At 48.8% G+C, this 94945-nt stretch carries 86 protein-coding genes, 2 pseudogenes, 2 riboswitches and 1 other annotated feature; of the genes and pseudogenes, 60 read left to right on the forward strand and 28 right to left on the reverse strand.

From position 1 onward, the window contains the following. From M3650_RS25735 to M3650_RS25755, 5 genes are all read left to right on the forward strand, one after another. Positions 1-205, forward strand: a 205-nt coding sequence (locus M3650_RS25735) for a hypothetical protein (RefSeq protein ID WP_251578907.1), incomplete at its 5' end; no start/stop codon positions are given. Positions 206-478: 273 nt separating this feature from the next. Continuing rightward, entirely contained in the window at positions 479-706 is a 228-nt protein-coding gene (locus M3650_RS33230) for a hypothetical protein (protein WP_483311792.1), read from the forward strand. Continuing rightward, the gene (locus tag M3650_RS25745) at positions 681-1001 is read left to right on the forward strand and encodes an ArsR/SmtB family transcription factor (protein WP_019423442.1); all 321 of its coding nucleotides are present in this window, start codon (positions 681-683) and stop codon (positions 999-1001) included. The genes M3650_RS33230 and M3650_RS25745 overlap by 26 nt, the downstream gene beginning before the upstream one ends. A 67-nt stretch (positions 1002-1068) precedes the next feature. After that, positions 1069-1986: a DMT family transporter gene (locus tag M3650_RS25750; RefSeq protein ID WP_251578908.1), complete on the forward strand. Its 918-nt coding sequence runs from the start codon at positions 1069-1071 to the stop codon at positions 1984-1986. Positions 1987-2095: 109 nt separating this feature from the next. Next, the gene (locus tag M3650_RS25755) at positions 2096-2989 is read left to right on the forward strand and encodes a DMT family transporter (RefSeq protein WP_019423444.1); all 894 of its coding nucleotides are present in this window, start codon (positions 2096-2098) and stop codon (positions 2987-2989) included. A 140-nt stretch (positions 2990-3129) separates the two neighbouring features. Here the strand turns inward: M3650_RS25755 and M3650_RS25760 are convergent, their stop codons facing one another. Further along, complete coding sequence (locus M3650_RS25760) at positions 3130-3870, reverse strand: endonuclease/exonuclease/phosphatase family protein (RefSeq protein WP_251578909.1); 741 nt, start codon at positions 3868-3870, stop codon at positions 3130-3132. A gap of 220 nt (positions 3871-4090) precedes the next feature. Here M3650_RS25760 and M3650_RS25765 point away from each other — a divergent pair, with 220 nt between their 5' ends. Continuing rightward, positions 4091-5281 carry an ATP-binding protein gene (locus M3650_RS25765; RefSeq protein ID WP_251578910.1) on the forward strand — a complete coding sequence of 397 codons (1191 nt, stop codon included), beginning with the start codon at positions 4091-4093 and terminating at the stop codon, positions 5279-5281. A 48-nt stretch (positions 5282-5329) separates the two neighbouring features. Here the strand turns inward: M3650_RS25765 and M3650_RS25770 are convergent, their stop codons facing one another. Beyond that, positions 5330-6730, reverse strand: a complete 1401-nt coding sequence (locus M3650_RS25770) for a sulfatase family protein (RefSeq protein ID WP_251578911.1) — start codon at positions 6728-6730, stop codon at positions 5330-5332. 593 nt (positions 6731-7323) lie between these two features. Here M3650_RS25770 and M3650_RS25775 point away from each other — a divergent pair. From M3650_RS25775 to M3650_RS25790, 4 genes are all read left to right on the forward strand, one after another. Then, entirely contained in the window at positions 7324-8277 is a 954-nt protein-coding gene (locus M3650_RS25775; protein WP_251578913.1) for an ABC transporter permease, read from the forward strand. After that, positions 8267-9217, forward strand: coding sequence for an iron chelate uptake ABC transporter family permease subunit (locus M3650_RS25780; protein WP_019423449.1), 951 nt, complete (start codon positions 8267-8269; stop codon positions 9215-9217). The genes M3650_RS25775 and M3650_RS25780 overlap by 11 nt, the downstream gene beginning before the upstream one ends. Continuing rightward, positions 9211-9969: an iron ABC transporter ATP-binding protein gene (locus M3650_RS25785; protein ID WP_019423450.1), complete on the forward strand. Its 759-nt coding sequence runs from the start codon at positions 9211-9213 to the stop codon at positions 9967-9969. Before M3650_RS25780 ends, M3650_RS25785 begins: the two co-directional genes overlap by 7 nt. A 112-nt stretch (positions 9970-10081) precedes the next feature. Continuing rightward, on the forward strand, positions 10082-11035 hold the full coding sequence (locus M3650_RS25790) for a siderophore ABC transporter substrate-binding protein (RefSeq protein WP_251578915.1): 954 nt from the start codon (positions 10082-10084) through the stop codon (positions 11033-11035). A 199-nt stretch (positions 11036-11234) separates the two neighbouring features. Here the strand turns inward: M3650_RS25790 and M3650_RS25795 are convergent. Then, a pseudogene (locus M3650_RS25795) lies at positions 11235-11420 on the reverse strand (response regulator); the annotation flags it as partial. A 387-nt stretch (positions 11421-11807) separates the two neighbouring features. Here M3650_RS25795 and M3650_RS25800 point away from each other — a divergent pair. The 9 genes from M3650_RS25800 to M3650_RS25840 all read left to right on the forward strand — a co-directional run bounded on the left by M3650_RS25800 (position 11808) and on the right by M3650_RS25840 (position 22468). Further along, entirely contained in the window at positions 11808-11996 is a 189-nt protein-coding gene (locus tag M3650_RS25800) for a methyl-accepting chemotaxis protein (RefSeq protein WP_285848675.1), read from the forward strand. Between the two features lie 200 nt (positions 11997-12196). Then, a complete protein-coding gene (locus M3650_RS25805) occupies positions 12197-12472 on the forward strand; it encodes a helix-turn-helix transcriptional regulator (protein WP_251578917.1) in 276 nt (91 codons plus the stop codon). A 101-nt stretch (positions 12473-12573) separates the two neighbouring features. After that, positions 12574-12796, forward strand: a binding site (T-box leader). Positions 12797-12882: 86 nt separating this feature from the next. Next, a complete protein-coding gene (gene tyrS, locus M3650_RS25810) occupies positions 12883-14142 on the forward strand; it encodes a tyrosine--tRNA ligase (RefSeq protein WP_251578919.1) in 1260 nt (419 codons plus the stop codon). Between the two features lie 47 nt (positions 14143-14189). After that, a complete protein-coding gene (locus M3650_RS25815; protein WP_285848677.1) occupies positions 14190-14897 on the forward strand; it encodes a protein rep in 708 nt (235 codons plus the stop codon). Positions 14898-15816: 919 nt separating this feature from the next. Then, a complete protein-coding gene (tyrP, locus tag M3650_RS25820; protein ID WP_019423457.1) occupies positions 15817-17226 on the forward strand; it encodes a tyrosine-tyramine antiporter in 1410 nt (469 codons plus the stop codon). Positions 17227-17301: 75 nt separating this feature from the next. Then, positions 17302-19170 (forward strand): tyrosine decarboxylase, encoded by a 1869-nt coding sequence (tdc, locus tag M3650_RS25825; RefSeq protein ID WP_251578921.1) that lies wholly within the window; start codon positions 17302-17304, stop codon positions 19168-19170. Positions 19171-19254: 84 nt separating this feature from the next. After that, on the forward strand, positions 19255-20079 hold the full coding sequence (thiD, locus tag M3650_RS25830; protein WP_251578922.1) for a bifunctional hydroxymethylpyrimidine kinase/phosphomethylpyrimidine kinase: 825 nt from the start codon (positions 19255-19257) through the stop codon (positions 20077-20079). Positions 20080-20171: 92 nt separating this feature from the next. Beyond that, a complete protein-coding gene (nhaC, locus tag M3650_RS25835; RefSeq protein WP_251578923.1) occupies positions 20172-21548 on the forward strand; it encodes a Na+/H+ antiporter NhaC in 1377 nt (458 codons plus the stop codon). Positions 21549-22159: 611 nt separating this feature from the next. Continuing rightward, positions 22160-22468, forward strand: coding sequence for a YerC/YecD family TrpR-related protein (locus M3650_RS25840; protein WP_019423461.1), 309 nt, complete (start codon positions 22160-22162; stop codon positions 22466-22468). 96 nt (positions 22469-22564) lie between these two features. Here the strand turns inward: M3650_RS25840 and M3650_RS25845 are convergent, their stop codons facing one another. The 5 genes from M3650_RS25845 to M3650_RS25865 all read right to left on the reverse strand — a co-directional run bounded on the left by M3650_RS25845 (position 22565) and on the right by M3650_RS25865 (position 28131). Then, positions 22565-23356 carry a MerR family transcriptional regulator gene (locus M3650_RS25845; protein ID WP_251578924.1) on the reverse strand — a complete coding sequence of 264 codons (792 nt, stop codon included), beginning with the start codon at positions 23354-23356 and terminating at the stop codon, positions 22565-22567. 133 nt (positions 23357-23489) lie between these two features. Then, a complete protein-coding gene (locus M3650_RS25850) occupies positions 23490-25115 on the reverse strand; it encodes an ABC1 kinase family protein (protein ID WP_251579006.1) in 1626 nt (541 codons plus the stop codon). A gap of 28 nt (positions 25116-25143) precedes the next feature. Further along, positions 25144-25467 carry a phasin family protein gene (locus M3650_RS25855; protein WP_251578925.1) on the reverse strand — a complete coding sequence of 108 codons (324 nt, stop codon included), beginning with the start codon at positions 25465-25467 and terminating at the stop codon, positions 25144-25146. Positions 25468-26065: 598 nt separating this feature from the next. Next, the gene (pepV, locus tag M3650_RS25860) at positions 26066-27511 is read right to left on the reverse strand and encodes a dipeptidase PepV (RefSeq protein ID WP_251578926.1); all 1446 of its coding nucleotides are present in this window, start codon (positions 27509-27511) and stop codon (positions 26066-26068) included. Positions 27512-27678: 167 nt separating this feature from the next. After that, positions 27679-28131 carry a LysR substrate-binding domain-containing protein gene (locus tag M3650_RS25865; RefSeq protein ID WP_285848680.1) on the reverse strand — a complete coding sequence of 151 codons (453 nt, stop codon included), beginning with the start codon at positions 28129-28131 and terminating at the stop codon, positions 27679-27681. Positions 28132-28209: 78 nt separating this feature from the next. Between M3650_RS25865 and M3650_RS25870 the strand changes: the two are divergent. Further along, positions 28210-29286, forward strand: a pseudogene (locus M3650_RS25870) (YbfB/YjiJ family MFS transporter); the annotation flags it as partial. 48 nt (positions 29287-29334) lie between these two features. Continuing rightward, the gene (locus M3650_RS25875) at positions 29335-29697 is read left to right on the forward strand and encodes a YybH family protein (RefSeq protein ID WP_251578930.1); all 363 of its coding nucleotides are present in this window, start codon (positions 29335-29337) and stop codon (positions 29695-29697) included. Positions 29698-30020: 323 nt separating this feature from the next. Here the strand turns inward: M3650_RS25875 and M3650_RS25880 are convergent, their stop codons facing one another. Then, positions 30021-30836, reverse strand: a complete 816-nt coding sequence (locus tag M3650_RS25880; RefSeq protein ID WP_251578931.1) for a collagen-like protein — start codon at positions 30834-30836, stop codon at positions 30021-30023. Between the two features lie 430 nt (positions 30837-31266). Here M3650_RS25880 and M3650_RS25885 point away from each other — a divergent pair, with 430 nt between their 5' ends. The 5 genes from M3650_RS25885 (at position 31267) to M3650_RS25905 (ending at position 35472) form a co-directional block, all read left to right on the forward strand. After that, a complete protein-coding gene (locus M3650_RS25885; protein WP_251578932.1) occupies positions 31267-32466 on the forward strand; it encodes a hypothetical protein in 1200 nt (399 codons plus the stop codon). A gap of 116 nt (positions 32467-32582) precedes the next feature. Beyond that, entirely contained in the window at positions 32583-33425 is an 843-nt protein-coding gene (locus M3650_RS25890; protein WP_251578933.1) for a CsxC family protein, read from the forward strand. Between the two features lie 141 nt (positions 33426-33566). Continuing rightward, on the forward strand, positions 33567-34382 hold the full coding sequence (locus M3650_RS25895; RefSeq protein WP_251578934.1) for a TrmB family transcriptional regulator: 816 nt from the start codon (positions 33567-33569) through the stop codon (positions 34380-34382). A 74-nt stretch (positions 34383-34456) separates the two neighbouring features. After that, positions 34457-35167 (forward strand): AzlC family ABC transporter permease, encoded by a 711-nt coding sequence (locus M3650_RS25900; RefSeq protein ID WP_019423475.1) that lies wholly within the window; start codon positions 34457-34459, stop codon positions 35165-35167. Continuing rightward, positions 35158-35472 (forward strand): AzlD domain-containing protein, encoded by a 315-nt coding sequence (locus M3650_RS25905; RefSeq protein WP_026011265.1) that lies wholly within the window; start codon positions 35158-35160, stop codon positions 35470-35472. The genes M3650_RS25900 and M3650_RS25905 overlap by 10 nt, the downstream gene beginning before the upstream one ends. Positions 35473-35750: 278 nt before the next feature. Here M3650_RS25905 and M3650_RS25910 read toward each other — a convergent pair whose 3' ends face one another. The 3 genes from M3650_RS25910 to M3650_RS25925 all read right to left on the reverse strand — a co-directional run bounded on the left by M3650_RS25910 (position 35751) and on the right by M3650_RS25925 (position 40434). Beyond that, the gene (locus M3650_RS25910) at positions 35751-36323 is read right to left on the reverse strand and encodes a thymidine kinase (protein WP_019423477.1); all 573 of its coding nucleotides are present in this window, start codon (positions 36321-36323) and stop codon (positions 35751-35753) included. 60 nt (positions 36324-36383) lie between these two features. Further along, entirely contained in the window at positions 36384-37658 is a 1275-nt protein-coding gene (locus tag M3650_RS32355; RefSeq protein ID WP_311295135.1) for an NUDIX hydrolase N-terminal domain-containing protein, read from the reverse strand. A 313-nt stretch (positions 37659-37971) separates the two neighbouring features. Beyond that, positions 37972-40434 carry a M60 family metallopeptidase gene (locus M3650_RS25925; RefSeq protein WP_251578935.1) on the reverse strand — a complete coding sequence of 821 codons (2463 nt, stop codon included), beginning with the start codon at positions 40432-40434 and terminating at the stop codon, positions 37972-37974. Positions 40435-40982: 548 nt separating this feature from the next. Here M3650_RS25925 and M3650_RS25930 point away from each other — a divergent pair. Beyond that, positions 40983-41837, forward strand: coding sequence for a DNA alkylation repair protein (locus M3650_RS25930; protein ID WP_251578937.1), 855 nt, complete (start codon positions 40983-40985; stop codon positions 41835-41837). A gap of 828 nt (positions 41838-42665) precedes the next feature. Here M3650_RS25930 and M3650_RS25935 read toward each other — a convergent pair. The 3 genes from M3650_RS25935 to M3650_RS25945 form a co-directional block, all read right to left on the reverse strand. After that, positions 42666-43538, reverse strand: coding sequence for an aminoglycoside 6-adenylyltransferase (locus M3650_RS25935; RefSeq protein ID WP_251578939.1), 873 nt, complete (start codon positions 43536-43538; stop codon positions 42666-42668). A gap of 509 nt (positions 43539-44047) precedes the next feature. Continuing rightward, entirely contained in the window at positions 44048-44674 is a 627-nt protein-coding gene (locus M3650_RS25940) for a nitroreductase family protein (protein WP_251579008.1), read from the reverse strand. A 213-nt stretch (positions 44675-44887) separates the two neighbouring features. Continuing rightward, the gene (locus M3650_RS25945) at positions 44888-45808 is read right to left on the reverse strand and encodes an aldo/keto reductase (RefSeq protein WP_251578941.1); all 921 of its coding nucleotides are present in this window, start codon (positions 45806-45808) and stop codon (positions 44888-44890) included. Positions 45809-46009: 201 nt separating this feature from the next. Here M3650_RS25945 and M3650_RS25950 point away from each other — a divergent pair, with 201 nt between their 5' ends. Both M3650_RS25950 and M3650_RS25955 read left to right on the forward strand, forming a co-directional pair. Continuing rightward, entirely contained in the window at positions 46010-46399 is a 390-nt protein-coding gene (locus M3650_RS25950) for a rhodanese-like domain-containing protein (RefSeq protein ID WP_019423489.1), read from the forward strand. A 330-nt stretch (positions 46400-46729) separates the two neighbouring features. Beyond that, positions 46730-47689, forward strand: coding sequence for an MraY family glycosyltransferase (locus tag M3650_RS25955; RefSeq protein ID WP_251578943.1), 960 nt, complete (start codon positions 46730-46732; stop codon positions 47687-47689). 94 nt (positions 47690-47783) lie between these two features. Here M3650_RS25955 and M3650_RS25960 read toward each other — a convergent pair whose 3' ends face one another. Further along, complete coding sequence (locus M3650_RS25960; protein WP_311295136.1) at positions 47784-48350, reverse strand: maltose acetyltransferase domain-containing protein; 567 nt, start codon at positions 48348-48350, stop codon at positions 47784-47786. A gap of 188 nt (positions 48351-48538) precedes the next feature. Between M3650_RS25960 and M3650_RS25965 the strand changes: the two genes are divergently transcribed. The 10 genes from M3650_RS25965 (at position 48539) to M3650_RS26010 (ending at position 58765) form a co-directional block, all read left to right on the forward strand. Next, positions 48539-49213, forward strand: a complete 675-nt coding sequence (locus tag M3650_RS25965) for a tetratricopeptide repeat protein (RefSeq protein WP_251578945.1) — start codon at positions 48539-48541, stop codon at positions 49211-49213. Positions 49214-49494: 281 nt separating this feature from the next. After that, positions 49495-49818, forward strand: a complete 324-nt coding sequence (locus M3650_RS25970) for a metal-sensitive transcriptional regulator (RefSeq protein ID WP_019423493.1) — start codon at positions 49495-49497, stop codon at positions 49816-49818. 260 nt (positions 49819-50078) lie between these two features. Continuing rightward, entirely contained in the window at positions 50079-50279 is a 201-nt protein-coding gene (locus M3650_RS25975) for a copper ion binding protein (protein WP_019423494.1), read from the forward strand. 77 nt (positions 50280-50356) lie between these two features. Further along, the gene (locus M3650_RS25980; protein WP_251578947.1) at positions 50357-52786 is read left to right on the forward strand and encodes a heavy metal translocating P-type ATPase; all 2430 of its coding nucleotides are present in this window, start codon (positions 50357-50359) and stop codon (positions 52784-52786) included. A 373-nt stretch (positions 52787-53159) separates the two neighbouring features. Beyond that, on the forward strand, positions 53160-53843 hold the full coding sequence (locus M3650_RS25985) for a helix-turn-helix transcriptional regulator (RefSeq protein ID WP_251578949.1): 684 nt from the start codon (positions 53160-53162) through the stop codon (positions 53841-53843). 37 nt (positions 53844-53880) lie between these two features. Beyond that, entirely contained in the window at positions 53881-55065 is a 1185-nt protein-coding gene (locus M3650_RS25990) for a MalY/PatB family protein (RefSeq protein WP_251578951.1), read from the forward strand. 46 nt (positions 55066-55111) lie between these two features. Then, complete coding sequence (gene nhaC / locus M3650_RS25995) at positions 55112-56638, forward strand: Na+/H+ antiporter NhaC (protein WP_251578953.1); 1527 nt, start codon at positions 55112-55114, stop codon at positions 56636-56638. 39 nt (positions 56639-56677) lie between these two features. Next, on the forward strand, positions 56678-57088 hold the full coding sequence (locus tag M3650_RS26000; RefSeq protein ID WP_251578955.1) for a RidA family protein: 411 nt from the start codon (positions 56678-56680) through the stop codon (positions 57086-57088). 190 nt (positions 57089-57278) lie between these two features. After that, the gene (locus M3650_RS26005) at positions 57279-58241 is read left to right on the forward strand and encodes a copper amine oxidase N-terminal domain-containing protein (RefSeq protein ID WP_251578957.1); all 963 of its coding nucleotides are present in this window, start codon (positions 57279-57281) and stop codon (positions 58239-58241) included. Between the two features lie 17 nt (positions 58242-58258). Further along, on the forward strand, positions 58259-58765 hold the full coding sequence (locus tag M3650_RS26010; protein WP_251578958.1) for a VanZ family protein: 507 nt from the start codon (positions 58259-58261) through the stop codon (positions 58763-58765). A 515-nt stretch (positions 58766-59280) separates the two neighbouring features. On the opposite strand, the gene serS is transcribed toward M3650_RS26010, so the two are convergent. From serS to M3650_RS26025, 3 genes are all read right to left on the reverse strand, one after another. Then, positions 59281-60558, reverse strand: a complete 1278-nt coding sequence (gene serS / locus M3650_RS26015; protein WP_251578960.1) for a serine--tRNA ligase — start codon at positions 60556-60558, stop codon at positions 59281-59283. Positions 60559-60883: 325 nt separating this feature from the next. Continuing rightward, positions 60884-61369, reverse strand: a complete 486-nt coding sequence (locus M3650_RS26020) for a MarR family winged helix-turn-helix transcriptional regulator (protein ID WP_251578962.1) — start codon at positions 61367-61369, stop codon at positions 60884-60886. Positions 61370-61392: 23 nt separating this feature from the next. Continuing rightward, positions 61393-61869: a glutathione peroxidase gene (locus tag M3650_RS26025; protein WP_019423504.1), complete on the reverse strand. Its 477-nt coding sequence runs from the start codon at positions 61867-61869 to the stop codon at positions 61393-61395. A gap of 201 nt (positions 61870-62070) precedes the next feature. On the opposite strand from M3650_RS26025, the gene M3650_RS26030 reads away from it, so the two are divergent. The 6 genes from M3650_RS26030 (at position 62071) to M3650_RS32115 (ending at position 66230) form a co-directional block, all read left to right on the forward strand. Continuing rightward, positions 62071-62442, forward strand: coding sequence for a c-type cytochrome (locus M3650_RS26030; RefSeq protein ID WP_251578963.1), 372 nt, complete (start codon positions 62071-62073; stop codon positions 62440-62442). A gap of 145 nt (positions 62443-62587) precedes the next feature. Then, positions 62588-63358: a gluconate 2-dehydrogenase subunit 3 family protein gene (locus M3650_RS26035; protein WP_251578964.1), complete on the forward strand. Its 771-nt coding sequence runs from the start codon at positions 62588-62590 to the stop codon at positions 63356-63358. 20 nt (positions 63359-63378) lie between these two features. After that, positions 63379-65100: a GMC family oxidoreductase gene (locus tag M3650_RS26040; RefSeq protein ID WP_251578965.1), complete on the forward strand. Its 1722-nt coding sequence runs from the start codon at positions 63379-63381 to the stop codon at positions 65098-65100. Between the two features lie 45 nt (positions 65101-65145). Then, complete coding sequence (gene tatC / locus M3650_RS26045) at positions 65146-65877, forward strand: twin-arginine translocase subunit TatC (RefSeq protein WP_251578966.1); 732 nt, start codon at positions 65146-65148, stop codon at positions 65875-65877. Positions 65878-65895: 18 nt separating this feature from the next. Further along, positions 65896-66099 (forward strand): twin-arginine translocase TatA/TatE family subunit, encoded by a 204-nt coding sequence (locus M3650_RS26050; protein ID WP_019423509.1) that lies wholly within the window; start codon positions 65896-65898, stop codon positions 66097-66099. 8 nt (positions 66100-66107) lie between these two features. Then, positions 66108-66230, forward strand: coding sequence for a hypothetical protein (locus tag M3650_RS32115; RefSeq protein ID WP_285848678.1), 123 nt, complete (start codon positions 66108-66110; stop codon positions 66228-66230). Between the two features lie 15 nt (positions 66231-66245). On the opposite strand, the gene M3650_RS26055 is transcribed toward M3650_RS32115, so the two are convergent. Beyond that, complete coding sequence (locus M3650_RS26055; protein WP_251578967.1) at positions 66246-66587, reverse strand: cupin domain-containing protein; 342 nt, start codon at positions 66585-66587, stop codon at positions 66246-66248. A 258-nt stretch (positions 66588-66845) separates the two neighbouring features. On the opposite strand from M3650_RS26055, the gene M3650_RS26060 reads away from it, so the two are divergent. The 4 genes from M3650_RS26060 to M3650_RS26075 all read left to right on the forward strand — a co-directional run bounded on the left by M3650_RS26060 (position 66846) and on the right by M3650_RS26075 (position 70301). Next, positions 66846-68081 carry an FprA family A-type flavoprotein gene (locus M3650_RS26060; RefSeq protein ID WP_251578968.1) on the forward strand — a complete coding sequence of 412 codons (1236 nt, stop codon included), beginning with the start codon at positions 66846-66848 and terminating at the stop codon, positions 68079-68081. A gap of 29 nt (positions 68082-68110) precedes the next feature. After that, on the forward strand, positions 68111-69331 hold the full coding sequence (locus M3650_RS26065) for an NAD(P)/FAD-dependent oxidoreductase (RefSeq protein ID WP_251578970.1): 1221 nt from the start codon (positions 68111-68113) through the stop codon (positions 69329-69331). Between the two features lie 15 nt (positions 69332-69346). Continuing rightward, entirely contained in the window at positions 69347-69511 is a 165-nt protein-coding gene (gene rd / locus M3650_RS26070; protein WP_251578972.1) for a rubredoxin, read from the forward strand. 73 nt (positions 69512-69584) lie between these two features. Continuing rightward, on the forward strand, positions 69585-70301 hold the full coding sequence (locus M3650_RS26075) for a Crp/Fnr family transcriptional regulator (RefSeq protein WP_251579010.1): 717 nt from the start codon (positions 69585-69587) through the stop codon (positions 70299-70301). Positions 70302-70697: 396 nt separating this feature from the next. On the opposite strand, the gene M3650_RS26080 is transcribed toward M3650_RS26075, so the two are convergent. From M3650_RS26080 to M3650_RS26090, 3 genes are all read right to left on the reverse strand, one after another. Further along, positions 70698-71417 (reverse strand): TraX family protein, encoded by a 720-nt coding sequence (locus M3650_RS26080; protein ID WP_251578974.1) that lies wholly within the window; start codon positions 71415-71417, stop codon positions 70698-70700. Further along, on the reverse strand, positions 71417-72151 hold the full coding sequence (locus tag M3650_RS26085; protein WP_251578976.1) for a TraX family protein: 735 nt from the start codon (positions 72149-72151) through the stop codon (positions 71417-71419). The genes M3650_RS26080 and M3650_RS26085 overlap by 1 nt, the downstream gene beginning before the upstream one ends. Before the next feature lie 84 nt (positions 72152-72235). After that, complete coding sequence (locus M3650_RS26090; RefSeq protein WP_251578978.1) at positions 72236-72874, reverse strand: class I SAM-dependent methyltransferase; 639 nt, start codon at positions 72872-72874, stop codon at positions 72236-72238. Positions 72875-73022: 148 nt separating this feature from the next. Here M3650_RS26090 and M3650_RS26095 point away from each other — a divergent pair, with 148 nt between their 5' ends. From M3650_RS26095 to M3650_RS26115, 5 genes are all read left to right on the forward strand, one after another. Next, a complete protein-coding gene (locus M3650_RS26095; RefSeq protein ID WP_251578980.1) occupies positions 73023-73811 on the forward strand; it encodes an SDR family oxidoreductase in 789 nt (262 codons plus the stop codon). A gap of 158 nt (positions 73812-73969) precedes the next feature. Then, on the forward strand, positions 73970-76111 hold the full coding sequence (locus tag M3650_RS26100; protein WP_251578982.1) for a DNA topoisomerase III: 2142 nt from the start codon (positions 73970-73972) through the stop codon (positions 76109-76111). 60 nt (positions 76112-76171) lie between these two features. Then, positions 76172-77185 carry a D-2-hydroxyacid dehydrogenase gene (locus M3650_RS26105; protein WP_251578984.1) on the forward strand — a complete coding sequence of 338 codons (1014 nt, stop codon included), beginning with the start codon at positions 76172-76174 and terminating at the stop codon, positions 77183-77185. Positions 77186-77543: 358 nt separating this feature from the next. Then, complete coding sequence (locus tag M3650_RS26110; protein WP_233696113.1) at positions 77544-78395, forward strand: polysaccharide deacetylase family protein; 852 nt, start codon at positions 77544-77546, stop codon at positions 78393-78395. A gap of 24 nt (positions 78396-78419) precedes the next feature. After that, a complete protein-coding gene (locus tag M3650_RS26115; RefSeq protein WP_251578986.1) occupies positions 78420-79118 on the forward strand; it encodes a YkyA family protein in 699 nt (232 codons plus the stop codon). A 106-nt stretch (positions 79119-79224) separates the two neighbouring features. Here M3650_RS26115 and mgtE read toward each other — a convergent pair whose 3' ends face one another. After that, positions 79225-80217 carry a magnesium transporter gene (gene mgtE, locus M3650_RS26120; protein WP_251578988.1) on the reverse strand — a complete coding sequence of 331 codons (993 nt, stop codon included), beginning with the start codon at positions 80215-80217 and terminating at the stop codon, positions 79225-79227. A 223-nt stretch (positions 80218-80440) separates the two neighbouring features. Next, positions 80441-80615: riboswitch (M-box (ykoK) riboswitch) on the reverse strand. Between the two features lie 250 nt (positions 80616-80865). On the opposite strand from mgtE, the gene M3650_RS26125 reads away from it, so the two are divergent. Continuing rightward, on the forward strand, positions 80866-81420 hold the full coding sequence (locus M3650_RS26125; RefSeq protein ID WP_251578990.1) for a GNAT family N-acetyltransferase: 555 nt from the start codon (positions 80866-80868) through the stop codon (positions 81418-81420). An 89-nt stretch (positions 81421-81509) separates the two neighbouring features. Here the strand turns inward: M3650_RS26125 and M3650_RS26130 are convergent, their stop codons facing one another. Next, positions 81510-81719, reverse strand: coding sequence for a hypothetical protein (locus M3650_RS26130; protein ID WP_019423525.1), 210 nt, complete (start codon positions 81717-81719; stop codon positions 81510-81512). Positions 81720-82210: 491 nt separating this feature from the next. Between M3650_RS26130 and M3650_RS26135 the strand changes: the two genes are divergently transcribed. From M3650_RS26135 to M3650_RS26150, 4 genes are all read left to right on the forward strand, one after another. After that, complete coding sequence (locus tag M3650_RS26135) at positions 82211-83197, forward strand: ROK family protein (RefSeq protein WP_251578992.1); 987 nt, start codon at positions 82211-82213, stop codon at positions 83195-83197. A gap of 49 nt (positions 83198-83246) precedes the next feature. Continuing rightward, positions 83247-83951, forward strand: coding sequence for a bifunctional 4-hydroxy-2-oxoglutarate aldolase/2-dehydro-3-deoxy-phosphogluconate aldolase (locus M3650_RS26140; protein ID WP_251578994.1), 705 nt, complete (start codon positions 83247-83249; stop codon positions 83949-83951). A gap of 128 nt (positions 83952-84079) precedes the next feature. Continuing rightward, a complete protein-coding gene (locus M3650_RS26145) occupies positions 84080-84982 on the forward strand; it encodes an alpha/beta hydrolase (protein ID WP_251579011.1) in 903 nt (300 codons plus the stop codon). Between the two features lie 288 nt (positions 84983-85270). Next, positions 85271-86470 carry a transglutaminase domain-containing protein gene (locus M3650_RS26150; RefSeq protein ID WP_251578997.1) on the forward strand — a complete coding sequence of 400 codons (1200 nt, stop codon included), beginning with the start codon at positions 85271-85273 and terminating at the stop codon, positions 86468-86470. A gap of 108 nt (positions 86471-86578) precedes the next feature. Here the strand turns inward: M3650_RS26150 and M3650_RS26155 are convergent, their stop codons facing one another. The 3 genes from M3650_RS26155 to M3650_RS26165 form a co-directional block, all read right to left on the reverse strand. Next, a complete protein-coding gene (locus tag M3650_RS26155; protein WP_251579002.1) occupies positions 86579-87616 on the reverse strand; it encodes a cytochrome d ubiquinol oxidase subunit II in 1038 nt (345 codons plus the stop codon). Next, on the reverse strand, positions 87613-88980 hold the full coding sequence (locus M3650_RS26160) for a cytochrome ubiquinol oxidase subunit I (protein WP_019423531.1): 1368 nt from the start codon (positions 88978-88980) through the stop codon (positions 87613-87615). The genes M3650_RS26155 and M3650_RS26160 overlap by 4 nt, the downstream gene beginning before the upstream one ends. 2005 nt (positions 88981-90985) lie before the next feature. After that, positions 90986-92434, reverse strand: a complete 1449-nt coding sequence (locus M3650_RS26165; RefSeq protein ID WP_251579003.1) for an amino acid permease — start codon at positions 92432-92434, stop codon at positions 90986-90988. Positions 92435-92564: 130 nt separating this feature from the next. Further along, positions 92565-92754, reverse strand: a riboswitch (Lysine riboswitch). Between the two features lie 154 nt (positions 92755-92908). Here M3650_RS26165 and M3650_RS26170 point away from each other — a divergent pair. After that, positions 92909-94792 (forward strand): ABC transporter ATP-binding protein, encoded by a 1884-nt coding sequence (locus tag M3650_RS26170; RefSeq protein WP_251579005.1) that lies wholly within the window; start codon positions 92909-92911, stop codon positions 94790-94792. The last annotated feature ends 153 nt before the right edge of the window (positions 94793-94945 follow it).

A 94945-nucleotide genomic window follows, 5' to 3' on the forward strand; every position in this document is an offset into this window, starting at 1 on the left:
GCTTCGGGAGCACAGAGATCACCAGCCTTTGATGAGATACTTTGATTATACCGAAAAAAAGAGACAGACTCTTCAAAAAAATGAAGAATTGTCTCTTTCAGGACTAAGGGACTTTTTCAGTGGCCTCCTTCTTGAGGAAGGGTTTCTTTTTTTGCGTCATGCCAGACGGATCGCCCCTTTCCCTTCACACGAGCGGCCAGTCTAATAATGGCCCATATGCCCATTCTCCCATTCGGTCAGCAGGGAACTCGTAGAGGTGTCCATTCTCCCATGCAGTCAGGATGATATCGCCCAAATCAAGCACATGAGGTTTCGGATTGCATGGCATGAAACGGCCGATGGACGGTGACAGTCACCTGAAGACATCTATCGGTGTGCTGTCTTCTGAATGAAGGGGAGAATGAAGCAAAGGACTGATAGAAACAAAGCGGCTCCATGGCCAGGTTATAGCAGACATTCCCGCTTGGAAACAATGGGCATGAAAATAACGCAATATTTGATTTTCATGTTCTCGTTCTTCTTCTGCCTATATTCGGTCTGCGCGTTCTGGAAGACACGCAAGCGGGAATTCGACATTCTAATGGCTCACGGCATGTCGCCCCACGGGCGCTTGAAAAACGATAAGCGATGGCATAAAATGAATATGCTTAAAAATATCAACACAAGGGGGCGCAAGTTGGATGGAACCGTTCGAATGCAGAAATAAAGAACTGGTGTTGGACAAATTCAAAGAAGCGACTCCCATTTTTCAAGCGCTGGGAGACGAGAACCGCCAACAGATCATTATGCTGCTTCTGGAGCAAGGCAGCTTGAATGTCAATCAAATTACGGAAAAAATGGGAATTTCCAGACCGACTGTATCGCATCATTTAAAAATACTGCGTCAAGCCGATCTGATTTCGTTTGATAGAAACGGAACGGAGAAGTATTATTCGTTGCGCGCCAGTGAATTCATGACTCAAATTAAAGAGCTGATTGCAGCGATTGAGACAAACTACTAATTTTTTTTGAATTATATGTTTATATGTTTAAACATATAATTATTATAATGGAGAAGGAGATAACAAAATGAATGGAAACATGGCAAAGCAGGATAAAACGCAATGGAGCTCAATGTACGTATGGATGCTGCTCGTTCCTTTATTTTGGGGAGGATCGTTCGCAACGGCGAAGCATGTCGTGACCGAGATTCCTCCGCTAGTGGCTGCCACGATTCGCTTCGGCATGGCAGGAATGATATTGGCCTTGATCGTCACCATCCGATCCGTATGGAAAATGGATGTGCTGAAGGTGCGGTGGAAAGGCTTGCTGTTTATAGCCGTGACAGGTATATTCGGCTATAATGCGTTGTTCTTCGTCGGCTTGCATTATACCTCGGTCATTAATGGTTCCTTGATTATCGCGACCATGCCCGTGTTCACAGCACTGGGAGCTGTGCTATTTCTGAAGGAATCATGGAGCGGCAGAACAGGTCTTGGCCTCATTCTTACATCGATAGGCGTGCTTGTGGTCATAACGGAAGGTTCGCTGGACGCGCTTTTATCCTCGTCATTGAATATCGGAGATTTGATGTTTGTGGCAGCATTGATATGCGGAGTGCTATATAGTTTGGCAGGGAAGGCGGTAATGAAGGATGTATCGCCGTTACTCACAACTACGTTGACGACTTTATTCGGCTCTCTGCTGCTCCTGGTTAGTTCTTTGCTGGAAGGAGGGTGGGAGCGGGTTCCCCATATGTCTTGGCAAGGATGGCAGGAGATGCTTTATATGGTTGTGTGCGGAACACTGGTTGGATATATCATTTTTAACAAAGGAGTCGAACAAATCGGGGCAATGAAAGCGAGCATGTACTTAAATCTGGTTCCCATCGTTGCGACGCTGGCTTCGGTAGTACTGTACGGCTCAACGGTAGCGTGGCAGCAACTGCTCGGCATGATTATCGTATTGTCAGGTTTGTATATAGCTATGTTTGCTAAGCAAAAATGACTATCGATCGAGAAAGATATATAGGCTTCTTGGTAATTAAAGGTTGGCTGTATACAAAAAAAATAATATACTAGTAGTTATTGCTATAACATCTGGGGTTGATTCTATTATGAAGTCATTATCACTGCCTATGGTTAAAATGATTATTTCGATGTGTATATTCGGTTCGATCGGCTTCTTCTCCGAACATACGGGCCTGCCGTCACTCGAATTGGTTTTTGTGCGCTGTATTTGTGCGACATTGTTTTTGAGTCTATGCTGGGTTCTGTCTGGACAATATAGACAAGAACGATGGCACAAAAAAGAAGTTGCTCAAATTTTGGCCTGCGGCGTTTTTCTCGTATTCAATTGGGTGTTTCTATTCAAAGCTTTTGAGCTGATGTCCATTACGATAGCCATCTCTATCTATCATCTGGCTCCGGTGATCGTCATTCTGATCGGAAGTATCGTATTTAAAGAAAGATTGACGCTGCTGGCGTTTATGTCTATCGTCATCTGCTTCATTGGCACCTTGCTCGTCATTGGTCTCAATGGCGGCACATCACTTGATGAATTACTGTCTTCGGGCGTAATATGGGCGCTGCTGGCCGCTCTGTTTTATGCGTTTACGACATTGCTGGGCAAGGGCGTTGCGAATATGAGCGCCTATGCCATGACTGTATTGCAGACAACGCTCGGCATCTTCATTTTGCTGCCGTTTGTCGATTTCAGTGCTTTTGAAGGTGTGACTGCAAGCAATTGGTCCGCCATTGTAGCTACGGGATTCATTCATACCGGATTTGTCTATTATTTATTTTTTGACAGCTTGCGTTATTTGCCGACGCGCATTATTTCAGCACTCGTATTTCTCGATCCGGCCGTAGCCATTCTGCTGGATACAGTGTTTACGGGATTCCGGCCGACTGGCATGCAGATGGCAGGCATTGTGTTGATTTTCGGCGGAATGGCATTCGCGTTGGTTAAGCCGAAGGTGAAGGAGACGTCCGGGCAGGCACATGCTTAGGGTGGTCTAGTTCATGCTTGGCTGACTCTTGTGGAATGGCAGTCGGAATATGGAGCGCCTGGATTCTTAAAGTGAAATCGATCTCCTCTCGAATCGGGGATTGATTCCCGCTTATAGAGTTTCTGGCGCTCCTGTTCGCATTACCGTTTCCGCGATAACGACAAGCTTGCCACGATAGGGTAATGATCTGATGCTAGCGTCTGGATAACCTCGCGCCGCTCTCCGAAGATAACCCCACCGCCAACGAGGATGTAGTCGATCGTTTCATTTGCCTCCCCGGCCGGATACGTATATGCCATAGGAATATCGGTAAACACATTGCAAAAAGCTTGCGTCATGTGCGCAATTTCTGGACCATCCGGATATGCGTTGAAGTCGCCCGCAACGACGGCAGAACCTGTTCGTGCTGTGGCAATTGCGAGAATTTCCTCTGTTTGTGCCATCCGTTCTTTCTCTTCCAAGCCGAGGTGGGTCGCATAGAAAAACAGCCGGGCACCATTCACGTCAATTTCCGTCTTCAACAGTCCGCGCTGTTCGTTGCCGAAGCTGTTCAGCAGGTAATGGCGCTGCTTCACGATCGGGTATTTGCTTAACACGGCTATTCCGTATTGCCGCCGCTCGCTGCGTCCCGGCTCGGGGGCCCAATCCAAGTTGGCGCCATAGGCGTAATTCATCTCCAACTGCGCAGCCAATACGGCAATCGTATCCTCGTAGTTGCTTCGGTCCGCGAAGCAGCGATCGACCTCCTGCAGAGCGATAATATCCGCCTCGGAATCACGAATGACATTCGCAATCCGGACCAGATCGTACCGGTCATCCATTCCACGGCCATGCTGAATGTTGTACGACATGACGGTAAGCGAAGTATGCATCTCTATCATCATTTCACCCCTGAGTGATTGCATGGATATCGTCCTTCGTTACCTACATTTGCATAGATTGCGGCAGCAGTCAATGGAAGTCCTCCAATCACTCCCAACCTTAACGAACGAATCGTCTTCCGCTGCATGATTTATGGAAAAAAGTTAATTCGTGAACGAGGATATTCCATTCCTTTAGCGAATTATTCCGTACAAAACACATAAATCAATATTTTGGTATTTGCCGCTGGGTCAAACGGTATGGTGCATGGTTATCGCATCGGTTGTATATAACGAGAAGGGAGAGCCTGTCTTTCTATTCTCGCAGTTCCATGACATTACGGCAAAAAAGCTGACCGAATTTGTACAAAAGCAGACGGAAGACGTGTTAAGGGAAAAGGAAGAGTCCTTCCGCAACCTGTTGGAAGAGCTGCCGTTAGCCGTGCTCATCACACAAAGCGGTGTATGTCAGTATGTCAATCGCGCCGCGCTCAATTTAATTGGGGCCGAGAGCGCAGAGGATGTACTGGGAACGTCCACGAACGATATCGTAGATCCGAGCAATCACGATAAGTTGGAAGGGAGAAGGCGCAAATACCGTCAAGGGGAGAAGATAGGGAACGCCAAATATAAGATTACGTGTTATAACGGAGAGTTGAAGTATGTGGAAGGGCTCTCGATTCCAGCTACCTATTGCGGAGAACGAGCGGTAATCGGGGTATTCCAGGACGTCACGGAACGGAAGAAAGAAGAAGAGCGGATGCTTCATTCGGAGAAACTGTCGATTGTCGGCCAACTGGCGGCAGGGATTGCACATGAAATTCGTAACCCGCTCACCTCGATCAACGGATTTATTAAACTGATGCGGACATTAAAGGGAGAGAAGGAACAATACTATGACATCGTAGAATCCGAATTGAAAAGCATTGAAATCATTTGTAACGAATTACTTATATTGGCTAAGCCGAATGTCATAACGATTAGAAAAACGGATATCGTGCTGCTGCTCGAACAAATCATCGCTTTGATGAGAGTACAGGCGACCATGAAGAATAGCACAATTATATCCAGTTATTTGCATGGAACGATATGGTTATATTGTGAGCCGAATCAAATCAAGCAGGTGTTCATTAATTTAATTAAAAATGCGATTGAAGCGATGCCGGAAGGCGGACATATTTACATCGATGTCTTGTTAAGGGAGGAATCTGTATATATAACGATTCAAGACGAAGGATGCGGCATTCCCCCGGACAAGCTGGAGATGCTCGGACAGCCTTTCTATACGACGAAGGATACAGGAACGGGCCTTGGCTTAATGGTCAGCTACAATATTATTGACAATCATGGAGGAAGCATATCGGTGGATAGCTTGCCGCAGCAAGGGACCACGTTTACAATCAGCTTGCCTGTCATTACGGAAGCGGAGTAACGAATAGATAGACCCTGAATTCCCTAGACGGAAATCCAGGGCCCAATTTCATTGCTCCTCGTACACCTTCTCACCGCGGCTGGCGAGACCGGCAAGACGCAGCTGACCGGAACCGTAGACGGCCTCTTTCGTCCCGTCCAAGGCAGGGTCGACATAACGGTGGAACCATGCTTCCAGCTGCGCCTTCATCGTGGCAGCTTGACGACGATAGTCTGGATGATCAATCAAGTTGCTGCGTTCTCCCGGATCGGCTGCCAGATGATACAGCTCGTGCGGGCCGTAAGGATAGCGATGAACATACTTCCATTCCTTGCTCCGAATCATACGGACCGGACCATATTCGTCATAGATGACGATATTGTCCCGCTCCTGCATCTCTTCCCCGAGCAGAAGCGGGAGGAAGCTGCTCCCGGGGAGATGCTCAGCTTCGTCGTGTGTCAAGCCGACATAATCGAGCAGCGTGGGCATGAAATCATACCCGCTCACCAACTGCTCGCATACGATGCCGTGCGGGATCCTTCCGCCATGACTGAATAGCGCGGGAACTTTGACAGAGGTGTCGTACATATTTTGCGGGAACGTGGCGTTGCCTTTGCCCCATATGCCGTGATGCCCCGTGTTGAACCCGTTGTCGCTCAAGAAGATGACGAGCGTATTATCGCGCAAGCCCTTCTTATCCAGCTTGTGGAGAATCCGGCCAACGTTGGCATCCAGCGCCGTAATGGCAGCGTAATAGCCGATTGCATTGTCCCGCGGATTTTCTGGTCCGGGAGCGGTCGGAATGCGCCAAGGGTGTGCGGGTTCTTGCGGACACGTCTCGAATGGACAGTCAGCGTACAGGTCGGTGAAGGCTTGCGGATGGTTCCCAATCCAAGGACTGTGCGGCGCCGTATAGTGAACACTCAAATAAAAAGGTCGTGAACTGTCCTGCCATTCCAGGAACTGCAGTGCATCATCCGTAATGACATCGGTAATGTAGCCTTTTTCACAGACGAGTTCGCCTTCCCGCACCATCGGCGCATTGTAATAGGGACTCCCTCCGTTCTGATGAACGAACCAGTGGGTGAAGCCTTTTTGCGGTGTCATGCTGTCACCAAGATGCCACTTCCCGCTGATGCCGCACACATAACCGTTCTCCGCCAAAATTTCGGTGAAGGCAGTCTGACCAGCCAAATACGGAATCGCGTCTGGTCCTATGTTTCCTTCCCGGATCCAGTCGTGAACGCCATGCTGCGATGGAATGCGCCCGGTGAACAGGGATGCCCGCGCCGGCGAACAGACGGGAGAGGTGCAGAAGAAGTTGGCGAACCGGATTCCCTGTGCCGCAAGCTGGTCGAGGTTGGGCGTGTGAATTTCATGATTTCCGGCGCATCCCATGGCCCATGCCCCTTGATCGTCCGTTAACACTAACACGATATTCGGTTTGCTGCCTGCCGCCTTATTTTGCATAAATACCGCCTCCCATAATATAGGTAGCTTATGAATTCATATCTGATTCCCATCGTGGCTGTGTGCATTCGCCTAGACCTTGCTGCATGTCAAGCTTGTCCAGAAAATCGTGGTGGTCGAATAATATTGGTTGATGTCGATTAACTGAAAACGATTACGTGTATTATAGCAGAAAATGGAATTGGAATTCACTATGAAAAAAAGGAGAGCTAAGCGGACCACACACAATCGAGCAATGATATGATGAAGCTATCAGGCCGCGCTGGAGCAGGCGGCTGTATAGGGGATCAATGCTACGGATTGAAAACTACATCAAGACGATAGATTTTACCCCCGGGCAATTAAAGAAAGCCAAGTGGTCATTAATTGTGAAGCTCTCACTATCAGATGAATAAAGGTAAGCTAACGACCATTGACAACACGTCAGTGATGATTTTATCATTTTCCAATGATAATTATTATCATTAATCTTGACACTCATTTTAAGGTAGGCTACAATACTCCTTGAGTTTATTGATAATGAATATCATTACTGCCTATATTTATCCATCTATACATAAATAAAAAATCACACTCTGCAAAAAGGAAGAGTCATGAAGAAAAGATACTTGGTTATCGCCCTCATTATTTTTTCATTTGCCTCGGTTTTTATCGGGGTCAAGGATATAACGCCGCTGGATTTATTTCATTTGTCGGATGACCAAGCACAAATTTTGCTCGTCAGCAGGCTGCCGCGCCTTATCAGCATTATTATTGCAGGCGTCAGCATGAGCATCTGCGGCTTGATTATGCAGCAGTTAAGCCGCAATAAGTTCGTGTCGCCGACGACGGCGGGGACGTTGGACTCGGCCCGGCTCGGCATTCTCGTATCTTTGATGTTGTTTACGAGCGCCAGTCCGCTGCTTAAGATGGTTGTCGCCTTTGTCTTTGCCTTGCTCGGAACTTTTGTATTTATGAAGATTCTAGACAAGATCAAATTCAAAGATACGATCTTCATTCCGCTTGTCGGGTTGATGTTCGGCAACATTATCAGTTCGATTTCTACCTTTTTCGCATATAAGTATGATTTGATTCAGAATATGTCCTCATGGCTGCAGGGCGATTTCTCCATGATTCTTAAGGGGCGGTACGAGCTGATGTATATCAGCATTCCGCTCATCGTCATTGCTTACCTGTATGCCAATAAATTTACGGTTGCCGGAATGGGCGAGGATTTCTCCAAGAACTTAGGGTTGAATTACAAACGGGTCGTTAATATCGGCTTAGTAATCGTAGCTCTGGTGACTTCATCGGTAGTGCTAACGGTAGGGACGATACCGTTTCTGGGCTTGATTGTGCCGAACATCGTGTCCATATACCAAGGCGATCATTTGAAGAACAGCCTTTCTCATACCGCTCTGCTTGGGGCCGTATTCGTCTTGTTCTGTGACATACTCGGTCGAATCATTATTTATCCGTATGAGATTTCAATTAGCTTGACCGTCGGTGTCATAGGAAGTGCTATTTTCGTTTACTTACTGATGAGGAGAAGGGCACATGGGCTATAAAGGAAAACTAGGAGTTCTCGCCACCATTGCCGTCGCGTTGATTGCCGTATTTGTATTTATCAAAATCGGAAACAACTGGGGCTATGTCCTTCCACGAAGAGGCATGAAGGTATTTGCAATTATATTGACTGGGGGCTGTATCGCCTTTGCGACGACCGTATTCCAGACGATAACGAACAACCGCATATTGACGCCGAGCATTTTAGGCTTGGATTCGCTATATATGTTAATCCAGACGTTCGTCATCTTCGTATTCGGCTCCATGAACGCGACGATAACGAACAGCAATATCAACTTTATTATTTCCGTTGGCCTTATGGTTCTGTTTTCAAGTATTTTATACAAAGTCATTTTCAAGCGCGAAGATCAAAATATTTATTTTTTATTGTTAATCGGATTGATATTCGGCACCTTGTTCGGAAGTCTGTCCACGTTCATGCAGGTGCTCATCGATCCGAATGAGTTCGCCATCGTGCAGGATAAGATGTTCGCGAGCTTCAACAATATCAAGACCGATCTGCTTATTATCGCCAGCATCTCGGTGCTGCTCGTGTCGTTGTATTTCATGCGATTCACCAAGTACTTGGATGTGCTGTCGTTGGGAAGAGAGCAGGCCATTAACCTGGGCGTCGATTATGATTATGTGGTCAAGCGGCTGCTGATTGTCGTCGCGATACTCATTTCCATCTCAACGGCGCTGGTTGGCCCTATCACGTTCCTGGGGCTGCTCGTCGTGAACGTGACGTATGAGTTCTTGAAGACGTATCAGCATAAGTTTTTGATTTTAGGCTCCGTCCTCATCAGCATCATCGCGTTAGTCGGGGGACAGTTGATTGTGGAAAGAGTATTTACGTTCTCCACTACCTTAAGCGTCATTATCAATTTCGTCGGCGGGGGCTACTTCATCTATCTTCTATTAAAGGAGAATAAATCGTGGTAGAAGTAAAAAATGTCTCAAAGCAATATGGGAACAAAAACGTGGTGGAACAGGTGTCCGTTACGATAGAGAAGGGCAAGATCACCTCCTTTATCGGTCCGAACGGGGCAGGGAAGAGCACGCTGCTGTCAATGATCAGCCGTCTGATTTCGAAAGACGCAGGAGACATTTACATCGACGAGCAAGATATCAGTCAATGCAAGAGCAATGATTTGGCGAAAAAAATATCGATTCTGAAGCAGTCCAACCATATCAATCTCCGGTTGACGATTCGGGAGCTCGTATCCTTCGGACGCTTTCCCTATTCGCAAGGCAGGCTGACGACAGAGGACTGGAAATATGTCGATGAAGCGATTGAATATATGGATCTCAAGGATATAGAGCATAAATATTTGGACCAACTAAGCGGAGGCCAGAAGCAGCGGGCCTACATTGCCATGGTCATCGCCCAAAATACGGAGTATATCCTTCTGGATGAGCCTCTTAACAATTTGGATATGAAGCATTCCGTGCAAATTATGAAAATTTTACGGAGACTGGTGGATGAGCTTGGCAAGACGATCGTTATCGTCATCCATGATATTAATTTCGCTTCCTGTTATTCGGATTATATCGTCGCGCTCAAGAACGGCAGAGTCGTCAGAGAAGGCACCACCAAGGAGATTATCGTCCCGTCCGTATTGCAAGAAATATATGATATGGACATTCAGATCGAAGATATCAATGACAACAAGATTTGTGTCTATTTCGCTTAACACGGGTTACAGCTTTCAATGATTCCGTCTGGTTTCATTGAAATGATATACATGCATTTTCAAAAGGGTCACGGTGCGAACAGCATCAATAAAAAATTATCGAGGTGGAAAAATGAAGAAGACAGTTATGTTTCTCATAATTGCCATGTTGGTCACGGTAGTAGCGGCTTGCGGGCAAAAGGAATCAAAAGGCGATGCGTCCAACGCAGCGGCAACAAACCAACCGGCTGAAGAGCTTACGATCAAGCATAAATTAGGGGAAACGAAGGTAAAGAAAAATCCTTCGAAGATCGTCGTGTTTGACTTTGGCACATTGGATTCATTGGATAAATTAGGGATCGAAGTAGCTGCGATGCCGAAAGGCAACTTGCCGCCGTATCTTTCCAAATTCGAAGACGACAAATATACGAATGTCGGCAGCTTGAAAGAGCCGGATTTCGAGAAAATCAATGAGCTTGCTCCGGATTTAATTATCATTTCCGGCAGACAGTCTGACATGTATGAAGAGTTCACGAAAATTGCCCCAACGATTTACTTGGGTGTCGATACGGCGCGTTACATGGATTCCTTTAAAGAGAATGCAACGACTATCGGGCAAATTTTCGGCAAAGAAGACGAAGTGAAAACAGAACTGGCCAACATCGACGATTCGATTAAAAAGTTAAATGAAAAAGTGACGGCAAACAACAAAAACGCGCTCATCATTTTGGCGAACGACGGTAAAATCAGCGCATACGGAGCAGGTTCCCGATTCGGCATTATCCATGACGTATTCGGCTACACTCCAGTAGATAAAGATATTGAGGTTTCCACGCACGGTAAAGGTATTTCCTTTGAATACATTGTGGAAAAAGACCCGGACTACCTGTTCGTCGTTGACAGAAGCGCGGCGATAGGCGGCGAATCGTCTGCGAAGCAAGTGGTGGAGAATGAGCTGGTCAAAAATACAAAAGCATTCAAAGATGGAAATATCGTCTATCTGGATCCGAGCTACTGGTATCTGTCCGGTGGCGGACTGCTCTCCGTTGCAGAAATGGTGAAGGAAATTGATGCAGGCACGAAATAAGGATTAACTATCAAAGTGCATGAAAACAGGCGCATAACGGGCCTGCTTCCATGCACTTTTTTTGTGCGTCTATTTACCTGATCCACCGCCGAACATGCGCTTGACCTGTCCTTCTATGCCATCCCAGAACGGAAGAACGTTCTCCTTCAGCGCTTGTATATTCGCTTGAAGTGTTGATAATCTGTGCCGATCTTGGACCGAAGCCGCTCATCTTCGGCATCATGACGTCCAACACCAACACATGCGGTTGGAACGATTCCGTCTTGCTCAGCGCTTCTTCGCCACCTGTGGCCGTCTCAACCGTATATCCTTCCCGTCTCAATGCATAGGCGATCGCACTTGCAATCGCTTGCTCATCCTCAGCCACAACAATTTTGAAGTCCATGACGTTCCCTCCCATCCGATTTCATCCCAATATTCATTAATATTTTAAATATTGCTGTCTTGCTTCATACTGATAATTGTTGGACATCCCCAATATCGGTTGTATAATAGTTAGGCTCGACTCACATTATTTATGGTTAATAAGGAGAAGTAATCGATGATTACTTTGCAGGCGGAATGAAGAATCCAGCTTGAATTTATTGGGATTACAGACAGAGATTTATCCCTCTTAAAAAGTAAGAAAGTGGAGTTTGCCAGTGTGACCAATCAGCTTGTAGATGAATTGTGTACCAACAGTTTGTATCTCAGCCCGAACTTCTTGAGCTCATTACTAAACATAGTACGATCGAACAATTTAAAGAAACAGCAGCTGACCCACTGCAAAGTGATGGAATTGAACAAGGAGGTTTCCGACATTCATAATATGGGTAATGTCATGAGGGGCATTTCGGAACAAAGTCATCTCCTTGACTTGAACGCGGCTATTGAAGCGGCGAAAGCAGGAGAGCATGGCAGAGGATTTAGTATCGTGGCAGATGAAGTCCGGAAATTGGCGGCAATTCCAAGGGAGCGCTGAACAAAATCGAAGGAAAGCTAAAAGTGATTTTCAGAGTTCTTGAAAGTGTTCGAAAAGGGTCGCAAAGTATGTCGGTTTACTCCGATGAATAAGCGGCAACAGCAGGGCAGAACGCGTCTACGGTTACGATAAACGAAGAAGTTACACATGAGTTAGAGCTGCTGAAAGCGGAAATTTAACGTTCACAAGAGGTACAGAGCATGAATACAGAATACGACGAGCAACCCGTTCCGATGACGACCATGGATCAAGTGATTCACTCCTTCGCCGATCATTATCAATTGACCAAGCGGGAGAGTGAGATTATGAATCTTATGGTTGTGTACGGATATAGTAACAAAGAACTTGCTAGCCATTGCATGATTAGTGAGAAAACGGTGAAAAACCACATTGAAAAGATCAGGAACAAAGTGGGGGCAGGATCAACGCGAAAGCTGTTATCCTCCTTCATTGTGCATCAATTTACGGCCCAGTGAAAGGCTTCTCCGTCTTAAGGTGGGTGAGATAATCGATATTAGTCTAAAAGTTTATTGACAAGTATTCTTTTATTCACTATACTGTTCTGTAATCTTATATATGATATACGTTGAAAGAGCCTAGTAGCATGTTTGTCACTGTTTCCAGAAAGCTAGGGGTTGATGCAACCTAGTACAAACAAACCTGTGAATTACACTCTGGAGTATCTTAGGTAATGCTAAGCGGATTAGCAATCGATACTATTGCTAAGAGTGGTATTAATAGTGACTGCAGCGCTATTAATACAATTTGGGTGGTAACACGGTTAATAAATCGTCCCTATGTCTACTATAGACATAAGGGCGATTTTTTTTATATCAGCGTTTGTCATACGTATAGGAGATTTAAAAATAAAAGGAGTTGGACAACCATGAATATTATCGAAGAACTCGAATGGCGCGATGCGATCAACCAACAAACAGATGCAGAAGGATTACGCGAATTGGTAAATGAAAAGAAGATTTCCCTGTACTGTGGTGTCGATCCAACGGGAGATAGTATGCACATTGGACATTTAATTCCATTTATGATGATGAAACGCTTCCAGTTAGCTGGACACCATCCTGTTATCTTAATTGGTGGAGCGACCGGAACTATTGGTGACCCAAGTGGACGGCAAACAGAACGTCAATTGCAAACATTAGAGCAAGTGCAAGAGAATGTTGAAGCTCTGACTGCACAAATGAAAAAGCTCTTTGATACAGGCGGCAGCAATGAACTGAAAATGGTAAACAACTATGACTGGACACATAAAATAAACATAATAGACTTCTTGCGTGACTACGGGAAAAATTTCAGTGTCAATACGATGCTGGCAAAAGACATTGTAGCAAGTCGTCTAGATAGTGGTATTTCATTCACGGAGTTCTCATACCAGATTCTTCAGTCAATGGACTTCCATCATCTATTCAAAGAAGAAGATGTTCAATTGCAAATTGGTGGTGCCGACCAATGGGGGAACATCACAAGTGGTCTGGACTTGATTCGTAAAAAAGAAGGTTCAAGCGCCAAAGTATTCGGATTAACGATTCCATTAATGTTAAAAGCGGACGGCACCAAGTTCGGTAAAACAGCTGGCGGGGCAATATGGTTAGATGCTAACAAAACAACGCCATTTGAATTCTACCAGTTCTGGGCTAACACAGATGACCGTGATGTCATTAGATACTTGAAATTCTTCACCTTCTTAGATAAAGAGGCGATCGACGCATTAGAGGTCAAGGTGAAAACAGAACCGCATAAACGTGAAGCACAAAAAGTATTGGCGGAAGAAATGACAAGATTTGTGCACAGTGATGAATTGTTGAATCAAGCGAAAAAAATAACAGAAGCATTATTCAGCGGAGATATTAAATCATTAACCGCAGATGAAATTGAGCAAGGATTTAAAGATATGCCTACCTTCCATGCTTCAAAAGAAACAAAAAATATTGTGGAGTGGTTAGTCGATCTAGGCATTGAACCGTCTAAGCGCCAGGCTCGAGAAGATATCACGAACGGAGCAATTTCCATGAATGGGGAACGAGTAACTGATGTAAGCATGGATGTAACCATGGAAAACTCATTCGATGGCAGATTTATTATTATTCGCAAAGGCAAAAAGAACTACAGTCTAGTGAAATTGGGGTAGTTTACCTTAATTCAGCTATCATCATGGAGTAAAAGCGGGGATTAATCATGCTTGTATCGTGGAAACGCTCGTTACAATTAGCATATTTTAATCACTACATGATAACAAAAGTTAACAAAGAGAAACAAGTCAATTGGTTGGTAGTGGAGTTAGGTTTAGATAATGTGACAGAAGAACATATCAATCAAGAGCTAAATAATATGTTAATTGGATTTAATCGTTTGTTTAAGTATAAGAGCATAAAGGAAGCTACTCTTGGTTATTTTCGAATGCTGGATATTGTGAAATCAGGGGATAGATATTATCCCAGAATCCATATCTTGCTCCCAACAATAAAAAGTTATTTTCAAGGCAGATATTATATTAAATATGATAACTGGGTATCCCTGTGGAGTAAGGCATTGGATATTGAAAACAACTTATTTGTGAAGGTGAAAGCCGTTAATTCCAAGGGTGATGACCGTGCTATTATTATGAAAATGAAAAAAGGGTTATCATTGTTCGATGAAGCTGCGGAGAGTAAGCTTTCAGCTAGGAAAAATACCCATATTGCATCACGAAGATTAATAGGATATAGCAGACTTTTAAAAGATGTGATGGACCAATTCGAAATCGATAACAGCTTTGATCTAGACATGGATACATTATATACAGAAGATTCGATTGCAAATTGTGCATTTGAAAGTATGTTAGAGTGGCATCCAGGTTTAAGGGAAGAACAAAACAACCCTTTTTTCTCTTCTAGTAACATTTAAAAAAATAGGGTATCTATCATTTATGATCTTTCTAAAGAGGGACTGTCCCAAAAGCCATGGAAGTGGCTGCGGAATAGTCCCTTTCCAATTATTCGCTCAGTCATTTCTCCAGAGACCCAGAGACTCCCTTGGTCATACTGCTTTCTGAAGGATGGGGAGAATGAAGCAAAGGGGTGGATGAAGCAGATCCCCGTCAGTCTGAATGTGCCATCCATTAACGGAACATTTCGTTCCCGATAAGAGTCAGTGTCAGCACAATCCCCCTGAAGAATCTTGTTTATCGCAAAATATTTTTTTGGAAAATAATCCCCTTGTTTAAAATTCCCACAATTTTAAACCATTAAAATTTGATTGATAAATTAAAGAAAAAAAGGTTAATTCCACTATTCTCTAAGCCCCAGACTGCCAAATGAGACATTTCTTCATTCTGCATAAGTATGCCTTCCGAGCCAAAGTGATCTGCAGTGATTCCGTATAAGGTTACTTCCCATACTCCATATCTCAATGATTCCTTCCTTACAAAAAGTAAACATAGAATAATTATGCATAAATATGAATTATAAATCCGAAATTCAGTTCATAGCCGCTTTTACCCTTAAAAGCGCGCATCGTTTAAAGCCTTTATCAATAAAGTAGTAAAAGCTTTAAAGGCACAAGTAATTAGATTTTGGAAAAACAACAAAAAGCCTTATACAACAGAGAGTTATAGGTTATTGACATAACAAAAAATGAGGCGTAAACTGGCGTTGTTCCAGTTAATCGATTAACAATTATAGACAAACATTTTCATAACGAGAGGTGAAGATGAGAAATAAACCACCACATTCGTTATACATCTTTTCTTGCATGTGAATTATTTCTCTAAATTTTCAAGAGACTTTGAAATAAAGAATTGAATAGCAGAAAGAAGGACAGATTTATGGGCAAATCAAAAAGATTAACACTTTTCGGGTTAATCGGTATTACGATGGCGTTCTTTGGTACTGTACGCAGTGTACCGACGCTCTCCATAACAGGCTGGACCCAAATCTTCTACATGCTTGTGGCAGCGGTGTTATTTGCACTGCCTATCGCATTGATGTCAGCTGAGCTTTCAACAGGATTCCCTGAAGAGGGAGGGCCTCAAGTTTGGGTGAAGAAAGCTTTGGGTGAAAAATGGGGGTTCGTAACCTCTTGGTTATTATGGGTTCAAATGTTCTTCGGTATGGTAATGGTATCTTCCACAGTAGGCGTGTTGTTCGGATATGTCATTAACGTACCAGAACTATCTTCAAACAATTACTTTATTTTTGCGGTTATCCTCATTTCTTACTGGGGGGTAACGTTATTAAATCTTAAATTTGATATGGTTAAAATTTGCGGTAATTTGGGATCGGTTATAGGGGTCTACATTCCATTTGTGATTCTTGTCATTTTAGGTGTAATGTACTTGTTCAAAAACGGAATCCAGCCGAACAGCTATTTGGGGAATTTTGAAGTTAAAGATTTAGTGCCGAACTTTTCAGAATTGGGGAGCTTATCTTATTTGTCGGGGATTATCTTTATCTTCGCAGGTGTTGAAATCTCGTCCGTGCATGCGAACAATATCGAGAATCCGAAACGCAACTATCCGATAGCCGTTATTGCTTCCGTTATTTTATTGGTTATTTTTAACCTTGTTGCTGGTTTAACGGTATCCAACGCAGTACCAAGAGGGCAATTAGAACTTGCCAATATTACGCAGCCTTATCTTATATTTTGTGAAAATTTAGGCATACCATCAATCGTTGTAAATATGATCTCAGCCATGATTTTAATTGGGGTATTAGTCCAATTAAGCGCATGGGTATTGGGACCAAGTAAATCCATGATTAAAGTTGCGGATGAAGGGAACCTGCCTAAGTTCTTCCAAAAAAGAACGAAAAGGGATATTCCAATCACCTTTGTTATGATACAAGCGATTGTTATTTCATTAGTAGCTGTCTTGTACGTGGTCGTACCGGATGTCAACAGCGCGTTTCTGATTATCACGATAACAACGACCATTCTGTACTGTGTTGTATATGCATTAATTGCTATCTCAGCTATTCGCTTACGATACAAAATGCCTGAGGTTGAAAGACCTTTTAGATTAGGCAGCAAGGGTAACGGATTAATGTGGTTTGTCTCCATCTTATCCATGTTAAGTGTTGCTATCACGATTACAGTCAGTATCATTCCACCATCGATTCTGAAGCCTAGCCAATACACAGGATACATTATCTATCAAGTGGGAGCTACTATCGTTATGGTTGGTATCGCTCTGATTATTTACAAATGTAAAAAACCGGAGTGGAAAAAAAGTGAGTAATCACTAGCGAGCTACTGAATATCAAGTTTCATATATTCGTTAACATACTAATTGAACATATTGGAGGAACAAACAATGAATTATCCAATGCCAGATATCAATTTAAAAGCACTATTCCTAGGTGACAAAGGTGAAAATGTTGACTTATTCAAAGAATTGTTACTTAAAGTCGTAGATGAGCATGTGGGCTGGCGTCAAAACTATCAACCTCAAGATTTACCGGTTATTACGCCGCATGATAGAAGTTCGAAGAGCTTCCAAGAAACTGCTGACCATGTACGTAGTGTATTTAATGAGTTATCTTCCAAGCTTCGGACAGAATCGTTGCCTTGGCACACAGCAGGCCGTTTCTGGGGACATATGAATTCTGAAACGTTGATGCCTTCTATTATCGCTTATACAGCTGCTATGTTATGGAACGGCAATAACGTAGCTTATGAATCTTCACCAGGCACTTCTCAAATGGAAGAAGAAGTCGGACATGAATTCGCTACACTTATGAGCTACCAAAAAGACAAAGGCTGGGGACATATTTGTGCCGACGGTTCAATCGCGAACTTAGAAGGTCTATGGTACGCAAGAAACATGAAGTCACTTCCGCTTGCTATTAAAGAAGTAGCGCCTGAATATGTGGAAGGGAAATCAGAGTGGGAATTATTAAATATGTCTACAGAGGAAATTCTCGACATCATGGATCAAATTCCTGACAAACTTGATGAAGTGAAAGCTCGCTCTGCTCGTAGTGGTAAAAACCTCAATAAATTAGGCAAATGGTTGATTCCACAAACGAAACATTATTCTTGGTTGAAAGCTGCTGACATTATCGGAACTGGGTTGGATTGTGTAGAAGCTATCGATGTTGATAATCAATACCGCATGGACATTGACAAATTAGAAGCTAAAATTCGTGAATTAGCTGCACAAGAAATTCCGGTTCTCGGTGTAGTTGGTGTAATTGGCACAACTGAAGAAGGTCAAGTGGATCGGATCGACAAAATGGTAGAGCTTCGCGAGAAATTGGCGAAAGAAGGAATTTATTTCTACATTCATGTGGATGCTGCTTATGGCGGATATGCTCGTGCTATCTTCTTGGACGAAAACAATGAATTTATCGATTACGACAAAATTGATGAAGTTTATGAAAAATACAACATTTTCACAGAGAAAAATGAATGGCTTACCAAAGATATTTACAGTTCCTTCAAAGCCATGAATCAAGCTGAAACCATTACAATTGATCCGCACAAAATGGGGTATATTCCTTATTCCGCTGGTGCAATTGTTATTAAAGATAGCAGAATGCGTGACGCCATCTCCTACTTCGCAACCTATGTATTCGAAAAAGGTGCGGACATTCCTGCATTGCTGGGCGCTTATATTCTTGAAGGATCAAAAGCAGGCGCAACTGCAGCAGCAGTCTGGACAGCTCATAAAGTATTGCCATTAAACGTAACTGGTTATGGGAAATTAATCGGTGCAAGTATCGAGGGAGCTTATAGGTTCTACGATTTCTTGAAAAATAAAGAATTTAAAGTTGGCGATAAAACAATCAACGTTTATCCGCTAACAAAACCTGACTTCAACATGGTGGACTATGTATTCAACGAAGCAGGAAATACGGACTTGGAAAAAATGAATAAATTGAACCATGATTTCTTCGACTATGCTTCTTACGTTAAAGGTGGATTATACAACAACGAATTCATTACTTCCCATACAGATTTTGCTATTCCTGACTACGGCAATAGCCCGCTTCCATTTGTTGAAAGTCTTGGATTCAGCGAGAAAGAGTGGGATCGCGAGGGCAAAGTTACCGTACTGCGTGCTTGTGGATTATCTCCATATGCTCATGATAAAGCGGTCTTCGATGAATATGCTGCCAAGATTGAAAAAGCCATGCAAGACAAACTTGAATCGATTTACAACAACGAAATGAATTCGTAATAATGAAACGTGAATGCGTAACGATAGAATGTTGTTACGCATTCACCCTTTATACAATCTCTTACAAGACAGGGAGTGCTTGAAATGACTATCAAAAAAGTCTTAACCGTTGCCGGTTCTGATTCAAGCGGGGGAGCAGGACTGCAGGCGGATCTCAAAACGTTCGAAGAATATGGAACTTTTGGTTTGACTGCTATCACGGCTATCGTCACCATGGATGCTGACAATCATTGGCATCATCATGTACATCCAATGGACTCAGAGCTTGTGCATGAGCAATTGACAACGATATTCTCCGGCGGTTCATTGGATGCCATGAAAACGGGAATGCTCGGATCGGTCGACACCATTAAGCTCGTGAGCAACGTCATTGACAAATACGATGTGAAAAGTGTAGTAATTGATCCGGTGATGGTATGCAAAGGGGAAAATGAACTGGTACAGCCAAAAAATGGACAGGCTATACGCGAGTATCTTTTGCCAAGAGCAACGATTGTAACGCCTAATTTATTCGAAGCAGGTCAATTATCCGGCATGGCCAAGGTAAGCACGGTAGCTGACATGAAGGAAGCCGCGCAAAAAATTATAGAGCTTGGCACGAAACATGTCGTAATTAAAGGGGGGAAATCGCTAGAGGATAATAAAGCGATTGACTTGCTGTATGATGGCTCGGAATTTACATTGTATGACTCAGAGAAGATTCATACGAATCACAATCACGGCGCAGGATGCACCTTTGCCGCGGCTATAACAGCAGGACTTGCCAAGGGGCTATCTGTGAAAGAGGCAGTAGCGAAAGCAAAAGCATTCACTGCCGAAGGCATCAGGTCTGGCTTTGCTTTTAATCGTTTCGTTGGACCCGTATGGCACGGAGCATACAATAAGGCGGATCAGCGCTTGCATCAATAAGCTCAAATTATTGTTTATGTCCTATCTATATCCCAATTTTTGATGACTGCATGATTAAATAGATGGTCATTAAATGATAAGGAGTCTATCATATGAAAAAAGATGTTACGCTAAAAGAAAGTATGTTTCTTTTAGTTGTTCTATTGGCGATCATAGGAACTTGTATTATAGGCTTAGGCTTATCTCCTCAAGTTCCTATTTTGATTTCGTTAGGTGCTGTTATCTTATTCGCGAAGATGAAAGGCGTTTCTTGGGATGTCATCCACAAGGGCATTCAACACGGCATTATGCCGGGCTTGATTCCCATCCTTATATTTATGCTTATTGGCGCTTTGATAAGCGTCTGGATTGCTGCAGGAACAATTCCTACGATTATGGTTTATGGATTCGGAATTTTATCGGCAAAATTCTTTTTACCTTCCGTCTTTGTTATTTGTGCGCTTGTGGGGGTAACCGTAGGAAGCTCATTCACAACGATTTCGACAGTTGGTATCGCCTTCTTTGGGATGGGGCAAATCATGGGATACCATTCGGCACTAACCACAGGAGCCATCATTTCAGGAGCCTTCTTAGGTAATAATATATCCCCTTTATCTGATACAACTAACTTAGCATCTGCTATAGCAGAGGTGGACTTATTCGATCATATACGAAACATGATGCGGACAATGATTCCGTCGTTCGTTATTTCGCTCATCTTCTTCGCGATAGTGGGTCACTCAAAAGTCTTGTCAACAGGGGCTCAAATTGATGAATTAGTTAATACATTGTATTCCTCTTTTCCCATATCGGTTGTTACATTAATTCCAGTATTGGTGTTATTCATTTGTGCTTGGAGAAAGATACCTGCCATTCCGACTTTGCTATTGAGCATTGCTTTTACGATCTGTATCAGCTATATCTATCATCCACACACTAGCTTTGTTGAAATTTCTAATCTGATGCAAGATGGATTCGTTTCGCATACAGGAGTGGAGAGTGTAGATGTCCTGCTTACTCGCGGTGGAATTCAAAGTATGATGTGGTCTGTTTCTCTTATCCTGCTTGCGTTATCTCTGGGAGGACTGTTAGTAGAGCTCAAGATCATTAAAACCTTAATATCAAGTATTTCGGCATTCGTAAGTACAAAAGGAAAATTAATTTTAATGACTGCTTTGTGTGCCATGGGAATTAACATTCTTCTCGGTGAACAATATTTATCCATTATTTTGCCGGGTGAAGCTTTCAAATTTCAATTCGAAGAAATCAATCTGCATCCAAAACAGCTTTCGGCAATATTGGCCAATGCCGGTGCAGCCTTCAATGCGCTTATTCCCTGGGGAGTTAGTGGCGTATTCATTACGGGTACCTTAGGTGTTTCTACATTGGAATATCTTCCATTCGCAATATTTTGTATTGTCGCTCCCGTGCTAAACATTTTGTGGGGTTTTATTAGAAGAACAGAAAAAAAATCATCTAGAGCAGCTTGATCGTATCCCCTTGTCTCATCTTACATTGGACTATGTACAGTGACATGCCGTTTAGCCGCCAAACCGTACATTTTACTGTATATATTCCAATGTAGCTTACTTCAACCGCCAAGTAAAAAAATTAGTTCCACTTATATAGCCGGCTTTTTTCTGTGAAAGTCTAAACCGATGCAAGATAGAGCAACAGCAGCAACGATTCCGTTGCGAAAGGAACTTGTAATAAATGGATTTTTGGACGGAACGGGCTTCATTGGCTGAAGCGTCCACGAACTAGTAAATCCATTTTTTTGTTAACGATTACATCGGGAAATGACTTGATAATATATCCAAACTCATGGTTTTTGTAATATATGGATGAATTACGATCGGAAAAATAATGATATAATAGTTTTGCCTAATTTTAATATTGATAGTTAAATAATGTTGTATATATCGGTGAAATTAATCACATAGTTTGCTGATTGTGTACTGGTTGCTCTAATAAATGGCTTTCTAAGGAGATAATATCTTTAGGTGACAGAATAAATGCTGTTGTTAACGGCCTTCTGATCATATATCTCAAGATGAAGTGAGAATGGTATGATGCAGCAATCACTCTAGGAGGTAGACACATGCTAATAGATGAACTGCAAGGACAAGCTTTAGATGAATTTTTTCAAGGGATTTTGACACTAGAAACAGTCGAAGAGTGTTATTCTTTTTTTGATGACTTATGTACTGTAAATGAAATCAAGACCATGTTTCAAAGATTTCAAGTAGCCAAAATGTTATATAATCATAATACTTACAGTGAGATTGAAGAGGTGGCCTGCGCAAGCACAGCAACGATCTCTCGCGTGAAGCGATCCCTGCATCACGGAAATGATATGTATGATGTCGTGTTTAAACGCATGAAGGCTAAAAAAAATCCAGAGAAGTGATTTGGGCCACTTCACATTTTAGTAAACTAGGGGAATCTAGTGAGCGGACTCGCACACGAGCTTTAGAATCGATTCTAAGGCTCGTGTGCTCTAGGTTTATAGATTTGATTTATCGGCACAATTTGACTTCTCTTCGTTATCACAATAAATGTGCATCGCTTCCCGCATGAATTGGGCTAAGCCCGACTGATATTGATCGATGCTCTTCGTGAAGCGGTCGTCAGCGATATACAAATCGCCGAGACCGCGGAAGATGTCGAGCGTGCAATCGTAGAAGTTATTCGTAATATGCCGTCTCCATTCGCCGACTGCCGCCTGGACCTGCGGATCCGCGGGCCCTTGTTCCATCGCAGCGATGAGCTTGTTATAAATGGCTGCTTGGCTTGCCATAATTGCAGCCCAATCGTCATTCGCATATTTGGACGTCCGTTCCATCGTGCGATCGACGACATCCCGATCATATTTCTCGCGCGCTTCCGCGGCATATTTCTTCTGGTGCGCCTCGATTTCCGCCATATCGAAGCCTTCGAACATCTCTTTCTTTTTCATAACTATGCCTCCTTCTAGGGATGTAATCGTACGGTCAACCGTGCGAATAATGTCTTCGATCCGCTCCTTCTTCTTGAGCAGCAATTCCCGGTGCACCTGCAGGGCATGCTTCCGATCAAAATTCGGTTGGCCCAAAATTTGCTTAATATCTTCCAACGAGAGGCCGATTTCTTTGAAGAACAAAATTTGCTGCAGCGTCGCTAAATTGTCATCCGAATACAGCCTGTATCCTGCCGGGGTGACGGTGTCCGGCTTCAGAAGCCCAATCTCATCATAGTGGTGGAGCGAGCGCACGCTAATTCCGACTAAATTGGCCACTTCCTTCACTCTGTAAGCCATCCGCTCACCTCCTTGCCTTTATCGTAATCCATCACGTAACGTGAGAGTCAACAGCAAAATAAAAAAAGGCGTCTTCGTTAGTGGAAGCCACCCTCAATCCGATTGTAATGGATCTTTTCCATACTAGCACCGCTTAAAATCTGCCGGATTTGAAGATCGCGTACAGCAGCCATAGAAACATAAAGGCAGCGACGATGAACCCGATCTCGATCGCTGGAACATCCCACAGCAACGTCGGCTTTCTGCTGAGCGAGGAACCGACAATAAGCCCGACCATAATGATGCTGAAGGCAAGCAGCACGATGCTGAAGGAGAGCCGGTTGCTGATCTGATCGAACTTGTGCAGCGTATAGTCCAGATCCGGCAATTCGACCTCGACCTTAACTTTGCCGCTGCTCAGGATGCGGGCAAGCTGATTAGCCTGCTTCGGCAGATCGGTCAGCGCCTGTAGAAAATCGGAAGCTCCGCCGAGCAGCTTTTTCCGGACACGACGGGGACTGTATTTTTCCAACAGCAATTTGCGCCCGAATGGCTCCGCCATATCCAAAATGCTTAGAGTCGGATCCAACTCCTCTACGACGCCTTCCATTGTAATGAGCGCCTTCGCCAGCATAATAAGATCGGGAGGGAGCGTAATCCGGTGCCGCTGGGCGACAGCAAACAGATCGTGCAGCGACTGCCCCAGACTGATGTCGGTAAAAGGAATGTCGTAATACTGCGCGCGCAGCCGATCCAGATCCCGCTTTAGCCGCGTCATATCGGTACGGTCGGGGACGACGCCGAGCCCTGCAATCGCCCGGATGATCCCATCCGTCCGCTGTCGCATCAAGGAGATGATGAGATCTGATAGATGCTCCTTCATATCACTGCTCAAGCGGCCGACCATGCCGAAGTCGAGGAAAGCCAGTCTGCCGTCATCCAATACAAGCAAATTGCCGGGATGCGGATCGGCATGGAACAAGCCCTCGATGAACATTTGGTGGAGCATCGCATGAACGAACCGTTCGGCTATCGCCTTCAAATCATGCCCATGTGCACCGATGTCCTCGTGCCGGTTTAATTTCACGCCCTGCACATATTCCATCGTTAACACGTGGGAGGAGGTGTGCTGCCAATAAATCCGGGGGATATGTATGTCAGCCGAATGCAGGAACTGCCGCGCGATCTTCTCAGTATTGCGGCCTTCGTGACTGTAGTCGAGCTCCGCTTTCATCGATTTTGAGAACTCCTCAATCATTTGCGGAATCTGATACTCTGCCACCCATGTCCAGCGTTTTTCGGCGATGGCGATCAAGCCTTTAACAATCTCCATATCGCGTTCGATGACAGGATGGATGCCCGGCCGCTGAACTTTGATCGCTACCGCTTCCCCGCTGTGGAGCTTGGCCAGATGCACCTGACCGATTGAAGCCGCCGCTACGGGTACATCTTCGAAGGAGCTGAAGATGTCTCCAATGGACATACTGAGCTCCGCTTCAATAATGCGGCGTGCCTCGTGTGCCGGGAAAGGGGGCACCTGATCCTGCAGCTTGATCAGTTCCCGGATGACGGAGTCTGGGAACAAGTCGGAGCGAGTGCTGAGCAGCTGGCCCAGCTTGATGAAGGCCGGACCGAGCTCTTCCAATACCAACCGAATCCGCTCTCCCACCGTCTTCGTCTCCGGTGCTTTACGCGTAATCATACGGCGGGGGAGCGACAGCACATGGAACAGCCCGATCTCCTCGACCATATAGCCAAAGCCATGACGCATGAGCGCCATGGCGATTTCCCGGTAGCGGCGGGTATGTCTAATCCACACGTTCCTGCTCCGGATCCGATCGAGCGAGACGCGCCTCCAATTCGGTGATGCGCGCTTCCAATGCGGCCAGTTCGGACTTCACCGGAACGTCCATTTCTTGTAGCTTGCGTTTGACTTGCTCTTGAATCATCGTTTTGAATTCAGCTTGTTCTTTCTCGCCTTTTTCGATGAGCCGGTTGATCCATTCTTTGGATTCCGCAGGCGCGAGATCCCCCCGCTTCACCAGTTCATCCACGAGGTTCTCCACCTTTTCTTTGCTTGCCATTGTCAGACCCCATCCGAGCGAGACGGCTTTTTTCAACAAGTCACTCATGCGTTATCCCTCCTAGTCTCATCCTGCATTGGATTCTATGCAACGAACCGAGCGTGTATTTCTCTTTACGGCAGGCTTCATTGGAATGAATGCTTTGGCGCTCATTTCCGCAGCAAGCGCTGCAACACAGCCAGGTCCGCTGGATACATTACAGTCAACTTATATTTGTAGTATACCCGTGGATCTTTCCAATATTTCGGTTTTTTTGAGATTATTGAGTTAAACACATGTGCAACAACCATTCGCGATACCTTGTACTGGGCTGTCTGCTGCGGGCTCTATATCGGTAAAGGAGCCAAATCGCAAAAGCGATAATTGCCATCAGGATAAAATTCAGCTTAAAAACTACGATTGCCTCCACCTTCTGTTATTTATATACAAATCACTAATTTCGTAAGTAATATCATAAAGTTCTTAAATAACGATATCCCGATTCTTCTCTCGCTTCCACAAGAGAATTATAAAAAGGATGCTTCGTATGATTGACGTATGTTTTACCTGAACATATGTTCCACTCAGTCAAGACGGCGAGGCTGCCCTTCGTCATACGCTGACGCAAGGAGCAGCCTCGCAAGCTTGTCTTATGTTACGGAATGCATTATGAATCTAAGTTGGCCAATTCGTAGATCGCTCTGGCATAGATGGCGGTCGCTTTCAACAAATCGTCGATCTCAATGTGCTCATCCACTTGATGCGCCGTCTCTTCTCTGCCTGGGAAGAGGGCGCCGAATGCAACTCCATTATCCATGAAGGCCGCGTACGTGCCGCCGCCAGTCGTGAGCAGGGTAGGTTCCAGCTTCGTCTCTTCTGCGTATATATTTTGCAAAATCTTGATCATGGGATGGTTCTGATCGACATGATGGGGTTGCTTCAAATCGAGATCGTCTTCGATCACGATATCGTACGGCGCCATTTTCGATTGCAGCGTTGCGAGGATGTCATCGCATTGCTGCGTAACCGGGAAGCGGATGTTCAAGTGGAAGAACGAGTCTGCCTGCTCCGAGTATTCGAAAATGCCTGCATTCACAGTGAGCGGACCGGTAATGTCATCCTCGTATTGGATGCCAAGCGCCGTGCCCAGATGGTCGTCGACCAGATGCTTGCCGATGAAGCTTATGTACCGATCGGCATCTGGCTGGAAGCGGTATTCCCGCAGGAAACGGATGAGCTTCAATGCGGCATTGACGCCTACATGTGGTTCCATACCGTGCGCAGACTTACCTTTCATCCCGAGCTCTAGCTGGCCTGCCTTAACCTCGGCGGTGCCGTTCAACTGCTGTTCGGCGCAATAGGCCTGGAACTGTTCCGCCATGTCCGCAATTGCAGACGCTTCCCCGGTTACGGTCGCTGTTGCCGACTCTGGAACCATGTTCGCAATGCCTCCGCCATGGAAGGCCTTCAGTTCGAATCGAGCCCCATCCACTGGTGCTGCTTCTTTAGACGAACCGCCATTCCGTTTAAGGAAAAATTTGTTGTTAATTTGCCCCTTCTCCGCATGGGTAATCGGGAAGTCGGCATCTGGCGCGAAGCCAGCCATCGGCATCTTCTCGCGCTTCGTATACGTCTTCATGCATTCCATGCCGCTCTCTTCGTCGGTGCCGAATATAATCCGCACGTTATGCTTTAACGGCAGTCCAAGCTCTTTTACGATTTTCAGACCATAAAAGGCTGCGAGTGTAGGGCCCTTGTCATCGATCGCACCGCGTGCGTACAGCTTGCCGTCACGGACATCGGGCTGGAAAGGCGGCGTAGTCCATTGGCCAGTGGCCGGAACGACGTCCAAATGGCACAGCACGCCGATATACTCGTCGCTGTCGGAATCCCCGTATTCAGCATACCCGATGTAGCCGTCCAGATTGTTGACGCGGAACTGCTCACGGCGGGACAGTTCGAGCATATAATCGAGCGCCCGTGCGATCTCCTGGCCCATCGGCTGTCCTGGTCCGCTGGTGCTGTTGTCCTTAACGCTTTCAAAGCGGAGCAGCCCTTTCAAATCATTCAACAGCTCGTCTTGTCTTGCAGTAACTTCAGCCATCCAATTCATTATTGTGCACTCCTTATTCCGTTGTCGTGAAGAATTGTTCGTGTTCATAGCCCGAGCAATCCAATCCATTTAAGTATAGCATGGCACAAAACGTTTGCAGTCAAGCGAACGCAAAATATTGCTATAGCGCGGACGTTCAGCTTTGATGGCCAACGGCAAAGGCTGGCTCATGGCTGCTCATCTTGGCACATCGTGACGAACATGTTGAATGCAGCGGTCTTTACGATGTCTTTATGATAGATGAATCGGGTCGAGACGCTCCCTGCTGTTCCGGGCAGCGGGTACCGGGCCAGGTCATGGTTCCGATCAAGCTGATCGACTACGGATTCGGTCAGCATGGACATGCTCAACCCGGCTTTGACACAGCCGATAATTCCTTCGAGCGTGTTCAACTCCATCGTTCTTTTCGGAACGATGCCCTCGGCACGCAGCCAATCCTCCATCGTTGTGCGGTAGAAGCAGCCGGACTTGAATACGATCAAGTTATATTGCTCCAAATCGTCCTTGACGAGACGGGATGTCAGGTTCCTTTGCACGACGAACACCAATTTCTCTTCAAAAACGGGAAATTCACATAAGTAGGGGTGATTCGCTTTAACGGTGGGGAATCGGCTTGACAGAAATTATCCAGCCTATCTTCTTGCAGGGGGTATGCTTTCTCTTGTTATTGTGATGGGCATCGGCAGACTGCCTATACTCCGATCCTGCCTCTGATGACACATAGCGCGGGACTGTCCGAGGCGGCGGCTTGTTATCTGTCATCGTATAATTATATTGGCTATCTGTTCGGATCCTTAGCTGCGGGCATGCTGCCGTGGCGCAGAGGCAAGGTGTTTTACTTAAAGCTGTATTTACTTGTCAACGTGCTGACGACGGCGCTGATGGGCGCAGTGAGCGGGTTCGCGTTATGGTCTGTCCTGCGCTTCGTGTCAGGCTTCAGCAGTGGGCTTGTGTTCGTATTCGCTACGGGCATCGTATTGGATGGGTTGGCCCTGCGCGGGCGCTCGTCCTGGTCTGGTTGGCTCTACAGCGGCGTCGGGCTGAGCGGATGGCTCGTACCGGCGTTGAACGATTTCGGAGGATGGAAATGGGCGTGGGGCGGGCTGGGCAGCGTATCGATACTACTGGGGGCATTCCCGTTGCTGTTTCTTAAGGAACCACAGACTGCGTTCAGCAAAAATGCGCCGATCGAGCGGGATCATCAGGACAGCACAGGCAACCAGGGCATGCTGATGCGGCTTATTGTCGCATACGGCTGCGAAGGCATGGGCTATATTGTCAGCGCCACATTTTTAGTTGCCATCGTGGAGCAAATGCCGGAGGTTCGCGAATTTTCCGCTTTGAGCTGGGTATTCGTCGGTGTGGCGGCGGCTCCCTCCTGTTGGATATGGAGCTGGATAGAGAAAAAGAAAGGCAGCATGTCGGCACTGTACGCGGCCTTTTGCACTCAAATTTCCGGAGTCATTCTTCCTGTCCTTTTTCCGAATGCAATTGGTGTGTTGACAGGCGCGTTTTTATTCGGAGCGACGTTCATGGGGATTACGATGCTGACCATGTCGTTGGCCCGGGGCATGTTTCCGCAGGAGAGCAGCACCATTATCGGCTATGCAACGGCAGTATACGGGGCCGGACAGATCATCGGGCCGATCGTGACTGGTGTATTGATGGTGAACACGGGCAGCTACGATGGTGCGCTTGTGTTCGCGTCGCTCACGCTCCTGTGCGGATTGATCGTGCTGGTGACGGGGCATGAAAGAGTGCGTGCGGCGGGCTGATTTTGCTATAATATTTGGAAACGGATGATACACTAGGAGGAATTCATTTTGGATTATAGAGATGCACTTGCCCAGTACATCAATGCGACGAACACGCATGATTTTTCCAATATCCAACAACTGCTCGATCCCGCTGCCGTGTATTGGTTTACAGACAAGACCTGCACGTCGCTGGAAGAGATAAAAAACTATTTCGAACAGGCATGGCAGACGATCCAGGAGGAAGTCTACAGCGCAGTGGACGTAACATGGATCGCAGCTGGAGAAGACGTTGCCGTATGCACATATACGTATAAATGGGAAGGGTACTACAAAGGCGAGCACAGAGAAGGCTGCGGCCGCGCCACGAATGTATTCAAGCGGGCAGACGGTGAGTGGAAGCTCGTGCACGAGCATTTGAGCCCGCTATAGCCGATAGGGCGGGGCGACTTCCCCCGCCTTGGTCCGATTCTTAAACGAAACCTAACCTAATATTAAACTGGGAGGCCCCTAATCTTAACGTTCACCTGAACGATGGTATCGATAGCATACAACAAGACAAGCCGGGAAGGTGAACAGAAGTGAAGCGATCCAGTATGACGGCGTGCTGTTCATCGACACGATTCATCCATCACAGCGGCTGCCTTGATGAATGGAAAAAAACCGGGAGGAGCGGGATGAATTCCCGTTATTCTCTCGGTTTATTTAATTGAATTGACTCGCTCACACGATGCGCATCAAGCGTCTAAGCGACTTTAGCATGATAAGAGGGAAGTGATTTTGCAGAGAGATACCGCTGCGAAATCGACTGCTTTCGTAACATCCAAGATGACGATCCCCTCGCCAGTTCTGGATACGATGGCGTTCTGAATATTGGCGAACAATCCGAAGCCGACGGTGGTCATATCGACTGCCCTGTCGATGTTGGCGTCAAGGAATTCACGCAGCGGAGCTTCAATGCAGTCGCTTGGAGGTGACGGCGGCTCCAGCAGCGCAACGTCTGCAACTTGAGGAGACGCGACGCCAACCACTTCACTGATCGGAATGACGAACATTCTCGTATCTCTTTGCACGGTCACTAAAGAATTGCTTACACTGACAATGGTTGAGTTAATAAAATTGCCGGGCGGGTTGCTTGTCGTTCCCAATGTAACCTGGACGCCTTCCAGTTGAGATAGGACGTACTGCATCGGCGGGATACAGCAATCTGAAGACGATCCCGGCAGTCCTTGTTGCCCTTGAGGTCCCTGTTCTCCCTGCTGTCCTGAAGGTCCTTGCGGCCCCATATCGCCTTGAGGTCCTTGTTCTCCCTGCTGTCCTGAAGGTCCTGTCGGCCCTTGCAGCCCCGTAATCCCCTGCACGCCTGAAATACCTTGTGGTCCTATCGTTCCCATCGGTCCTTGCGGTCCCTGTTCACACTGCCATCCAAGAGGTCCTGCGGGTCCTGGAGGTCCTGCCGGCCCCGGAATACCTTGCACGCCTGGAATCCCTTGCGGTCCTATCGGTCCTTTTCGTCCTGCGGGTCCCCTGGCACCTTGCGGCCCTGGAGGCCCGGAAGCACAGTGACACACGCGGGGCTTGGTGCGGCGAATCAACTTGGTTTTTTTGCAAGAACATCGGTCTTTTCCCGTTTTTTTTCGCAAGCATTTGCTCCGTTTTCTTCTCCACCGGCAGACGATAATCGTTTTCTTATGGCAGCGTCTTCTTCTTATTTTAGTAATGCGGCCCAAGTCAGAGACACCTCCCCATAATTTACTATATACTACGGCGTCTGCACAAAAACAGGTTGGACGGATGACCAAGCCGAGATAGACAGGTGACTATTATATCAATAAATAGGCAGCAGGCTATCGAGAGCCCTCGGGAAATTACCCTAGTAACGGCTCAATGAAAAAAGGGGCGGCTGCCTTAACACTCGTCTACAGGCGATGACATACTTTAGTATTGTAGCTTAGCATATGTAAAAGGGTTGGAAGGAACATTGGCGAGGTGCCGCTAATCATGAAGAGAATCATCGTAAGGAATAGACGTGTTCGTAAACTGCTTGGCCCCTGGATTAATCAGAATCTGGCCGTTCTGCAATGTTATAAGCTGGGCTGCTACCGGTCTGTCACGGTCCAAACAGTGATGCGTGCCCGCAAACATAGAGGTTCCCACCGGAGACCACATCACTCTGCGCAACGAATTGTATGGAAGTTGTCACTCCAACAACATAAGCGGTTAGGCCAACTGGCAACGCGCAGGAAGAAGAAGATTTCCTCCAGTGCTGCGATACGTACTCCACAGCATATCCGTCTCAAAGCTGTCTCCATTGAACCGCCGAAGCGTTATACGAAGCGGAAATCTCCAGCGAAGCGGCCTACTCGGCGGCGCAAGAGAATCTACTATGCATATGAGAAGCGTCCCGCCAAGCAAACGACTGCCGCTCCAGAGTTGTTCTTCCACCGCATTGATCCGCCCGCAGGAACGGAATCGATCGAGAAGGCAATGCCGACGGTTGAGGAACCGATTGCGCAAGCGCCTTCGACAGCAATGGAAGCACAGCCGGTGCCCGAGCAGAACATCTCGATTGACGAGCCAATTCCTATGCATTCAGATACAGAGCCGCTGGAAGAGGGGGATACTCCACAGCCTAAGCAGTCAACTAGTATGGAAGAGCACGGTCAGGATAGTAAAATGGAGCCGATTGTGACCCAAGCCTGCATTTTATTCCGCAATGAAGATCAGGAGGCCTCCTTCACGGAAGTATCCTCATTGGAAGCTATTTGGGACGTTGGCTGGGACCAACTCGTTCAAGTGCGATGGGAGCATGAATGGACAGATGTGCGCTATGAGACGAAGCTTATGATTCAGGACGTCCGTATCGACGAGGCTGAGTCTGCATTCCTTTGGGTTACGGGCCACATCAGGATAACCGCTATAGGGACAACACATAATAGTCCTGCTTTGCGGCATCAAATGACATATATACCCTTTTCCAGTACGGTGCTTCGTCCTCTATCCGAGACACGGCTTTCAACTCCAGAGCACTGCGATGAACTCCCTCCATATCATGCAAGCATTCGGGCGGAGGCTGGCGATTGGCATGTAAAAGTCGTGTTGGAGCCGGATCAAGCTGACGCCCGAGTGTCTGAAGGGATGATTCACGTATCGGGTCGGGTGTGGTGGTTCCGGAAGCAGCTTATCCCTTGGCGTAAGTAAAAATGGATGAAAAGGGGCAGATTCTCCAAGACAAGCGCCGAAGCAATTCTTCCTCTCCGTAAATAGTATAGTATTGCACAACAAGATTGAGCAGTTATCACGAGGAGGATGAAGAAATGTCTTGTCATGATGGGGATTGCCGCGTTGTCGAGTCAACGACACTGGGTGAATGCGAGAACGAGAAACACGATCCACATTGGCCAACAATTAAAGTTCCGTTAGTATTAGCAGAGCGTGAAGTACAAGTAAATGTTGAGGCTCTGATTAGTTTAGATGAACCTGCGTTGGAAATTAAACGAATCAAGAAGAAAGTATTTTTGGAGCAGTGCAAATTGGTTCCAGTCGATTTCCATGGTAAATGGGTAACGAAAGCAAAATTGTACCTCAGAGGGTTTATCCGCAAAAATATTGAATATGCTACAGCCGACACATCCCCAACGAACTCCGCCGTTTGCGGAAGAATTCTTCATACGACAGCACACGTGCCTTTCCAATGCGTCACAGAAATCAGATTCGGTAAAGTGAAGCCAGAGCTTTCTTCCGAAAAAGTAGAAGAGTTCGAGTTCTTGGGTCAAGACGAAATGTCTCCTCAACTTGAAAAAACATTGTTCAGCCACGAAGTATTCTTTAACGAACAGCCCTTCTGCGAACTGGTCAAAGTCAGATTCCATGAGCTCGATATGGGCGAAGACTTCGACTTCGATGATGATCTGCCTCGCAAAGAGAAGACGTTCCGCAAATTGCGTGAAAAAATCGTTATGCACGTAACTGTAAAAGTACTGCAAAAGCAGCAAGTTCCATTGCCATGGGGACATAAAGACGACGATGATTGCAAAGACCACGACAAAGACCATGACAAAGACCGCTGCAAAGACAAAGACCACGACAAAGACCACGACAAAGACCGCTGCAAAGATCATGACAAAGATCGCGGTAAAGGCCACAAAAAAGATTGTTGAGATCGCTAATCTAGCTCTAGCTGTCGAGAATTTCTCGACAGCTATTTTAATGTTCGTATACATTCATGTGAATGGTTTGACAAATAAAAATATTTGATTATAGTAAGTATTACTATAACTACTAAAGGAAGCGTGCCATTTATGGATGAGATTGTTGCGGAACTGCATAAGCTGGGATTCTCTCAATATGAAGCTAAGGCCTATGTCGGCCTCTTGAAGACCTCTCCAATTACCGGATACGAGATAAGCAAGCGATCTGGCGTGCCAAGGTCAATGATCTATGAAGTGCTCGGCAAGCTGTTGGATAAAGGGGCGATCTATACGGTGCCGTCCGAACCGGTGAAGTATGCGCCGGTGCCTGCTGCGGAATTAATGAATCGTTTGCGCAAGTCGTATGAACAGTCATTCGATTATTTGGAGCATGCGCTATCAGGTATGGAAAGCGAGCGTGAAGTGGATGTCATCTGGCATGTCCGCAGCGATCAGCGCGTGATTGACGAGATGATTGACATGATCGAGAGCGCGAAGGAGGAGTTGTGGCTTTCGGTATGGGAACCGCAAGTTCCACCGATTCAATCGGCCATTCAGCAGCGCGTTCAGGCAGGGGTGAGCGTGTTCTCGATTGTATTCGGCGCCCCGGAGATCGTACTTGGCAATACCTATCATCATAATTACATGACTCCCGATGTTGTGGAACAACGGATGGGAGGACATTTGACGATCGTATCGCGCGACGGGGAGGAAGTTCTCATCTCCAGCTTCTCCGATCACGCTCCGGCTTGGGCGGTCAAGACACGTGATCCTGCCTTGGTACTGGTCGCCACTGAGTACATACGTCACGACATCATGGTCGAAGAGGTGACAAGAGAATACGGTCCGGAACGATTGGATCGGCTCTGGCGCACGAAGCCTGATCTGGTACATGTCGTTACAGGACTTCGGTTCAATGCGGAATAATGCAGATTGAGCCATTTTTTTTGGACAAATCATAGTCGTTAGAGTAATAACATCTAAGAAGAAGGGGCTTGGGGATGAAGGAGAATGCGGCGACACAGGAGCGCCTTTTTTGGCTAGGCGTGAAAGACTGCCTGCCGACGGTGCTCGGATATTTAAGCATCGGCTTTGCTGCCGGTGTCGTGGAACGGACGGCGGGATTGAGCATTGCGGAAATTGCGCTCATGTCCGTGGTGCTTTATGCTGGTTCTGCGCAATTTATCGCGGTGGGCATGTTTGCGGTGGGGGCCCCGATAACGTCCATTATCGCAACCATATTTATCGCCAATTTGCGTTATTTGCTGCTGAGCGCAGCGCTGGCACCTTATTTTCGGCATTTGCCTGCTTGGAAGAATACGATTCACGGCTTTCTGTTGACCGATGAGACGTTTGCAGTTGCGACGAATCGGCTCTCGCGAGTAGGTTATGCCGATAACGGATGGATGCTCGGCTTAAATATAACGGCCTATTTGAATTGGCTGCTCGCTAATGTAGCCGGCGGAATTTTCGGGCAATGGATCGGCCAGCCAGAAGCGTTCGGCCTCGATTATGCCTTGCCGGCTATGTTCATTGGTCTTCTCGCTCTGCAAATGGCGGATCGCCCTGGACGGCGAACCGATCTGACGGTGGTGGCTTGTGCCGTGCTGCTGACCATTGCCTTGAACACGGTGCTGCCGTCTGGAATTGATGTCATTGCCGCGACGATGCTAGCGGCTGCGATAGGGATGGTGATAGAGAAGTGGAAGTAAGATGGGAGATCATGCTCATTATAGTAGGAGGCGCGGTCGTGACGATGATACCGCGAGTATTTCCACTTGTGGTGTTAAGCAAGATGAAGCTGCCTGAATGGGCGATGCGCTGGCTTCATTATATTCCGATCGCGATTATGGCTGCATTGCTGTCTCAGGAATTGCTGTTGACGTCGGCCGATTCGGGCTACATTCGATTATGGGCCGCATTGCCAACGGTACTCATTGCCATCCTGACCCGAAGTCTGATGGGGACGGTGGCGGTAGGCATCATTTCAATGATGATACTGCGTTATTTATTCTAGCTAAAATAGAGATACTGGTCATTCCAGCGACAGACGCGATGACAATGCCGCCAGTTCCGTGCGGAGCATACTCGAAAACATAAGGGAATCTGTTAAAGATGACGTTGGGGTGAAGGAGGAAGTAAAGAATAGACTGAACGATGATATCGATGAATGCACATATCTGTTGGGTTTGTACTTGAAGAACATGGAGTAATGGGGAACGTAATCTGTAAATACGACAAAGGTGCTTGGCCCCGATTTTACTTTCGGATAAGCTGAGCACCTTTGTCTTGTCGTTATAGCGGCGGATTCTTATGACACTTCCGGCATACCGGATAGTAGCGGTCGTTGCCGCCAATCACAATTTGATCGCCCGTATATATAGGATTTCCGTTGCCGTCTACCCGCAGGTTCATCGTCGCTTTCCGCTCGCAGAACCAGCAGATCGTCTTCATTTCCTCCAGCTTGTCTGCATACAGCAGCATATATCGGCTTCCTTCGAACAATTCGTTGCGGAAATCATTTTTAAGTCCGAACCCCATTACCGGAATATTGAGCTCATCCACGATGGAGGTGAGCTGCATAATCTGCTCCTTTTTCAGGAACTGCACCTCATCCACAAGCACGCAAGAAATCGACCCGGTATGGCGGCGCACAATCTCGAATACATCTGTATGCGGATGAATCGGTATCGCCTCACGTCTTAATCCGATGCGGGAAGACACATAGCCGACTTCGTCCCGGTCATCCACCGCAGAAGTGAAGATAAGGACAGACTTGTTCTGCTCCTGATAGTTGTGTGCGACCTTTAAGATTTCGATGGATTTTCCGCTGTTCATCGCTCCATATCGAAAGTATAACTGTGCCAAACTTATGCAACTCCGTTCTTTGCTGAAATAACGAAGTTTATAATAGCACACCCGAATGAATTAATCGAGAATGACCGGTTTGTCAGGCTGCTTCAAAAATTCGAACATCGTCCGAATTTGCCGTTCCGTATTACGCTCGACAGAAAGCTCGGGAAGCTCATCTTCGCGAAAGAAACGGACGGCGCTCGTTTCTACGCCGCTTAACGCTTCTCCGCCAACAACCCTGCATTGAATGAACAGCTTATACACATGGTACGGCTCGGGAGGATGATGGTGAAGCCGCTTATCCATGACAGCCAGCAGTCTGACCGCTTCCGCCTCATAGCCTGACTCCTCATTAATTTCCTTTACTGCTATTTCTGCAGGTGAGTATCCGATATCCGCCCATCCACCGGGCAATGACCATGCGCCGTCGGCTTTTTCCCGGACGAGCAAAATTCGATTGTCTTTGAATACTACGCCGCGAACATCGACCTTAGGTGTCGCATAACCATCCTCGGCCGCAAAAGCGAGCTCGATCTGTTCCTTGTCCACTTTGGAATAGTTGGCCATCATGTCTACGCTCATTTCCCGCAGTTCCTCATACCGTTCCCGGTCATATACATCCTTCGTGTAAGTGAGTCCGGTTTGGGCCAGCGCTTGCAGCCGCTTTGCCCATTGAAGCCACTTGAGGTCGTTCGTACTCCCCGTATCGTGGCAGTCGATTAGATCCAACAGTTCCTTTGTTCGCGTGAAAATTGCATTTGGTGCCGTTGCGAAATGATCGGACTGCACGGTGTCGAACCACTTTGCTCCTGCGGTATAGACTCCGGCAGCAATACCCGCGGCAATGTCAGCTTCGCTATCCCCGATCCATACGGCTTCAGCGGGAACTGCTTGCAGGGCGTGAAGCGCTGCTGCAATTCCTTCCGGATCAGGCTTCGATCGCTTCACGTCGTCTCCCGTAATGGCCACGTCAATGAATGAGGCCAGACCGAGCATTCCGACTGAAATATCGTAGGCTCTACGGCCTTTGCCGGTTACGACGCCGACCGCTATGCCTCTCTCTTTCAAGGCTTGCAGCAAGCTGCGAATGTCAGCCGACGAGCGCACGAAGCTTGGATGCCAGTTGCGGTACAGCTCGAAGTATTCTTCGATTGCCTGCGGCAACAATCCGGCATGCCGAAGGTTGGCTGTGAGGATGCCTTCCTCTGTAGGTCCGAACATGGCGACAATCTCTTTGTTCGTGACGATACGGTTATCGTATCGTTTGAATACCGATGTAAACGCATGCAAAGATAGCGGCAGCGTATCCGCCAACGTCCCGTCAAAGTCAAACAGAACTGCTCGAATCATCGTATCCGCCCTCCCATGTAAGGTTGATCAACATTCTGTATATCCATCATTATGACCGATCTTGAGGCGATCCGCCAGCACAGCGATAAAGCGAGAATGACGGTTCCCCCTTCTTTTTCAAGCGAAAGGCGTGGAGCATGGATCGTGCGTCCTCCTGATGGAAGGGGAGAATGAAGCAAAGAGGCGGCAGAAGCGAATCACCGTCAGTCTGAACATGCGATGCGACTGGACGAACGGAACATGCCGACTTTAGAAACGAAGCCCTGCTTTTAAACGCGGTTGTGGCCAGCCTCAGCAGCAGGTGAAGCTCCTGCTAATCCTGTCCTCCTTCGTACGGAACCGTACTGTCCTTCAACATCCAAATAGCGGTCGCCGGCTTCGGCAGCTTCAAGTTGAGCACCTTGGCTTTAGCCGCATCCGAATATTTCAAGCCCCATCTATCAAAAAACTCAAGCAGATTGTTGCCGCTTAACTCCGATGTCTTCACCACGAACAGATCGATTCGAGCCTGATCGTTCTGCGGCAGCTGCCCTTGCGGCATGTCGCGGACAGAAGAGTGCAGCTTCGTATACAGATTCCAGCCGTAAGCGAGCTGCAGCTGGCGGAACATGATCAGACGCGTCCAGACGTCGTTCTGCTCGTCGTCGTTGAAGTTTTTATTCGGATGGTTGCTGTTCAAATATTCGAAGGCGACGTCATAATATGTTTTGCCGTCTGCAGTCTTCTTGGTGAGAAGACGGGAATGGTTGCCAAAATGATCTTGAATGAACAGGGAGTATATATTGACCGTCGCCTCGCCGACCGCGCCCCACGTCCAAGCGTACTGCTGGTATTCGTGGCCTGTCTCATGCCACCAGCCCCAGCCGTCGAGCGTCTTGATGCCGTTCACGGTGACCGCATCGATAGCCGACGGATCGTTGAAGAACATGATCGGATAACCGGCATGCATGAAGCCGGCGCTAATCTGGGTATCACCGACATAACGGTACGGAAGTGTAATACTGCGGTGCGGCTCTGGCTTGTTCGGCGCGACGCCCACCAGTTTATCGTACTGATCGAGCATGACATCCCATAATTTCAGGAACTCATCCGGGTTATCCAGATTGCGCACCAATTCGGATGGAACGGTGATAATGACGCGTGTTGATTGCAGCTCTGCCCAAGGTGCCGCATAGTTGCGTACGGAGTTCTTCCATACCTCCTTGTCAGTCGTTCCCATCACATAGTACGGAGCATTGACGGCTCCGCTCAGATGAACCGCAGCCTTCTTGCCTGAATACGGCTTCGTCGGAATCAAATAGACCAATCCGCCGTATGGGCTCGTTACCGTATTGGCGCCCGGCTTCAACGTCATCCGTGTCGTCACGAGCGGTGCGCGTGACCACTTGTCGATCGGCAGGCCGCTCAGATTATCGGTATGAGCGCCGATCTGCACATCCAGGTCGGCCGTTCCCTCTGGCACAGTGATGGTAATCGTCTTGCCCGCTTCCGCGTACAATCCGGTGCTGACCCAATTTTTCGGAACGGTTCCTTGGCGCAGGTAATCATAAGTGGAGTAATTGAAATCGACTTCGACAACTTTGTCGTTGATGATAGGGGCTTCAGCGGGCACCTTGCCCGGGAAGGCGTCGGCGAACGGCGACTTCGTTCCGGACGGATTCTGGTAAATGCGGTCCATAACGACCGGAAGCAGGGAAGCGCTATAAGGCTTCTTTTTCGGATCGACCGGGAGCGCCACATGGGTTAATTGATCGGAATCGGATTGGACTTGATTATAAATCGAACTGGACGGAGTAAGGGCGCCAAGTGTTGAGCTTAACGCAGAAGTTAATATGGCCGTTTTCTGCTCAGCATTCGAGCCTGGGAAGCCGATTTGAGCTTCATCGATGGTTTTGCTGCCGGCTTCCACTGATTTGGCTTCGGTCATCAAATTCCCGATTTCGTAGGTGGCCGCTTGATTGACATTCAGAAACGGCGCCGTACCGTCCCACGTCGTTGCCTGATTGTTCATCAAGCTCAAGCCGACCGAGTTGAGCAGCTGCTGAAGCGGATAATCCGTTCCGAGGGATGCCGAAGACTGATTGGTGCCCAAGGATACATAAGGGAATTGCTCCAATACCCATCCTTTGAGCGCGACGACCAGCCTCCCTCCTTTGTGTATGTAATCAAGCAGCGCCGGCACTTCGTCTTTACTGACGAACTTATAGTCGATGAAGGCGACAGGGAACTTGCTAGGATTGAGCATTGGCTTGCCGCTCTTATCGGCCGCTTGCCAACTATCGATAAGCGTAATATCGACTGGCAGATCGGAACGCGCCTTGAAGTCTTCTGTCTTCGTGAGGATGGCGATGCGTTCTTTGCCGGCAAGTGCGTCCTCATAACACGTCGCCAAATCTTCTGTCGCCCACAATAGAATATTGCGCGCAATCGTCGCTTTGCTGTTCGATTGAGCGGGTTCGCTCAATTTGAAATACGATTCGCTTCCGACCGTGACAACCCGGCCTTGTCCGTAACGTGCCGCTGCCATGATGGGCGTCGATTTCGGGCTAGCCGCCACGGCGAAGGCATTCTGACCGATGGCTGCGACGCCGCCGTTATAGGAATCGCCGTTAAGCGGTATGCCTGTCGTATCCCGGCTTAACAGATTCAGGTCGCGTTGCGTGAAGGAAGCGATTACAATTTTGGGGTTGGGCGACGGATCGGATTTCTCGGATGATGGTGCAACTGCCGGCTCCGCAAATATAGAAGTCGAGAACAAGGAAATTGCCAGTGCCATGGAGCAGATTGTGGAGATCATAATTATTTTCGTATTCATTTTCATGCCAATGATACACTCCTTTGTATCCATATTCATTGTCATGGAGTATACGCCTGCTGCATGGGGATGTGTGTTCTCTCCCTGTAATGGCGCTTGCCGGGATGAGAGGGGGATTGCTCTGTGAGAAATGATGAACAGCAGCGAATGCGGGAGCCGCATAGTTCCCCGAATAGTACCTCCCTTCCTCGCCTGGCTTACTGCTGTCGTGCGTTATAATGCTCTTGCTGTGTATCACATTGTACTGAACAGCGATGGTATTTACAATAAGTAACAACTATTAAAAGCAGATTGAGCCTTCGGTCACGTATGGGTGAGTCCTGCGGCTGGCAGTTTAGCAGTAATCTGATAGTTCCAATAACCAATATGTTTATAAGGAGATGATGAATTTGGTCGAACAATCTGTTGTATAACGGACAAGATATGGTGTATACTGGAATTAATTGAGAACATATGTTTGTCTTTTGGCCGGAATGGCTGTGACAATATGGATAAGGAGGGGCTTAGGTATGGAGCAACAGCATCAGTCATGGCATGTTTCGGACAAGGTGCTGGCCCGTAAGGGGGCAAGCACGGCTGCGGATATCCCGGAAGAGGTGCTTGAGTTATTGCATCAGGGTGCGCTTGAAAGCGTCAATTTGACGGAATGGTTGGCTGTCGATCATGTGATTCTGCTGCGGCATGTCCTGCCTGAAGTTGGGCTTCATAAGTTAGTGCAGCCGTTAGAGCTGAAGATTAACCAACTGAAACAGAATACCACGATGAAGATCATCCCGTTCATTGCCGAAGCAATACGAGTGGAACTGCAGGAGCACAATCCTCAGGATTTCACTGCTGCTATTAATTTTCTGTCCGCTCATCGGTCCGATAGCGTACGTTGCTGGGCAACTTATATGATCGGCTTGAACGAAGAGCTTTCCTTAGAGGAGAAGCTGGTGCAGATGAAGCCATTTGCAGCCGATAAGCACTTCGGTGTAAGAGAAATCGGTTGGATGGCCGTCCGCGAATCGATTATTCGTGATCTTCCGGCAGCGATCTCCCTCTATCGGAGCTGGGTGACGGATCCGGATGCCAATGTCCGAAGATTTGTTATTGAATCGACAAGGCCGAGGGGAGTCTGGTGCAAGCATATCGAACAGTTAAAGCTCGAACCGGAATTGGCGCTGCCGCTATTAGAATGTGTCAACTCCGACCCGGCCAAGTATGTTCAAGATTCAGTAGGCAATTGGCTGAACGATGCGAGCAAGGCGAAGCCGGACTGGGTCCTGCAAGTATGTGATGATTGGCTGCGGGCATCGGACACGAAAGAGACGAGAAGAATCGTAGCCAAGGCCAAGCGAACGCTTGCCAAGCAAGGGCAATGATTAATGATTGCTTGCCGACGGGATATATGTTGTTTCCATTGCACCATATTCAATGGAGGCCTGAGACAAATGGGGCGCCAATGCTGGAACGTTACTCTTGCGAACATTCGCTTAAAAAATTCTAAAAAAAACAAACCTTTTTCATCTCTAATGCATCTAATAACATGGCGGGCAAGCTGTAATGCTTGAAATCATAAAAAAAAAGAAGCCGCCAGATATGAAAAAGGTATAATACGTCGGGAACAGCTAGAGAATGGAGGACATGGCAGCGTTGTTCGAGTCTTTTGAATCCGGGGCAATATGCTCTCCATTTGCTCTATCAAGGACAAAGAACAGCAAGAGACGAAAGCGAACTTTACAGTAAATAACGAACAGTGGCATGAATCATTCATATGGATCGGCTGCAAAAAATTCAAGTAACTGAATACGGTATCATGCTGTAACGGCACCCTTTCTAATCACTGCTATTGAGCTAACCTCAATGTCTGATAAGAAGGGGTGTTTTTTCCCTGTCTAGTAAAATTTACAAAGGAGAGCCAGAGTTAGCAATGAAGCGCTCTCCATGGTGCGAATCGATATCCCGAGGCAGCTTATGCGCTAGGCTCGACGCGGCTGAGGTACTGAGATGTGCCGTCCTCGTTTTCAGACCAACAGCCAGCAGAGAAACAGAAGTAAAGCGGTTATAAAAAGAACCATTAAGCTGCGGCTTAATGGTTCTTGCACTCTTTATTAGAGTTAATACTCATCCCCCGTTGGATTTCATGCAGTCCAAATGGCACAGTTCCCTCTTAGCGGCAGAACTCACGATGGGGGTTATGCCCATCTAATTCAGTACATCTCGGCAGCGTCTCTAGGCAAGGATTTAACATGATGAATATGTGCGGTAACTCTTTCGTCGTCACAATGAGGATATTGATAACCAAAATGGTCTGCGACTTTTATAGCGACGCTTCTGAACAAGTTGCACATCGCAAAAAGCGATTGCCATATATTCTCGTAATCAGCGTCAGAATAAGTATTTACCAACTCATTCCAGAGATGATCCTCAAGATATTTTTCGAAGTATTTGCCGAACTTACCTGCGCTCACAGTGAAATTTGTGGCTATGCCAATATGCCATTCAAGCATGCTGTTGAGCATGCTTCTCACAGGATCTTCAAGCATCGCTTTTGCATATGGCAGCTCTTCTCGCCACAGCCCTTTTGCGACATTTGCGCTGCACCACCAAAACTCATTGCAGCAATCCGAGAATAGCTTCGCAGTCGGTTGCCTTATAAGGTAGTCTTCATCACTCGCCTGAGGAAACGGTTCGATTATTTGATCTTTATCCAGAAGGAGGATACTCAAGCTGTCACGCCCTACGAGTTCATCCGACATCTCTATAGGCACTAGAGTAAGGTCTATCCGATTGCCGTCTGTGAACTGCATAAGATAAGGGAAACATCCATTCTCTTCCGCTGGAATAAGAGAAATATCCTCGGGCATTTGCATGATCATTCTGTCGCCAAACCGATTAACCCAGCTATGATCCGATGTAAATGATTCGATGGCTTCGACGACATATACAATATCATAATCTTGAAAACAGTCTTTCTTAACATTTGGATTGGTCCGCGATCCGTTCATAATGACAGCGCGGATTCGCTTATCTTCTTTGGCGGTGGTTAGTATTAAATCCATCATTTCTTTTTCAGTTCTCATTTTGCAACGACCTCCGAATATTATTTTTTGAACACTCTTGAAAATGGAATTGAGCGCGATTCAGGAGGTGCTCGAGAATGATAATGGAAATGATGCGTTTTGCAGATATGTTATAACTTATTTAAAATTTTCTTCATAACTATATCTCCTTTCTTTCACATAAATCATATTAATGCTAACCATATCCTAAGTGTTGAATGATTACAATATTTGTGTAAGGCGGAATCCGTGTAATACTGTGCAGGGTAAAGGAAGGCGACGGGGCTGCTTTCGACCGGTTATACTTTTTGCATAATCACTGTATGGGTTCAACCTCCCGTAGACTTCAGGTCCTACGTTCGTTCCTGACGACTCCAATCATTCCAGAGACACCGCGCATCGCGGTGCAGGAGTTGAGCAAGTAAAGGAAAAGGGTGCCTCTATGCCATGTCATTTGCATGACGGCGGAGACACCCTGCTTAGAGTGGTTGCGGTATCGATAAAGTAGGGCTGCTGTGGCCGCGAAAAGATTAAAAAGATTGATGTGTAACGAATTCACGGATCGGTTTGCGGTAACCGCGCGGACGCTGGCTGGAGGTGTCTTCTTTGCCGATCGCAATCAACATGGCCGGTATGTATTTGTCAGGGATATTAAGGATGGACTGTACTTGATCGGGATCAAATCCGATCATTGGGCAAGTATCCCAGCCCTTCGCTTTGGCAACGAGCATGAATTGCATTGCGGACAAGCTAGCGTTGCGAATGGCGTCCTCTCTCTTAAATGTGTCTCCCCGTTCTTCATAAAATTGTATCGTGCCCTCCACTGTCATATCGTACTCTTGTTTGCTCATGACGCCGAGATGAAGCAGTCCTTCGTTCAATTCTCCCGCTTTCAGATGGGCTTCCGTATCACCCAACACGATAATGACAGCTGAGGCGGTTTTGACCTTATACTGTTTATTGGCAGCTTCATAGATCTGGTCCATTAGCGTTTTATCCGTGACAGTTACATAGTGCGTATGCTGAAGGTTGAACGCGGATGGCGCGAATTTGACGAGCGAGAAAATATCATCAAGCTCCTCAGCGGATATTTCGATATTTGGCAAAAATTTGTTGGCAGAACGTCTTTCCTTGATGACGGTCAAGAAATCATTCATCATTTCGTTTTCCTCCTCGAATTCATCGGGATATTTGGTAACACTAGTATAGCATTACTACTTTAAAAAAGTAAGTAAATAATATAAACATATGAACAATATTTAAGTTACTATAAATGGCGGGATTATTCTGTGAATTAAATTACATACTGCTATTTATTCAAAAAAAAGACACACCTCGTGCTTCACAGGCGTGTCCTGAACTCTTCGGTATCAATTTTTCCAAATCTGCGGATGGTCAGTTGGAGCATGAAGGGCAGCGCGAGCATTGCTTTCGACCTGAGCTTCATTTTTGCAGCCGGGAATGACGCAAGTGACCGCTTCGTGTCGCAGACACCAAGCAAGCGCCCATTCAGCCATGTTGACATCCTTTGGCACTTCCGTGCGTTGAATTTCTTCGACCTGCTTCAGCTTCTCATCGACTGCGGCGCGATCGTGGTTATGGCGCACATCGTTCGCCGCGAATTCCGCTCCAGGTCTGTATTTGCCGCTCAAATAGCCGCTCGCGAGCGGAACGCGCGCCAGTACGCCTAAGTTCTGCTCGATGCAGGAAGGGAAGACGTCTGCTTCCGGTTCACGATCGAGGCGGTTGTAGACGACTTGAATCGCGCTGGCGCCGACCTTGCTGGCAGTGGAAGTCTGATGCATGCTGTTGCTCTTGTTCAATGACAAGCCGATATGGCGGATCTTGCCGGCCTGTATCTGCTTATCCAGCATCGTCCACAAGCTGTCATTGTCGAATGCTTGATCGTCTCCGGAGTGGAATTGATATAGGTCAATATAGTCTGTCCGCAATGCGCGCAAGGAATCCTCCAACTGTTGCAGCACCTCTGCTGCACCGTACTGGGTCGTCCGCTTGAGATGGGAGTGGAACTTGTGCCCGAACTTTGTGGCGACGACCCAATCTTCCCGCTGGTTCCGCTGCAGAAAATTGCCGATAAACGATTCGGACAGATGATCCCCGTAGCATTCCGCCGTATCGATCAGGTTGATGCCTGTTTCTTTTGCTTTATGTAAAATTCGGTCTACTTCCTGCTGCGTGTAATCATGACCCCATTCACCGCCGAACTGCCACGTTCCGACGCCGATGACGGATACTTTCAATCCGGTTTTGCCGAGTTTGCGATATTGCATTCAACGATTCACACCTTTCTTCTCAACATCGAATTTCTACTCTGATGATAGCATATGGTACATCTATAATCTATTTTTGCAGGCTGCTGCGAATCCTGTATTTTGGACTGAAGAAAGGTTGACTTTAATAATGATAGCTAATATGATTTTTATACCTGGTAGGGTATATGATTGCAGAGGATTCATGGAGGAGGAAATGACGTGAATTGGTGGATAGAGCTGGCGGTGCTCATTATTCTGTTTCTGTGTTATCAAATTTGGCAAATGTGGCCGGTCGCCGGTCTAACCTATGTAACACCGGCTGCCTTGTGCCAATTCATACAGATGGATCCAACTATCAAGCTCATCGACATTCGGGATCCTGTAGACTATATAGAATGCCATATAGAGGGCTCGACATCGATTTATGTGGGCAGGTTGCCTTTTGTATGGAGGAAGGAACTGTCGACGCTTGATTCCGTCGTCATTCTTGGGTCCCGTTCTAAAGAAGTAAGGAAGGCGGCCCGTATCCTGAAGCGAAGAGGGTTCGTTAAGCTGTACGCTGTGCACGCTTATCGATGCAAGCCGTGTGCTGCCGAAGCATCATGGTGAGGCGATTGCGAATTATGGTAGAATGGAAAAAACACGAAAATCGGTTGCTCATCTTCGAAAGGCTTCGAGAGAGATTTACTTAAGCATACGAGGAGGATTTTGAATGTCGGAACGCCGATTTGACCCGAGCCTGATGGGGAGGCTGGATTCTCCAGAACGAAGAAAGATGCTTCCCGCTGAATAAATTATAACGATGCTGCCGATTCAAGCGCACGATACGGTGCTCGATATCGGTGCAGGAACCGGGTGCTAGTTGCCGTGGACGGGAAAATCCTTATAATGAATCGTATGGTTGTTTTACTCGAAGAAAGCATTATATAGGAGGAATTTATGCTCTACCTATCGGCTTTTTTGATTTCATCCCTAATCGTGATGTTCCTTATCCCGCCGCTGCGGAAGATGGCATTCCACATTGACTTTGTAGACAAGCCGCGGAAAGATAGTGAACGGAAGATACATCGGGAACCGATCCCGTTAACGGCGAGCGTTGCCATTTTTATCGGTTTTTTCATCGCTTACGTGTTGCTTGTGCGCAATGTCATGGTGGAGTCGATCGCCATTTTTGGCGGAGGTCTGCTCATCCTGATAATCGGTACAGTGGATGACTGGTATAAGACGCACGGCAAAGAATTCCCCGCGCTGCCCAAGCTGTTGGTGCAGGTGTGTGCTGCAATTATAGTCTTTAGTGCCGGTATTAAGTTTGAAGGATTTACCAATCCGTTCACGCACGAATTCGTCAGTTTGCCTGGATGGATGCAGTTCATCTTGACGGTCATGTGGATATTCGGCGTTACGACGGTTATTAATTTTTCTGATGGAATGGACGGTCTGGCAGGCGGCCTGACGGCGATTTCCGGAGGAACGCTCTTTGCGGTCGCCTTGGCGCAAGGACAGAGCGTATCCGCCATGATGGCTATTATTCTGGTGGGGGTTTCCGTTGGCTACTTGCGTTATAACAAACCTCCGGCAAAGGTATTTATGGGAGATGCAGGCGCGACGTTCCTTGGGTTCATTCTTGGGGTCATTGCACTGGACGGCGCCTTCAAGCAGGCGACGGTATTATCCTTGTTCATCCCGATTCTGGCTTTGGGCGTACCGATCTTCGACAACGTCTTCGTTGTCATCCGCCGCTTCCTGCAAGGGAAACCGGTGTACAAGGCGGATGCTTCCCAAGCGCATTACCGTTTGCTCGCGATTGGCTTGAATCAGAAGCAGGCTGTGGCATTTCTGCTGCTGATTAACCTGTGCTTCGGTCTGACCTCGATTATTCTAACGTTGCTGCAAGTGTAGAACATGTACAGGATGTGTACATAGACAAAGGGGCTGTCCCACCAGCGGATTGTGCTGGCGGGATAGCCTCTTTCATCATGCCTGCTGCGCATGTCTATACTTCAATCGTCTTGATGATGCGCGCCGGGTTCCCCCCGACCACGACATTGTCCGGCACATCCTTCGTGACGACAGCTCCGGAAGCGACGACGACGTTATTGCCGATCGTCACGCCCGGGTTAATGACGGAACGTCCGCCGATCCAGACGCGGTCGCCGATCGTTACCGGCTTACCGTATTCATAGCCGGAGATTCGCTCCAGCGGATGAAGCGGGTGGGTTGCCGTATAAATGTGGACCCCCGGTGCGAGAAAGCAATTGTCTCCGATCCGGATTTCACACACATCCAGCATAACGCAGTCGAAGTTCGCATAGAACCCTTTGCCTACATAAATGTTATAGCCGTAATCGCAACGGAAGGTTGGTTCAATATACACCCCTTCGCCGACCGTTCCGAATAACGTTTGCAGCAGCCGGGTGCGTTCTTCAGCGTCCGTTTCCGTTGTTTGATTATATAGACGTGTCAGTCGTCTTGCCTGCTCACGCTCACGTACAAGCTCCTTGTCTCCTGCCAAATATATTTCGCCGCAGATCATTTTTTCTTTTTCAGATCGTGTTGTCACTGTCTTGTATCTCCTTCTGAGTTGAAATTTTATAGCGATATTCTTACCTTTCATTATCAAACGATGCGCACTGTTTTGGCAAGCGATGCGGTCACGTCCCAGATAGATCGCGATGTGCAACCGAATTCACAGGAATAGCAAAAATATGGTATGATAGGTTCATCTTTGAAGGGGATGTGAACGTTGCCGTGAGTAAGATAATTGGGTTCAGCATGCTGTGGTGGCTGTTAGGCAATCCGTTTTTGGCCGTTATCGTATTGCTTCTCCTTATCTATATTATTGACCGGCAGTTTATCGGTCTTTCACCGAGCATGATTATGCCTTTGAAACGGATGAACCGTATTTCGAAGCTGAAGCAACAGTTGCACACGAATCCGCATGACATCTCGGCTAAGCAAGAACTGGCGCGCTTGCTCATGGAGCGGAAGAACTACCGTGAAGCCCGCCACCTGCTGGAGCCGCTGCAGGAGTCGATGGACCATTCGGCTGAATACTGGGATGACCTCGGCACCAGCTACATTCATACGGGAGACCCCGAGAGGGGAGACGCGGCGATTCGCACCGCGTTGGCAATCAATCCGCGCGTCAAATATGGTGAGCCTTACCTGCGGCTGGCCGCGATGTATTCGCAGTCAGATAAGAACAAGGCAATAGAAGTGCTGCAATCATTCCAGCATATCCAATCTTCTTCCTGCGAAGCCTATTATCGTCTAGGATTATTATACGAGCAGATCGGGAAGCAAGAGGACGCGAAGAACGCATGGGAGGAAGCGATTCACATCTACCGAGCGCTGCCGCGCTATAAGAAGCGTCATGAGCGCAAATGGATGATGAAGTGTCGCTTCAAGAGAGGAATTGCGTAACGGCACGTGAGATGAAGGGGAATCAGGTCTTCATTTCCGAATGGGAATGCAGGACCTTTTTTGTTCGCAAGATAACTACATAAGAAGCATCATCGCCTGCATGACCATGGCGAGTTCGGAAGATAGTTCCTTGCGAAGCGGGGTCATACAAGCTGACAATGAATGAATGTATAATCAACAGTCGTTTTGCATAGGTGGGGGGACTATGCTACACTGTGATTCATATAGAGATGTGCTTGTTCAAAAGGGGACTTTTGGAACAACCTCTAGGAGGAGATTGTATGGACGAGAATAATCTAGAACATGACTGTTGTGCAGTCTCTAATGATCGCAAGAGCCACCACTCTGAGAAGACGAAGAAGAATTTAATTACCCGTCTCAACCGAATCGAGGGGCAAATACGCGGCGTCAAAGGACTGATTGAGAAGGACACGTATTGCGACGATGTGTTGAATCAGATTTCTTCGATTCAAGCGGCCTTGAACGGGGTGGGCAAGCTGTTGCTGGAGCATCATATGAAGAGCTGCGTAATCGAACGCATCCAAGAGGGCGATCACGAAGTGATTGATGAAATATTGACGACAATGAACAAATTAATGAAATGAAAGTTGCAGGGATTCGAGAGAATCCCATTTTCTATGCATTATAAAATAGGGTGGGTACCTACTGTATAAAGCTGTTGACTGATATAGGGTAGAGGGGTATACTAAAAACGAGGAGGTGAACTTCTTTCGGTCGCTAGCGGTTACGGCAAGCCGCATGATACTCAGAGTGCGAATGCGGCACACTAGAAGAACGAACGCTGTACGTATCGATGAGGGTTAACAATTCAATGAAATGATATATAAAAGGAGATTTGAATAAGATGCAAACTGTGACGTTGAACGTTGAAGGAATGAACTGCGGCCACTGCGTAAGCTCTGTTGAAAATGCGATGAAGCAATTGGGTGCGAGCGGAAAAGTGGATTTGGCGGCAGGTAAAGTAACGGTAGAGTATGATGAGAGCCAGCTGACGCTGGATGCGATTAAAGAAGCAATCGAAGATCAGGGCTACGACATCGTGTAATGACAAGCCGTCCGACGCAAGGGCGGCTTTCTTTTCAGAACGAACGCGAGGCTAAGAAGCAGGTGAGGTGTTATTTTATGGACGCTACTGGTAAGGGAATAAAGCAAACCTCTTTACAAATCGCAGGCATGACCTGTGCAGCTTGCGCAAATCGGATCGAGAAAGGGTTAAATAAACTCGAGGGCGTTGCGGAAGCGAATGTGAATTTTGCCATGGAACGGGCGACGGTCACGTATGATCCAGGCAAGACTGATGCCGGACGAATGGAAGAAGCGATTCAGAAGCTTGGTTATGATACCGTGAAGGATACGGTCGATTTGCAGCTTGGCGGTATGACGTGTGCGGCTTGCGCAACCCGAATCGAGAAGACGCTCAACAAGATCCCTGGCGTTGCTTCAGCCACAGTTAACTTTGCAATGGAAACGGCTCGTGTGGAATACAATCCGGCGGACTTGTCGGTTCAAGATATGCAGCAGCGGGTGGAGAAGCTTGGCTATACGGCAGTGCCGAAGCAGGATCAGGGAGAGCCAGCAGAGCACCGCAAGCAGGAAGTGACGCGCCAGAAGCGCAAGCTGATTGCATCTGCGATTCTATCATTCCCGCTTCTATGGTCGATGGTCAGCCACTTTTCCTTCACGTCATGGATATGGCTGCCTGAATTGTTCATGAATCCGTGGTTCCAACTGGCGTTGTCCACACCGGTCCAATTCTATATCGGGAAGCAATTCTATGTCGGAGCGTACAAGGCGCTCAGCAACAAGAGCGCCAACATGGACGTGTTGGTTGCGCTGGGGACTTCGGCGGCTTACTTCTACAGCCTCTATCTGACCATTCAATGGGCTGTGCAAGGCGCTAACGGACACCATGGTCCGGAAATGTATTACGAGACTAGTGCCGTGCTCATTACTCTTGTCATCCTCGGCAAACTGTTCGAATCGCTTGCCAAAGGCCGCACCTCTGAAGCGATTAAGAAGCTGATGGGATTGCAGGCCAAGACGGCTCTGGTCGTCCGCGACGGACAGGAGCTGACCATTCCGGTGGAGGAGGTCCTTGCCGGGGATGTCGTGCTGGTGAAGCCGGGCGAAAAGATTCCAGTGGATGGAGAAGTGCTGGAAGGAACATCTTCTGTCGATGAATCGATGTTGACGGGAGAAAGTATTCCTGTCGATAAAAATGCCGGGGACCAAGTCATCGGCGCGACGATTAACAAAAACGGCAGATTGAAAATTCGCGCGACCAAGGTCGGGAGGGAAACTGCCTTGGCGCAAATCATCAAAGTCGTGGAAGAAGCGCAAGGCTCGAAAGCCCCGATTCAGCGGGTCGCCGACGTTATTTCCGGCATCTTCGTTCCGATTGTGGTCGGTATTGCGCTCATCTCTTTCTTTGTATGGTATTTCACGGTAGATCCCGGCAACTTCGCAGGTGCGCTTGAAATCGCGATTGCCGTACTGGTTATCGCATGTCCATGTGCTCTCGGCCTGGCTACGCCGACTTCAATTATGGCCGGTTCGGGCCGCGCTGCCGAGTGGGGCATTCTGTTCAAGGGCGGAGAGCATCTCGAATCTACGCACAAAATTGAAGCAATCATACTTGATAAGACCGGTACGATTACGAAAGGCAAGCCGGAACTGACAGACGTTGTTGCTGAGGGCATCGATGAAGCTGCGTTCCTGCGCTTGGTCGGTTCTGCCGAGAAAGATTCGGAGCATCCGCTGGCGGAGGCGATCGTGAGCGGGATAGTGAACAAAGGGATTGCATTGACGGCAACGGATGAATTTGAAGCAATGCCAGGGTACGGGATACGCGCTGTCGTGGAAGGCAAAGAAGTTCTTGCCGGTACACGCAAGCTGATGGGCAGATACGATGTACAAGCGCAGCATGCGTTCGAACGCATGTCCCGACTGGAGCAAGACGGCAAGACGGCCATGCTAATTGCGGTCGATCGACAATACGCGGGCATCGTTGCCGTCGCCGATACGATTAAGGACACTTCGACAACAGCAGTTGCACGTCTGAAGCAAATGGGAATCGAAGTCATCATGATTACCGGGGACAACGAACGCACAGCCCAGGCAATCGCGTATCAGGCTGGCATCGAGCATGTGTTGGCTGAAGTGCTGCCGGAAGGCAAAGCGGCGGAAGTGAAGAAGCTGCAGGCGCAAGGCAAGAAAGTCGCGATGGTCGGCGATGGCATCAACGACGCGCCGGCGCTGGCGATGGCGGATATCGGGATGGCCATCGGCACCGGAACCGACGTCGCAATGGAAGCGGCTGATGTGACGCTGATGCGCGGCGACCTGAACAGCATCCCTGATGCGATTTATATGAGCCGCAAGACGATGAGCAACATTCGTCAGAACTTATTTTGGGCGCTTGCCTACAATTCAATCGGCATTCCGATTGCGGCGCTTGGACTGCTGGCTCCATGGATTGCGGGCACGGCCATGGCGCTCAGCTCGGTATCTGTCGTGCTGAATGCACTGCGGCTGCAGCGGGTGAAGCTGTAATACGTCGTTATCGGAGGCGAACCGTAAAGGGATTAAAAACCTTTCTCGAGCAATTGTTCATGTCGGATGTTGCCACCGGATGACGATAAATAAGCTTTAAGAGGAAGTATGGAACATACAAAGTGTCCCTATAAAGTTATGCCAAGTCTTACGAAGTCCCGTAATGTGCCGCTGCCGTTACGGGGCTTTTTCTTTTTTTCTCAATTTCCAAAAATAACTATTGAAAACGTTTTATAAAGATAATAATATATTATCAAGATAATAATTTATTATAAGAAATGCATCTAGTTGCCGTATCCCCTTATAGTTCGACTTATATAGTCATTATTAAACATTATCTTTTAATTGGTTACATACAAGAAGGAGGGCTCTTATGGAACAACTTGCGGCACACCCCAATCGGGTTCTATTGCAATCTTACTTCCCTATGGCCTCATTTATCGCTTCGATTATCGGTCCGAAATGTGAAGTGGTCGTGCATGATATTAGCGACCCGGAGCATTCCATCATTTTTATAGAGAACGGCCACATCAGCGGCCGCAAAGTGGGAGACGGATCCACCGACCTTGTATTGAAGTTGTTGAAGGGCGGGGCCTATAGGGAACAGCAGTTCATCACGAACTACAAAGCGCGGGGTTCCCATGGCCAAGCGTTCCGCTCTTCTACCTATTTCATTAAAAATGAAGGGGAAGAGCTCGTCGGACTGATGTGCTTGAACATCGACATCTCTCATCTGGATGTGGCGGCGGAATGGATTCAGCATTTACTTCTCGGAGGCTCTCTCTCTGCGCCTGCGGAGCTGAATGCCCCAGAGGAAAATCCGGCTGCGGAATATTTGCAAGGCAACGTCGATGACCTGCTTCATGACATGATTACGTCGGTGTTGGGGAAAGTGAGCGTGCCGCCGGAACGTCTGTCTTCCAAGGAGAAAATGGATATCGTGAAGGAATTGAATGAACTGGGAGTGTTCCTGATGAAGGGTGGCGTGTCCCAAGTAGCTAAGGCGCTGTCCATTTCCGAACCTACCGTCTACCGGTATTTGCAGAAGTTAAAATAAATACATCACGAGATGAAACGAAAGGAAGGTGGCGGTAATGGCTGTGAATCCAGCAATTTTTGATGAAATCGTCAGTCGCTTCGGCACGAATTGCGCCAAATGGGATGGAATGGCGGAGACGATGGGCAAGGACATGCTTGCCCTGTCGGTTGCTGATATGGACTTGCGTACACCGCAAGCGGTAATTGACAAAATGACGGAGATGGCACAGCACGGCATTTATGGATATACCGATCCGTTCGCGCCATATTATCAGGCCGTTCAGCGATGGGTTGATAGCGCTTACGGCTGGAGCGTTCCCGAGGAGTGGATCGTCTTTTGCCCGCGCATCGTACAGGCGGTATCTCTCGTCGTGCAGCAGTTCACAGAGAAGGGCGACCGGATCTTAATCCATACGCCTGCATATCAACCGATTGCGAAAACGGTTACGTTAAATGAGCGCCTGCTGGTGGAAAGCCCGCTCCTCCGCGAGCAAGGGAAGTATGTCATCGACTTCGAGGACATGGAACAGCGGATGCGGGAAGGGGTCAAGCTTGTGCTGTTATGTTCTCCCCATAATCCAATCGGGCGGGTGTGGACTCGTGAAGAACTGGAGCGTATTGCGGAGCTGTGCTGCCGCTACGATGCGCTCATCGTGTCCGACGATATTCACGCTGACTTCATCCACGAAGGGCATGAGCATACGATTATCGCCAAGCTGTCGGAGGAGGTTGCACAGCGCTCGATCATCTGCACCTCTCCGGGGAAGACGTTCAATCTGGCCAGTCTTGAAATTGCGAACATCATCATTCCGAATGAACGATTGCGAGATCACTTTAAGATGAGCTTGCAGCAGGCGGGAATTCACAATCCAACCTTCTTTGCCGTACCGGCATTGGAGGTGGCCTACACTGAATGTGACGACTGGCTCAGTTCTGTAAGGGGTTACATTGACGATAATATCGCGTTTACGAGATCGTTCTTCGCCGAGCATTTTCCAGAGCTGAGCATCGACAAGCCAGAAGGAACTTATCTGCTGTGGGTGGATTGTACAGCGGTAAGCGCTAAGGAAGAGGAACTGAAGCGCTGGCTCGAGCAAGAGGCCCGGGTCAACGTAAGCTGGGGTACTTCCTTCGGTCCGGGCGGGGAAGGATTTATCCGCTTGAATGTCGCCACTCCGCGCGCCTTGCTTGCCGAAGCACTGAACCGTATGAAACGAACGTATCCGCTTCGCAAAGTGTAAGCAAGACAGATTCTAACATCTATTACATCCCAGGGGGAGTACTCACATGGCTAAACAACAGACGGGAAGTTTGAAACGGCAGCCGACGTTATTTTTAGCTTTACTTCCAGTGATCACGATGGTTATTCTGCTTAGCTTAGGGTATGTGTTGTTCGAGCTTCCGCCGGAGCCGCTCATTATTATTTCAGCGGTGGTTGCAGGCATCATCGCAATCAAGCTTGGATACAGCTACAATGATGTGTTGGATTCGATCTCGCACAAAATTGCCAAGACGATGCCGGCCATGCTTATTTTGATTACGGTCGGACTTATGATCGGCGCATGGATGATTGGCGGTACGATCCCGATGATGATTTATTACGGCTTGAAAATCATCGATCCCCAGTTCCTGCTCGTGACAGCCTTCCTGGTCACTTCGGTCGTGTCCGTATGTACAGGCACCTCATGGGGCTCGGCGGGAACGATTGGCGTGGCGTTCATGGGAGTAGGAGCTGGAATGGACGCCAATCTGGCCGCTGTCGCCGGTGCGGTCGTCGCTGGTGCTTACTTCGGGGACAAGCTGTCTCCGCTATCCGATACGACGAACATTGCTGCGCTGTCCACTGGTGTGAATCTGTATGAGCATATCGGTCATTTGCTCTATACGACGCTTCCTTCCTTCCTCGTTGCAGGAATTGTGTATGTCATTACCGGTCTGAACACGAATGCGGAAGGTGTGGAAATTCCGGAGAAGGTCGGCACGATTATGAGCACGCTCGACACGATATACGATTGGAATCTGCTGCTCGTCGTCCCTGTGCTCATTATTTTATATGGTTCAATAGGGAAAAAGCCGACGATTCCGGTTATGCTCATCTCGTCCATGTTCGCGATGGCGAACGGAATGATATTTCAAGGATTTTCGCTGCACGATGTGGTGGCATCCGTTGTGAACGGATTTAATATCTCAATGGTTACCCTTCCTGGCTTCGATGCTTCCGCGGTTATCGCCGATATTCCGCGTTTGCTGAACCGCGGCGGCATGAATTCCATGATGGGAACACTGCTCATCTGCTTCTGTGCGATATCGTTCGCCGGAGCGATTTCTGTAACGAAGTCACTCGAATTAATCGTCAACAAGCTGCTGAAGCTGGTTCATTCCACCGGGTCGCTGATTGTAGCGACCATCATCACCGGCTTGACGATGATTGGGGTAACGAGCAACGGCCAAGTCTCTATCCTGATGCCAGGGGAAATGCTGCGCGAGGCGTATATCCGCCGCGGCTTGCATCCGAAGAACCTCGGACGTACCGTAGAGGATTCCGCTGCGATAACCGAACCGATTCTGCCGTGGACTGCGGCCGGGGCTTACATGGCTGGCACGCTAGGCGTAGCGACGCTCGACTATTTGCCATGGGCGGTCCTATGCTGGACAGGCATCATCTTCGCGACGATCTGGGGCTTCACTGGCTTCGGTATTGCCAAGCTGACGCCAGAACAGCAGGCGGAGATGTTGAAGGAGTACCAATCTGACGAAGAGCAATCTCACAATTCGTCGGTCTCTGGCGGAGCAGGCAAGACGGTATCTTTGTAACAGCCGCAACGCCACAAATTCAAGAAGGAGTTGGTTGAAATGCATGAAGATGCAATCCCCGCGGAACATCCCGCGACACACCAGATTAACACAACGCTTGCACCGGGAGCGATCGGCCCTTACTCTCAAGCGGTCCGGTACGGACAGCTGCTGTTTACCTCCGGCCAGTTAGGCATGGATGCTTCGACAGGAGCGTTTCCGCCGACCGTGGAGGAGCAGACAGCGCTTTCGCTTAACAACGTGAAGGCTATTGTGGAAGCGGCGGGTTCCGGTATGGAACATGTCATCAAGACGACGGTGTTCTTGAAGAATATGAATGATTTTCAGAAGGTGAATGGAGTATATGCCTCATACTTCACCGAGCCGTATCCAGCACGAAGCGCCGTAGAAGTAGCGCGTCTGCCGAAGGACGGGCTTGTCGAGATTGAAGTGATTGCTGTCATCCCATAATGTCAGACCTATAGAGCATCCCTCGGGCGATAATATCGCTGCGGGGGATGTTTTTTGTGTATCGAAGGGAATGCGTCGAAATTTGCAACATTTGCAAGAAGGGTTCGGTCTATAGAAGAGAGAAGCATTAAAGAAGAAAAAGAAGCGCTCAAGTCAAATGTACATCCACTAAGAGAGGAGCAGAAGTGAAATGAGAAAATGGTTAGTCGCCGCACTCTGTCTGTCCTTATGGTTCGGATTCGTCGGAACAGCGGCACAATCAGCGCAAGCGGCCTCGTCGAAGAGCGACGTGAAGGTGTATATGAACGGGTACGATATATCGGAATGGAAATGGGAAAACAACTATATTATGGTCCCTCTTTACGCATTCGACGATTATAGCTACTTTGATAAGCAGGACAAAAAAGACAAGCAAGATATTACGTACAATTGGGATGCGAAGAACAAGACGGTCTGGGTGTATCCCGCTGACAAAACGAAGACAGTAAAGCTGGTGGCTGACGAAGCGCACGCTTCGGTGAATGGGAAACAAGTGAATCTGGACGCGCCGGTACGCATTATCGATGGGCATACGTATGTGCCGCTGCGCTTCATTAGTGAAGCATTGGGAGGCAAAGTGGTGTGGAACGAAGCGAAGAAGATGGCCGTCATCCGCACGCCCGAGCGGGTGAATCGGGATGAGGTTATCCGAACCGGAAGCTTGGAGGATGCACGCAAGGAAGTGCTTCGTTTACCAACCGTATATCCGAATCGGGAGCTGTTGCCGCGTGCTGAAGGATTTGCGGTAAGCATTCAGTTTCCTGAAGGGGAGGCGCTGCGCTATTATTACAGCGTCAAAGACATTATGAGCTATATCGTTATTAATAGCGATGGCTTGGCCGAAGTGATATGGCAAGGACGTATGGGCAGCAACTCCGATAAATTTATCGAAGAGTTCGGCAAGAAGCCGGAGCAAGAAGACAGGGCGGTCTACTTCAGCCATTCGTTCCCGGTCCAGGATGCAGTAACCTACGGAAAGATCGGCGGGGATGGCAGCACTACGCAGTTGGGCAAGTTCGAAGTGTCGAAATCACTGCGCTCTCACGCGGATGCGATTACAGCGATACCGGGCGAGAAACGGACGGATGGCGAACAGATAGATAACAAGGCATAAGGGAGGTCCTGTAAGTAATGAATTTACGCAATAAGCGGGCCATATGGTGGTTCGTGTTGACGCTGCTTTGGATGGCGTTTATTTTCTACAAATCGTCGGAGCCCTACACACACCAGGATCTCCGGCCTACGCTGGCGTCATGGCTGCCGATGGACATGGTGGAACGTTGGATTCCGCAGATGGAGTTCTATTATGACGGCGGTCTTGTCACGTGGACGAAGCCGTATGATTTTGTGGAATTTTTCATTCGCAAGACGGCACATGTCGCGGAGTACGCGCTACTCGCTTTTTTGTCGATCAAATTAGCTCTGGCGCTGCGTCTACAGCGAACAGGGGGCATTGTGCTCGGGGCGCTGTTCACCTTGCTCTATGCGATGTCCGACGAATGGCATCAGAGCTTCGTCCCCGGTCGGACCGGACACGCCATCGATGTCGGCGTTGACAGCATTGGCATCCTGCTCGTCATCATCGGCTTCGTTCTGGCAGGCGCGCTCGGCAGGCGTAAAAGGCGTTCGCGATACTGATAGACGGCAGCAGCCTCTGGTGTACACGGACTGCCGTCTATAGATGCCAGCGTTCGAAAGCAAGACACGAAAGAACGATATGTGAACCTGAATCTGCGCACCTATAAGGCAGAAGGGGGAGGCCGGCTCTCTCTTCTCTCATCCTAGATTGGATAACGTACAATGAAACAGCACGTACATTTCTTAATGGCGGGTTCCATTGGAATTTATCCAATGTTTTGACATTCATTCCGCAGCAATCGCTGAAAAACAGCCGAATCCACTGGACTAAATACAGTCCAAATGACGTTTAGCCGCATCCTTCCTACATTTTACTGTACATTTTCCAATAGATGCTGCTAACATCCTATCCTTGCCTTGGAAGATGACAAAATCGCTAAGGAATGGACGTACCGAACGTTATATGAAGGCCACTCAACCGGAATAAAAAGCTAAAGCAGATGTCCGCTATCCATGGAAAATGAAGACAGGATAGCGGGCATCCGCATGTTGTTATTGCATATAGCGGCTAGCGGCTACAGCCGAATCTCTGCCATGCCGCGCATGTAAGGGCGAAGCGCCTCGGGAATGCGGATCGAGCCATCCGCCTGCTGATGGTTCTCAAGCAGCGGAATGAGGATGCGCGGCGTGGCGACCGCCGTATTGTTCAAGGTATGGCAATACTGCAGCTGGCCCTCCGTGTCGCGGTAGCGGATGTTCATGCGCCGCGCTTGGAAGTCGTGCAGGTTCGACGCCGAATGGGTCTCGCCATAAGCCTCGCGGCTAGGCATCCATGTCTCGATGTCGTACTGCTTGAACGTCTTCTGCGACATGTCGCCGGTGCAGACAGCCACGACGCGATAAGGAAGCTCCAGCGCCTGCAGGATGCTTTCGGCATGGCCGACCATCTCTTCAAGCAGGCGGTTAGACACCGCAGCATCATTCGGGGCGAGAATGACCTGCTCCACCTTAGCGAATTGATGCACGCGGTACAAGCCGCGCACGTCCCGTCCTGCCGAACCGACCTCTCGCCGGAAGCAGGCTGACACGCCTGCGAGCCGGATCGGCTCGCTCATATCGACGATCTCGTCGCCATAATAGGAGACGAGGCTCACCTCCGAGGTGCCTACAAGCCATAGCTGCTCGTCGGGAATGGCGTAGCATTGGTCCTCTCCGAGCGGGAAGAAGCCTGTGCCGATGAGGGCATCCCGGCGCGCCATCAGCGGCACGTCCATAATGGTGAAGCCGCGATCCATCAGCATGTCGATCGCGAATTGCTGCACGGCGCGATGCAGCAGGAGCCCAGCATTTTTCAAATAATAGCTCCGTGCGCCGCCCACCTTCACGCCACGCGGGATATCGAACAGGTCGAGCCGTTCACCTAATTCCACATGGTCGAGCAGAGGGAAGTCGAACGTGCGGGGTTCTCCGAATCGCCGTACTTCGACATTGTCCGCATCAGTAAGGCCGACGGGCGAATCATCCGAAGGAAGATTGGGCACCAGCAGCAGGAGCCGATGGTATTGCCGTTCGGCCTCCTCCAATTCCTGCTCTGACCGGCCAAGCTCTTCGTTCAGCCGGCGGACCTGCTCCTTTAACCGCTCGGCTGGTTCCTTGTCCCCTGCGCGCATATGCACAGCGATCTGCCCCGAAGAGGTGTTGCGTTCCTGACGCATCGCTTCCGTAATTTGCAGCAAGTCTCTTCGTTTTGCATCCCATGATAGGAGCTCCTGCACATCGAAAGCCATGCCCTTTAGCTGGGCCGCCCTCTGTACCTGTTCCGCATTCATTCGTATCCATTTCATGTCCAACATCGTTCACCGTCTCCTTCACCGTTCGCATATCCGAAAATAAACAGAAAGCGCCCCTCATCCGATTGGGACGAGGAGCGCAAGCTCGCGGTGCCACCCAACTTGATCCACGACGCATATGCGCGATGGATCCTCTTGGTTCCGCGGTAACGGGCGGTGCCGGTTAGCTTAGGAGCATCGGAATGCCGATGCCTTAACGAGAACGCCTCTGAGTTGGATGCTCATCATCGGCTTAATGACTATATCTGATTGTTCATGTAATGAGTGGTTGCAATTTGACCTTTAAAACAACTTTAATTATATGACATCTTTCCCGGATGTCAACGTTTTATTCATGAACTTCCGTATTCGCTTGCCGCAGCAGTGCCAGGAGAGAATGAAGGTCCTGCAGCAGTTTATCGGGAGCATCGGTCAGCTTGCATACCTGCCCAGCCAATTGCTGAGGGATGCACTTTGCCTCGTCCTTCATGGCCCGGCCTTTATCCGTGAGCGTAATAATGACTTTGCGCTCGTCCTCTGGATCGCGCATCCGCTCTAGCAACCCTTGCTGCTCCATGCGCTTCAGCATCGGCGTTAATGTGCCGGAATCGAGATACAACCGGGCGCCTAATGACTTGACCGTCATTCCATCCCGCTCCCACAACGCCAGCAGCGTCAAATATTGCGGATACGTAATGTCCAGCCGCTCCAGCAGCGGACGGTACAGCTTCGTCATCTCCCGCGATGCGGCATAAACGGCGAAGCATAACTGATTATCCAGCTTTAGCAAGCTATCGCTATCGTTCGCTTCGTGAGCTTCAGACTGTGTTGACATCGTAAGCAACTCCTCGTTACACCTTACAGCAAGGCCGTAATTTCGTCTTCCATTTTAGCAGGATTCGTCTGCGGCGCGCAGCGCTTCACGACCTGACCGGATCGGTCCACGAGGAACTTGGTGAAGTTCCATTTGACGTCGCTGCCGAGCAGTCCTTTTTTCTCCGAAATCAAATGTGTAAAGAGCGGCTCCGCTTCCGGCCCTTTCACGTCCACCTTGGCAAACATCGGGAAGTTGACACCATAGTTCAATTGGCAAAATTCCATTGTTTCACCGATGTCGTCGAACTCCTGCTTGTTGAATTGATCGCACGGAAATCCGAGGATGACCAAGCCGCGCTCTTTATACTTATCATACAATTGCTGCAGCTCTGTGAATTGGGGCGTAAAGCCGCATTTGCTTGCCGTATTGACGACCAGAATGACCTGACCTTCATAGTCTCGCAAAGATTTCATGTCACCGCTTGGCGTCTTGACTGAGAAATCATAAACCGTTGTCATCATTGTTCGCTCCTTTGCATTCACATACTCAATGATATTTGGAATCGCTTATTTCTATTATTATTTATATCATTAATTTTAATTTTAGTCAATTAAATTGTGCACAATTTAATTGACTCGTTCCGGCCTCTGACCAAGAATGAACGGTAAGTCTTTCGGATAACCTAACGCTATTCCTAGGATGATTAGAGGTGTAAAGTGATGAAAAAAGTTACAATGATGCTGCTGGCAGTCGTTCTTGTCCTTGGACTAACCGCATGCGGTTCAAAGACCAATACAGATAAAGAACAGTCCCAAAAGAAGAATCAAGGTCAGACGCAAGGACAGACCCCGGGCCAAACTACAACTAATGTTGATGTTCAAGCTGTATATAAGCAGAACTGTCTTGCTTGTCATGCATCTGATCTCAGCGGACAGGTCGGACCGAATTTACAGAAAGTAGGGGCTAAAAGAACGCCGGAAGAAATTTCGAACATCATTCACAACGGCGGCAATGGGATGACGGCATTTAAGGGCGTGCTGAGCGAAGATGAAATCAAGGCGCTCACAGATTGGCTGGCGGCGAAGAAGTAATAAGATCGATTCATAGCAGCTATAGTTGCAAGCATGAGGCGGGGCAGGAGCTCTGCCTTTTTTGTGCATAGTTTCCGATATGGCGGAAATAGTAAGTTTACCAACATGGAAGAGAAGAGTTGGATGCAGGACGAGGAGGAGTACTGTGCCAGAACATAAAGAAAACCAGCCTCGAAGCGGCTCCCGGCGCAATTTCTTGAAAGTGTCAGGTGCAGCGCTTGGGGGTGTCGTCGTCGGCGGGGTCGTAGGGGCGGTTCTCAACAATTCGCTCACAAAGCCGAAGGAACAGCCACCTGCGGCAACTCCGGAGGTGCAGCCTCCAGCAGCGGATTTCAATCAGGCGCTCATGTATTTCAATCAGGAGCAGTTCCGCATTACGGAAGCGGCAGTCGAGCGGATATTCCCTAAGGACGAGCTCGGACCAGGAGCGATTGAACTTGGTGCTGCCTATTATATCGACCATCAGCTGGCGAACCAATGGGGCATTAATGCGCGGGATTATATGATGGGGCCGTTTTTCAAAGGGGAAATGACGCAAGGTGAGTATCCGAGCATTAAGCGGCACGAATTGTTCTCGATGGGGCTCGATGCATTGAAGGGCTTCAGTATGAAAAAATACAATAAGCCGTTCACCGAACTGGAGGACAACGAAAAGGATGAAGTGCTGAAATCATTCGAGACCGGTAAAGATGTTATCTTATCGAACGGCGATACGACCGCTTCTTTCTTCAAAATGCTGCGATCCTTGACGCTGGAAGGCGCCTATTCCGATCCATTGTACGGCGGCAACAAAAATATGATGGGCTGGAAGATGCGGAACTATCCAGGCAATCAGATGAGCTACCTGAACATTATAGATAAGCCGGAGTTCGTCAAGATCGAACCGAAAAGCTTGCACGAACATATGACTCATTAAATAAGGGGAAAGGACTGCGTATGGCTACGAAACTACCTAGAGTACCTGTCGTTATTGTCGGTATGGGTTGGGCCGGTGGCATCATCGCCGCTGAGCTTACGAAAGCAGGCATAGAAGTCGTCGGCCTCGAGCGGGGCAAGAGCAGGCAGACCTCGGACTACTATATGGTCCATGACGAGGTGCGCTATGCACAGCGATATGACTTAATGCAGGACCTGTCCAAGGAAACCGTTACATTTCGGAATACAGAGAAGGTGCGTGCCCTCCCGATGCGCACTCATGGATCGTTCCTGCTCAGCGAAGGATTGGGCGGCGCAGGCATCCACTGGAATGGCCAATCGTTCCGCTTTCTGCCCTATGATTTTGAGATATATTCCAAGACGGTGGAACGGTACGGGAAAAATAAGATTCCGGCAGGCATGACCATTCAGGATTGGGGAATTACATACAACGAATTGGAGCCGTACTTCGACAAGTACGAAAAAATGGCGGGCATCTCTGGCGAACCGGAGCAAAATCCAATGGTAGGAAAACGGTCGAATCCGTTCCCGACACCGGCGATGAAGAAAACACCGGCCATTACACTGTTCGAGGATGCTTCCAAAAAGCTCGGATTCCATCCCTATATGATGCCATCCGCGAACTTGTCCGCGAATTATACGAATCCGGACGGCATCGCGCGGGCGGCCTGCCAATATTGCGCGTTTTGCGAACGCTTCGGTTGCGAGTACGGCGCGAAGGCAGATCCGGTCGTTACCGTCATACCGGTGGCCGAGAAGACGGGCAACCTTGAGCTCCGAACCTATGCTAACGTCACGAGATTGCTGCATAACGGCAGCAAAGCGACGGGCGTCATCTATATCAACCCGATGACACGGGAAGAATTCGAACAGCCGGCCGACGTTGTCATTTTGGCCAGCTATGTGTTCAATAACATCAGATTACTGCTTCATTCCAAGCTGGGCAAGCCATACAACCCTGCAGACGGAACGGGGATTATTGGTAAAAACTATGCCTACCAAGTGCAAGGCGGAAGCGCTGTTGGTTTCTACGACGATAAGGAGTTCAATTTATATGCGGGCGCGGGCGCGCTGGGCAGCGAAATCGACGATTTCAACGGGGACAACTTCGATCATGCCGATCTCAACTTCATTCACGGTGCCGGCATACGCTTGTCCCAAACCGGATTGCGCCCGATAGCGAACAATTCCGTGCCGAAGGGCACGCCGACATGGGGCAAGGAATTTAAACAAGCGTCCATCAAGTATGCGAACCGGGTGCTGACGATAGCTCCGCAGGGCGCCAGTATGCCATGGAGACACCACTATGTGGATTTAGACCCTACCTATAAGGACGCCTACGGTATCCCACTCGTGCGGATTACGTATGATTTCGAGGATCAGGACCGCGAGCTTGTGAAATTTATGTCTGAGAAAACGAAGCAAATTATGCAGGAAATGAAGCCAACCACCATCGGATCGAGCAGCCAGCTGGCCGCCTACAATATCGTGCCGTACCAATCGACGCACAATACGGGCGGAGTCATTATGGGAGCGGACAAGGCTACATCAGCGATCAACAACTACTTGCAGATGTGGGATGCCGATAATGTGTTCGTCGTCGGGGCCTCGGCCTTTGCCCACAATAGCGGCTACAATCCGACAGGGACCGTAGGGGCGCTCGCTTACCGAGCGGCTGAAGGTGTTTTGAAGTATGTGAAAGAGGGAGGGCCTTTGGTATAGAGGTCCTTCTCCCCTGAATGCATATGACGACAGGAGAGTGACATGATGAACAGCCAGGAAGAGTTAATCGTTCATCTTACCGAGCTCCGGAAGCGATTGATTTTGTTCTTCATTTGGTTCGTGCTAGCGCTCTGCGCAGGGTTATATTTGTCTCCACACATTTTGCTGTTGTTAAAATCGAGGCCGCTTCTCGTCCGAATCGAATGGAACGTATTCTCCTTTACCGACGGGTTGTTTATTTATATGAAATGCGCGTTTTTGTTTTCAGTACTAATTTCGCTGCCGGTACTGTTTTATCAGATTTGGGCTTTTGTGCGGCCCGGTCTGACGGACGAGGAGGCGCGGGTGACCTTGGCTTATGTGCCGGCTTCGTTCCTTCTATTCTTCATCGGCATTTCATTCAGCTATTTCGTCGTATTTCCGATGATGCTTCAGTTTCTGATGAAAATGAACCAGAGCATCGGCGCGATGGAAACGTATGGGATCGACCGGTACTTTTCGTTTATGTTCAATGTCGTGTTCCCGCTTGGCGTCGCGTTCGAGATGCCGATCGTCATCCTGTTTCTGACCAGGCTCGGGCTGTTGACCCCGGAGAAGCTAAGAGGCATAAGGAAGCATGCCTATTTGGGATTGGCTATCGTCGGCTCATGCATTTCCCCACCGGATTTCGTGTCGCATTTATCAGTAGTCGTGCCGTTAATCATCTTGTTTGAATGCAGTGTCGTCATTTCGAGCTTGTACTATCGCAGGCTGACGGCTTTACCTACCAACAGTTAACGAATGGAGGAAGTTCACATGTTCAACAATATTGGCGTCTCGGGTTTGATTATTATTCTGCTCATCGCCCTGGTCATATTCGGGCCAGCGAAGCTGCCTCAGCTTGGCCGCGCATTCGGGGATACGCTGCGCGAATTCCGCAACTCGACAAGAGGTATGGTGGATGACGTGAAGGATGAAGCGGACAAAGAGAACATCGAAGATCTGAAAAAGCTCATTTAACTCTGTAAATGGTATTATCTGGACATGAAAAAAGAGACGTCTCGGAAGCCGTGCTCCATTCGGATCAGGGCTTCCAGTACACGTCTCAGGCCTACAACTCACGATTGGAAGCATTCGGCGTCAAAGGCTGACCTATTTAGCAATTGTTAAATATTTTGGGCATAACGCTCGTTCGGCGTTTTCGTCAGGACCACATAAAGGCTGGAGACGGTATCTGCCCCGTTGCGATAAGAGAAACTCTCGTCTCCAGTGATATGAATGATATCCCCTTCTACTACTGCTGTTTCCGCCCCATTGCTGGTTACTGTCCCCTTCCCGTCAAGAACCAGAATATACACGTTGGCACCCGGATGATTATGTGTCGGCAGCTCGGCTCCCGGACTAAAATTCAAAATGAAAATAACATTTTCCGCTTCCTTGTGAATCATGCGTTTCGTAAATTTGTTCTCCTGATATTCTTGAAACTGGGCAAGGTTATTCTTTTGCATTAGATATCACTCTCCTGTTAGGTTGTTATTTATTTTCCTGTTCGCCTGTTCTTAACTGCTGAATGATTGAATTAATTTCTATTATATTGGACTTCTGCTTACAATTTGTGATTCCAGTCACATAAGCCGCAATTAGTCACAGCCCAGCTTCGGAACCGTTTTGTTAGTTTCGGAAATTTGATTTCAATCCTCTTTTTTTTCGACAAATAGGCATAGAATCAGGGGGTCGTTACAAATGATCCGCAGGAGGTTATTCTAATGCTAACGGAATGTAAGCTGTCCAAAGATATTTACTGGGTGGGAAAGATTGATAACCGCGAGGTTTCCTTTCATCGTCTTCTTTTAACAAAAGGTACAACCTATAATTCGTATTTGCTCAAAACTGGCAAACCAACGGTGATTGATACGGTAGATATGGAGTTCGGAAGAGAGTTCGCCGAAAAAATAGCCGAAATGATAGATCCGCTGGATATCCAATATATTGTCATTAACCATACCGAACCCGATCATTCAGGTGGTCTGGCTGCGCTGGCTTCCAAGGCAACCAATGCCACGATTGTCTGCACGGAAATTGCTGTACCGGAAATTCAACAAATGTACAAGCTTCAGCACCGCAATTATCTTGTGGTCAAAGATGGCGACCAGCTTGATATTGGCGGCAAGACGCTTCTCTTCAAAGAAACTCCTTATCTGCATACAGAAGAAACAATGATTACTTACTGTATCGAGGATAAAATATTGTTTCCATGCGACATTTTCAGCACTCATGTAGCCGTGGATCATCCCTTTGCGGATGAAGCGGGATATGATATCACCGACGATTTCATCGGATATTACCAAGCAATTATCCATCCGCACAGAAGATATGTCCGGACACTGGTGGAAGCCATCCGGGATTTGGAGATCGACATCATTGCCCCTTCCCATGGCTATATACTACGGCATGACATTGCCAAGTACATCAGCTTGTATGATGAGTTCAGCACCGAAACAAAGGACAACAAGAAAGTAACGATTTTATATGCAACGCTTAAAAATAACACCAAAAAAATGGCCCATATCCTGAGGGATTGTTTTGTGGAAAACAATATCAGCGTGGATCTGTGGAACGTGGACAAGGCTGACGAGACTGAGATATTAAGCAGCATCGGGGCTGCGGACGCCGTTTTTATCGGCAGCTCGACGAAATATGCGGATATGACCGGTAAATTGGAGACCCTTTTGCAGAAGCTGCAGAAGATGAACCTGGAAGGGAAGCTTGCAGCAGCCTTCGGCTCTTACGGTTGGAGCGGAGAAGCCATTGAAGTCGTTCAGGATTATTTGAATATGACGAATATGACCGTGCAAAGCACCTCGCACGTAATCAAGACAACCGGAATGACGCATGTAGAGTTCCCTGTGCGTGTGCGCTTCTCACCAAAGGAGGAAGACAAAATCAAAAAAATCAGAAATGCTGCCGAATTCATCTCAGACCTGCTGCTTAGCGCGGTTTAACGAGATCAGGCAAGGAGAGGAAGATAAGTATGGCCGAGAACAACCATTATGTTATTGTTGGCAGCGGAGTTGCCTCCGTAAATGCAGCCAAAGCAATTAGAGATCATGATAACGAAGCGCAAATATCCATTTTTGGGGAGGAGCCGGCCCTTCCGTACAACAGAGTGAAGCTTTCGAAAGGCTTGTTTACAGATTTACACAGTGAAAAAGTATTGATCAAGAAAGAAAAATGGTTCCGCGAAAATAGAATTACAGTACATGACAGTACCCGGATCGCTTCCATTGATACGGAAAAAAAAGCGGTTATGACCGTTGACGGCCAGACGATTGCGTATCATAAACTTCTTCTGTGTACAGGAGCCACAAATCGCAAGTTGAGTCTGCAAGGCGCTTCTCTATCAAACGTGCATAACATTCGGGACAGGCGTGATGCGGACAAGTTCAAGAACAGCTTGCGGATTGGGGATCGGATCTGTGTCATCGGGGGCGGCATTCAGGGATTAGAAACCGCCTGGTCGCTTATCCAGGCCGGATATCCCGTCTCTATTATTGAGGCCGGACCGCGGCTTATGCCCCGGCAGCTGGATGCCGAATCCTCGGCGATGTTGATGAAGAAAGCTGTTGAATTCGGAGCAGAGGTAAGACTTGGGCAAGGTGTCAAAAGCATTATTGGCACAAGCCGCGCAGACGGTATAGAGCTTGAAGACGGCTCAACTCTCGCCTGTGAGCATATCGTCTATTCAATCGGAGTGATTCCGAACATTGCGCTTGCCCGCGAGGCAGATCTGGAAGTCGGGACGGGCATTATCGTCAACGATCAAATGCAAACAAACAACATTCATATTTATGCCGCGGGGGACTGCGCCGAATTCCAGGGCAAGGTGGACGGTCTGTGGGGATGTTCCATCGAGCAGGGAAAAGTGGCCGGGGCCAATATGGCCAACCACAAAGCGGTTTACCAACGGTCGGTTCCAATGACCTTGTCCAATACTTTTAACACCCCCTTATTCTCCATCGGCCTGGTGGAAGAACAGCAGTGCGCCACCAGCATAACTGACTCGGTTCAAGAGCGTTATAAACGGATTTTTATTAAAAACAACTCCCTTTGCGGAGCTATTGCATTCGAAAACGTTGCTGCTTCCTTACCGTATAAAGCCGCTATTGAACAAAGCCTTAATCTCGATGGAATAGACTTAGCAATCTGCGGCATAGAGGAAGTAATGAACGAAGTCACAAGAAGATTGCAATGACAAGGAGAGAAAACTATGAAAAAATATATATGTCAGCCTTGCGGGTATATTTACGATCCGAGCATTGGTGATCCTGATGAAGATGTTTTACCCGGTACAGCTTTTGAGGATCTTCCCGAGGATTGGGTTTGTCCGGTGTGCGGTGAAGACAAGAGCCAATTTGCGCCTATTGAAGGCTAACAGCAATGAAACGTTGTGCGGTCATGCTTTCGGACTGTACATGGGAGCAGATAGAGTGAATGGAGTGGATACGATGACAGAAAATTCCTGCCAATACGCCGAGGAGCCATGCACCCGCAAAGTACCCATTTTCGCCTCTCTTTCTGATGAGGATTTGGCCAAAGTCAGTGCGATGATTAGACACAGAAAGTATGAGAAAGGCGAAGCGCTGATTCTGGAGGAACAACCTTCGGACACCTTATTCATAATTAAGCAAGGCCATGTCAAACTGCTGAAAATGACGCCTCAAGGAAAAGAGCAAATCTTGCATATCCTGTCCAATGGAGATTTTTTTGGCGAGTTGAATATTTTCAACAGTGATGAATTGAGTAATTTTAGCGCCTATGCGCTGAAAAAGACCGACATTTGCATGTTTACCAAAGATGATATGGAGCATCTTGTCCGAAGCAACCCGGATATTTCGTTGAAGCTGCTCAAAACGGTTACGAAAAGATTGGCGCACACGGAAAACCTGGCCCAAAGCTTGGCTACAAAGGACCCTGAAATACGTATTGCCTATATGATCCTGGAACTCGGGAATAAATATGGCAAACCGGCGCAGGGAGCGCAGGGATGGATAAAGGTTGAACTCCCTCTTTCACGCGAAGAAATGGCCAACTATGTCGGAGTCACGCGGGAAACCATCAGCCGCAAATTCAGCAAGTTTGAACGACTGGGTATTATTGAAATCAAAGGTACACGGGAAATTACGATACGAAATATGCAAAAGCTAAACGAATATATAGATTAAGCTTTTTTTATCTGTCTACTTGACAGGGGTATGACCAAAAAGCCGCGCGTCTGCGGCTTTTTTTTGTGCGCATTATGCACATTTGTGAAATCGTAATGACTTGTCAGTATATATGGTGTGGAATTTGTTTCCATTCTAGCTACATAAGACTGTATTCCAGTGCTTAGCCTCATTCTCCCCTTTGTTCAGAAAAGGAGCTGCAACTCATCAAATCAATAATACCTTTTCATAAGAAATGAACGCTGTTATTTCAAGGGGTGGCTTATGGCCAAGACCTTTTAAAAATGTTTCTGATGAGAAGGGAGAGTGGAGCTAAGCGAACAAAAGAGAGAACCTGACGAGAAGGAAGAGCGATTCAAAAGGAATACCGAGCTATCCTTTCCAACCGCCCGCTATTTAAGGATTCGCAATGAGGTAACTGAACGTGTACAACAGCCAAATGTGAACGGGATAGAATACGTAGAACATGTACTTGGACCAAGGGGCGTGATAGCCGCGGGTTCCGTCGTACAGCAATATCGGGATAATCGCGAAAATCATCATCCATTGATAGTTGATCAGAAATAAATTATCGTACGTGAACACGGGATTCGGGCTGCTGAACTCCAATCCGAGCGTAATGAACAGCATGGATAGGACGTAAGCAAGAGCCATGTTGCCCTTGTTCTCGCGGCAGAAATAGAAGACGAGTGTCATCATTATGCCGAGAATGCTTGCTTCGGTAAAGATTCCGCCGATGATAGCCAGCGTGATATAGAGCGTGCCGAGCGCGTAACGGCGTGTTTCCTTCGTCCATTCGATCGCCGTCAGCAGCAGGAGCGCCATCAGAAGCGACAGGAAAATGTTATTCATAATCGGAGAGCCGCCAGGCAGAACATATTTCAGCAGCGTGCTGCCTGCTTTGGTGATGACAGCCCATATCGCTAGTCGCAGCATGTATTTTTTGCGGTCACGCGTGTGGAAAAAGCCTTCCACGATGAAATAAAAAAAGATAGGCGCCACAATTCTTCCCAGCCAACCGAACCAGAGCGGCATACCGGGAATGAATTGCTTCAGATGATCGAGGAGCATAAGCGCCATCCCCAAGAGCTTCAATTGAAATCCGTTCAAACGCATCAGAGGCTCCCCCTGTCAAAATCGATGTTACCGACTACATACAATAACCAGATATGTATGGGATAAAACAAGTAAAACATATACTTCGTTCGCTTCGAACTGCTCCCCCGGGATCCGTTATAAAGCAGAATCGGAACGACTGCGGCAATCATCATCCACTGCGGGTGCAGAATAAACAGTTCGTCGTACGTCCACTTGGTGGCCGCATCCGGCATAAGCGCGTAGGGTCCCAACGTTAGCAGCAGAGAAGAGATGACATAGCCAATAACGAGAGCGGCTGTGCGCCCACGGAATATATAAAAGACAAGCGTCATCGATACCGCAAGCCAGCTGAATTCAACGTAGAACACCATCACCAAGCTAAGGAGGACGTTTAACGAGAGACCTGTCACATACTGGCGAGATTGGCGCATCCAGTCGAGCGTCGCCATAAGCATAAGCGCCGCAAGCATAGATAAAAAGATGTTGTTGGGTATGCTGCCGCCCGGCAACAGAAGGACAAGCGCATCGCTTCCCGCGGCCATGATGATTGTAAAGATGAGCATGCGGAGCATGTACTTCTCTCGGCTGCGCGTGTAAACGAAGCCTTCAACGAGAAAGAAGAAAAAGATAGGCGCAGCGATTCGTCCGAGCCAGTGGAACCAATCGGGAGAGCCCGGAATGAAGGCGTGGATATGATCCAGCAGCATAAGCGCCATCGCGAACAACTTGAGCTGATAAGCATTGAAACGCAAGAAGGCGAACCTCCTCCCAAATAACAATGAATGTTCCGTCATCGTGACTAATCATAGCATAGGAAGACGGAAGACGGGACATCGTTAGCGAGAGTAGGAAGAGGTTTTTCTGGTACATATACTGCCCATCGGTTTTTTGCGGCACACATAGACGAAAGCAGGTGGCAAATTCCACAGTACGAATTGAATATGCTCCATGGTAAAGCGCTCTTCTAATCGTTTGCGCATATGGAGCGTGTATTGGAAGGTGACGAAGACGCCGTTCGGCTTTAACGACTGCTCCACGGTGTCGAGTATCGATTCTCGGACAGCGAAGGGAAACATGGCGAACGGCAGCCCGCTAATCACTGCATCCAATTGGCTTAATCCCTGCTGCTGTATCGTAGTATAGAGCAGAAGCGCGTCTTCGCCGATGAAGACATCTGGATACTGGTAGGAAAGTTTACGCCGCATATCTGTGTCTTTTTCGAATAGCAGCATTGCGGCATGAGCTTGCTTCTTTGCACGGATATGCTTGGTCACGACGCCTGTCCCAGAACCGAGTTCGGCTACAGCTTCTGCTAGAAGCCAATCGACAGGCTTGGTCATTTGCGAGGCCAATGCTTCTGAACTGGGAAAGATGCTCCCGATCTGTTGAGGTGATCTTATGAATTTATAAAAAAAGAGAGCCCTATCCCACCATACAAGCATGCTGGAACGGCGGCTTGCATCGACTGATTTCAAATTGGATGTCCTCCTTTAGCACGTACCGTTTAGTGTGTCGCGATGCGGGGAAGCTATTCTCCGCCGCTCCCATCAAATTGTGGTTTAATTTGGTATACTATTGGTAACTTGTCTCAATGGAATGATGAACAGAAAGGGGAATGGAAAAATGAATTTACAATTGCAAGGTAAAACAGCTATCGTACTGGCTTCTTCTAAAGGCTTGGGATTTGCAGCAGCATCCGCATTGGCAGAGGAAGGAGCTCAAATTATGCTGGTGGGCCGGCATGAGGACACTGTAGCTGAAGCAGTCCGCAGCATAGAGGAACGAACGGGGATAACACCATTCTCTACTGTTGCCGATATTACGAAAGCACAAGATATCGAGAAGGTCGCGGCGGCAACGATTGAGCGTTACGGAACCGTAGATATTTTGGTAAACAACTGCGGCGGTCCGGCCCCGGGTACATTTGATGACATGGATGATACGGCCTGGCAGCATGGATTTGAATTGACGTTGCTCAGCTACGTGCGCTCGATCCGCGCTGTTCTGCCCTACATGCGGCAACAGAAGTTCGGCCGGATTGTGAATATTACGTCTTCCGCTCACAAACAACCAATCGAGAATTTGGTTATATCCTCCACGCTGCGTGTCGGTGTATTAGGTTTAGCGAAGACATTGGCTCCTGAGTTGGCGAAGGATAACATATTGATCAATACAGTCGGGCCGGGTCGATTCGCTACAGACCGCGTGCTTCAATTAGATGAATTGGCGGCGCGGGCGAAGCAGGTCCGCATAGAGCAAATCGCGGAAGAGGAGCGAGTGCGGATTCCGATCGGACGATACGGGGAGCCCGAGGAAATGGGCAGGCTGATCGCCTTCCTTGCCTCGCCGGCAAACAGCTATATGACAGGACAAGCTCTATTGGCGGATGGAGGAGCGGTGCGATCGCTATAGTACCGGGTATATCAGTTCACTCAAGCTTTCTCCCGAGTGCAGCGGACCTATTTTCTGTGTAATCGCTAGAAGGTTGGAATCATCCGTTCCGTTGACCACTCTCATTTGTTCAGCATGGTATAATAAGAAAAACCAAAGGGAATGGAAGGATTGGAGCTATGAAATCACTCGTTCTTGCGGAGAAACCGTCCGTCGCCCGTGAAATTGCTCGGGTGCTCGGATGCCGTACGAATCATAAGCAATATTTTGAAGGACCGGAATATGTGGTCACTTGGGCACTCGGCCACCTCGTCGGCTTGGCCGAACCGGAAGATTATGATAAGAAATATCAGACTTGGCGCTTAGAGGACCTGCCAATGGTACCGGAGCGCATGAAATTGACGGTGCTGCGCGAATCGGCGCATCAATTCAAGGCCGTGCAGCATCTCAGCAAGCGTCAAGATTTGAAAGAGCTCATCATTGCTACCGATGCGGCGCGGGAGGGCGAACTGCTGGCGCGCTGGATTATGCAGATGGTGAAATGGAACAAGCCGTTTCGCCGGCTGTGGATTTCGTCGCAGACAGACAAAGCGATTCGCGAGGGCTTCCGTCAATTGAAGCCAGGCAGCCAATTCGATCGGCTGTACGAATCGGCCCGCTGCCGTGCCGAGGCGGATTGGCTTATTGGCTTGAACGTTACGCGTGCCTTAACCTGCAAGTTCGAGACACCGTTATCCGCTGGTCGGGTGCAGACGCCGTCGTTGGCGATGATTATGGATCGGGAACAAGAGATCCGCGAGTTTCGATCACAGGATTACGATACGATTTTTGCGGACTTCGGCGGCTTTGAGGCGGCCTGGCGCGGCAAGAATGGCGATGCGCGCGTATTTGATGAGCAAGCGGCTCAAGCCACGGTTGGCCGCTTGCAGGGCAAGCAGGCGGTTGTTGCCGAATTGAAGAAGGCGGCGAAGAGCGAACCGCATCCGCTCGCATATGATTTAACCGAGCTGCAGCGTGACGCGAACCGCCGCTACGGCTTCTCGGCCAAGCAGACCTCGAACGTGCTGCAGCGTCTGTACGAGCAGTATAAGCTCGTTACGTATCCGCGCACAGATAGCCGTTATTTATCGTCTGATATGACGAGCACGCTGCCGGAGCGGTTGGATGCTATGGCGGTTGGCCCGTATGCAGCACTGGTCAGACCGCTGCTGCGCTCGAAGCTGCCAGTGACGAAGCGGATCGTCGATGACAGCAAGGTGACGGATCACCATGCTATCATTCCGACTGATGAACCGTTGCGGCTAGCGGCGCTCTCATCGGATGAGCGGAAGCTGTACGATCTGATCGCGCGCCGCTTTATTTCGCTATTCCTCCCGCCGGTACGTTATGAGCAAATGACCATTGTCGTCGAAATGGGCGGTGAACGTCTGTATGCCAAGGGCCGGACGATGCTGGATTCCGGCTGGCGCAAAGCATATGAGGACGATTGGGACGACGCGTCTTCCGAGGAGGAGGACGGCGATGCGCGGTCTTCTTGGAAGGAAGAGCAGCAGCGTTTCCCAAGCTTGTCCCAGGGGGACCGCTTGAATGTCAAGCGTGTCTTCACCCGTCGTGACCGTACGAAGCCACCTGCCCGATATACGGAAGCAACGCTGCTCACCCAGATGGAGAAGCATGGACTCGGCACGCCGGCGACACGCGCAGATATTATCGAGAAGCTGGTCTCGTCGGATACGATTGAGCGGCAGGCCTCATCGCTTCAACCGACCGGCAAGGGGACACAGCTCATTAACCTCGTATCCGAACAGCTGCGGTCACCGGAGTTGACGGCTGAATGGGAGCGGGAGCTGGAACGAATTGCGCGCGGTGAAGCGCGCACGTCCGTATTCATGACGCATATCCGGCAGATGACGGAGCAATTGGTCAGTGAAGTGAAGACGAGTGCTGCCGAATACAAGCCGCACAATTTGACCAACCGCTTCTGTCCAGAGTGCGGTTCCCGCCTCATGGAACGCAAGGGCAAGCGCGGCACACGGCTCATCTGCTCGAGCAAATCATGCGAATACAAACGCTCCGAGGAGAAGAATCTATCCAATCGCCGCTGCCCGCAGTGCCATAAGAAGATGGAATTCAAGATCGGCAAGGCGGGGAAATTCGTCCAGTGTCTGCCGTGCAACATTACGGAGAAGCTGGAGGAAGGCGGAGGCAAGGTCCGCAAGCGGGAAGAACGGCAGTTAGTCAAGCAATACGAGAAGCAAGAGCCGATAGGCAACAACTTGGGCGAACTGCTGAAGGCGGCGCTGTCGAAGCAGGACGACTAAGACCGGCAACATCTCAGCAAGCGCGATTATGTAGAGAAGGTCCAAGGGAGATGCTTACGGATGAACATCGTCATATTGGATGGATACGCGCTTAACCCGGGCGACTTGAGCTGGGAAGTGGTGCGTTCCGCTGTAGCGGGGGCGGCGAACCTGCCGCTTTCGATTGTGGAATTGAGCACATATGAGCGGACAGAGCCGGAACATATCGTAAGTCGTGTAGGAGAAGCGTCTATCATACTCACCAATAAGACGCCTTTGACGGGCGAGACGTTGCGGCAGCTGCCGCAATTGCGTTACATCGGAGTGCTGGCGACAGGCTATGATGTCGTCGATGTGGAAGCCGCAATTCAACAGGGCATTACCGTTACGAACGTGCCTTCATACGGAACGGATACCGTTGCCCAATACGTATTTGCCATGCTGCTGTCATGGTGCCACCGAGTAGAAGCTCATGATCAGGCCGTAAAACGGGGTGCATGGTCCCGACAACCAGATTTCAGCTTCTGGCTGACTCCGCAGACGGAGCTGGCGGGGAAGACCTTCGGCATTATCGGGTATGGCCGCATCGGACAGAAGGTAGCGCAATTGGCGCATGCGTTCGGCATGCGGGTGCTGATTACCTCCCGCAGCCAGCGAAATGCGCTGAACGTTCCGCATGTTCAAGTTGTGACGCAGGACGAACTGCTGGCACAGTCCGATGTGGTCTCTCTTCATTGTCCGTTAAATGATGAGACGAAGGGTATGGTGAACAAGACGTTCTTGAATCGGATGAAGTCGACGGCAGTTCTGATAAATACCGCGCGGGGCGCGCTCGTTAATGAAGCGGAGTTAGCGGAAGCAGTCGAGCAATATGTAATTGAGGGCGCCCTGCTCGACGTGCTGTCCGAGGAACCGCCCCAGGAGCATCACCCGCTCATCGCTAAGCAAGAGCGGATTATCATTACGCCCCATATGGCATGGGCGTCCCAAGCAGCGAGACGCCGCTTGCTAGATATTGCTTCCGGCAATATTGCGGCTTATTTGAACGGCATGCCGCAGCACGTCGTCTCTCGCCACACGGACAGCAGACAGTAAGACTATACATCCATCATGAAGTCATCCACACCCCGTGGTGCGGATGTTAGAGCCGACGCTGGTTTTTAACCAGCGTCGGTTTTTTTGCCGTTTTTGTGAGTAAAGTGTATGCATTTTTACAGCTCAACGGCCATATATCGGAAGAAGGCAGAAACAGTGCACAAACACAGTTAGAGCGAACAAAGGTCATTTTTCTCATTTGTAAGCGTCATTACAGCTGTTCCCTAAAATGGTAACAACATTGTATCTAAATTTTTGACAAAACTTCTTATCTTGTAACGTTTCTGTAATGCCAAAATGGTAGATTTATATTATAGTAATGTCGAACGAAGTCGCTAGAAGGAAGTGGATATGTAGAATGGTGGATAGAGGAAGGGTGACGGTCGGCAAACGTCGCCGGAGAAGTCGCAAGAAATTTATAGGACGTACGATTCTGTTTTTGTTATTTGTGGCAATCGGCATAGGCATATATGCCGCAGGGAAGAGCTTGCTTGGCACGGTATCGGCCTCTGGCAGCGATCTGATCGTGACGGAAGTAGCCACGTTCGCCTCGGCGGCGAAAGAGAAAGAGATACCGAAAGAGTTTAATGGCATGACTCGCAAAGTTGCCTATTTGACGTTCGATGACGGACCGAGTAAATACTCTAACGATATGATGGACTTATTGAAGCAACACGATATTAAAGCGACTTATTTCATGTTGGGCGATAATATGAACACTTATCCGGATGCCGTCAAGCGAATGGTAGAAGAGGGTCATTATCCTGGGCTACATAGCATGACGCACGATTTCAACAAGCTCTATAAAAGCGGCGGTTCAGGGAATTTCATCAAGGAGTTCCAGGAAGCGCAGGGTATCGTGGAGAATCTGACCGGATTCAAGCCGACGCTGATTCGGGCACCATACGGCAGCGCGCCGCAAATCGGCGAGTCGTTCCGCAAGGATATTGCGGATGCGGGCTTTAAGATGTGGGATTGGACGCTCGATTCGCTTGACTGGAAGTTTATCGGACAGCCGAACCGGATTCTCGAGCAGATCAAAGGAACGTTAACGGCAGATGTGGAAGTTATTCTTCTTCACGATCGTCAGCAGACATTGGAAGCTTTGCCTTCCATTATTGAATATATTCAGAGCAAGGGCTATGAATTTGAAGTGTATGACCCGAATGCGCATTTCGTATGCAATTTCCATCACGACAAGCGATTATAGCATCCGGACTGGGAGGTTAAGAGATTGGCAAGCTGGAAGAAATTTACCGCTATCGCGGCATTGTTGTCTGTAGTAGTAGGATTGACCGGATGCGGCGCTTCGCCGACGACGAAGATATTCGAAGCGTTCGAGAAGGCTTCTTCGGCAGAAGTGAACGTTACGGCCGCCTTGGAAACGTTGAAGACGTTGGAAGATAAGGACGAGAAGCAATATATCAATATTTTAGATCAAGGGAAACAAGACAATCGCAACGTGCAAACGTTGATTGATAATACGAACAAAGCGTTGGAAGAACGCAAACAGGCGATTGAGCAAGTGAAGGTGCACCTTGATGACGCGCGCAGCCAGATGGGAGAATTGGATAAGGCCATCGCTAAGCTGAAGGATGAAGAGTTGAAGAAGCAGGCGGAACAGGCATACACCGCTTATGTGAAGCGATATGACACGTTCAAGGCATTGCATGAGAAGTATGGTCAATGGCTGGAACGCGAGCAATTCATCTATGACGAATTGAAGTCGCAAAATACGAAGCTGAAGTCGATTACGACAGGGATTTCCGAACGGAATGAAGTATACCGGCAAGTGGAGGAATTAAAGACACAGTTCAATGACTATACGACCCAATTTAACACGTTGAAGTCCACCTTTTATAAGGGGGCTGGCCTCCAGGTGACCAATACGGAAGCCAATCAGGACGATAACGCAGAGCAGCAAGAAGGATAGTATAACAGAATCAAGATAGAGTAAAAAGAGGGCCCAAGCGCCCTCCTTTTTTGTGTGAAAATGTAGGTAGTCCGACGGCATACGAGGCTTAACGCAACCTTGCTCTTTACAGATTCAAGTACGCAGATGCGATGGAAAAGTAAATCAAGACGCCGCAAATATCGGCAATGGACGTAATGAGCGGCGCGCTCGCTGTTGCAGGATCAAGCTTCAATTTGCTGAAAATGAACGGGAGCGACATCCCGATTAAGCTGCCGACCATAACAATAACTGCCATCGTTAGCGCAACGATAACGGCAATATCGATTCCGCCGCGGAACCACCCGATGCTTGCAACGGCTAACGCCATCGTGATGCCGAGGAAGAACGCGATCGATACTTCCTTCGTGAACAGCTTGAACCAGTCTCTTAGCTTAATGTCCCCGACAGCCATGGACCGGATCATGAGCGTGGATGCTTGAGAACCCGCATTGCCGCCACTATCTATGAGCAGAGGCAAGAAGAAGACCAGGGCCACGTTCGTGGCAATTAAATCTTCAAAAGAGGCGATACCCGCTCCTGAGAATATATTCATGAAGACGAGAATGATGAGCCAAGGGATGCGTTTTTTGTAGAGTGTGTAAATACTTGCTGTTTTCAAGTTTTGCGCAAAGGACGTAACAGGCGCCATCTTATGAAAATCTTCCGTCGCTTCCTTCCGCACGACATCCAGAATATCATCGACATCGATGAGGCCGACCAGCTGCGACTGGTGCAGCACTGGAATCGACACCAGATCTTTTTCCTCAAATATTTTAGCGACCGCTTCCTGATCGACGTCGGCTGTAACCGACACCACTTGCTTAATCATAATATCCTGAACACGAATATGATCTTCGGCGGTTAATAATTCTCTTACGGAGATGACGCCTTTCAACAATCCGTTGTGGCCCGTAATATAAATATAATAAATATTCGTCATGTTTTTTCCGTGCTTGCGGTAATAAGCAATGGCTTCTTCAACCGTAAATGTTTCATGAATGGCAAGGAACTGAGTTTTCATCAGCTTGCCAGCCGAATCCTCTTTATAATTTCCAATGACAACAGGTGCTAATACCATAGTAATGGACCTCCTTCATGGTCCATCTCTTCGTTAGATGATAAGAGACGGACGTTCTCCAAATATAATTATGAATGTGCTGTTGTGCTTGCTATGCGGTTCGGGACTGGGGGAACCATCCATCTCTCATCACCTCCTGAAATAGAAAAAACATCCGCAACGAAGAGGATGTTTGGTATACGCAGCAAATTTACATGCTAAAAAATATAGCAAATACAAGTGCCATTGCCCTCTATTCGTTGAGTTTTAGCACTATGTGGCATAGGATGACGCACGCGACATCCAGCTACGTTAAAAACCACCTTAAGTCGATGGTTTCTGTTGACCCATTGGCGTCTCTCGACATTTTTGGGCAGCAGCATATCTCCACATAGGAGCCTCACCTAACGAGGAATATGAAATTATGTTCTTGACTCTATATAGTTATAGCACCTTTTAACAATAAGTCAATGATTTCGGCACATTCATTTTTTGGGGTACATGCGGGTGCTTGTCCGAATACAGTATTTTAATCTTATGCAAACAGATATTCGTTGCAAAATTCATAGTTGCAACTTCACAGAATAGGGAGTAATGTTTACATAATAGAACATTAGTTCGCATTACGCAAATATCAACATTATGCTTTATAGAAAAAGGGAGAATTATATGGATCGACTGAAGACGGAAAATCAATGCGATAACGAGATCGAGATTGTACATGTGGGTGAGGAATGCGCCGAACTGCTGGCGGAGATCGGAGCAGCGACGTTTCGAGAAACGTTCGGGGAACTGTTCCAACCTGATACGCTCGCAAAATATGTGGAAGCGACGTTCGCCCCGGGGAAGCTGGCTGTGAGCTTGCAGAAGCCGCACAATCACTTCTATGTGGCCTATTGGGATGGGAAGCCTGCCGGTTACATGAAGCTGAAGGACGGTTCTGGCCATGAATCCGTCGATACGCCGCATCCGATGCAACTGCAAAAAATTTATGTGCAAGCTGATTTCCAGCGTCACGGTATCGGGCGTGAGCTTATGAACGTCTGCCTGGCACGAATGGAACAAGCTGTCCCTTCTGCCGTCTGGCTTGCTGTACTGGAAAGCAATGCGAAGGCGGTTCATTTTTACGAGTCATTCAGCTTCGAGACAGTAGGGTTGACAGAATACCGCTTTGAAGACGCATTGTTTCGTTATTTCGTCATGAGACGGGAAGCGGACGTGTAGGTGCATTGTGAAGATGGAATGTCAGGAACACAGGACCGGGAGCCTCTTGAGGCACGACAATAAAAAAGCTAACTCCTTCGAAGAAAGAGTCAGCTCCAGGTCTTAGCCACAAAGTCCGCAACGATGAGAAAGACGACGTAAGATACGACCGCAGAAGCGATATAAGTAATTCCAGCCTTCACACGCTGTTGGAAGAAACGAACTACACCGAGACTGAGAAGCGGGCATACGATAAGCAGGAAAAAAAGCACCGTTACGAACAATTGCGGGCTTATATTGCTAATGTCTACATACGTCATGGGTCATTCACCTCTTACAATCCGAATTAAAATAATACTTGAACCGGGGTCTCTTGAATAACGGTTGACCGGCAAGCTGCGTTAGCAGACTCGCTCCGGAAGCAAAGTACCTAATATACTGTAGGGAATTCAGAGCATTTAAGTCTGCACAATGATTCACGGCAGCTTAGAACTGGCTGGCTGCTCTGCTGCTGTAATTGGCTGTGATTTATCGCGCGTGGCGCGTGTGACATACATCACAGTACTATTATAGCGATTTGTACCAAGTTCGTCTTTAATATTGTTTCCAAGTTTGAGGCAAATTTAAGGCGAAATTATGGCGAACGCTTGAAGTGAGAAGCAGTCATTAACATCCAGAAAAGCTCGAATGTACGATGAATACGTTGTATATTCACAACAATTGGATTATGATTTTTTCAATCAAAAAGTTGACTGCTCCGTGCTATAATACGGATAAATCACAGCTATAAGGAAGGCAAGGTGGAGAAGTCATGCAATATATGATAGGAATCGATCTAGGTGGAACGAACATCGTGTGCGGCCTCGTGAGCGAGCGCTACGAGATGGTGGATAAGGTGAAGCGGCCGACGGAAGCAGCCCTCGGCGTTGATCACGTTTTGGATAAGATGGCCGACATGATTGATGAGCTGTTCGCGAAAACGGGGCTGGATCGCAGCCACTTGCTTGCTGTCGGAGCCGGTATTCCGGGATTTATTGATCCGGAGCGCGGTGTCAGCATCTTTGCATCCAATTTGAAGTGGCATGACGTGGACGTTGCCGGACGGTTGAGTGTCAAGGTTGGCGTACCTGTTTTTATAGATAATGATGTGCGCATGTATGTATATGGCGAAGCGATGAGCGGAGCAGGACGTGGAGCGGGTGTCGTGCACGGTGTGACCATCGGAACGGGGCTGGCAGCTGCTACCGTGGTGAACGGTGAATTGTATTACGGCAGCGGTTTCATGGCGGGCGAATTGGGACATGTAGCGATTGACGGCGAAACGACACCATGCGGCTGTGGACTTACTGGCTGCTTGGAGTCGGTCGTCTCCGCCACGGGCATCGTGCGCCAAGCGAAGCAAGCGCTGGAAGCGGGCCGAGACAGCATTCTGCGTGAGTCATACGAGCGCGGGGAACTGAGCGCCGCTCATGTCTCGCAAGCTTATGACGAAGGCGATGCGCTCGCTGTCGACATTTTGACCTATACCGGCCAAGTGCTTGGCAAAGGTTTGGCGTACTCCATTTCGCTCCTCAGTCCGGACGTTATCGTCATCGGAGGTGGCGGGGCACTGGCTGGAGAACGACTGTTCTCATCGGTGCGCGATACGCTGCAGCGCTCGGTCTATCACGGTTATTTGGAGCGGTTGACGATCCGTCAAGGGGAGTTGATTGATGATGGCGGAGTGATCGGCAGCGCGGCTTTTGCGAAGAATCGGGCGGAAAAGTTGCGTCATGCAGCTGCCGGAGGCGCAATGTAAGCAGGCTGTAGAATACGTCGTCCAGAGAACAAGAGAGGGGGAATGGCAGATGATGACGGAAGCCGATAAAGCAATGATGAAAATCGATAACTCGATAACGGCAGCCGGTATCTCCATAACGGAGCAGATGCTGCAGACACGCATCATAGCTATTTTTCGCGGCTTTACCGGAGAGGCGGCCGATCTTGCCGGTGAGGCGCTGGTGACAGGCGGCGTCCGCTTCATGGAAGTGACCATGAATACGGAAGGCGCTGCGAAGATCATCCACCGTTGGCGGGAACGGTTCGACGGCAGGGCATATATCGGCGCGGGAACAGTAACGGATCTTGATGAAGCCCGAGAGGCGTTCGCATGCGGAGCACAGTTTTTCATTTCTCCGAATTTGGACGAGGAGGTCATCTCCTTTGCGGCTGAGCGCGGTGTGGATGTGTGGCCTGGTGTGCTTACACCGACGGAAATCGTTCGTGCTTGGAAAGCTGGGGCGAAGGCGGTCAAGCTGTTCCCGATCGGAACGCTTGGTTCGGATTATATTCGGGAAATCCGCGGCCCGCTGCAGCACATTCCTATCATTGCCACGGGCGGAGTGGACATGAACAACGTTGCGGATTACTTGAAGGCGGGTGCTTCTGCCTTCGGTCTGGGCTCCAAGCTGGTGCGTACCGACTACATTCAAGAAGGACAGTTCGAGCAGCTGGCGCAGCACGCCCAACGCTTTGTTCTAACCGTGCAGGAAAAAGCGCTGGAAAACGGGTAATTGCTGTACGTTTATCTGACCGTAGAAATTTTGCGCCTGGGAGCTTCGGATAACGCTGCTGCGAGTGAAGTATAATAGATAGAAAATGAACGTGAGGCAATCATAAAAGAGAGGCGATATTAGTGGCTATGCTTTGGACATATGGTGTGGGTGCCCTGGCTCTCGTCAGCAGCGCAGCGGGTGGAGCTTGGGCGTTGGCGGTAAAGAGTCAGTCCCCACGGCAAATTCCGGTGAGCACCGAGCCCGATCGTCCCTTTGATCGGGTAACGTTTGAAGGCTGCGCTACGCTTCAAGGCTGGTTCATCTGGGGAAAAGGGAATACGCCAGTCAAAAAGGCCCCGGTTATCATTGTTGCACATGGTTGGGGCTCTAATCGTGCGCGTGTGCTTCGTTATGCTTATCCGCTCACAGATGCAGGCTTTAATGTGCTCATGTATGATGTAACCAGTCACGGAGAGAGCGGATCGGTGAAGGCGCCATCCGCATTATTGTTCCGGGACGATTTGCTGGCTGCGGTGCGCTACGTGCGGAAGCGTCCGGATGTGGACGGCGAGCGCATCGGAGTGATTGGACATTCATTGGGCGGCTTCGGCGCTGTCTTGGCGTTGGATGAAGGGCTGGCCGTCCAGGCTGTCGTCACCGATTCGATGCCTTCCCGTCCGTTAACGATGGTTGCGGCGGAGCTGAAGCGGCATAAGCTGCCTACGTTTCCGCTCGCAACGGTCATACCGCGTATTTGGCTGTATCGTTCCCAGATTCCAACTGCTGTCTACGACGGTCTGGATCTGGCGAAAAGCTTGTCCGGCAATTATGCGCGCACAGAGGGAAGAGTACCGCTGCTGCTGGTCCATTCCCGCAACGACGGCTATATTCCTGCCAGCGATTTGGAAAATGTGCTGCAGCGGTTGTCTTATCATCAGCCGCATTTGATTGTCGATTCAGACGGCCACAGCAGCTCGGACAGAGATCCCGCGTTCTGGCCGGAAGTGCTGCCGTTTTTGCGGCAGCATTTAAATCGCAACTCTTCATAATAAGGCGCAAGACGAAGAATTTTATTTTCTTCCTCTTGTGCTTTTTTTTAGGCAAATGTCGCATGCATTCGCTATCAGTCGTCTTTTTCTCTACTCGATAACGGGTATGCAAGGGCCATCCATCTTCTGAGAAATGCTCTCTTGCTGCCACAGCTTGTCGATCGCGATAGAAACGGAACGAAACATCCTCGATTATATCCACTCCATAACTAGACAGCATCTGCAAATTGCCTATGTTACGATTCGTACCAGCATAGGCGGGACAACACCGTCGAAGCGAAGGTGGTGATGCGGTTGTTCGATTTTAAGGCTCAGAACGGCATAAGGTACCCCCAAGAAATAGGCGAGTTGAAGCGCAAACGCTCTTGGTTATCCATGTTTCGCGTATTGTTTTTTGGCGGTATTACCGTAGGAATTATTACAGGCTTTGCTATATGGCCTACCGTCGAAGCTCAATCCTCTCAAGTGACGTTGCATGAAAACCAAGAGATGCGTGATTGGCTCAGTGAACGATTCACCTTACGCGAAACGATGTCTTCCTTCCGATATGATGGAAGTACGGATACACTGACGGACCAGGTCAGTAAAGCGTTGTCGGAAGCGCTCTATTCCGATCCGTTCATACGCTACAATGTCAGCAAATATTCTTTCAAATGGAAGGGCGGCAGCGATTACGCCAATGTCACTGTGTATGTCGATTACCGTGAGACGTATACGCAATCGTTATATGTGCGAAATCAGGCGAAAGAGATCGTGGCTAACATCACGAACAGTAACGACTCTCCACACGTAAAAGTGAAAGCGATTCACGATTATATTGTGAGTAATGTGGCCTATGACGAGGCAATGACGAAGTTCACCGCCTACGAGGCGCTGACCGAAGGGAAGACGGTATGTCAAGGCTATGCGCTGCTCATGCAGGCGATGTTCGAAGAAGCCGATATTCCGAGCATCATAGTCGAAGGAGAAGCGGGCGGCATGCTCCACGCGTGGAATATGGTTCAGTTGGATGGCAAGTGGTATCACATCGATGCAACGTGGGATGATCCGCTGCCTGACCGGGGCGCACAAGTCAGGTACACGTATTACTTGCGTACTGATACGGAAATGCGCATGGATCATTCGTGGAAGTCGGACAATATTCCGCAGGTGGTTGAGCCGTATGAACAAGCTTTGCTGCAGATGCATCAGAGCGATGACGAGGGATTGAGGCAATTGGCAGTTCAGCTGGAAAAGGTATGGAGCGCAGACGTGCTCCTGCCGGACAGAGCGATACGGGATGTGGCGGATTTGACGGATCGCTTCCTGGCGGCTAGACAATCCGGACGCGACCGCTTCCAAATCCGGTATACGGGGAGCGAACTGCAGCTTCGCTCCGATCTGCATGATATGCTGGATGCGGCTGGTCTGTCCGCTCCGCTAGAGTATCGCGTGTCCTCCTTACAAGACAGTGACGACCTGATTGTGGAGATTCAAATGCCGGAATAACTTATCTTATAGCAATGGACAGGCCTTGCCCATTACGCAGATGCGCGGGACAAGGCCTGTTGCTGTTGTGTCTGCTGTATCAGCGTTGAGTGTGGCGATTATCACTTCTCATTCCTGTTCAAGGTAGCGCCGGTCCTTCAGGAACAGCCTCCAGAACAGGATGAACACCGGGATAAGCAGGATGGTGCTCACAATGTATCCGATAAGCAGTGAACGGAAGATGGCCGGGTTCGTGAAGCCTGCCTCCAGCGTAAGCTGCGGGTAGATGATATAGGGCAAGTGCGCCCTGCCGTAGGCTAAGCTCGCTAATGCATACTGCACGGCGACGAAAATAACGGCCAAGCGCGTGCTGCCGATAAAGCCACCCCTGCGCTTGATGAACAAGCAGCCATATCCGATGCCGAAGGCGGCGGCCGACAGCAGGAACCACAGCCACTGGTCCCGGAAGCGGGCGATAATCCATGAAGCCTCAGGCAGCATCGTGAACGTGACGCCAACCGCTGCGATAAGGCTGAGCGGCCCAAAAATGACGGCTAAGCGGCGGTATGTTCTATAGGTAGTCATGTCCCGGGCTTCCCGGGCATAGTCGGCCAGGAACAGCGCAGAGAAGAACAGTTCCGTGGCGTAGCCGAATGCCAAATGCGCATACAGCGTCGGACTGGTCAGCAGCTTGCCGTAATTCAGCGCTAGCGTGCCGTCTGGAGCTTCCGTTACGATCCCGCCCAAAGTCACCGCCAGCACCGCAACGAGCAGGCCGGGAATCAACAGCCCCGTGATGCCGGAAATGATGCGCAGCGCACGATCATAGGAATGCACGGAGTAGCTGAATACCATGAAGGCGCTGCGAAGCGTAAGCAAGATGAGCACCAGGCAGACGGGCACCAAGAGCAGCGAGGCTAGCGAGAACGTCGCCCGCGGGAAGAATCCGACCAGCGCGACGACGAACAGCACTAGAAACGTATTCGTAATTTTCCACGATGGGGATAGGAAGCGATTCGCCAAGCCCGCGGCTTTTGTGTCTCCATCTGCACTCCTCCGCCCGAAGATCATTGCCCAGAATCCCGCTCCGAAATCAACCGAACCGAGGAGCGAATAAATAAACAGGAAGATCCACAGTACCGTAATCGCAATCGTGGCGTCGCTCATGAGAATGCCCCCTTAGTGTCATTCGCATCTTCCGCATGCTCGATCAAATCGGCGGAGACGGGATGACGCTTGAAGTAATGGCGCATGACCAGCGAAGTCATAATTAAGAGCACGACATAGATGGTGACGAATAGCAAGAACAACGTGCCCATGCTGTCGCTCTTCAGGGCAGCATCCGTCGTGCGCTGCACGCGGTAGATTGTCCATGGCTGCCTTGCGGAGCAGCTGAAAATCCAGCCGATTTCGATGCCCAGCATAGACAATGGGCCAGTCCACACGAAGAGGTGCATCAACCAGCGCGGGAACGGCCGCGGTGATTTGCGGGTGAAGGCGCGCCACATGACGACTGCGAACGAGAGGCCAAGCAATCCGAATCCGATGAGCACCATAAGATTGAACAAGGTGTGGACGAACAGCGGAGGCCAATCTTCCCTTGGAATCTCGTTCAATCCTTTCACTTCAGTATCGAACGAATTCGCGGCCAGGAAGCTGAGCATGCCGGGAATTTCGATGCCATACTTAATGGTCTGCGTCTCGGGATCGGGAATTCCTCCAATGACGAGCGGAGCATGTGTCGTCGTCTGAAACAGCCCCTCCGCTGCCGCAAGCTTCTCCGGGTTGTGCTTATGCAGGGATTGGGCGGTCGCATGCCCATTCATGGCTGTTATGAGCGACATGACTAAGCCGATGACGAGCCCGAGCATTAGGCCTTTGCGGTGATAGGCCGCTTCGCGCTCGTCTTGCCGATGCTTGAGCAGCATAACGGCGGCTGAAGTGACGATGAAGAACGCTCCGGTCATGTAGCCGGTTGTCAACACATGCTGGGCAGACGTGAAGAAGGACGGATTGAAGACGGCGGCCCAAGGATCGACATCGGTAATCTGGCCGTCCACGAGCTTGAAGCCGGTCGGCGTGTTCATCCACGCTTGGGCATCGGTAATAAGCACTGCCGAGGCGCTGGCACCTACCATGACGAAGAACACGCTTAAGATGCGCATGCCGGAAGACAGGCGATCGGCGGCATACAAGTAAATGGCCATGAACAGCGCCTCGAAGAAGAAAGCCCAGATTTCGACTTGAAACGGGACGGCGATCACTTGTCCTACGATTTCCATAAATCCGGGCCACAAGAGGGCAAGCATGACGCCTACGATCGTGCCGGATGGAATCGCGACGCCGAGCAGAATACCGAGCGCTTTCGTCCAGCGCCGTGCGAGCACGGCATAGTCCCGGTCTTTCTTGCGCCAGTACATAATTTCGGCGAACACAATCATAAGGGGCAGTCCCACCCCTAATGTGGCAAATAAAATATGAAAGGCCATGGAGGTGCCGAATAAGGCACGGGCCATTGTTACGGGATCCATACATCCACCTCTTTGCTTCGGGATAGGGTTCGGCTCGGACGTTAGTGTATGGAAGGATGTTGACTAATATACATGATTAACCAATTGCTTGCGAATTTAGCTTTGGAGTTGTCCGCATGGACTACATTAGTTGCGTACGGGAAGGACATATAGCTTACATTGCTTCTATAACTAGGTGTCTAAATCATCAACGGGAGCACGCGAGGCTACACAAGAAGGACATAGAACTGGCCGAACTGATGAGGGCAGCTGCAGCTCAAGAGTGGAGCAGAACTGATGAGATCGCATGCAGCTCGAGAGTGGAGCGGAACGGATGAGATCGCATGCAGCTCGAGAGTGGAGCGGAACGGATGAGAGTAAATGCGGCTCGAGAGTTAACAGAACAGATGGAAGCAGATGCAGCTTGGGTGTAGAACACAACAGTGAGAGCAGCTGCAGCTCGAGAGTTAACAGAACAGATGGAAGCAGATGCAGCTGAGGTGTAGAATACAACAGTGAGAGCAGCTGCAGCTCGAGAGTAGAAGCAAGGAGTAAAACCGATTAAAGCAAATGCAGCTCGAGTGTAGAACAGAACAGTGAGAGCAGAGGCAGAGCGAGAGTAGAACAGAATGGATGAGAGCAATTGCAGCTTAAGAGTAGAAACAAGGAATAGTACCGAGTAAGAATTAGGGCCAAGATTTATGCAGTTCTGACGCAGAACTGAGGGAGTGCTGATCATGACTTCGGGCAGATCTGAACGAGTGCTGGAACAGAACTGACAAAGATCTGACAAAGATCAGACAAAGATCAGACAAAGATCTGGAACCTAGTATGATGCAGAGCTGTTTCACAAGCTGATGCCAAGTATATGCAAAACTTATGTAGAACCGCTTATCGAAGCTGATGCCAAGTCGGTACATAACTGCTGCAGTGGTGCGTAGAAGTCGATTCCAACTGATTCAACTGAATTAAAGAATGGTGCAGAGTAGTTACAAAAGTGGATATAGAATCATATAAAGTGGACACAGTTACGTAAATAATAAGTTTACTTTTCCATGGAAAAAAGCTTCATAGCGCCTGTCGAGTAGGCTGCTTCCGTCTGCTATTCTTGTTGCCTGCTATTTTCATTGGAAAATGTACAGTGGATTTTATTGATTAGTGAGAAGAATCAGCGTTCTATTGGAAAACATCCAATGGATTCTTCATATTTCCGATAAAGAGCGCTTTATCTCTGAAATCTACTGTACATAATCCAACGTAAGCCCTCCTTATCTGTCTATTCTTCATATTCCATTGGACATAATCCAATGGTGGAGGGGGGAGCCGCTGCGGTTGGACGAATAGGCTTCGAAGAGAGCACGAAGCAAGATTGAGACGCTGTATGGACGAACTCGATCTGCTAGTACAGATCATGAGTACACACTGCAGACTAATGCGAAGCACAATCGTGACGGTTTGTGAGAGAAAGCGCCTGTTAGTAGACATGTGCGTACACGCAAAAGGTGTGACACACAGCATGTGCGACCGTGCCGCGTGTGCTGACCACACAGCATGTGCGACCGTGCCGCGTGTGCTGACCACACAGCATGTGCGACCGTGCCGCGTGTGCTGACCACACAGCATGTGCGACCGTGCCGCGTGTGCTGACCACACAGCATGTGCGACCGTGCAGCATGTGCTGACCACACAACATGTGCGACCACACTGCATGTGTTGAACATACTGTATGTGCGACCATACTGAATGTACGAACACACTGTAAGCGAATGCGCCACTAACGCACACGCTCCACGCGTGATGCCATGCCGTCCTGCACAGCCGCAACATTGCGGCTATAACAGAACTATTGCGAGCTCGGAGTGCATCGTTTGGGCGGATTACAGCAATTTCGCTTGAAGCTTGCCGCTAATAGCTTTTCATTGAAAGTTTGCCGCAAATAAAAAAGCCCGCACCCGACTTGCCACGCTGCCTATTGCATGGCGCGCAACGGTTCTGGTGCGGACTCGCTTCATGATGAGGAAGCTCCTTATTTATGGTCGAATTTGCATTCCTCAAGTGGAATGACCTTCGTGCGGTGCTTCCATTTATAACCGAGCCATATTGCTAAGAAGAGCGGCAGCCCGATGTATGTCATGAGAAGACCTTTCCAATCAATCGTATGGCCGATAAACGCTTGATAGTTCTGACCGAGAATAACGATCATACAAAGCGTAAATGCGAATACCGGCCCGAACGGGAAGAAGCGGGCTCTGTAAGGCAGCTCCTTCAGATCGTGGCCTTGCTTGATGAAGGCGCGCCGGAAGCGGTAATGGCTGACGGCAATGCCGAGCCAAGCGATGAAGCCGCACATGCCGGACGCGTTCAGGAGCCACAAGTAGACGACGCCGTCTCCGAAGAAGCTGGCGAGAAAGGCGAGCATCCCGACGGCAGTTGTCAAGAGCAGCGCATTGATCGGAATGCCGCGCTTGTTCAGCTTCGCGAGGAACTTCGGCGCCTTGCCTTCCTTCGCCAGCACCCACAGCACGCGCGTGGACGCATACATGCCGGAGTTGCCGGCTGAGAGCACGGACGAGAGAATGACGGCATTCATGACCGCCGCCGCGAAGGCGAAGCCAGCTCTCTCGAACACAAGCGTGAACGGGCTCGTGTTAATATTGTTCAAATCGCTGGCAAGCAAGCTCGGGTGCGTATACGGAATAATTAACGCAATGACGAAAATCGCCAAGACGTAAAAGAGCAATATACGCCAAAACACCTGACGGATGGCGCGCGGAACGCTCTCGCGCGGATTCTCGCTCTCTCCAGCTGCGACGCCGACGAGCTCAGTCCCTTGGAACGAGTAACCTGCCGCCATAAAGACGCCGAGAATGGCGAAAAATCCGCCGTGGAACGGCGCGTCACCAACATGGAAATTTTCAAAGCCGATGCGCTCGCTGCCCAAGATGCCGAAAATCATCAAAACACCGACGACGAGAAAGATGATGACGGTCGTAATTTTTATAATGGCGAACCAATATTCCGATTCTCCGTATCCTTTGACGGATAAAAAATTCAATAGAAAAATGATGCTTAAGAACAATAAGCTCCATATAAACGAATTGCTCTCGGGATACCAATATTTAATAATAAGCGTTGCTGCGACCAACTCGGATGCGATCGTAATCGCCCAGTTGAACCAGAAGTTCCAGCCGAGCGCGAATCCGAAAGCCGGATCGACGTAACGGGTGGCATACGTGCTGAACGAGCCGGAATCTGGCATATATGTAGCCAACTCCCCCAAGCTCGTCATTAGGAAGTACACCATAATGCCAACGGAAATATACGCGACGAGCGCGCCCCCCGGACCTGCTTGGGCTATAGCGCCACCGCTCGCGAGAAACAATCCGGTACCGATCGAGCCCCCGAGCGCGATCATTGTCAGATGGCGCGTCTTCAGACTTCTGCGCAGCTGCTGTTGATTTTGTTCTTGACTCATGACGTCCGCTTTCACTCCTTTGGTATCTTTGTGTAGTATAGCCGGAAAGGAGGAGAGAACAACAAAAAAACCGTTGAAGCGTATAACGTTCAAACGGTTAGGCCGTTAGGCCGTCCCCTCATCATACCCTTCCAAAGATAGCGCATCATGCGAGGATGGGTAATCTCCGCATGACAGTGCAGCGCCTTTCGGCGACAGCCCCAACCCACGCCCTGGAAGCGGGCAGCGTGAACTTCGGCGACTGTTCCTTTCTCTTCGCTTCATCGGCGCTTCCCGCCTTGACGAAGATACTAATAACAATCGCAACCTCTACCTCATCATGGATAGGATGAGGATTTTTTGCACTATGAAGATGACTGGCATCATTGTTACAATATATCTATTAAGTATAGACAAAGCAGTCAGTCCAATCAATATCAAATATTGCTAATCGTATGACAATGCTAGGAACAAGAATGAAAAGGAGAACTGCCTATGCGTCGGGGATGGAATGGAAACGGGATGCGAATCAATGAACCGCAAGGAACGCCGAAGCGAGCGGAGGTGAAGGACGTATCACTTAAGCGGATATGGGCGCTGTTCCGGAGCTATTGGCCCCGCTTGGCACTGATTATACTGTTAGCGCTAACGGCCGCCGTCATCGGTCTGCTGCCACCGCTTGTGATGCAGCGGATTATTGATGAAGCGATACCGGATAAAAATACGCATCAATTGCTTACTTTGGCAGTGTGGCTCGTCGGATTGCCGCTTGTAAGCGGCATGCTCGGGGTGCTGCAAAGCCACTTGAATACGCAGGTGACGCAAAGTATTATGGCGGATCTGCGGCAAGGACTGTTCCGCAACCTTCAGCGGCAGTCCGTGGGCTTCTTTACGGCCTCTCGTTCAGGCGAAGTGATCCAGCGCGTCACCGATGACGTCGCAGCCATTCAAAATGTGGTCACGAACGTCGCGGTTTCGTCGCTTACACAAGTCGTCATCGTATTGACGACGATCGGCATTTTGTTCACGCTCGATTGGAAGCTTGCCTTAATTGCGATATTTATATTGCCATTATCAATGATTCCCGTACGCAAAGTATCGCGTTACCGCAAGCAGCTCCGTGTCAATACGCAGAAGGTGCGCGCCGATATGTCCTCACAGCTTGGCGAAGTGTTCGGCGTATCGGGGGCGATGCTCACACGCATCTTCGGGCGCGAGAAAGCGCAGGAAGCAAGATTCGCGGAGCAAAATCGCCAGGTTCAGAACCTGGAAGTTCGGCTTAACTTAGTCGGCCGCTGGTTCTTCATGTTCGTGTCGACGCTAGGTCCGCTCGGGACGGCCGTTATCTATATGTATGGCGGTTACGAGGTCATTAACGGATCGATGACGATTGGGGCGATTGTTGCATTTGCGGCTTATTTATCCCGGCTGTACCAGCCGTTCGGCACCTTGCTGAATTTGCATGTGGAAGTGGTGACCGCGCTGGGGGTATTTCAGCGCATATTCGACTATTTGGATATGGAGCCGGATGTGACGGATCAGCCGAAGGCCGCAGAGCTTTCAGCGGTGCAGGGAGAGATACAATTCCAACATGTCAGCTTCAGCTACGGAGACGGCGGCGAAGTGCTGTATGATGTCACGTTCCATGCTTCGCCTGGCGAAGTGGTGGCGCTGGTCGGGCCGAGCGGGGCTGGAAAATCGACGCTCATCAATCTGATCGGACGCCTGTATGACGTGACGGAAGGGGCCGTGCTCATCGACGGTCATGACGTACGGGAAGTAACGATGGCATCGCTTAGGGCGCAAGTGGCGTATGTAACACAGGAATCATTCCTGTTCCATGCTTCCGTGGCTGATAATCTGCGCTTCGCGAAGGAGGGGGCATCGCAGGAAGAATTGGAGGAAGCTTGCCGCAAAGCATATATTCATGACATGATTATGAGCTTGCCGCAGGGCTACGACACGATCGTAGGGGAACGAGGCCATCGGTTATCCGGCGGAGAGCGTCAACGTCTGTCGATTGCGCGTGCCGTTCTGAAAAATCCGCGAGTCTTAATTCTGGACGAAGCAACCTCACATCTCGATTCAGAGTCCGAAGCGTATGTGCAAGTCGCGTTGGCGGAATTGATGCATGGACGAACGACGGTCGTCATTGCGCACCGCTTGTCGACCATTCTGGCGGCCGAGCAGATTCTCGTGCTTGAAGAGGGCCGCATCGTGGAGCGGGGACGCCACGAGCAACTGCTGCAGCAAGATGGTTTGTACGCTGCGCTGTACCATACCCAGTTCAAGGACCTGGACGCAGATATGTACACGGACACGGACGAATTGCGAATGCAGCAGCATATGGATACAGAGCCATCATTGAAAACGTACTGAAGAAGAGCGGCATTCCATGGCCGCTCTTTTGTTGGTGTCGCCCAGCATGGGCGTTATCTACAGGGTGCAAGTCCCGAGTGACGAAGGCAGTAGTAGTCATTAGCTTAAGACAAGGGTGTCTACCGCGAGGTGGAATCTGAAGGAAGTCGGCGG

This window comes from Paenibacillus sp. MER TA 81-3, assembly GCF_023713585.1.
Classification (GTDB): Bacteria; Bacillota; Bacilli; order Paenibacillales; family Paenibacillaceae; genus Paenibacillus_B; species Paenibacillus_B profundus.

Excerpts from the sequence above, each read along its gene's own strand:
- M3650_RS32355 (WP_311295135.1), bottom strand. The coding sequence starts at position 37,658 with ATGATTCGAGCAGTTCTGTTTGACTTTGACGGGACGTTGGCGGATACG.
- M3650_RS25840 (WP_019423461.1), top strand. The coding sequence starts at position 22,160 with ATGCTAATAGATGAACTGCAAGGACAAGCTTTAGATGAATTTTTTCAA.
- M3650_RS26140 (WP_251578994.1), top strand. The coding sequence starts at position 83,247 with ATGATGACGGAAGCCGATAAAGCAATGATGAAAATCGATAACTCGATA.
- M3650_RS25855 (WP_251578925.1), bottom strand. The coding sequence starts at position 25,467 with ATGAGTGACTTGTTGAAAAAAGCCGTCTCGCTCGGATGGGGTCTGACA.
- M3650_RS25770 (WP_251578911.1), bottom strand. The coding sequence starts at position 6,730 with ATGCAAAATAAGGCGGCAGGCAGCAAACCGAATATCGTGTTAGTGTTA.
- tyrS (WP_251578919.1), top strand. The coding sequence starts at position 12,883 with ATGAATATTATCGAAGAACTCGAATGGCGCGATGCGATCAACCAACAA.
- M3650_RS26110 (WP_233696113.1), top strand. The coding sequence starts at position 77,544 with ATGGTGGATAGAGGAAGGGTGACGGTCGGCAAACGTCGCCGGAGAAGT.
- M3650_RS25850 (WP_251579006.1), bottom strand. The coding sequence starts at position 25,115 with ATGGCGCTCATGCGTCATGGCTTTGGCTATATGGTCGAGGAGATCGGG.
- M3650_RS25780 (WP_019423449.1), top strand. The coding sequence starts at position 8,267 with ATGGGCTATAAAGGAAAACTAGGAGTTCTCGCCACCATTGCCGTCGCG.
- M3650_RS26065 (WP_251578970.1), top strand. The coding sequence starts at position 68,111 with ATGGCCGAGAACAACCATTATGTTATTGTTGGCAGCGGAGTTGCCTCC.
- M3650_RS26005 (WP_251578957.1), top strand. The coding sequence starts at position 57,279 with ATGAGAAAATGGTTAGTCGCCGCACTCTGTCTGTCCTTATGGTTCGGA.
- M3650_RS25985 (WP_251578949.1), top strand. The coding sequence starts at position 53,160 with ATGGAACAACTTGCGGCACACCCCAATCGGGTTCTATTGCAATCTTAC.
- M3650_RS33230 (WP_483311792.1), top strand. The coding sequence starts at position 479 with ATGAAAATAACGCAATATTTGATTTTCATGTTCTCGTTCTTCTTCTGC.
- serS (WP_251578960.1), bottom strand. The coding sequence starts at position 60,558 with ATGTTGGACATGAAATGGATACGAATGAATGCGGAACAGGTACAGAGG.
- M3650_RS26080 (WP_251578974.1), bottom strand. The coding sequence starts at position 71,417 with ATGCGTTTGAACGGATTTCAATTGAAGCTCTTGGGGATGGCGCTTATG.
- M3650_RS25755 (WP_019423444.1), top strand. The coding sequence starts at position 2,096 with ATGAAGTCATTATCACTGCCTATGGTTAAAATGATTATTTCGATGTGT.
- M3650_RS25845 (WP_251578924.1), bottom strand. The coding sequence starts at position 23,356 with ATGGCTTACAGAGTGAAGGAAGTGGCCAATTTAGTCGGAATTAGCGTG.
- M3650_RS26050 (WP_019423509.1), top strand. The coding sequence starts at position 65,896 with ATGTTCAACAATATTGGCGTCTCGGGTTTGATTATTATTCTGCTCATC.
- M3650_RS25890 (WP_251578933.1), top strand. The coding sequence starts at position 32,583 with ATGTCTTGTCATGATGGGGATTGCCGCGTTGTCGAGTCAACGACACTG.
- M3650_RS26125 (WP_251578990.1), top strand. The coding sequence starts at position 80,866 with ATGGATCGACTGAAGACGGAAAATCAATGCGATAACGAGATCGAGATT.
- M3650_RS26130 (WP_019423525.1), bottom strand. The coding sequence starts at position 81,719 with ATGACGTATGTAGACATTAGCAATATAAGCCCGCAATTGTTCGTAACG.
- M3650_RS25900 (WP_019423475.1), top strand. The coding sequence starts at position 34,457 with ATGAAGGAGAATGCGGCGACACAGGAGCGCCTTTTTTGGCTAGGCGTG.
- nhaC (WP_251578923.1), top strand. The coding sequence starts at position 20,172 with ATGAAAAAAGATGTTACGCTAAAAGAAAGTATGTTTCTTTTAGTTGTT.
- M3650_RS25980 (WP_251578947.1), top strand. The coding sequence starts at position 50,357 with ATGGACGCTACTGGTAAGGGAATAAAGCAAACCTCTTTACAAATCGCA.
- M3650_RS26000 (WP_251578955.1), top strand. The coding sequence starts at position 56,678 with ATGCATGAAGATGCAATCCCCGCGGAACATCCCGCGACACACCAGATT.
- M3650_RS25940 (WP_251579008.1), bottom strand. The coding sequence starts at position 44,674 with ATGAATGATTTCTTGACCGTCATCAAGGAAAGACGTTCTGCCAACAAA.
- M3650_RS26170 (WP_251579005.1), top strand. The coding sequence starts at position 92,909 with ATGCGTCGGGGATGGAATGGAAACGGGATGCGAATCAATGAACCGCAA.
- M3650_RS25925 (WP_251578935.1), bottom strand. The coding sequence starts at position 40,434 with ATGGCACTGGCAATTTCCTTGTTCTCGACTTCTATATTTGCGGAGCCG.
- M3650_RS25975 (WP_019423494.1), top strand. The coding sequence starts at position 50,079 with ATGCAAACTGTGACGTTGAACGTTGAAGGAATGAACTGCGGCCACTGC.
- M3650_RS25775 (WP_251578913.1), top strand. The coding sequence starts at position 7,324 with ATGAAGAAAAGATACTTGGTTATCGCCCTCATTATTTTTTCATTTGCC.
- M3650_RS25885 (WP_251578932.1), top strand. The coding sequence starts at position 31,267 with ATGAAGAGAATCATCGTAAGGAATAGACGTGTTCGTAAACTGCTTGGC.
- M3650_RS26160 (WP_019423531.1), bottom strand. The coding sequence starts at position 88,980 with ATGGATCCCGTAACAATGGCCCGTGCCTTATTCGGCACCTCCATGGCC.
- M3650_RS26075 (WP_251579010.1), top strand. The coding sequence starts at position 69,585 with ATGACAGAAAATTCCTGCCAATACGCCGAGGAGCCATGCACCCGCAAA.
- pepV (WP_251578926.1), bottom strand. The coding sequence starts at position 27,511 with ATGAATTGGATGGCTGAAGTTACTGCAAGACAAGACGAGCTGTTGAAT.
- M3650_RS26060 (WP_251578968.1), top strand. The coding sequence starts at position 66,846 with ATGCTAACGGAATGTAAGCTGTCCAAAGATATTTACTGGGTGGGAAAG.
- tdc (WP_251578921.1), top strand. The coding sequence starts at position 17,302 with ATGAATTATCCAATGCCAGATATCAATTTAAAAGCACTATTCCTAGGT.
- M3650_RS26135 (WP_251578992.1), top strand. The coding sequence starts at position 82,211 with ATGCAATATATGATAGGAATCGATCTAGGTGGAACGAACATCGTGTGC.
- M3650_RS25945 (WP_251578941.1), bottom strand. The coding sequence starts at position 45,808 with ATGCAATATCGCAAACTCGGCAAAACCGGATTGAAAGTATCCGTCATC.
- M3650_RS25750 (WP_251578908.1), top strand. The coding sequence starts at position 1,069 with ATGAATGGAAACATGGCAAAGCAGGATAAAACGCAATGGAGCTCAATG.
- M3650_RS26165 (WP_251579003.1), bottom strand. The coding sequence starts at position 92,434 with ATGAGTCAAGAACAAAATCAACAGCAGCTGCGCAGAAGTCTGAAGACG.
- M3650_RS25800 (WP_285848675.1), top strand. The coding sequence starts at position 11,808 with ATGGAATTGAACAAGGAGGTTTCCGACATTCATAATATGGGTAATGTC.
- M3650_RS26150 (WP_251578997.1), top strand. The coding sequence starts at position 85,271 with ATGCGGTTGTTCGATTTTAAGGCTCAGAACGGCATAAGGTACCCCCAA.
- mgtE (WP_251578988.1), bottom strand. The coding sequence starts at position 80,217 with ATGGTATTAGCACCTGTTGTCATTGGAAATTATAAAGAGGATTCGGCT.
- M3650_RS25935 (WP_251578939.1), bottom strand. The coding sequence starts at position 43,538 with ATGAGAACTGAAAAAGAAATGATGGATTTAATACTAACCACCGCCAAA.
- M3650_RS26025 (WP_019423504.1), bottom strand. The coding sequence starts at position 61,869 with ATGACAACGGTTTATGATTTCTCAGTCAAGACGCCAAGCGGTGACATG.
- M3650_RS26055 (WP_251578967.1), bottom strand. The coding sequence starts at position 66,587 with ATGCAAAAGAATAACCTTGCCCAGTTTCAAGAATATCAGGAGAACAAA.
- tatC (WP_251578966.1), top strand. The coding sequence starts at position 65,146 with ATGAACAGCCAGGAAGAGTTAATCGTTCATCTTACCGAGCTCCGGAAG.
- M3650_RS25790 (WP_251578915.1), top strand. The coding sequence starts at position 10,082 with ATGAAGAAGACAGTTATGTTTCTCATAATTGCCATGTTGGTCACGGTA.
- M3650_RS26145 (WP_251579011.1), top strand. The coding sequence starts at position 84,080 with ATGCTTTGGACATATGGTGTGGGTGCCCTGGCTCTCGTCAGCAGCGCA.
- M3650_RS25970 (WP_019423493.1), top strand. The coding sequence starts at position 49,495 with ATGGACGAGAATAATCTAGAACATGACTGTTGTGCAGTCTCTAATGAT.
- M3650_RS26105 (WP_251578984.1), top strand. The coding sequence starts at position 76,172 with ATGAACATCGTCATATTGGATGGATACGCGCTTAACCCGGGCGACTTG.
- rd (WP_251578972.1), top strand. The coding sequence starts at position 69,347 with ATGAAAAAATATATATGTCAGCCTTGCGGGTATATTTACGATCCGAGC.
- M3650_RS26010 (WP_251578958.1), top strand. The coding sequence starts at position 58,259 with ATGAATTTACGCAATAAGCGGGCCATATGGTGGTTCGTGTTGACGCTG.
- tyrP (WP_019423457.1), top strand. The coding sequence starts at position 15,817 with ATGGGCAAATCAAAAAGATTAACACTTTTCGGGTTAATCGGTATTACG.
- M3650_RS26155 (WP_251579002.1), bottom strand. The coding sequence starts at position 87,616 with ATGAGCGACGCCACGATTGCGATTACGGTACTGTGGATCTTCCTGTTT.
- M3650_RS26100 (WP_251578982.1), top strand. The coding sequence starts at position 73,970 with ATGAAATCACTCGTTCTTGCGGAGAAACCGTCCGTCGCCCGTGAAATT.
- M3650_RS25745 (WP_019423442.1), top strand. The coding sequence starts at position 681 with ATGGAACCGTTCGAATGCAGAAATAAAGAACTGGTGTTGGACAAATTC.
- M3650_RS26020 (WP_251578962.1), bottom strand. The coding sequence starts at position 61,369 with ATGTCAACACAGTCTGAAGCTCACGAAGCGAACGATAGCGATAGCTTG.
- M3650_RS25805 (WP_251578917.1), top strand. The coding sequence starts at position 12,197 with ATGAATACAGAATACGACGAGCAACCCGTTCCGATGACGACCATGGAT.
- nhaC (WP_251578953.1), top strand. The coding sequence starts at position 55,112 with ATGGCTAAACAACAGACGGGAAGTTTGAAACGGCAGCCGACGTTATTT.
- M3650_RS25930 (WP_251578937.1), top strand. The coding sequence starts at position 40,983 with ATGGAGCAACAGCATCAGTCATGGCATGTTTCGGACAAGGTGCTGGCC.
- M3650_RS25815 (WP_285848677.1), top strand. The coding sequence starts at position 14,190 with ATGCTTGTATCGTGGAAACGCTCGTTACAATTAGCATATTTTAATCAC.
- M3650_RS25955 (WP_251578943.1), top strand. The coding sequence starts at position 46,730 with ATGCTCTACCTATCGGCTTTTTTGATTTCATCCCTAATCGTGATGTTC.
- thiD (WP_251578922.1), top strand. The coding sequence starts at position 19,255 with ATGACTATCAAAAAAGTCTTAACCGTTGCCGGTTCTGATTCAAGCGGG.
- M3650_RS25895 (WP_251578934.1), top strand. The coding sequence starts at position 33,567 with ATGGATGAGATTGTTGCGGAACTGCATAAGCTGGGATTCTCTCAATAT.
- M3650_RS25990 (WP_251578951.1), top strand. The coding sequence starts at position 53,881 with ATGGCTGTGAATCCAGCAATTTTTGATGAAATCGTCAGTCGCTTCGGC.
- M3650_RS26030 (WP_251578963.1), top strand. The coding sequence starts at position 62,071 with ATGAAAAAAGTTACAATGATGCTGCTGGCAGTCGTTCTTGTCCTTGGA.
- M3650_RS32115 (WP_285848678.1), top strand. The coding sequence starts at position 66,108 with ATGGTATTATCTGGACATGAAAAAAGAGACGTCTCGGAAGCCGTGCTC.
- M3650_RS26095 (WP_251578980.1), top strand. The coding sequence starts at position 73,023 with ATGAATTTACAATTGCAAGGTAAAACAGCTATCGTACTGGCTTCTTCT.
- M3650_RS25760 (WP_251578909.1), bottom strand. The coding sequence starts at position 3,870 with ATGATAGAGATGCATACTTCGCTTACCGTCATGTCGTACAACATTCAG.
- M3650_RS26040 (WP_251578965.1), top strand. The coding sequence starts at position 63,379 with ATGGCTACGAAACTACCTAGAGTACCTGTCGTTATTGTCGGTATGGGT.